General features: G+C 64.6%; 105 protein-coding genes (1 of these 105 running past the window's edge). 54 read left to right on the plus strand and 51 right to left on the minus strand.

Going from position 1 to position 112,649, the window contains the following annotated elements; all coding sequences use genetic code 11:
- Window positions 1–222: 222 nt before the first annotated feature.
- Together BMI88_RS00010 and BMI88_RS00015 are read right to left on the minus strand one after the other, a co-directional pair.
- Window positions 223–1,242 (minus strand): alpha/beta fold hydrolase, encoded by a 1,020-nt coding sequence (locus BMI88_RS00010; RefSeq protein ID WP_078544955.1) that lies wholly within the window; start codon window positions 1,240–1,242, stop codon window positions 223–225.
- A gap of 67 nt (window positions 1,243–1,309) precedes the next feature.
- Window positions 1,310–2,641 (minus strand): cytosine permease, encoded by a 1,332-nt coding sequence (locus BMI88_RS00015; RefSeq protein WP_078544958.1) that lies wholly within the window; start codon window positions 2,639–2,641, stop codon window positions 1,310–1,312.
- Between the two features lie 561 nt (window positions 2,642–3,202).
- Between BMI88_RS00015 and BMI88_RS00020 the strand changes: the two genes are divergently transcribed.
- From BMI88_RS00020 to BMI88_RS00065, 10 genes are all read left to right on the plus strand, one after another.
- A complete protein-coding gene (locus tag BMI88_RS00020; RefSeq protein ID WP_078522107.1) occupies window positions 3,203–4,366 on the plus strand; it encodes a transporter substrate-binding domain-containing protein in 1,164 nt (387 codons plus the stop codon).
- Complete coding sequence (locus tag BMI88_RS00025) at window positions 4,366–4,974, plus strand: ANTAR domain-containing protein (protein WP_078522106.1); 609 nt, start codon at window positions 4,366–4,368, stop codon at window positions 4,972–4,974. Before BMI88_RS00020 ends, BMI88_RS00025 begins: the two co-directional genes overlap by 1 nt.
- A gap of 352 nt (window positions 4,975–5,326) precedes the next feature.
- Entirely contained in the window at window positions 5,327–6,577 is a 1,251-nt protein-coding gene (locus tag BMI88_RS00030; protein WP_078522105.1) for a transporter substrate-binding protein, read from the plus strand.
- 57 nt (window positions 6,578–6,634) lie between these two features.
- Window positions 6,635–7,528, plus strand: coding sequence for an urea ABC transporter permease subunit UrtB (gene urtB / locus BMI88_RS00035; protein WP_078522104.1), 894 nt, complete (start codon window positions 6,635–6,637; stop codon window positions 7,526–7,528).
- 3 nt (window positions 7,529–7,531) lie between these two features.
- A complete protein-coding gene (gene urtC / locus BMI88_RS00040; RefSeq protein WP_078522103.1) occupies window positions 7,532–8,704 on the plus strand; it encodes an urea ABC transporter permease subunit UrtC in 1,173 nt (390 codons plus the stop codon).
- An 11-nt stretch (window positions 8,705–8,715) separates the two neighbouring features.
- The gene (gene urtD, locus BMI88_RS00045) at window positions 8,716–9,462 is read left to right on the plus strand and encodes an urea ABC transporter ATP-binding protein UrtD (protein ID WP_078522102.1); all 747 of its coding nucleotides are present in this window, start codon (window positions 8,716–8,718) and stop codon (window positions 9,460–9,462) included.
- The gene (gene urtE, locus BMI88_RS00050; protein WP_078544960.1) at window positions 9,462–10,154 is read left to right on the plus strand and encodes an urea ABC transporter ATP-binding subunit UrtE; all 693 of its coding nucleotides are present in this window, start codon (window positions 9,462–9,464) and stop codon (window positions 10,152–10,154) included. Before urtD ends, urtE begins: the two co-directional genes overlap by 1 nt.
- A gap of 71 nt (window positions 10,155–10,225) precedes the next feature.
- Complete coding sequence (locus BMI88_RS00055) at window positions 10,226–11,269, plus strand: aliphatic amidase (RefSeq protein ID WP_078544963.1); 1,044 nt, start codon at window positions 10,226–10,228, stop codon at window positions 11,267–11,269.
- Window positions 11,270–11,327: 58 nt separating this feature from the next.
- Window positions 11,328–12,125, plus strand: coding sequence for a CbbQ/NirQ/NorQ/GpvN family protein (locus BMI88_RS00060; protein ID WP_078522099.1), 798 nt, complete (start codon window positions 11,328–11,330; stop codon window positions 12,123–12,125).
- Entirely contained in the window at window positions 12,112–14,361 is a 2,250-nt protein-coding gene (locus BMI88_RS00065; RefSeq protein WP_078547187.1) for a VWA domain-containing protein, read from the plus strand. Before BMI88_RS00060 ends, BMI88_RS00065 begins: the two co-directional genes overlap by 14 nt.
- Before the next feature lie 78 nt (window positions 14,362–14,439).
- Here BMI88_RS00065 and BMI88_RS00070 read toward each other — a convergent pair whose 3' ends face one another.
- Together BMI88_RS00070 and BMI88_RS00075 are read right to left on the minus strand one after the other, a co-directional pair.
- The gene (locus BMI88_RS00070; protein ID WP_078544966.1) at window positions 14,440–16,362 is read right to left on the minus strand and encodes a DEAD/DEAH box helicase; all 1,923 of its coding nucleotides are present in this window, start codon (window positions 16,360–16,362) and stop codon (window positions 14,440–14,442) included.
- A gap of 142 nt (window positions 16,363–16,504) precedes the next feature.
- Window positions 16,505–17,533 (minus strand): cation transporter, encoded by a 1,029-nt coding sequence (locus tag BMI88_RS00075; RefSeq protein WP_078544968.1) that lies wholly within the window; start codon window positions 17,531–17,533, stop codon window positions 16,505–16,507.
- Between the two features lie 157 nt (window positions 17,534–17,690).
- On the opposite strand from BMI88_RS00075, the gene xylB reads away from it, so the two are divergent.
- A complete protein-coding gene (xylB, locus tag BMI88_RS00080) occupies window positions 17,691–19,127 on the plus strand; it encodes a xylulokinase (protein WP_078544970.1) in 1,437 nt (478 codons plus the stop codon).
- A gap of 45 nt (window positions 19,128–19,172) precedes the next feature.
- Here xylB and BMI88_RS00085 read toward each other — a convergent pair whose 3' ends face one another.
- Window positions 19,173–20,096: an aldose epimerase family protein gene (locus BMI88_RS00085; RefSeq protein ID WP_078544972.1), complete on the minus strand. Its 924-nt coding sequence runs from the start codon at window positions 20,094–20,096 to the stop codon at window positions 19,173–19,175.
- Window positions 20,097–20,410: 314 nt separating this feature from the next.
- On the opposite strand from BMI88_RS00085, the gene glpD reads away from it, so the two are divergent.
- Both glpD and glpK read left to right on the plus strand, forming a co-directional pair.
- Window positions 20,411–21,970, plus strand: coding sequence for a glycerol-3-phosphate dehydrogenase (gene glpD, locus BMI88_RS00090; protein WP_078544974.1), 1,560 nt, complete (start codon window positions 20,411–20,413; stop codon window positions 21,968–21,970).
- A 21-nt stretch (window positions 21,971–21,991) separates the two neighbouring features.
- Window positions 21,992–23,482, plus strand: a complete 1,491-nt coding sequence (gene glpK, locus BMI88_RS00095; protein ID WP_078544976.1) for a glycerol kinase GlpK — start codon at window positions 21,992–21,994, stop codon at window positions 23,480–23,482.
- On the opposite strand, the gene BMI88_RS00100 is transcribed toward glpK, so the two are convergent.
- Window positions 23,476–23,904 carry a hypothetical protein gene (locus BMI88_RS00100; RefSeq protein WP_078544978.1) on the minus strand — a complete coding sequence of 143 codons (429 nt, stop codon included), beginning with the start codon at window positions 23,902–23,904 and terminating at the stop codon, window positions 23,476–23,478. The genes glpK and BMI88_RS00100 overlap by 7 nt on opposite strands.
- Before the next feature lie 196 nt (window positions 23,905–24,100).
- On the opposite strand from BMI88_RS00100, the gene puuE reads away from it, so the two are divergent.
- The 4 genes from puuE (at window position 24,101) to BMI88_RS00120 (ending at window position 28,123) form a co-directional block, all read left to right on the plus strand.
- Window positions 24,101–25,516: an allantoinase PuuE gene (puuE, locus tag BMI88_RS00105; protein WP_078544981.1), complete on the plus strand. Its 1,416-nt coding sequence runs from the start codon at window positions 24,101–24,103 to the stop codon at window positions 25,514–25,516.
- Window positions 25,516–26,349, plus strand: coding sequence for a bifunctional allantoicase/(S)-ureidoglycine aminohydrolase (locus BMI88_RS00110; RefSeq protein ID WP_078540358.1), 834 nt, complete (start codon window positions 25,516–25,518; stop codon window positions 26,347–26,349). Before puuE ends, BMI88_RS00110 begins: the two co-directional genes overlap by 1 nt.
- Window positions 26,350–26,429: 80 nt before the next feature.
- A complete protein-coding gene (locus BMI88_RS00115; protein ID WP_078544983.1) occupies window positions 26,430–26,918 on the plus strand; it encodes an ureidoglycolate lyase in 489 nt (162 codons plus the stop codon).
- A 77-nt stretch (window positions 26,919–26,995) separates the two neighbouring features.
- Window positions 26,996–28,123, plus strand: coding sequence for a zinc-dependent alcohol dehydrogenase family protein (locus BMI88_RS00120; protein WP_078544985.1), 1,128 nt, complete (start codon window positions 26,996–26,998; stop codon window positions 28,121–28,123).
- On the opposite strand, the gene BMI88_RS00125 is transcribed toward BMI88_RS00120, so the two are convergent.
- The gene (locus BMI88_RS00125; protein WP_078544986.1) at window positions 28,120–29,010 is read right to left on the minus strand and encodes a LysR substrate-binding domain-containing protein; all 891 of its coding nucleotides are present in this window, start codon (window positions 29,008–29,010) and stop codon (window positions 28,120–28,122) included. The genes BMI88_RS00120 and BMI88_RS00125 overlap by 4 nt on opposite strands.
- A 134-nt stretch (window positions 29,011–29,144) precedes the next feature.
- Here BMI88_RS00125 and BMI88_RS00130 point away from each other — a divergent pair, with 134 nt between their 5' ends.
- On the plus strand, window positions 29,145–30,365 hold the full coding sequence (locus tag BMI88_RS00130) for an acyl-CoA dehydrogenase (RefSeq protein WP_078544988.1): 1,221 nt from the start codon (window positions 29,145–29,147) through the stop codon (window positions 30,363–30,365).
- Window positions 30,365–31,480: a CaiB/BaiF CoA-transferase family protein gene (locus BMI88_RS00135; protein WP_078544990.1), complete on the plus strand. Its 1,116-nt coding sequence runs from the start codon at window positions 30,365–30,367 to the stop codon at window positions 31,478–31,480. The genes BMI88_RS00130 and BMI88_RS00135 overlap by 1 nt, the downstream gene beginning before the upstream one ends.
- Before the next feature lie 94 nt (window positions 31,481–31,574).
- On the opposite strand, the gene BMI88_RS19660 is transcribed toward BMI88_RS00135, so the two are convergent.
- The 9 genes from BMI88_RS19660 to BMI88_RS00175 all read right to left on the minus strand — a co-directional run bounded on the left by BMI88_RS19660 (window position 31,575) and on the right by BMI88_RS00175 (window position 43,545).
- Complete coding sequence (locus BMI88_RS19660; protein ID WP_168173910.1) at window positions 31,575–32,180, minus strand: DUF1007 family protein; 606 nt, start codon at window positions 32,178–32,180, stop codon at window positions 31,575–31,577.
- Window positions 32,177–32,977 (minus strand): hypothetical protein, encoded by an 801-nt coding sequence (locus BMI88_RS19665; RefSeq protein WP_168173911.1) that lies wholly within the window; start codon window positions 32,975–32,977, stop codon window positions 32,177–32,179. The genes BMI88_RS19660 and BMI88_RS19665 overlap by 4 nt, the downstream gene beginning before the upstream one ends.
- On the minus strand, window positions 32,967–33,614 hold the full coding sequence (locus BMI88_RS00145; protein WP_078544992.1) for a HupE/UreJ family protein: 648 nt from the start codon (window positions 33,612–33,614) through the stop codon (window positions 32,967–32,969). The genes BMI88_RS19665 and BMI88_RS00145 overlap by 11 nt, the downstream gene beginning before the upstream one ends.
- Before the next feature lie 118 nt (window positions 33,615–33,732).
- Entirely contained in the window at window positions 33,733–35,640 is a 1,908-nt protein-coding gene (locus BMI88_RS00150; protein ID WP_078544994.1) for a ferrous iron transporter B, read from the minus strand.
- Window positions 35,637–35,924, minus strand: a complete 288-nt coding sequence (locus BMI88_RS00155; RefSeq protein WP_078544996.1) for a FeoA family protein — start codon at window positions 35,922–35,924, stop codon at window positions 35,637–35,639. Before BMI88_RS00155 ends, BMI88_RS00150 begins: the two co-directional genes overlap by 4 nt.
- A 244-nt stretch (window positions 35,925–36,168) precedes the next feature.
- Window positions 36,169–37,521, minus strand: coding sequence for an HlyD family type I secretion periplasmic adaptor subunit (locus BMI88_RS00160; RefSeq protein ID WP_078544998.1), 1,353 nt, complete (start codon window positions 37,519–37,521; stop codon window positions 36,169–36,171).
- On the minus strand, window positions 37,518–39,599 hold the full coding sequence (locus BMI88_RS00165; protein ID WP_146673438.1) for a type I secretion system permease/ATPase: 2,082 nt from the start codon (window positions 39,597–39,599) through the stop codon (window positions 37,518–37,520). The genes BMI88_RS00160 and BMI88_RS00165 overlap by 4 nt, the downstream gene beginning before the upstream one ends.
- 36 nt (window positions 39,600–39,635) lie before the next feature.
- The gene (locus BMI88_RS00170; RefSeq protein WP_078545000.1) at window positions 39,636–41,930 is read right to left on the minus strand and encodes a hypothetical protein; all 2,295 of its coding nucleotides are present in this window, start codon (window positions 41,928–41,930) and stop codon (window positions 39,636–39,638) included.
- A gap of 175 nt (window positions 41,931–42,105) precedes the next feature.
- Window positions 42,106–43,545: a hypothetical protein gene (locus BMI88_RS00175; RefSeq protein ID WP_078545002.1), complete on the minus strand. Its 1,440-nt coding sequence runs from the start codon at window positions 43,543–43,545 to the stop codon at window positions 42,106–42,108.
- Between the two features lie 680 nt (window positions 43,546–44,225).
- On the opposite strand from BMI88_RS00175, the gene BMI88_RS19840 reads away from it, so the two are divergent.
- Both BMI88_RS19840 and BMI88_RS00185 read left to right on the plus strand, forming a co-directional pair.
- Window positions 44,226–44,939 (plus strand): response regulator transcription factor, encoded by a 714-nt coding sequence (locus BMI88_RS19840; RefSeq protein ID WP_246831785.1) that lies wholly within the window; start codon window positions 44,226–44,228, stop codon window positions 44,937–44,939.
- Window positions 44,932–45,456, plus strand: coding sequence for a hypothetical protein (locus tag BMI88_RS00185; RefSeq protein WP_246831786.1), 525 nt, complete (start codon window positions 44,932–44,934; stop codon window positions 45,454–45,456). Before BMI88_RS19840 ends, BMI88_RS00185 begins: the two co-directional genes overlap by 8 nt.
- Window positions 45,457–45,495: 39 nt before the next feature.
- Here the strand turns inward: BMI88_RS00185 and BMI88_RS00190 are convergent, their stop codons facing one another.
- From BMI88_RS00190 to BMI88_RS00200, 3 genes are all read right to left on the minus strand, one after another.
- A complete protein-coding gene (locus tag BMI88_RS00190; protein WP_146673439.1) occupies window positions 45,496–45,882 on the minus strand; it encodes a response regulator in 387 nt (128 codons plus the stop codon).
- An 8-nt stretch (window positions 45,883–45,890) separates the two neighbouring features.
- Entirely contained in the window at window positions 45,891–47,771 is a 1,881-nt protein-coding gene (locus BMI88_RS00195; RefSeq protein WP_078545008.1) for a GAF domain-containing protein, read from the minus strand.
- A gap of 324 nt (window positions 47,772–48,095) precedes the next feature.
- Entirely contained in the window at window positions 48,096–49,160 is a 1,065-nt protein-coding gene (locus tag BMI88_RS00200; protein ID WP_078545010.1) for a YeeE/YedE family protein, read from the minus strand.
- Window positions 49,161–49,283: 123 nt separating this feature from the next.
- Here BMI88_RS00200 and BMI88_RS00205 point away from each other — a divergent pair, with 123 nt between their 5' ends.
- From BMI88_RS00205 to BMI88_RS00220, 4 genes are all read left to right on the plus strand, one after another.
- Window positions 49,284–50,516, plus strand: coding sequence for an MFS transporter (locus BMI88_RS00205; RefSeq protein WP_078547194.1), 1,233 nt, complete (start codon window positions 49,284–49,286; stop codon window positions 50,514–50,516).
- Window positions 50,517–50,584: 68 nt separating this feature from the next.
- Window positions 50,585–51,229: a peptide-methionine (S)-S-oxide reductase MsrA gene (gene msrA / locus BMI88_RS00210; RefSeq protein WP_078545013.1), complete on the plus strand. Its 645-nt coding sequence runs from the start codon at window positions 50,585–50,587 to the stop codon at window positions 51,227–51,229.
- Window positions 51,230–51,308: 79 nt separating this feature from the next.
- Entirely contained in the window at window positions 51,309–52,178 is an 870-nt protein-coding gene (locus BMI88_RS00215) for a 50S ribosomal protein L11 methyltransferase (RefSeq protein WP_078545015.1), read from the plus strand.
- A gap of 92 nt (window positions 52,179–52,270) precedes the next feature.
- Window positions 52,271–52,618 (plus strand): hypothetical protein, encoded by a 348-nt coding sequence (locus tag BMI88_RS00220; protein ID WP_078540338.1) that lies wholly within the window; start codon window positions 52,271–52,273, stop codon window positions 52,616–52,618.
- Window positions 52,619–52,696: 78 nt separating this feature from the next.
- Here the strand turns inward: BMI88_RS00220 and BMI88_RS00225 are convergent, their stop codons facing one another.
- Complete coding sequence (locus tag BMI88_RS00225) at window positions 52,697–52,882, minus strand: DUF1127 domain-containing protein (RefSeq protein WP_078522067.1); 186 nt, start codon at window positions 52,880–52,882, stop codon at window positions 52,697–52,699.
- 215 nt (window positions 52,883–53,097) lie between these two features.
- Here BMI88_RS00225 and ruvC point away from each other — a divergent pair, with 215 nt between their 5' ends.
- From ruvC to BMI88_RS00245, 4 genes are all read left to right on the plus strand, one after another.
- Window positions 53,098–53,631, plus strand: a complete 534-nt coding sequence (gene ruvC, locus BMI88_RS00230; protein WP_078522066.1) for a crossover junction endodeoxyribonuclease RuvC — start codon at window positions 53,098–53,100, stop codon at window positions 53,629–53,631.
- On the plus strand, window positions 53,628–54,296 hold the full coding sequence (gene ruvA, locus BMI88_RS00235; RefSeq protein ID WP_078522065.1) for a Holliday junction branch migration protein RuvA: 669 nt from the start codon (window positions 53,628–53,630) through the stop codon (window positions 54,294–54,296). Before ruvC ends, ruvA begins: the two co-directional genes overlap by 4 nt.
- An 85-nt stretch (window positions 54,297–54,381) precedes the next feature.
- Window positions 54,382–55,416, plus strand: a complete 1,035-nt coding sequence (gene ruvB, locus BMI88_RS00240) for a Holliday junction branch migration DNA helicase RuvB (RefSeq protein ID WP_078522132.1) — start codon at window positions 54,382–54,384, stop codon at window positions 55,414–55,416.
- The gene (locus BMI88_RS00245; RefSeq protein WP_078545017.1) at window positions 55,409–55,816 is read left to right on the plus strand and encodes a group III truncated hemoglobin; all 408 of its coding nucleotides are present in this window, start codon (window positions 55,409–55,411) and stop codon (window positions 55,814–55,816) included. The genes ruvB and BMI88_RS00245 overlap by 8 nt, the downstream gene beginning before the upstream one ends.
- Before the next feature lie 159 nt (window positions 55,817–55,975).
- Here BMI88_RS00245 and BMI88_RS00250 read toward each other — a convergent pair whose 3' ends face one another.
- The 6 genes from BMI88_RS00250 to BMI88_RS00275 all read right to left on the minus strand — a co-directional run bounded on the left by BMI88_RS00250 (window position 55,976) and on the right by BMI88_RS00275 (window position 63,434).
- Complete coding sequence (locus BMI88_RS00250; protein ID WP_246831787.1) at window positions 55,976–56,974, minus strand: TIGR01620 family protein; 999 nt, start codon at window positions 56,972–56,974, stop codon at window positions 55,976–55,978.
- Entirely contained in the window at window positions 56,971–58,374 is a 1,404-nt protein-coding gene (locus BMI88_RS00255) for a YcjX family protein (protein WP_078545019.1), read from the minus strand. The genes BMI88_RS00250 and BMI88_RS00255 overlap by 4 nt, the downstream gene beginning before the upstream one ends.
- A gap of 113 nt (window positions 58,375–58,487) precedes the next feature.
- Window positions 58,488–59,966, minus strand: coding sequence for an NAD-dependent succinate-semialdehyde dehydrogenase (locus tag BMI88_RS00260; protein ID WP_078545021.1), 1,479 nt, complete (start codon window positions 59,964–59,966; stop codon window positions 58,488–58,490).
- A 33-nt stretch (window positions 59,967–59,999) separates the two neighbouring features.
- Window positions 60,000–61,010, minus strand: coding sequence for a P1 family peptidase (locus BMI88_RS00265; protein WP_078545023.1), 1,011 nt, complete (start codon window positions 61,008–61,010; stop codon window positions 60,000–60,002).
- A 63-nt stretch (window positions 61,011–61,073) separates the two neighbouring features.
- A complete protein-coding gene (locus BMI88_RS00270; RefSeq protein ID WP_078545025.1) occupies window positions 61,074–61,814 on the minus strand; it encodes an SDR family oxidoreductase in 741 nt (246 codons plus the stop codon).
- Window positions 61,815–61,988: 174 nt separating this feature from the next.
- On the minus strand, window positions 61,989–63,434 hold the full coding sequence (locus BMI88_RS00275) for an aldehyde dehydrogenase family protein (protein WP_078545027.1): 1,446 nt from the start codon (window positions 63,432–63,434) through the stop codon (window positions 61,989–61,991).
- A 199-nt stretch (window positions 63,435–63,633) separates the two neighbouring features.
- On the opposite strand from BMI88_RS00275, the gene BMI88_RS00280 reads away from it, so the two are divergent.
- The 3 genes from BMI88_RS00280 to panC all read left to right on the plus strand — a co-directional run bounded on the left by BMI88_RS00280 (window position 63,634) and on the right by panC (window position 66,422).
- Window positions 63,634–64,566 carry a L,D-transpeptidase gene (locus BMI88_RS00280; protein WP_348638888.1) on the plus strand — a complete coding sequence of 311 codons (933 nt, stop codon included), beginning with the start codon at window positions 63,634–63,636 and terminating at the stop codon, window positions 64,564–64,566.
- Between the two features lie 195 nt (window positions 64,567–64,761).
- Window positions 64,762–65,586: a 3-methyl-2-oxobutanoate hydroxymethyltransferase gene (gene panB, locus BMI88_RS00285; protein WP_078545029.1), complete on the plus strand. Its 825-nt coding sequence runs from the start codon at window positions 64,762–64,764 to the stop codon at window positions 65,584–65,586.
- Window positions 65,583–66,422: a pantoate--beta-alanine ligase gene (gene panC, locus BMI88_RS00290; protein ID WP_078545031.1), complete on the plus strand. Its 840-nt coding sequence runs from the start codon at window positions 65,583–65,585 to the stop codon at window positions 66,420–66,422. Before panB ends, panC begins: the two co-directional genes overlap by 4 nt.
- Before the next feature lie 137 nt (window positions 66,423–66,559).
- Here the strand turns inward: panC and BMI88_RS00295 are convergent, their stop codons facing one another.
- The gene (locus tag BMI88_RS00295) at window positions 66,560–67,840 is read right to left on the minus strand and encodes an acetylornithine deacetylase/succinyl-diaminopimelate desuccinylase family protein (protein WP_078545033.1); all 1,281 of its coding nucleotides are present in this window, start codon (window positions 67,838–67,840) and stop codon (window positions 66,560–66,562) included.
- Between the two features lie 116 nt (window positions 67,841–67,956).
- On the opposite strand from BMI88_RS00295, the gene BMI88_RS00300 reads away from it, so the two are divergent.
- The 3 genes from BMI88_RS00300 (at window position 67,957) to BMI88_RS00310 (ending at window position 69,236) form a co-directional block, all read left to right on the plus strand.
- Window positions 67,957–68,265 carry a hypothetical protein gene (locus tag BMI88_RS00300; RefSeq protein WP_078522055.1) on the plus strand — a complete coding sequence of 103 codons (309 nt, stop codon included), beginning with the start codon at window positions 67,957–67,959 and terminating at the stop codon, window positions 68,263–68,265.
- Window positions 68,266–68,326: 61 nt separating this feature from the next.
- Complete coding sequence (locus tag BMI88_RS00305; protein WP_143594708.1) at window positions 68,327–68,605, plus strand: hypothetical protein; 279 nt, start codon at window positions 68,327–68,329, stop codon at window positions 68,603–68,605.
- Between the two features lie 7 nt (window positions 68,606–68,612).
- Complete coding sequence (locus BMI88_RS00310) at window positions 68,613–69,236, plus strand: DUF1523 family protein (RefSeq protein ID WP_078522054.1); 624 nt, start codon at window positions 68,613–68,615, stop codon at window positions 69,234–69,236.
- A gap of 105 nt (window positions 69,237–69,341) precedes the next feature.
- Here BMI88_RS00310 and grxD read toward each other — a convergent pair whose 3' ends face one another.
- From grxD to BMI88_RS00340, 6 genes are all read right to left on the minus strand, one after another.
- Window positions 69,342–69,701, minus strand: coding sequence for a Grx4 family monothiol glutaredoxin (gene grxD, locus BMI88_RS00315; RefSeq protein WP_078522053.1), 360 nt, complete (start codon window positions 69,699–69,701; stop codon window positions 69,342–69,344).
- Between the two features lie 42 nt (window positions 69,702–69,743).
- Window positions 69,744–69,986, minus strand: coding sequence for a BolA family transcriptional regulator (locus BMI88_RS00320; RefSeq protein WP_075775791.1), 243 nt, complete (start codon window positions 69,984–69,986; stop codon window positions 69,744–69,746).
- 78 nt (window positions 69,987–70,064) lie between these two features.
- A complete protein-coding gene (locus tag BMI88_RS00325) occupies window positions 70,065–71,057 on the minus strand; it encodes an FUSC family protein (RefSeq protein WP_168173912.1) in 993 nt (330 codons plus the stop codon).
- A 101-nt stretch (window positions 71,058–71,158) separates the two neighbouring features.
- On the minus strand, window positions 71,159–73,321 hold the full coding sequence (gene purL / locus BMI88_RS00330; RefSeq protein ID WP_078545037.1) for a phosphoribosylformylglycinamidine synthase subunit PurL: 2,163 nt from the start codon (window positions 73,319–73,321) through the stop codon (window positions 71,159–71,161).
- Window positions 73,322–73,462: 141 nt separating this feature from the next.
- Window positions 73,463–74,059, minus strand: coding sequence for a hypothetical protein (locus BMI88_RS00335; RefSeq protein ID WP_078545039.1), 597 nt, complete (start codon window positions 74,057–74,059; stop codon window positions 73,463–73,465).
- A gap of 426 nt (window positions 74,060–74,485) precedes the next feature.
- Entirely contained in the window at window positions 74,486–75,388 is a 903-nt protein-coding gene (locus BMI88_RS00340) for a LysR family transcriptional regulator (RefSeq protein ID WP_078522049.1), read from the minus strand.
- 157 nt (window positions 75,389–75,545) lie between these two features.
- Between BMI88_RS00340 and BMI88_RS00345 the strand changes: the two genes are divergently transcribed.
- The 3 genes from BMI88_RS00345 to murI all read left to right on the plus strand — a co-directional run bounded on the left by BMI88_RS00345 (window position 75,546) and on the right by murI (window position 80,777).
- Window positions 75,546–78,956, plus strand: coding sequence for an indolepyruvate ferredoxin oxidoreductase family protein (locus BMI88_RS00345; RefSeq protein WP_078545041.1), 3,411 nt, complete (start codon window positions 75,546–75,548; stop codon window positions 78,954–78,956).
- A gap of 77 nt (window positions 78,957–79,033) precedes the next feature.
- Window positions 79,034–79,924 carry a lysophospholipid acyltransferase family protein gene (locus BMI88_RS00350; RefSeq protein WP_078545043.1) on the plus strand — a complete coding sequence of 297 codons (891 nt, stop codon included), beginning with the start codon at window positions 79,034–79,036 and terminating at the stop codon, window positions 79,922–79,924.
- A gap of 40 nt (window positions 79,925–79,964) precedes the next feature.
- Complete coding sequence (gene murI, locus BMI88_RS00355; protein WP_078545045.1) at window positions 79,965–80,777, plus strand: glutamate racemase; 813 nt, start codon at window positions 79,965–79,967, stop codon at window positions 80,775–80,777.
- An 18-nt stretch (window positions 80,778–80,795) separates the two neighbouring features.
- Here the strand turns inward: murI and BMI88_RS00360 are convergent, their stop codons facing one another.
- The gene (locus tag BMI88_RS00360) at window positions 80,796–81,611 is read right to left on the minus strand and encodes a DUF805 domain-containing protein (protein ID WP_078545047.1); all 816 of its coding nucleotides are present in this window, start codon (window positions 81,609–81,611) and stop codon (window positions 80,796–80,798) included.
- 103 nt (window positions 81,612–81,714) lie between these two features.
- Here BMI88_RS00360 and argC point away from each other — a divergent pair, with 103 nt between their 5' ends.
- The 4 genes from argC (at window position 81,715) to BMI88_RS00380 (ending at window position 84,432) form a co-directional block, all read left to right on the plus strand.
- Complete coding sequence (gene argC, locus BMI88_RS00365; protein ID WP_078545049.1) at window positions 81,715–82,743, plus strand: N-acetyl-gamma-glutamyl-phosphate reductase; 1,029 nt, start codon at window positions 81,715–81,717, stop codon at window positions 82,741–82,743.
- 63 nt (window positions 82,744–82,806) lie between these two features.
- Window positions 82,807–83,250, plus strand: coding sequence for a cytochrome c maturation protein CcmE (ccmE, locus tag BMI88_RS00370; RefSeq protein ID WP_078545052.1), 444 nt, complete (start codon window positions 82,807–82,809; stop codon window positions 83,248–83,250).
- An 85-nt stretch (window positions 83,251–83,335) separates the two neighbouring features.
- Complete coding sequence (locus BMI88_RS00375) at window positions 83,336–83,947, plus strand: holin-associated N-acetylmuramidase (RefSeq protein ID WP_078545054.1); 612 nt, start codon at window positions 83,336–83,338, stop codon at window positions 83,945–83,947.
- Window positions 83,938–84,432 (plus strand): holin family protein, encoded by a 495-nt coding sequence (locus BMI88_RS00380; protein WP_078545056.1) that lies wholly within the window; start codon window positions 83,938–83,940, stop codon window positions 84,430–84,432. Before BMI88_RS00375 ends, BMI88_RS00380 begins: the two co-directional genes overlap by 10 nt.
- A gap of 141 nt (window positions 84,433–84,573) precedes the next feature.
- On the opposite strand, the gene metG is transcribed toward BMI88_RS00380, so the two are convergent.
- A complete protein-coding gene (gene metG, locus BMI88_RS00385; RefSeq protein ID WP_078545058.1) occupies window positions 84,574–86,283 on the minus strand; it encodes a methionine--tRNA ligase in 1,710 nt (569 codons plus the stop codon).
- 271 nt (window positions 86,284–86,554) lie between these two features.
- Between metG and BMI88_RS00390 the strand changes: the two genes are divergently transcribed.
- The gene (locus tag BMI88_RS00390) at window positions 86,555–87,265 is read left to right on the plus strand and encodes a YoaK family protein (RefSeq protein WP_168173913.1); all 711 of its coding nucleotides are present in this window, start codon (window positions 86,555–86,557) and stop codon (window positions 87,263–87,265) included.
- A gap of 83 nt (window positions 87,266–87,348) precedes the next feature.
- Here BMI88_RS00390 and rpmE read toward each other — a convergent pair whose 3' ends face one another.
- Together rpmE and rplS are read right to left on the minus strand one after the other, a co-directional pair.
- Window positions 87,349–87,570, minus strand: a complete 222-nt coding sequence (gene rpmE / locus BMI88_RS00395; protein WP_078522037.1) for a 50S ribosomal protein L31 — start codon at window positions 87,568–87,570, stop codon at window positions 87,349–87,351.
- Window positions 87,571–87,581: 11 nt separating this feature from the next.
- Window positions 87,582–87,959 (minus strand): 50S ribosomal protein L19, encoded by a 378-nt coding sequence (gene rplS / locus BMI88_RS00400; protein WP_075775806.1) that lies wholly within the window; start codon window positions 87,957–87,959, stop codon window positions 87,582–87,584.
- Between the two features lie 459 nt (window positions 87,960–88,418).
- Between rplS and BMI88_RS00405 the strand changes: the two genes are divergently transcribed.
- Entirely contained in the window at window positions 88,419–88,958 is a 540-nt protein-coding gene (locus BMI88_RS00405) for a lysozyme inhibitor LprI family protein (protein ID WP_168173914.1), read from the plus strand.
- Window positions 88,959–89,107: 149 nt separating this feature from the next.
- On the opposite strand, the gene trmD is transcribed toward BMI88_RS00405, so the two are convergent.
- The 8 genes from trmD to BMI88_RS00445 all read right to left on the minus strand — a co-directional run bounded on the left by trmD (window position 89,108) and on the right by BMI88_RS00445 (window position 94,855).
- Window positions 89,108–89,917: a tRNA (guanosine(37)-N1)-methyltransferase TrmD gene (gene trmD / locus BMI88_RS00410; RefSeq protein ID WP_078545064.1), complete on the minus strand. Its 810-nt coding sequence runs from the start codon at window positions 89,915–89,917 to the stop codon at window positions 89,108–89,110.
- A complete protein-coding gene (locus tag BMI88_RS00415) occupies window positions 89,910–90,725 on the minus strand; it encodes a hypothetical protein (RefSeq protein ID WP_078545066.1) in 816 nt (271 codons plus the stop codon). The genes trmD and BMI88_RS00415 overlap by 8 nt, the downstream gene beginning before the upstream one ends.
- Before the next feature lie 4 nt (window positions 90,726–90,729).
- Window positions 90,730–91,236: a ribosome maturation factor RimM gene (gene rimM, locus BMI88_RS00420; RefSeq protein ID WP_078545068.1), complete on the minus strand. Its 507-nt coding sequence runs from the start codon at window positions 91,234–91,236 to the stop codon at window positions 90,730–90,732.
- Window positions 91,237–91,319: 83 nt separating this feature from the next.
- Window positions 91,320–91,691 carry a 30S ribosomal protein S16 gene (gene rpsP / locus BMI88_RS00425; RefSeq protein ID WP_078545070.1) on the minus strand — a complete coding sequence of 124 codons (372 nt, stop codon included), beginning with the start codon at window positions 91,689–91,691 and terminating at the stop codon, window positions 91,320–91,322.
- A 45-nt stretch (window positions 91,692–91,736) separates the two neighbouring features.
- Window positions 91,737–92,033, minus strand: coding sequence for a chorismate mutase (locus BMI88_RS00430; RefSeq protein WP_078545072.1), 297 nt, complete (start codon window positions 92,031–92,033; stop codon window positions 91,737–91,739).
- Entirely contained in the window at window positions 92,030–92,572 is a 543-nt protein-coding gene (locus tag BMI88_RS00435) for a GNAT family N-acetyltransferase (RefSeq protein WP_078545075.1), read from the minus strand. Before BMI88_RS00435 ends, BMI88_RS00430 begins: the two co-directional genes overlap by 4 nt.
- A 4-nt stretch (window positions 92,573–92,576) precedes the next feature.
- Entirely contained in the window at window positions 92,577–94,076 is a 1,500-nt protein-coding gene (ffh, locus tag BMI88_RS00440) for a signal recognition particle protein (RefSeq protein ID WP_078545077.1), read from the minus strand.
- Between the two features lie 206 nt (window positions 94,077–94,282).
- Window positions 94,283–94,855: an NAD(P)H-dependent oxidoreductase gene (locus tag BMI88_RS00445; RefSeq protein WP_078545080.1), complete on the minus strand. Its 573-nt coding sequence runs from the start codon at window positions 94,853–94,855 to the stop codon at window positions 94,283–94,285.
- Window positions 94,856–94,978: 123 nt separating this feature from the next.
- Between BMI88_RS00445 and BMI88_RS00450 the strand changes: the two genes are divergently transcribed.
- Complete coding sequence (locus BMI88_RS00450) at window positions 94,979–95,875, plus strand: LysR family transcriptional regulator (protein ID WP_078545083.1); 897 nt, start codon at window positions 94,979–94,981, stop codon at window positions 95,873–95,875.
- A 1-nt stretch (window position 95,876) separates the two neighbouring features.
- Here BMI88_RS00450 and BMI88_RS00455 read toward each other — a convergent pair whose 3' ends face one another.
- From BMI88_RS00455 to BMI88_RS00470, 4 genes are read right to left on the minus strand one after another with little or no spacing between them, the layout of a single operon-like run.
- A complete protein-coding gene (locus BMI88_RS00455; RefSeq protein WP_168173915.1) occupies window positions 95,877–97,073 on the minus strand; it encodes an OpgC domain-containing protein in 1,197 nt (398 codons plus the stop codon).
- On the minus strand, window positions 97,066–98,880 hold the full coding sequence (mdoH, locus tag BMI88_RS00460; protein ID WP_078545086.1) for a glucans biosynthesis glucosyltransferase MdoH: 1,815 nt from the start codon (window positions 98,878–98,880) through the stop codon (window positions 97,066–97,068). The genes BMI88_RS00455 and mdoH overlap by 8 nt, the downstream gene beginning before the upstream one ends.
- A gap of 1 nt (window position 98,881) precedes the next feature.
- Window positions 98,882–99,094: a hypothetical protein gene (locus BMI88_RS00465; RefSeq protein WP_078522025.1), complete on the minus strand. Its 213-nt coding sequence runs from the start codon at window positions 99,092–99,094 to the stop codon at window positions 98,882–98,884.
- Window positions 99,091–100,797, minus strand: a complete 1,707-nt coding sequence (locus tag BMI88_RS00470; protein WP_348638889.1) for a glucan biosynthesis protein — start codon at window positions 100,795–100,797, stop codon at window positions 99,091–99,093. Before BMI88_RS00470 ends, BMI88_RS00465 begins: the two co-directional genes overlap by 4 nt.
- Before the next feature lie 362 nt (window positions 100,798–101,159).
- On the opposite strand from BMI88_RS00470, the gene BMI88_RS00475 reads away from it, so the two are divergent.
- From BMI88_RS00475 to BMI88_RS00505, 7 genes are all read left to right on the plus strand, one after another.
- Window positions 101,160–104,156, plus strand: a complete 2,997-nt coding sequence (locus BMI88_RS00475; protein ID WP_078545092.1) for a monovalent cation/H+ antiporter subunit A — start codon at window positions 101,160–101,162, stop codon at window positions 104,154–104,156.
- On the plus strand, window positions 104,156–104,494 hold the full coding sequence (locus BMI88_RS00480; protein ID WP_078522021.1) for a Na+/H+ antiporter subunit C: 339 nt from the start codon (window positions 104,156–104,158) through the stop codon (window positions 104,492–104,494). The genes BMI88_RS00475 and BMI88_RS00480 overlap by 1 nt, the downstream gene beginning before the upstream one ends.
- Window positions 104,494–106,209, plus strand: a complete 1,716-nt coding sequence (locus BMI88_RS00485; RefSeq protein WP_078547199.1) for a monovalent cation/H+ antiporter subunit D — start codon at window positions 104,494–104,496, stop codon at window positions 106,207–106,209. Before BMI88_RS00480 ends, BMI88_RS00485 begins: the two co-directional genes overlap by 1 nt.
- Window positions 106,210–106,222: 13 nt before the next feature.
- Window positions 106,223–106,714, plus strand: coding sequence for a Na+/H+ antiporter subunit E (locus BMI88_RS00490; RefSeq protein WP_078522020.1), 492 nt, complete (start codon window positions 106,223–106,225; stop codon window positions 106,712–106,714).
- A complete protein-coding gene (locus BMI88_RS00495) occupies window positions 106,711–106,980 on the plus strand; it encodes a K+/H+ antiporter subunit F (protein WP_078522019.1) in 270 nt (89 codons plus the stop codon). Before BMI88_RS00490 ends, BMI88_RS00495 begins: the two co-directional genes overlap by 4 nt.
- Before the next feature lie 7 nt (window positions 106,981–106,987).
- Entirely contained in the window at window positions 106,988–107,404 is a 417-nt protein-coding gene (locus tag BMI88_RS00500; RefSeq protein WP_078545094.1) for a Na+/H+ antiporter subunit G, read from the plus strand.
- Between the two features lie 101 nt (window positions 107,405–107,505).
- Window positions 107,506–108,249 (plus strand): sterol desaturase family protein, encoded by a 744-nt coding sequence (locus tag BMI88_RS00505; RefSeq protein ID WP_078545097.1) that lies wholly within the window; start codon window positions 107,506–107,508, stop codon window positions 108,247–108,249.
- 212 nt (window positions 108,250–108,461) lie between these two features.
- Here BMI88_RS00505 and BMI88_RS00510 read toward each other — a convergent pair whose 3' ends face one another.
- Entirely contained in the window at window positions 108,462–109,511 is a 1,050-nt protein-coding gene (locus BMI88_RS00510; RefSeq protein WP_078545100.1) for an FAD-dependent oxidoreductase, read from the minus strand.
- A gap of 49 nt (window positions 109,512–109,560) precedes the next feature.
- On the opposite strand from BMI88_RS00510, the gene mnmD reads away from it, so the two are divergent.
- Both mnmD and BMI88_RS00520 read left to right on the plus strand, forming a co-directional pair.
- Window positions 109,561–110,235: a tRNA (5-methylaminomethyl-2-thiouridine)(34)-methyltransferase MnmD gene (mnmD, locus tag BMI88_RS00515; protein WP_078545103.1), complete on the plus strand. Its 675-nt coding sequence runs from the start codon at window positions 109,561–109,563 to the stop codon at window positions 110,233–110,235.
- Window positions 110,228–111,100 (plus strand): DMT family transporter, encoded by an 873-nt coding sequence (locus tag BMI88_RS00520; RefSeq protein WP_078545106.1) that lies wholly within the window; start codon window positions 110,228–110,230, stop codon window positions 111,098–111,100. The genes mnmD and BMI88_RS00520 overlap by 8 nt, the downstream gene beginning before the upstream one ends.
- 64 nt (window positions 111,101–111,164) lie before the next feature.
- Here BMI88_RS00520 and BMI88_RS00525 read toward each other — a convergent pair whose 3' ends face one another.
- A protein-coding gene (locus BMI88_RS00525) for a lytic transglycosylase domain-containing protein (RefSeq protein ID WP_078545110.1) crosses the window boundary here: on the minus strand, window positions 111,165–112,649 show its 3' portion. Its footprint extends 462 nt past the window's final position; 1,485 of the gene's 1,947 nt are visible here — the last part of the coding sequence; the start codon falls outside the window, past its right edge — the gene reads right to left on this strand; its stop codon occupies window positions 111,165–111,167.

The raw sequence follows: 112,649 nt of genomic DNA on the forward strand, positions 1-112,649 counted from the left end.
CGGGATGGAGCAGCCCGGTAGCTCGTCAGGCTCATAACCTGAAGGTCGTAGGTTCAAATCCTACTCCCGCAACCAAAATCTTCTAAATCATATCAAACCCGTAGCCTCGCTACCCGCGAGGCTTCTTGCGTTGCGATAAACACAGTGGAAGCAACAGAGCGCACCAATGAAAAAGGCGGCCATGAGCCGCCCTTTCCTATATCCGCAAAGCTTCGGCTCGGTTCACGAGGCCAGAAGCTCTTTCAGCTTGTCGTCGATGAACTTGACGTCGTCGGGGTTCGTCCCGGGGCCGCCAGCGAAATGGCCCCAGATCGACGGAACCGGGACGAACTCGGCGTTGGGCATGTTGGCGACTTCGATCTCGCTGTCTTCCGGCGGGAAGTAGAGGTCGGTCTGGCCGGGCATGACATAGGCTTTCGCCTTGATCGCGCCGAGTGCCGCTTTGTAGTCGCCGTTATACAGCTCGTTCGCGCTGATATCGCCATTCTGCCAAGTCCAGGCCATCGTCAGCAGGTTGTTGGCGTCTTTCGGCAGGAAGAACCCTTCCCAGAACCCGATCAGGAAATCCTCGAGCGAGGCGTAGCCGAGAGTCTTTAGATCCAGCTCTTCCCGGTAGAAGCTCTGTGAGAAGCCCCAGCCTGCGTAGACGCGGCCAACTGCGCGGAGGCCTTTTTCGGGCTTAGAGGTGTAGCGCCCGTTTTCCCACGCGGCGTCGGCCCGCAGCGCCGCCTTCACCCCTTCGAGGAAGACATAGTTGTGGCGCGAACACTTCGCCGACCCGCAGAACGGGGCGATCAGGTCCATCATCTCGGGATACATCGCCCCCCAGTGGAAGGTCTGCAGCGCGCCCATCGACCAACCGGTCACCATGCGGATCTTCTCGATGCCGAACTTCTCGGTCACCAGACGATGCTGCGCCTTGACGTTGTCATAGGCGGTCACGTTCGGGAAACGGTCCGCGTTATAGGGCTCCGGCGTGTTCGAGGGCGAGGTGGAGAGCCCGTTGCCGAACATGTTCGGGATGATGATGAAGTATTTCTCGGGGTCGAGCGCCATACCGGGCCCGATCAGCCATTCGTTGTCGTAATGCTGCCCGGAATACCACGTCGGGTAGACGATCACGTTGTCTTTGGCCGCGTTCAGCTTGCCGAAGGTCTTGTAGGCGAGACGGGCGTTGGGCACGGCGAGGCCGCATTGGAACTCGAAGGTGCCAAGCTCGAAGATTTCATAATCAAGGGTCATGGTTTTTCCTCATGTCAAAATGGAGCGACGCCCTATCTCAGGCGACGCTCCGGAAGATCGTTACGGATCAGGCAGTCGCGGTTTTCCCGCTCAGCGTGGAGATCAGGTAGTAAGCGACGCCGCCGACAAGTCCGGCCGAGATGGCGGTCGACAGATGGGGCAGATACCACTCGACGACGAAGGCCACCGCGGAGCCACAGGCCCAGGCGATGAAGGCCGTGCCGCGCCAATCGCGGTCGATCTCGGAGTTCTTGCGCACGAGGAACTGATCCACGAGGATGATCGCGCCGATCGGCGGCACGAGGATGCCCAGCAGCGACAGCCACTGGATGAAGAAGGCCCAGACATTGGTGGCCGCGATGACGATGCCGATGGCGCCGAGGATCACCGCGAAAAGACGCATGTGGCTGCGCAGGATTCGCGACCAGCCGGTCGCTGCGTTATAGAGGCAGTGGGCACAGACCGAGCCGAGGTTCACGTAGAGGAACAGGAAGGCGAGGACGCTCAGCCAAGTCATCTGCATGTTGTTCATGTAGCCGAACATGTTGTCGGTGCCGAAGGGGTTGGCATCCGGAACGGCCAGGGCTGCGGTCATGATGCCGCCGACCAGCATCGCGGCGAGGTTGGCGAAGGGGAAGGCGCTGAAGGTCGCGACCCAGGAGCTTTTCGTGTCCTTGGCCCAGCGGTTGAAGTCGGCGCTCACGGTGCCGGCGTCGATGAAGAGCGCGATGACCACGGTCAGGCCGACGCCCATCGACATCGTCGCGACGCCATTATTGCCCGGGTAGGACATGATCGCGTCCCAGCTGGTCGTCGAAGCCGCGTCGCCGACGACGAAGAGGCCCAGAATGACGAAAAGCGGCACCGAGATCATGCCGATCAGGTGCAGGCCTTTCACGCCGACGAAGGTGACGCCGATATAAAGCGCACCGGCGATGAGCGTCATGACGACGTAGTTCAGGTCATAGGTGGAGCTGACGAGCGCGCCGGTGATGCCGGTTTGCACCGCGTACCAACCAAGTAGAAGCGTCGAGAGCAGGCCGGAGGCGAAGACATAGCCCTTGCGACCGAAGACGATGCTGGCGAGCAGGGCGAAGTTCATCCCTTTCGTCGCGCCGAGCTGACCGAGCAGACCGACATAGACCAGCATGATCAGGTTGCCGATGATCATCGCCGTCAGCGCGGAGCTGAACCCCATGCCGAGCACGAGGATCGAGCCGGTCATCGCGCCGGTGATGATCATCGGGAAACCCATCCAGACCATCGTGACGGAGAACATGCTCCGCCGGGCTTTTGCCGGGACCGGTTCATGTTCGTATTCATCGCCGAGCGCGTGATCGATCTCTTCTTCGATATGTTCGAGCGCCTCTGGCTCGAGATGCTTTTCCGTCGTGGTCATGATGTACCTCGTTGTTGGACTGTTTCTGATGTTCTTGTTTTTGCAGGCATGCGAAGGCCGGACGCTTGCCGTGGGCAAACGCTGACGAAAGTCTCGCCGGGGCGGAGTGGATAAAGGGTCGATCAGTTCGGCAGCTTGATCCTGCCGTCGTTTGTGACCGGTTATACTGATCTCAGAGTTATTGGGCGCGTGCGCCGATCGGGTTAGGGCTCTGTGGTCTCTCCATTTGGGGCGGCAAATCGCCGGGCCGAAAACGCAAAAGCCCCTCACGAATCCATTCACATGGTTCGTAAGGGGCTTTCATTGCCAGATGCGGCGCTCTTCGTTGAACGCTACGTCAACACGATGGCGTGATTCGTTTCAATATGCAAATGTTTTGATGTAACGATGTAAGGCGCTGAAAATAATGCAGAAAAATGAATGAATCATGATTTCAGATGCGTTTTGCAATGCGTCGAACTTGCCGTGACGTCAGTCATTTGCTATTCGATTCTTATGTGACCGTTCCCCCCGGACTCCGCATTCGCGGGAGTTCTCGTTGAAAGATATGGAACCGTATTAATGGCTTTTGACAACGAGCCGGTCGCAGTTGGCCTCCTTTTTTCCCAAACCGGTGTAACGTCGGTGATCGAGCGCACGCAGCGTCAGGCTGCACTGCTGGCGATCGAAGAAATCAACAATGCAGGCGGTATCGATGGTCGTGAACTTCTGATCGAAGACAGCGACCCGGCTTCCGATCCGTTGCGCTTCAAGAGCGAGGCGGAGCGCCTCATCGATGTCGGCGCAAAGACCATCTTCGGCTGCTACATGTCCTCCGCACGCAAGGCCGTCTTGCCTGTGGTCGAGCAACGCCGCGCGCTGCTGTTCTACCCCACGCTTTACGAAGGGTTCGAGTTCTCGAGCAGCTGCGTCTATTCGGGCGCAGCCCCGAACCAGAACTCGCGCTGGTTGGCGGACTATCTCACCCAGACCTATGGCGACCGGTTTGTCTTCGTCGGGTCGAACTACGTTTTCCCCTATGAATCCAATCGGATCATGCGGGATCTGCTGATGCATCGCGGGGCGAAGGTCGTCGACGAAATCTACATCCCCCTGCGCCATAACGAGGAATATATCGAGCGGGCGATCTCGCGCATCAAGGCCGCGGGGCCTGCGGTCGTGTTCTCGACGGTGGTGGGTGAAGGATCGGTCCGCTTCTACCAGGCCTACGACCGCGCGGGCTTCGATCGCAGCAAACAGCCCATCGCCAGCCTGACCTCGGGCGAGCCCGAACTGCTGGCGGTCGGCAAGGATGCCTCGATCGGCAACGTGACGGCCGCGCCCTATTTCAGCGTGCTCGATACCGAGGCGAACCGACGCTTTGTCACGGCCTATGCGCGCCGGTTCGGACCGGATCAGCCGATTTCGGCGGGGACGGAAGCCGCCTATTTCCAAGTCTATCTCTTCGCGGAAGCCGTGCGCAGGTCCGGGGCGACCGATCGCGATAGCGTCTTGCGCACCTTGCCGAATTTCAGCTTCGAAGCGCCGCAGGGCCCCGTGCAGGTCGAAGGGGACACCCATCACACGAGCCTCTGGCCCCGGGTTGCCGTCGTCGGCGAAAGCGGGGCTTTCGAGATCGTGCGCGAAGCGCAGGCACCGGTGCGACCCGACCCTTATCTCGTTGAATATGATGAAGACTTGCAGATGACGTCTCCGCAATTCGGAGCCGGAGGGGGCGGAAGCTGATGCCCCGGCTGCGTCTCAAGGATTTGCGCGACCTCTCGGTCATCGTCGTCCACCCGCCGGACGCAGATGGCAAGGCGCTCATGGATCAGCTCAAACGCATCGGCTGCCGCGCGGAACTGATGTGGCCCCCCGCCAAGGCGCTGCCGAGCGGGACGGATGTCGTCTTCGCAGGCGTCTTCTTCGAGAGCCAGAGTGCCCTGAGCAGCATGCTGCGGAAGTCCGAGAAACCCGGCCCGACGGTGATCGGCATCGTGAATTACGAGAACCCGGCGATGATCGAACTGGTGCTCGACATCAACGCATTCGCGGTGATTTCGAAGCCGGTCCGGACTTTCGGTATGCTGACAAATCTTGTCGTCGCACGCTCCAATTGGATGCAGGCGGCGGATTTCCACGACAAGATCGGCAAGCTCGAAAAGAAGATTTCCGGTCAGAAGAAGATCTCGAAGGCGAAGTCTATCCTTATGGAAATGCACAAGATTTCCGAGAGGGAAGCCTATGGCACCATTCGTGCGCAGGCGATGGGTAAGCGGATTTCCGTAGAGGAAATGGCGGTCGCGATCATCAACGCAAACGAATTGTTGTCATCAAGACCGGATGATGTATAGTCGAATCAGATCGATGGCCAATGATGTCCATCGGTTCGGCACAGAAAGCCCGCTGAAGACACTGTAGTGTCTTCGCGGGCTTTTTGGGTTTTCAGGATGGTGCAAAGGCCGCGCCATCGCTGGGGGCGTACCAGAGCGCACGCAACCCCGCCCTCGTGGCGGCGCTGAATGGCAACGATGCCAATCGCTCCGAACACCCGGAGCCCCCTTCGCCAAAAATGATCCGGACCCCCGCGGTCCGGTCACGGCACCTCACACAATCGGTCACATACCAAACGCTCGTGCACGGGAGTCCTCCCTGCGCATTTACGGCCTGAAAAATCAAAACAAAACCTCAACACGGGAGACAGAAATGAAAACGAACCGGAGAAACTTCCTAAAACACACGACCGCTTTCGGCGCCGCAGCCGCCCTCGGCCCGTCGATGATCGGGAGCCCCGCGCGCGCCTCGGGTGAAATCGAAGTGGGCGTCCTGTTCTCGCTGACCGGCGGCCTTTCGATCATCGAGAAATCGCTCGCCGATGCCACGATGATGGCGATCGACGAGATCAACGCCGCAGGCGGCGTGAACGGGATGATGATCAAGCCGATCCTCGAAGACGGCGCATCCGACCCGAAGACCTATAACGAGAAGGCCTCGAAGCTAGTGATCCGCGATCGCCTGCAGACCGTGTTCGGCTCTTACACCTCGGCGAGCCGCAAGGCCGTTCTGCCGGTCTTCGAAAAGCGCAACAGCCTCTACTTCTACCCGACCTATTACGAAGGCTTCGAGTGCTCGAAGAACGTGGTCTACACGGGCGCGGTGCCGAACCAGCAGCTGTCGAACTTCATCCCGTGGATCACCAACACGCTCGGCAAGAAGAAGTTCTTCATCGTCGGCTCGAACTACATCTACCCGCGCGAGATGGCGAAAGTGTCGAAGATCCTCATCGAGCAGAATGGCGGCGAGTGGGTCGCGGACGAATATCTCGAGCTCGGCCATTCCGAATGGGGCGCGATGGTCTCCAAGATCAAGGAAAGCGGCTGCGACGTGGTTCTGTCGAATGTCGTGGGCGACTCGGTCGTGGCCTTCTACCGCGAGTTCAAGAACCAGGGCCTGACCCACGACAAACTGCCGATCTGCGCGACCGTCACCTCGGAAATCGAGATCGCCGCGATGGGTCCGGAATTCGCCGAAGGCAGCTACACCTCCTTCCCGTATTTCCAGGCCATCGACACCGATCGCAACCGCGACTTCATCGAGCGCTACCGTAAATATGTCAACGATCCCAAGGCAGTGACGCACCACGCGCTCGAGAGCAGCTACTTCCAAGTCTATCTGTGGAAACAGGCGGTCGAGAAGGCTGGTGACATCTCGGCGGATGCGGTGCGCGAAGGCATCAAGGGTCAGGTCTTCGAGGCCCCGAACGGCACCGTCACCGTCGATCCGGAAAACCTGCACACCTATCTCACGCCGCGCATCGCGCAGTGGGGCGCCGATGGTCAGGGCACGATCGTCAACGCATATGACGCGCCGACCAAGCCGCTTCCCTATGTCGCTTACGGCGAGACGGCAGAGAACCTGTTCTGCACCGGCGCCGGTCTCGACACCACCAAGCTGTGACGCAAACCGGGCACCGGGCTGATGTCCGGTGCCCATCCGAGCGAGGCGGAATTCCCTATGTCTGACATCATCTTCATCGGCCTGTCCCTGTCTTCGATCCTGCTGCTGATCGCGCTTGGCCTGTCGATCACCTACGGCGCGATGGGCGTCATCAACATGGCGCATGGCGAGCTCGTCATGATCGGGGCCTATACGGCGGTGCTCGCCGGGCTCCATCTCGGGCTCAACCTGTTCTTCGCGCTGCCTCTGGCCTTCGTGACCTCCGGGCTCGTGGGGCTCGTGATCGAGCGATTGGTGATCCGAAGGCTCTACGGACGGATCATCGACACGCTGCTCGCGACTTGGGGCGTGGCGATCTTGCTGCAACAGCTGATCCGCCTCGAATTCGGCCTGAGCTTCTTCGGCATCCATATCGACGGTCTCGGACCGGGGTTGCAGAACATGACGGTTCCGGCCTTCCTCACCCAGCCGATCGACGTGGCGGGCATGACGATCCAGCCCTATCGCACATTTATCATCGTCGTGACGCTGATGCTCGCGGGGCTGACCTGGTGGCTGATGTATCGCACCCCGATGGGCGTGCAGGTGCGCGCGATCATGCGCAATCCCCAGATCGCGGCCGCCTGCGGCATCGACGTGCGCCGCGTCTCGGCGCTGACCTTCGCCTATGGCTCGGGCCTTGCCGGGATCGCCGGTGTGCTGCTCGCAGGCTTTAAGACGGTCATGCCCGAGATGGGCGCGTCCGTCGTGGTCGATGGCTTCCTCGTCGTCGTGGTCGGAGGGGTCGGCAGCCTTCTCGGAACGATCCTCGCTGCGGGCATTCTCGGACAGATCAACGGCATCGTCGCCTTGGCGTCCAACGACATCATCGCCCGCGCCGTCGTCTTCGCGGTGGTCATCGCCCTGATCCTGTGGCGCCCGCGCGGCCTGTTCTCCTTCAAGTCGAGGTAAGCGATGTCCAGCGAAACGTCCTCCACACTTCCCAGCTCCACGAGCCGTCTTCAGCGACATGCCGACTGGGCCGTCTACGCCGTCTTCATCGTGATGGTTCTCGGCGCGCCCCTGGTGATCGACGATGTGTTCTGGCTCAACCGCATCGCCAAATATCTCGTCTTCGGCATGCTCGGCATCGCGATCGCGCTGTCCTGGGGCTATGCCGGGATCCTCAATCTGGGGCAGGGGCTCTTCTTCGGCCTCGGCGCCTATATGACGGCGATGTCGCTCAAGCTAATGAGCGCCACCAGCCTGCAGCAGGGCTCGGACAAACCGGTGCCGGACTTCATGCTCTGGAATGCAGAGCCCGGGGCCGTCACCGATCTGTGCTGCATCAACAAGGGCTCGTTCCTCTGGATCCCGTTCCAGTCGCAATGGTTCGGCATGGCGATGTCGATCGTGATCCCGCTGATCGTCGCCTTCGTGCTGTCCTCGTCGATCTTCCGGCTGCGCGTCTCGGGCGTCTATGTCGCGATCATCACGCTGGCGCTCGTGCTTCTGGTGCGGCTGCTGCTCATCGACGCGCAGCCGATCACCAACGGGTTCAACGGGCTGACCGATCTGGGCTGGCTGACCATCGGCGGGTTCGAATTCGACCCCTATATGGTCGAGACCTATTACGTGGTCGCCGTCTCGCTCACGGTGGTTTTGCTGTTGGGTCGCTGGCTTGTCTCGACACGGGCCGGGCTGATCCTGCAGTCGACGCGCGATGATCCGACCCGGGCGCGCTATCTCGGCTACGACGTCGCGGCCTATCAGATCTTCTTCTTCACGATCTCGGCCGGGATCGCGGGCTTCGCGGGGCTTCTCTATGTGGTCGCCGCCGAATTCGCCTCGCCGAGCTTCATGGATATCGGCTTCTCGATCTCGATGGTCGTCTGGGCCGCGGTGGGCGGGCGCAACTCGCTGCTCGGCGCCTGTATCGGGGCGATCCTGATCAACACGGTCGAGGCCACGGTCAGCGAGACCGAAATCTTCAAGGAAGCGTGGAAGCTGATCATCGGCGGGATCTTCGTCCTCGTCGTTCTCTACCTGCCGAACGGGCTTGCAGGCATCGCGCGCGATCTTCTGGGGCGGTTCGAACGCCGCCGGAAGGGCACGCCCGCAGAGACGGCCCCGAAAGCCGCGGAATAGGAGGGACGGACATGAATGAAGCACTCACGATCGACGGGTTGACGGTGGATTTCGGCGGGTTCAAAGCCGTGGACGGGTTCACCACCGTGGTTCAGAAAGGCGAGTTGCGGGTCATCCTCGGCCCCAACGGCGCCGGGAAGACCACGCTGATGGATCTCGTCAGCGGCAAGACCGCCTCCACCCAAGGCAGCGTCCATCTCTTTGGCGAGAACATCACCAACCGCCCCGAGCACATCATCGCGCGGCACGGGATCGGGCGAAAATTCCAGATCCCGAGCGTCTTCCGCGATCTGACCGTTCGGCAGAACCTCGAAGTCGCGGCCTCGGGAGAACCCGGCGTATTCCGCAACCTTCGCCTGCACATGGTGGCGGAGGACCGGGCGCGGGTCGAGGACGTGATCGCGATGACGCGGCTCGAGCCGGTGCTCGATACGGTCGCGGGCGAGTTGTCCCACGGCCAGATGCAATGGCTGGAACTGGGGATGCTGATCACGCAACAGGCGAAGGTCATCCTTCTCGATGAACCCACCGCGGGCATGACCCATGCGGAGACCTTCCGCACCGCCGAAATCATCAACGAAATGAAGGGCAGCCACACGATCCTCGTGGTTGAGCATGACATGGCTTTCGTGCGCAAGATCGCCGAGCGGATCACGGTCATGCACATGGGCAAGCTGCTCGCGGAGGGCCCGATGGAAAAGATCGAGACCGATCCAAAGGTGCGCGAAGCCTATCTCGGTTCGGGAGGGATTCACTGATGCTTTCTCTGAGCAACCTCGACAGCTTCTACGGCCGCAGCCAAGCGTTGCACGACGTCTCGATGAGCGCGCCGAGCGGCACGATCCTCGCCGTTCTGGGCCGCAACGGCGTGGGCAAGACCACGCTTCTGCGCTCCATCCTCGGGCTGACTGATCGCCAGAGCGGTGATGTCGTGCTCGACGGGCAGAACATCTCCTCTGATGCGACCTACCGGCGCGCGCGGGCGGGGATCGCCTATGTGCCGCAGGGCCGGATGATCATCCCCGATTTCACCATCCGCGAGAACATCCTGATGGGCGGCTTCGCGGCGCAGGGCCCGCGCGCCATTCCCGAAATCGTCCCGAAGATCTTCCCCTATCTGATGGAAAATCTCGACCGGCCCGGGGGGGTGCTCTCGGGCGGTCAGCAACAGCAGCTTGCCATCGCCCGCGCGCTGGCGAGCGGCCCCAAGGTCCTCCTGATGGACGAGCCGACCGAGGGCATCCAGCCCAATATCGTCGAGCAAATCGAGGACATCATCATCCGCCTCAATGCCGAACTCGGACTGACGATCCTCCTTGTCGAGCAGAACGTGAAATTCGCGCGCCGTGCCGCGCAGAACTTCACGATGCTCGAGAACGGTCGCGTCGTGGCCGATGGCGCGATCGCGGATCTCACCGAGGAAACGGTCACCAAACACATGGCGATCTGACCCCATAAACCCGCCTTCCCGGATCAACCGGAAAGGCATTCGACAACTCCACCAACAGCAGAGGTAACAACATGTATCATGGAGATATTTCGAGCAGCGCCGATACCGTGGGCGTCGCCGTCGTCAACTACAAGATGCCGCGTCTTCACACCAAGGCCGAGGTTCTCGAGAACTGCCACAAGATCGCCGACATGGTGAAAGGCATGAAGAAGGGCCTGCCGGGCATGGACCTGGTGATCTTCCCCGAATACTCGACCCACGGCATCATGTATGACGAGACCGAGATGTACGAGACCGCCTCGTTGGTGCCGGGCGAAGAGACCGAGATCTTCGCCGCCGCCTGCCGTGAAGCCAATGTCTGGGGCGTGTTCTCGCTGACCGGCGAGCGCCACGAAGAGCACCCGAAGAAGGCGCCCTACAACACGCTCATCCTGATGAACAACAAGGGTGAGATCGTCCAGAAATACCGCAAGATCATGCCCTGGGTTCCGATCGAGGGCTGGTATCCGGGCAATTGCACCTATGTCTCGGAAGGCCCTAAGGGCATGAAAATGAGCCTCATCATCTGTGATGACGGCAACTACCCGGAGATCTGGCGCGACTGCGCGATGAAGGGTGCCGAACTGATCATCCGCTGCCAGGGCTACATGTATCCGGCCAAGGACCAGCAGGTGATCATGGCCAAGGCGATGGCCTGGGCGAACAACTCCTATGTCGCCGTCGCCAATGCGGCAGGCTTCGACGGCGTCTATTCCTATTTCGGCCACTCGGCCATCGTCGGCTTCGACGGCCGCACGCTGGGCGAATGCGGCGAAGAGGAATACGGCATCCAATACGGCCAGCTCTCGGTCTCGGCGATCCGCGATGCGCGCAAGAACATGCAGAGCCAGAACCACCTCTTCAAGCTCGTGCACCGTGGCTATACCGGCATGATCAACTCGGGTGACGACACCAACGGTCTCGCCGAGTGCCCCTACGACTTCTACACCAAATGGGCGGAAGATCCGGAAGGCACGCGCGAGATGGTCGAGGCGATGACCCGCTCGACCGTCGGTACCGAGGAATGCCCGATCGACGGTATTCCCAACGAAAAGTCCGACCCCACTCACCGGTGAGGCAGGCGAGCAGTGCCGGCGGAGACATCCGCCGGCCGATCAAACGCGAGGATCTTCTATGACGATCGACCAGTACCGGCTCGAGGAAGAGCCGACTTACCACCCGAGCGGCGACGAGGTGGCCTTCTACGAATCCGCCTATGCGGCGCGGCTTCCGGTGATGCTCAAGGGGCCGACCGGCTGCGGCAAGACCCGCTTCGTCGAGCATATGGCCTGGCGTCTGGGCAAGCCGCTCATCACGGTGTCCTGCCACGAGGACATGACCGCCTCGGATCTTGTCGGGCGGTTTCTGCTCGGCCCCGAGGGCACGCATTGGCAGGACGGGCCGCTCACGATGGCGGTGCGTCACGGCGCGATCTGCTATCTCGACGAGGTGGTCGAGGCGCGTCAGGACACGACGGTCGTGATCCATTCGCTGACCGATGATCGCCGGATATTGCCGCTCGAGAAGAAGGGCGAACTGGTCCATGCGCATCCCGATTTCCAGCTCGTGATCTCTTACAACCCCGGCTACCAGAGCGTTCTCAAAGACCTCAAGGAATCCACGAAGCAACGCTTCAGCGCGGTCGATTTCACCTACCCGATGGCCTCGGTCGAGGCTTCCATCGTGGCCTCCGAGGCGGATATCGCCGCCGATATCGCCGACAAGCTGGTGAAGATCGCCGAGAAGTCGCGGCATCTGCGCGGGCAGGGGCTCGAGGAAGGGGCGTCCACGCGGATGCTCATCCATGCCGGTCGCCTCATAAAGACGGGCATGACGCTGACCGACGCCTGCAAGCACGCGATCATCGTTCCCATCACGGATGACCCGGATATGCGCGGTGCGCTCGATGCGGTCGTCGATGCCTGTGCCTGACAGCATGAATGTCGAAGCCACCCCTGACCTGCCGGGCGCGATCCGCAGCGCCTTCTCGGCGCCCGCGATAGCCGACTGGCTGCGGGCGCGCGAACGGCTGCGGGGCGCGGGATACGGGCGGACGGTCCCCCGCGCCTATGAGCGTAGTTCGCTGGCTCTTGCGCCGAAACTCGGGGCGGGGCCGACGATCGCCTTGGCAAAACTCGTGTCCCATGTCGCGATCCGGGTCTCGCCCCGCGCGGCGGAGCGCGTCTGCACTGCGGCGGACACGGTCGCGCAGAGATACGAGCCGCAGGAATTCACCGCGTGGCTCGCGCTGATGACGCGGATTACCACGCAAGCGCCGGAGTCCGTGTATCCCTTTCTCGATAATATGGAACGGCTCGTCGGGCGGCTCTCCGAACAGGCGCTCGAGGACTGGGTCGCGACCGGATTGCGTCTGGCGGGGCGCGATGCCGACAAGCGAAGCGCCTATTTCTCCTTGCAGACCGCCGAGGCGCAGCGCGCGCTCGAACACGAAAGCGGCGAGCAGAGCTTCTACGATCACGAGCGCCGGTTGCGGGCCTATCTCACGGCGATTTCCGGCGCGACCCCGCCGCTGCGTGTCGCGCCCACGGGCATGGGAGAGAAAGCCGCGCGGCGGGTGTCCTTCGCGGGCAATGTCATTCTCGTGCCGCCCAGCTTGCCCGGCTATCGCGGCGAGACGGAGTCCCTGTTTCGCGCCGCGCTCGCCCATATCGGGGCGCATATCAACTTCACCAAAACCCGCTTTGATATCGGGCAGCTCAAACCGCTGCAGATGGCGGTCGTGTCCTTGATCGAGGATGCGCGGGTGGAGGAACTGGCGGCGCAGGAGATGCCCGGGCTGCGCAGACTCTGGCAAGGGTTTCACGTCGCCCAACCCGGAGGGCTGCCGACCGCTCCCAGCCTGTTCGCGCGGCTGGCGCGGGCGCTGATCGATCCTGAGTTCGACGACCCCGACGGATGGGTTCAAAAAGGCCGCCGGATGTTCATGGAGGCGCGCGAGCGCTGGGCCGATCCGGCGATCAGCCGCGAGATCGGCAATCTGCTGGGCAACGATCTCGGGCAGCTTCGCGTGCAGTTCAATGCGAAGGATTACGTGGTTCAGCCCGCCTATCGCGACGACAATCTCGGGCTCTGGGCTCTCGACGAACCACCCCCGGAAGAGGCGCAGACCCTGGAGGTTCAGGTCGACACCGTGCAACTGCGTCGCTCCGAGCCGACCCCGGGCGCGGGCAAGCAATCGCAACAGCAGGAGCAGACCGAAAGCGACAGGGTCGAGAAAGTCGCCCCCGTCACCGAGGCGGCCGAAGAGGGACGGGCGGTCGCCTCCTATCCCGAATACGACTACGAGATCGGCCGGGAACGCGCGAACTGGACGGTGGTCAAGGAATACCCCGCGACGCCGGGAAATCGCCGCTTCTGGCAGGAGTTGCAGGACGCGCAGGGGCCGCTTCTGTCGCGCATCACCGGCCTCGTGCGCTCGGCGCAGATCGGGCGCGCGCGCCGGGAGAAGCGGCAGGCGGAGGGAGAAGTTCTCGATCTCGACGCCTGTATCGAGGCGGCGACGGCTCTGCGTGCTGGCGAGTTTCCCGATCATCGCCTCTACGAGCGGCAGGCCCCGCCGACGCGCGATCTCGCGGTCAGCCTGCTCCTTGATATCTCGCAATCGACGGCCGATCTCGTCCCCGGAACACAGCACCGCATTCTGGACATGGAGCGCGATGCGACGGCGGTTCTCGCCCATGCGATGAACGAAATCGGCGATCCTTTCGCGATCAACGCCTTCTGCTCGGCCGGGCGCGAAGACGTGCGCGTCGTTGCGGTGAAACGGTTCTCCGATGCGTTGGATGAAGAGACGGGTTCGGCGCTGTCGGGCCTGAAGCCGGGCTATTCGACGCGGCTCGGGGCCGCCCTGCGCCATGCCGGGAAGGACCTCGCGCAGGTGCCGCGGCATCGTCGCCTGCTGCTCTTGATCACCGACGGGGAGCCCTCGGATATCGACTCGCCCGATCCGGACTATCTTGTCCGCGACGCGCGGCGCGCCGTTCGCAGCCTGAGCGCGCTGGGGATCGATGTCTTCTGCGTGGGGCTCGGGCCGCGAAACAAGGAGCAAGAGGCCGCGATTTTCGGGCGCAACGGGTTCATCCAGATCGACGAGCTGAGCACGCTGCCGGACAAGCTTTTGTCGCTCTATCTCCGGCTGACGCGGTAACGGGGCGCTGACCCCGGCGCTTCTGAGAGCATATGAAAAAGGCCCGCATCGCTGCGGGCCTTTTGCAAAATCATACCATCACTTGCGCGGCTTCTTCGGGCCGCCGGGCTTGGGCTTCCCGCCTTTGCCCGGATGCGGCCCTTTGCCGGGGCCTGCATATTTCGCGCGGGGCTTCCTGGCCTTCGGGGCGGCACCGCCTTCGGGCTTGGGCTTGCGCTTCTTCGGCGGGATGTCCGCGAGGGCTGCGAACACGGCCTCGTCGTCGGGGCTCCAGCCGCTGGTCTTCGCACTCTCCTCCGGGGTGTCGTCGCGTGGAGCCTTGGGCGGGCCCTTGCGATGGGGCGCCTTGTTTGGGCGCTCGCCACGGTCGCCGCGTTCCGGTTTGCCGTGCGGCTTGTCGGCGCGGCGCTTTTTCGGCGGCGGTCCGAAATCAGGTTCACCGTTCAGGGCGCGGGCCTTGATCTCATCGGAGAGCTCGCCATCGGGACCAAGCGAGGCCGCGAATTTCGCGACGCTCTTCTCGGCGATCTCGACGAAGGTCTCGTCATCGCGCACGCGGATCGCACCGATCGACGATTTGTCGAGATCGGCATGGCGGCGCAGCAAGGGCAGCAGCCAGCGCGGCTCGGCCCGGTCATTGCGACCGACCGACAGCGTGAACCAGCGGCTCGGACCGAATTCCTGACGCTCCGATTGCCCCTTGGTGTCCGGCGGCAGAAGGTCTTCGGGCGGGGCATTGCGCGATTGCTGCAGCCGCAGGAAGGCGGCGGCGACAGCCTCGGCCCCGTGCCGGTCGAGCAGCTTGCGCGCAAACGCCGCCTGATCCTCGCTGACCGGCTCGCGCCAATCGGGATCGGTCAGCAAGCGCTCTTCATCGCGCGCGATGATCGACTCGGCCGAGGGCGGCACAGTCCATTCGGCGTTGATCTTCGCGAATTTCAGCAGGCGTTCGGCACGTTTGACCATGCGCGGCGGCACGATCAGCGCGGACATGCCCTTGCGCCCGGCGCGACCCGTCCGGCCCGAACGGTGCAGCAGGCTCTCGGTGTTCTGCGGCAGATCGGCATGGATCACGAGGCTCAGGTTCGGCAGGTCGATGCCGCGCGCGGCCACATCGGTCGCCACGCAAACGCGCGCGCGCCCGTCGCGCATCGCCTGCAGCGCGTGGCTGCGTTCGGCTTGGCTCAGTTCACCCGACAGCGTCACGACCGAGAGGCCGCGATTGCCGAGACGCGCGCTGAGATGGTTCACCGCCGCGCGGGTGTTGGCGAAAACGATGGCGCTTTCGTCATGGTGGAAGCGCAGCAGGTTGAAGATCGCATGATCGCTGTCCGAGGCCGCAACCTTCAGCGCCTTGTAGGCGATGTCGGAGTGCTGCTGCGCGGTGTTGATCGTCGAAATGCGCTGCGCGTCGTTCTGGAACTGCTCGGCCAGCTTCGCGATCATCGGCGAGACGGTGGCGGAGAACAGCAGCGTGCGCCGCTCTTCCGTGGCGGAGCCGAGGATGAATTCGAGGTCTTCCCGGAAGCCCAGATCGAGCATCTCGTCGGCCTCGTCGAGCACGACCGCGCGGATGTCGCTCAGATCGAGCGCGCCGCGGCGGATATGGTCGCTCAGACGACCGGGCGTGCCGACCACGATATGGGTGCCGCGTTCGAGGGCGCGGCGTTCCTGACGCGGGTCCATGCCGCCGACGCAGGAGCTGACGATGGCGCCGGTCTTGGCGTAGAGCCAGCGCAATTCCTGCATGACCTGAAAGGCGAGTTCCCGCGTGGGGGCCACAACGAGTGCAAGCGGCGTGCCAGCCGGGCCGAAGCTTTCGGCCTCGCCCAGCAGGGTCGGGGCGATCGCGAGACCGAAGCCGACCGTTTTACCCGAGCCGGTCTGGGCAGAGACCAGCAGGTCCTTGCCCTCCAGCGCGGGATCGGTCACCGCGTCCTGCACGGGAGTGAGAGTGTCGTAGCCGCGCTCGGCGAGCGCTGCGGAAAGGGAGGGGATCATCGGAAAGTCGTCCAAGCAATGACGTAAGGGACGGGCCGCTCTGCTCTGGCAGCCCGTGCGGAAGGCGCCTGCATAACGGTCCCTGCGGCAAATGTATATTGCCTATTTGGGGAATCCGCTCTCTATGGGCAATAATTCTTGGTCAGGCGAGGACTTGCAGCACCACCGCCGAGGCGTAGATCGCGACCAGCAGCAGGCTCTCGATCCCGATCCGGGCCGGCCCGTCCTTCTGCCGCAGGATGAGCCCGCCGAGCAGCACGCCCGTCATCATCAGTCCCGTCGCCAGCCAGTAGAGGTCCGACATCGAGACCGCGTGATACAGCGAGCCGTCACGATATGCCCCATCGGAGAAGACGAGGAACAGCGTGTCGAAAGTGTTGCCGCCGATGATCCCGCCGATGGCCAGTTGCAGCGCGCCGCGACGGACAGCTGTCAGCGTCGTCACCAGTTCGGGCAGCGAGGTCACGATCGCCGTCAGCAGCGCGCCCACCAGCGAGGAGCTGAGACTGAAGCGGGTGACGAATTCCTGCCCGGCTTGCGAAATGACCCAACCGCTGAGGCCCATGATGACGACGAGGCCCATGAAGACGATGATCGGCCCGCGCGGCGAGCGGTTCGCTTCCTCCTCGTCTTCGGGTTCGTCATGGCGCGTCTCGCGAGTCTCGACCGGTCTCCACATCGGCGTCTCCGACACCTGGGTCGCGAGTTTCGTGCCGCCGAGATAGGCGAGGAACAGCACCACCGAGGCCGGGCTGATCCCCCAGATCGCGAAGTCGGGCGCGGCGGTCGCGGCGAGCGGGATCGACAGCAGCACGATCAGCATCACCGCCTGAAAAAGGTTCGCGGGCTCTGCCGCGGAATGTTCGAGATTGGCGCGTCGGTGCAGCATGTCGGCGAGCGCCAGAAAGAAGGTCTGCGCGGCGATCCCGCCCACGGCATTGGAAAAGGCGAAACTCGCATCGCCCTGTGCGGCCACCGAGACCGAGACGACGATCCCCGACAGCGAGGTCGCGGCCCCCAGCACGATCCCGCCCGCCAGCGCTTCGCCCATCCGCGTGCGATCCGCGATCACATCGGCCAGTCCGGTCGCCTTGATGGAGGAGATGACGACGATCAGCCCGGCGAGGGTGAAGACGCCGAGCAGAAGCGGGGTCGAAAGTGAGGCGATCATGAAGGCTCCGGGGACATTGTTCGAAAAGCAACCGCGCAGCGCGCTCACGGTTCCGTTAAGAGGGCGGTGGCTGGGCGCCTCTGCAAAGGGCTGGGGGAGTCGACATGCCCGACAGAGACGTTAGTGTCGGCGCCAATCAGCGCGCGGGAGGACAAGCATGTTTATCGGATTGGATCTGGGCACATCGGGGCTGAAGGGGCTCTTGATCGACGAGGCGCAGCGCGTGGTGGCCGAGGCGACGCATCCGCTCACCGTGTCGCGCCCGCAGGAGGGCTGGTCGGAACAGGATCCAGCCGAATGGATCGCGGCGATGGAGGCGGTGCTCGGCTCGCTCGCGCAGCACGATCTGTCGGCGGTGCGCGGGATCGGGCTTTCGGGGCATATGCATGGCGCGACGCTGCTCGATGCGCAGGACGCGGTGCTGCGGCCCTGCATCCTGTGGAACGACACCCGCGCCCATCGCGAGGCTGCAACGCTCGATGCGGATCCGCAATTCCGAGAGATCAGCGGTAATATCGTCTTCCCCGGCTTCACTGCGCCGAAACTGGTCTGGCTCGCCAAGCACGAGCCGGAGCGTTTCGCGAAAGTGGCGAAGGTGCTGTTGCCGAAGGACTACCTGCGGCTCTGGCTGACTGGAGAGCATGCTTCGGAGATGTCCGACGCCGCCGGGACGAGCTGGCTCGATACCGGCGCGCGCGACTGGTCGGATGCGCTTCTGTCGGCGACCGGGATGCGGCGCGAACAGATGCCGCGCCTCGTCGAGGGCTCGGACGTGTCGGGCACGCTGCGCCCGCAGATCGCGGCGCGCTTCGGTCTGCCGGAGGGCGTCGTCGTTGCGGGCGGCGGGGGCGACAACGCGGCTTCGGGCGTGGGCGTCGGCGTCGTGGCAGCCGGGCAAGCCTTCGTCTCGCTCGGCACCTCCGGCGTGCTGTTCGCCGCCGATGACGGCTATCGCCCCGATGCGGCGAGCGCGGTGCACAGTTTCTGTCACGCCCTGCCGCAGACATGGCACCAGATGGGCGTGGTGCTGGCCGCGACCGACGCGCTGAACTGGTACGCGCGGCTTCTGGAGAGCGACGCCAAGGAATTGACCGAAGGCCTCGGCCCGCTGCAGGCGCCGGGCAAGGCGCGGTTCCTGCCCTATCTCGGCGGCGAGCGTACGCCGCTCAACGATGCGGCGATCCGCGGCGCGTTCATCGGGCTTGAGCACGCAACCGATCGCGCCGCGACCACGCGGGCCGTGCTGGAAGGGGTGAGCTTCGCGCTGCGCGATTGCCGCGATGCGCTGGCTGGCACCGGCACCCGGATCGAGACGCTGCTCGGCGTCGGCGGCGGTACGCGCTCGCGCTATTGGTGCGAGGCGATCGCGACCGCGCTCGACACGCCCGTGGCCCTGCCGGTGGCGGGCGATTATGGCGGCGCGTTCGGGGCGGCGAGGCTTGGGATGATGGCCGCGACCGGCGGCGGGCTGGATATCGCGAGCCCGCCCGAGATCGCCGCGACGATCGAGCCGGTCTCCGCGTTGCGCGAGGCGTTCGACGAAGGGTACAAGCGCTACCGTCAGGCCGGCGCTGCGCTGCGGGGTTTGACCTGATCTACCTCGGGCCGCGCGGTGGCGATCGGCGCGGCGTCGCGGAGATTAGCTCGAGAATTGCAGACGGATCCGGTTCACATATTCCACGCCCGGTCGCAGGATCGTCGAGGGGAACTCGGGGCGATTGGGCGCATCGGGCCAGGCCTGCGGTTCCAGGCAGATCGCGTTGAAGCTGTCGCCGGACGGAGCGGTGTAGACCTGCAATCCGGGCTGGTTGCTCAGCATGGTCATGCTGCGTCCGGAGGCCGGATCGCTCAATACCGCCACCTCGCGCATCCCGCCGGAGCCGGTGCAGAAATTGTGGTCGAAGCCCGCGCCATCGGGCCCCAGCGCCGGGGCCGGTTCGCGGAAATCGAAGCGCGTGCCAGCCACGTCGCGCGGCCCGCCTACGGGGAGTTTCTCGCCATCAACCTCGAGAACCTGTTTGGCATTGAGCTTCAGTCGGTGATCGGCGATCGAGCCGCCGCCCGCGAGATTGAAATACCCATGCGAGGTCAGAGACACCGGGCAAGCGCGATCACAGCACGCGCGGTAAGTGATGCTCAAAGTTTCTGGGTCCGATACCGCGAAGCTCACCTCCGCGACGAGATTTCCGGGGAAGCCTTGATCGCCATCCGGGCTTTCGAGCCGCAGTGTCGCCGCGTTGATCCAATGCGCGACAACGGTCCAGTCGCATTGGTCGAACCCCTTGCCACCGCCATGGAGGCAGTTCCCGCCTTCATTCGCATCTAGCTGGAACTGCTCGCCATCGAGCGTGAATTGCGCTCCGGCGATGCGGTTGGCATAGCGCCCGATCGTCGCTCCGTGGAAATCGCGTGTCTTCTGTTTCGGGTCGGGGCCGATGAGAAGCTCGACCGGACCGTCGTCGCTGGGCAGCACAACGCTTGTCAGTCGCGCGCCCTTTGGATCGATGCGCACCAGCATCCCTGATGCAAGCCCGATCTCCAGTTCTGATTCGTGATCGAACATGCTGTGTCCTGTCCGTTTCTCGACGAGGCCAACCTAGCGTAACCCTCTCTTCACGTTATGACTTTAATCTCGATCAATACCTGAGGCCAGTTAGCTACATCGCCACTTTCAGCGCTTTGGGCGCGGGCCGCACATCCCGAGCCACATCATACCCAACGCAATTGTTCCTTAAAAGTTTCGTGATGAGCACGCGGAATCTTGTGTGCAGAGGTATTCATGCTCGATTTTGCGCGAAAATTCATTATATCTGGCAATAACGAAAGTTAACGCGCCTTTTGGTGCACAAGCGACAGGCGCTAGCGGGAGTACGCAAAATGCCACAAGCAGTAGATCTCTTCGTGATCGGCGGCGGGGTGAACGGCTGCGGGATCGCGCGCGACGCGGCCGGACGGGGCCTGCGGGTGCGTCTGGCCGAGATGGGCGATCTTGCGCAGGCGACCTCTTCGGCCTCCACCAAGCTGTTCCACGGCGGGCTGCGCTACCTCGAATATCTCGAGATCAAACTGGTCCGCGAGGCGCTGTCCGAGCGCGAGGTGCTAATCCGCGCGATGCCGCATATCTCATGGCCGATGCGCTTCGTGCTGCCCTATAGCGCCGATATGCGTTTCGAGAGCGATACACCGGTCTCGAAAATGCTCTCTACCGTCATGCCGTGGATGAAGGGCAAGCGCCCGTCCTGGATGATCCGCTCGGGGCTGTTCCTCTATGACCATCTGGGCGGGCAGGGGCTGCTGCCGGGCACCAAGCGGCTCGACCTGCGCAACGCCCCGGAAGGCGCGCCGCTGAAGGACAGCTTCACCCATGCGTTCGAATATTCCGATGGCTGGGTGCAGGATGCCCGGCTCGTCGTGCTCAATGCTCGCGACGCCGAGGCGCATGGCGCCGACATTCGCGTGCAGACCAAGGTGGTCGAGGCGCATCGCGATGGCGGCCACTGGGTGATCGTGACCGAAGGCCCGAACGGGCGCGAAGAGCATATGGCCCGCGCCGTGGTCAATGCTGGCGGCCCGTGGGTCGAGCAGATCCTGAAAGGCACGATGGGCAGCGCCAGCCGCGAGCATATCCGCCTCGTGCGCGGCAGCCATATCGTGACGCGCAAGCTCTACAATCACGACAAATGCTACTTCTTCCAGGGTGCGGACGGGCGGATCATCTTCGCGATCCCCTATGAGCAGGACTTCACCCTGATCGGCACCACCGAGGCCGCCCATGAGGACTCGCCGCTCGCCGCCGAATGCACCGAGGCTGAGCGCGATTACCTGTGCGATTTTGCGTCCGAATATTTCAAGGAAGAGGTCACGCCCGACGACGTCGTCTGGACCTATTCCGGGGTGCGCCCGCTCTATGAAGACGGCGCGAGTTCGGCCACGGCGGCGACGCGCGAATATGTTCTTTCGCTCGATGCGCCGGCGGGCCAACCCGCGGCGCTGCACGTCTTTGGCGGAAAGATCACCACCTATCGCCGTTTGGCCGAGGATGCGCTCGCCAAGCTGCGCCCGCACCTCCCGGGCATGGGCGGGTCGTGGACGAAAGGCGCGCGCCTGCCGGGTGGCGATTTCGCCCCCGAAGAGGTCGGCGCCAAGATTGCCAAGCTCTCGCAGGATTATCCCTTCGTGGATCGCAAATGGGCCGAGCGGATGATCCGCCATTACGGCACCGAGTCCTGGGACATCTTCGGCGATGCCAAGGCGCTGGGCGATCTGGGGCGCGATTTCGGCGGTACGCTGACCGAGGCCGAGCTGCGCTGGCTCGTCGAGAAGGAGTGGGCACGCAAGGTCGAGGACGTGATCTGGCGGCGCACCAAGCTGGGCTTGCGGCTCGATGCCGATCAGGTCAACTCTGTCGCCGCGTGGCTGGAGGAGCACGCAGCCTGAGGCGCGAAACGGGAGGACTTCATGACCTATATTCTGGCAATCGACCAAGGCACCACGTCTTCGCGCGCGATCGTCTTTGACGATGCGCTGCGCCCCGTGGCGAGTGCGCAGCAGGAATTCACGCAGCACTTCCCGCATTCCGGCTGGGTCGAGCATGATGCCGAGGAGATCTGGGATAGCGTGCTGGCGACCGTGCGCGGGGCCATCGAGAAAGCCGGGATTGCGGCCTCCGACATCTCCGGGATCGGCATCACCAACCAGCGCGAGACGACGCTGGTCTGGGATCGCGAGAGCGGAAAGCCGATCCATAATGCCATCGTCTGGCAGGACCGCCGCACCGCCGAATTTTGCCGCGAGCTGCGCGAGGACGGGTTCGAGGACACGGTGACCGCGCGCACCGGGCTGATCGTGGACCCGTATTTCTCGGCCACGAAACTGCGTTGGCTTCTGGAGAATGTCGACGGCGCGCGCGAGGCCGCCGAGGCGGGCAAGCTCGCCTTCGGCACGATCGACAGCTGGCTGATCTGGAAACTGACGGGCGGCAAATCGCATGTCACCGATGCGACCAATGCCGCGCGCACGATGCTTTACGATATCGCCAAGGGCCGCTGGTCGACGACCATCGCCGCCAAGCTCGGCGTGCCGATGGAGATGCTGCCCGAGGTAAAGGATTGCGCCGCCGAGTTCGGCGTCACGCACCCCGATCTCTTCGGCGCGGAAATCCCGATCCTTGGTGTCGCGGGCGACCAGCAGGCGGCGACCGTGGGGCAGGCCTGCTTCAAGCCCGGTATGCTGAAATCGACCTACGGGACCGGCTGCTTTGCGCTGCTCAATACCGGCGATCAAATGGTGCGCTCGGAGAACCGCCTGCTGACGACCATCGCCTATCAGCTCGACGGCAAGGTCACCTACGCGCTCGAAGGCTCGATCTTCGTCGCGGGGGCTGTGGTGCAATGGCTGCGTGACGGGCTGAAGATCATCGAAGCCGCCGATCAGACGCAGGCGCTCGCCGAGCAGTCCGACCCCGAGCAGGACGTGATCATCGTGCCCGCCTTCACCGGCCTCGGCGCGCCTTACTGGAACCCCGATTGCCGCGGCGCGGTCTTCGGCCTGACCCGCAGCTCCGGCCCGGCCGAGTTCGCCCGCGCGGCGCTGGAATCGGTCGGTTTCCAGACCCGCGACCTCTTGGAGGCGATGCAGGCGGATTGGTCCGATGACGCCCGCCCGACCCTGCGCGTCGATGGCGGCATGACGGCCTCGGACTGGGCGATGCAGTTCCTGTCGGACATCCTCGGCGCGCCTGTCGACCGGCCCGAAGTGTTGGAAACAACGGCGCTCGGCGCGGCATGGCTCGCGGGCTACAAGGCGGGGATTTATCCCGAGCCCGAGGAGTTCGCAAAGGGCTGGGCGCTCGATCGCAACTTCGCCCCCGAGATGGACGAGGCCAAGCGCGAAGCCCGCTACGCCGAGTGGAAAAAAGCGGTCGCTGCGGCGATCTCGATCACTCAGTAGCAGCCCGAGTGATCTTCGCCCCAGCCGGCGATATAGATCACAGACGGGGTGCGCCCGTAGCCGCAGACGAAGACATAGACGCCGAAGGGCTGCCCCGCGCGGACCATTTGCGTAAAACTTCCCCGCGTATCGCCGCCCGCCTCGACCATCGCGGGAATACGCGCCCGCGTGGCGCGATCCGCGAAGACAGGATCGGATTCGTCGCGCGCATCCCTTAGCCCGAAGCGATGATAATTCGCCCGATCCTGCTGCAAGGCCGCACCGAGAGATCTCAGGGCCACGCCCTTCGAATTCCGCATATCCTGTGGGCCGATGTAGGCGGAGTAGGCCGCAATCTGGGTCCAGTCCTGTGCGGCTGACAGGCCGGGCAATCCAATGAGCGGCAGGGGGATGATGGCGATAAGACGAAGTAATTGGCGCATGGGAGGGCCTCCGGGCAGAGCGGAAAGGGCAGGGTACGCAATGTCTTGATGCCCGAAATCATGCCGAGGGCCCTCAAATCGCGCAACGATTCTGTGCCCCGCCTGCCAAGCCCTCTCCGACACCGAGAGAGGGCTTTCCCTTTCGCGCGTTTTGCTCTTTCTTGTCCCGATCCGCCCCGATGACAGGAGCCACCTAATGACCCGCTACCCCCGCGACCTGCGCGGCTATGGCCGCACGACCCCCGATCCGCATTGGCCGGGCGAGGCGCGCGTGGCGATCTCGATGGTGCTCAATTTCGAAGAGGGCGGCGAGAACAATGTCCTGCATGGTGACGCGGCCTCCGAGGCGTTCCTGTCCGATATCGCAGGCGCCGCGCAATGGCCCGGCCAGCGGCATTGGAACATGGAGTCGATCTACGAATATGGCGCGCGCGCAGGCTTCTGGCGGCTGCACCGGCTGTTCACCGGGCTGAACGTGCCGCTGACGATCTACGGCGTCGCAACCGCGCTGGCCCGCGCCCCCGAGCAGGTCGCCGCGATGAAGGAGGCCGGCTGGGAGATCGCCTCGCACGGCCTCAAATGGGTCGAGCACAAGGATATGGCGGAAGACGAAGAGCGCCGCCAGATCGCCGAAGCCATCCGCCTGCACACCGAGGTCGTCGGAGAGCGTCCGCGCGGCTGGTATACCGGGCGCTGCTCGGCCAACACGGTGCGGCTGACGGCCGAAGAGGGCGGTTTCGACTGGATTTCCGACACCTATGACGACGATCTGCCCTATTGGCTCGAGGTCGGCGCGCGCGACCAGCTCGTGATCCCCTACACGTTGGAAGCCAATGACATGCGCTTCGCCACCGCGCCGGGCTATATCGAGGGCGAGCAGTTTTTCCAGTATCTCAAGGACAGCTTCGACACGCTCTATGCCGAAGGGCTGGACGGCGCGCCGAAGATGTTCTCGGTCGGCCTGCATAACCGCCTGATCGGGCGGCCCGGCAAAGTCGCGGGGTTGAAGCGTTTCCTCGATTACGCGCTCTCGCATGAGGGCGTCTTGTTCGCGACCCGGGGAGAGATCGCCGCGCATTGGGCTGCGACCCATCCCCACTCCCGCCGTGAACGCCCGAGCCAGATGAGCCGGGAGCGTTTCGTCGAAGCCTTCGGCGGCATCTACGAACATTCGCCCTGGATCGCGCAGCGTGCCTTCGATCTGGAACTCGGTCCGGCGCATGATTGCCTCGAGGGCGTGGCCTCGGCGCTGGCCCGCATCTTCCGCTCAGCGTCGGAAGCCGAACGCCTCGGCGTGCTGACCGCGCACCCCGATCTCGCGGGCAAACTCGCCCAGGCCAAGCGCCTCACCGCGGAAAGCACCTCCGAACAGGCGAGCGCCGGGCTAGATGCGCTGACCGATGAAGAACGCGCCACATTCGAAGGGCTCAACACCGCCTATACCGAAAAATTCGGTTTCCCCTTCATCATTGCGGTAAAAGACAATACCAAGGCGTCAATCCTCCACGCCTTCCGCCGCCGGCTTGACCAAGACCGCGAGACGGAATTCCGTGAGGCCTGCAAGCAGGTCGAGCGGATCGCGTGGCATCGCCTGAACGCCATGGACCTTTGATGGAATACACCTATTACGCCCCGACGGGCGGTTTGCCCGATCAGAACCAGCGCGCCCGCGAGCGCGCGCAATTCAACACTTCCTACGCGGTGATCCCGCGCGGGGTGCTGTCCGACATCACCATCTCGCTGCTGCCCGGCTGGCAGAATACCCGCGCCTGGGTGCTCGCCCGTCCGCTCTCCGGCTTTGCCGAGACCTTCGCCGAGCTGGTCGTCGAAGTCGCGCCGGGCGGCGGCTCTGACAATCCCGAACCCGACCCCGAGGGCCAAAGCGTGATCTTCGTGCTCGCCGGTCACATCCGCCTCGTGATCGAGGGCGTCGGCCATGAGCTGGACGCGGGCGGCTACGCCTATCTCGCGCCGGGCGCGCAATGGTCGGTCGCCAATGATCAGGATACGCCCGGCACCTTCGTCTGGGTCCGCAAACGCTACGAGCGCGTGCCCGGCATCGATGCGCCCGAAAGCTTCGTCACCGCCGATCAGGACAAGCCGCCGCTCGAGATGCCCAACACCTCGGGCTACTGGTCGACCTCGCGCTTCGTCGATCCGAACGACCTGCGCCACGACATGCACGTCAATATCGTGACCTTCATGCCGGGCGGCACCATCCCCTTCGCGGAAACCCACGTGATGGAGCACGGCATCTTCGTACTGCAGGGCCGGGGCGTCTACCTCCTCAATCAGGATTGGATCGAGGTGGAAGAGGGCGATTTCATGTGGCTGCGCGCCTTCTGCCCGCAAGCCTGCTACGCCGCGGGCCGCCGCCCGTTCCGCTACCTGCTCTACAAGGACGTGAACCGCCACCCGAAGCTCGGCTCGCCCATCTCGGGCTGATCCCCCTTCGGCTTGGTTGAAATATCCCGGGGGTGAGGGGGCAGCGCCCCCTCTCTTCCGCCAGCCCCCGGAGGCCCGCGATGCAGATCAAAGCCGAACCGCTGACACCCGAGGCTTTTGCCCCGTTCGGCGATGTGCTCGACGCCGCAGGCGACCCCGACAAGATCATCAATGCGGGGCTCTGCGGGCGCTATCACGACCGCGCGCAGCTCGATTTCGGGGCGGAGACGGGTGGCCGCGCGGGGATTTCGATCTTCAAGGCAGAGCCGCGCGCGCTGCCCTATCTCTGCGATCTGCTGGAGCGGCACCCCGAAAGCTCGCAGGCCTTCATTCCGATGAGCGCGGACCCGTTTCTCGTGATCGTCGCCCCCGATGCGGACGGTAAACCCGGCACGCCGCGCGCGTTCCTCACCAATGGCGCGCAGGGGATCAATCTCCATCGCGGCACCTGGCACGGGGTACTGACGCCGCTCGCAGCGCCCGGTCTTTTTGCCGTGGTGGATCGCATCGGCGAGAGCGCGAACCTCGAAGAGCATCCGCTGGACACCCCCTTCACCGTCACCGCCTGACCCTTCGTCAAAGGGGGCATGGACACTTCCGCCGAACTTTCCCAAGCTGCGCCAAATCGTTTTGGGGAGGAGCAAGAATGAAAACGCGGATCGCACTTCTGCGCGAAATGGGCAAAGCGCGCCCTTATTCCGACAGCAAGCCGCTGGAGATCGTCGAGGCCGAGTTGGACGATCCCGGCCCGGGGGAGCTGCTCATCAAGATGTCGGCTGCGGGCCTGTGCCACTCTGACCTGTCCGTCATCAACGGCGACCGTCCGCGCGACATGCCCGTGGCGCTGGGCCACGAGGCGGCAGGCGTGGTCGAGGCGGTCGGCCCGTATGTCACCCGCTTCGCGCCGGGCGATCACGTCGTTCTCGTCTTCGCGCCGTCCTGCGGCCATTGCGTGCCCTGCGCCGAAGGGCGGCCTGCGCTTTGCGAGCCTGCTGCCGTCGCGGCGGGCAAGGGCAGCCTGATCACCGGATCGAAACGCATCTCGGTCGCGGGCGAGGATGTGAACCACCATATCGGCGTCTCGGCCTTCTCGGATTACGCAGTCGTCTCCGAGGCGTCCTGCGTGAAGATCGACAAGTCGATCCCGCTCGACCAAGCCGCGCTGCTGGGCTGCGCGGTGCTGACCGGCGTCGGCGCGGTGCTGAACTCGGGCGGGCTGAAGACCGGGCAAAGCTGCGCGATCATCGGGCTCGGCGGCGTCGGTCTCGCGGGGCTTCTGGGCGCGGTTGCGGCGGGCGCGCGCACAATCGTCGCCGTCGATCTCGCCGCGGATAAACGCGACCTCGCGCTGAAACTGGGTGCGACCCATGCCATCGACCCGACCGAGGAAGGGGCGGTGCAAAAGCTGCGCGAGCTCACCGGCGGCGGCGTCGACCTGGCTGTCGAGCTGGCAGGCGCGGCCCCGGCGCTGCAATTCGCCTACTCCATCACCCGGCGCGGCGGCACCACCGTCACGGCGGGCCTTCCGAACCCGCAGGCGGAATTCAAGATTCCGGCCGTGTCGCTGACCGCGAATGAGCACGCGCTGAAGGGCTCTTACATGGGCTCCTGCGTGCCGGTCCGCGACATCCCGCGCTTCGCGCAGATGATGGTGCAGGGGCAGCTGCCGATCCCCGATCTGATGACCCATCGCCTCAAGCTCGAGGACATCAACGAAGGTTTCGAGCGGCTCGCGGCGGGCGAGGCGATCCGGCAGGTCATCGTCTTCGACTAAGCGCCGATCTCGGCCCGCAACCAATCGCGGAAGGCGCTGACATGCGGCGCCTCCCGCGCGCGCTCGGGCAGGATCAGCGCGTAATTCTCGCCGGTGGCAAACCGGCGCGGCGTCGCCTGCACCAGCCGCCCCGAGGCCAGCGCCCCTTCGGCGATGATCGCGGGCACCAGCCCCAGCCCCATCCCCGCGCTTGCCGCATCGAGGATCATGTCGAAATGATCGAACCGCGCGCCGCGCAGGATGTGCCGCGCATCGCGCCCGCTCTCGCGAAACCAGTCGAGCCAGAGCGTCGGGCGCGTCGATTGCTGCAACAACGGCAAGGCCAGTAGCGCGTCATCTTCCAGCGCCGCACGCCCCGCCATCAGGTTCGGCGCGGCCACGACGATCAACTCCTCCGCCACCAGATTTTCGACCTCCGCCCCTGCCGGTTCATGCCTTGAGCGCATGATCGCCAGATCGAAGGGCTCATGCTCGAACTCCACAGGCAGGAGCCGCGCGCTCAGATCGAGGCTCACCTCCGGCTGCGCAGCCTCGAACCCCGCCAGCCGTGGGATCAACCACGAGCGCGCAAAGCTCGGCAGCACCGCCATGCGCAGCACCGCCCGCGCGCCGCCGAAAGCCATCGCTCCCATCGCGGCGCGGTCGATCTGGCCCAGAATTTCTTCGGCTTGCGTCAAGAAAACCTGACCCGCCGGCGACAGAGACAGCCGCTTGCGCACCCGGTCGAACAGCGCCACGCCCAGCCGCTCTTCCAACGTCCCGAGCGAACGCGACACCGCGGATTGCGTCAGGTTCAGCTCCGCCGCCGCCCGTGTCGTTGTGCCGAAGCGCGCGCAGGCGGCGAAGGCCTGCAGCTCGTTGATCGTCGGGGTATAGCTCTTGCGCATGGTCGCGAGGGTGCTCCACTGTGGTTCGCTGGATCATGCGAAAAACTCATCATCTTCGCAAATTTAATCGTTTGCGCCGCGCGCCCCGATCCCTAGAGTCCGACGCAACGAAAGACAGCCTCCGAGGACCCGCCATGACCGACCGCCCCACGCTCAAAGCCAAGGATGCCCCCGATCTGGGCAAGTTCACCTGGGACGACGCGCTGCGTCTCGAAACCCAGCTGAGCGAAGACGAACGGATGCTGCGCGATGCGGCCCGCGCCTATGCGCAGGACAAGCTGCAGCCGCGCGTGATCGAGGCCTTCGAGAGTGAGACCACCGACCCTTCGATCTTCCGCGAGATGGGCGAGATGGGTCTGCTTGGCGCCACGATCCCCGAGGAATATGGCGGGATCGGCGCGGGCTATGTGTCCTACGGGCTGATCGCGCGCGAGATCGAGCGGGTCGATAGCGGCTACCGCTCGATGATGTCGGTGCAATCCAGCCTCGTGATGTATCCGATCTACGCCTATGGCTCGGAGGAGCAGCGCCAGAAATACCTGCCGAAACTGGCCTCGGGCGAGTGGATCGGCTGTTTCGGCCTGACCGAACCCGATGCGGGCTCGGACCCGGCGGGCATGAAGACCCGCGCCGAGAAGACCGAGGGCGGCTATCGCCTGACCGGCGCGAAAATGTGGATCACCAATTCGCCGATCGCGGATGTCTTCGTCGTCTGGGCGAAGTCCGAGGCGCATGGCGGAAAGATTCGCGGCTTCGTGCTGGAGAAGGGCATGAAGGGGCTGAGCGCGCCAAAGGTCGGGCAGAAGCTGTCGCTCCGCGCCTCGATCACCGGCGAGATCGTCATGGACGGCGTCGAGGTCGGCGAAGATGCGCTGCTGCCGCATGTCGAAGGTCTGAAAGGCCCGTTCGGCTGCCTCAACCGTGCGCGCTACGGCATCGCCTGGGGCGTGATGGGCTCGGCCGAGTTCTGCTGGCACGCCGCGCGCCAATACGGGCTCGACCGCAAGCAGTTCAAAAAGCCGCTGGCGCAGACGCAGCTGTTCCAGAAGAAGCTCGCCGATATGCAGACCGAGATCACGCTGGGCCTGCAGGCGGCGCTGCAAGTCGGTCGTCTGATGGACGAAGCCGATGCCGCGCCCGAGATGATCTCGCTTATCAAGCGCAACAATTGCGGCAAGGCGCTGGATATCGCGCGGATGTCCCGCGACATGCATGGCGGCAACGGGATTTCGGGCGAGTTTCAGGTGATCCGCCACATGGTCAACCTCGAGACGGTGAACACCTACGAGGGCACCCATGACGTCCACGCGCTGATCCTGGGGCGTGCGCAAACGGGCCTGCAGGCTTTCTTCTGATGGCCCCGCTGGAAGGTGTGAAAGTCGTCGAGCTGGCGCGCATTCTGGCCGGTCCCTGGGCCGGTCAGGTGCTCGCTGACCTCGGCGCCGAGGTCATCAAGGTCGAGGCGCCCGAGGGCGACGATACCCGCCGCTGGGGTCCGCCCTTCATCGCGCGCGAAGGCGACGGGCCGGAGGGGCGCTCGGCGGCCTATTTCCACGCCACCAATCGCGGGAAGATTTCGGTCGTGGCCGATTTTCGCACCGAGGAAGGCCAGAAGATCGTGCGCGATCTGGTCAAGGACGCCGATGTGGTGATCGAGAACTTCAAGCTCGGCGGGCTCAAGAAATACGGGCTCGATTACGAGAGCCTCTCGGCGATCAACCCGCGTCTCGTCTATTGCTCGATCACCGGCTTCGGGCAGGACGGACCCTATGCCAGCCGCGCGGGTTATGACTTCCTGATCCAGGGCATGGCGGGCTGGATGGACCTGACCGGCGACCCGCAAGGCCAGCCGCAGAAGGTGGGCGTCGCCTTCGCCGACATCTTCACCGGGCTTTACGCGGTGATCGGCATTCAGGCGGCGTTGGCCGCGCGAGCGCGCACCGGGCGCGGGCAACTGGTCGATATGGCGCTTCTGGATTGCGCGGTGGGCGTGCTCGCCAATCAGGGGATGAACTTCCTCGCGACCGGCAATGCGCCGCAGCGTCTGGGCAATGCGCATCCCAACATCGCGCCCTACGAGGTCGTCAGCGCCAAGGATGGCGACCTGATCCTCGCGGTCGGAAATGACGGGCAGTTCCAGCGGCTTTGCGAAGTGCTGGGCCTCGATCTTGCGACCAACCCGGACTTCGCCACCAATGAGGCCCGCGTGGCCAATCGCGCGGCAATGCGTGAGACGCTTCTGCCTACGCTCGCGCAATGGCCGCGTGCCGAGCTGCTCGCCGCGCTCGAAAAGGCGACGGTCCCCGCGGGGCCGATCAACTCCGTCGATCAGGTCTTCGCCGACCCTCAGGTTGAGGCCCGTGGCATGCGCGTCGAAGCCGAGGGCATCCCAGGTATCCGCACGCCGATCCGCTTTTCGGACACGCCGCTTGCCGATCCGAAACCTGCCCCGAAGCTAAAGGCTGACTAGCCTCTTCCTCGTGGTGGAAATATCCCGGGGGGCGCGTCAGCGCGGGGGCAGCGCCCCCTTCCGACTTACGTTTTGCACGCGGCGGGTGCGGGCGTCATCCGTTACAAGCTAGCGTCAGCGCGATCGGGATATTGTCCGGTCCGCCATGCACATCCGGTTGATTGACCGACACGTTCGGCACGCAGGTCGCGCCGTCGGCCAAGCCCCGGATTACCACCGGGTTGGATTTCACCGGCACCAGTCCGGTCAGGTTCTCGGGGTCATACATCTCGATGCGCAGATCGTTCGGGTTCTCGGCCTGGGGCAGGGCGAGCGCGAAGGCCATCGTGACGGCCCCATCCTTCACCGTCGCCTGAAAACCGTAGATTTGCGGGTCGGGCAGTTGCTCGGCCCCTTTCCAGAAGCGGGTGTAGAAGAACGAGCCTTCCGAATTCTGCTTCGCCGCGTCTTGCAGCGGCGCAAGCTCGTCTCCGGTGAAAGCCCCGTCGCCATTCTTGTCGAAGGTCTGGATCAGCCAGTCGGAAACGGTCGGATCGAAAGTCCAGCTTTCGCCGATATGGGTGACCTTGCCGCTCTCCATGCCGACGAGCAGGCGGATCAGGATTTCGTCTTCCGGGTGCGCTGCGGACAATCCCGGCGCGAGCCCGATCAGGGCGGCGAGGGCGAAAGCGGCATGGCGGAGTGCGGCGCGGCGGATCATGGCTGAAAATCCGGTTTCTTGCTGCCGGGCGGGGCGGCGGGCGGTGGCGCGCCGAAGCTGGGGAAAGCATCGGCCTCGGGCACGGCGGCATCTGCGGCGGGCGCGTTCTCGGAGGCCGCGGTCGAGGGATCGGCATTCTTCGGCTTCAGCTTGCCGCCCATCAGCGCGACCCCGCCATAGAGTAGCCCGATTGCGACCAGCCAGCTGCCGACGATCCGGCCCGCGATCTCGAACCAGCGCGCATGCCAGCTGCGCAGTACCAGATAGACCGCACCGATCAGCCAGACGCCCAGCCCAACCCCAGCCAGGAAGACCCACGGTTTGCCGCCATAGCTCGGATCGGACAGCTTCACCGAGAGCGCATACATCCCCCCCAGAACAAAGCCCGCAGGCACGATCAGCGCGGGCCGCGACCACCGCCCCAGCGCGAGCGTCGCGCCAATGGCGATGGCCGAGATCGGCATGGTCAGGAAGTGATGCGTGATCGCGCCGGGGAGTTGTTGCAACGCGGCCATAAGCTCGATGCGGAAGGTGAAGCCGAGCGCGATCCCGATGGCCCAAAGGAGCGCCGCAATCAGCGCCGCGCGCCGCCCGACCAAGGCCAGCGCGATCCCGAAGCCAAACAGAGGGAACAGCCGCTCGATCGCGACCGCGTCGCGTATCAGCCATGCGCCGGTCTCGCCGCGGTCCGCAGGCGGGATCACCGCCAGCACGATCAGGGCGGTCAGCCCGGCCAGCACCCAGAGGTGACGCAGCCAGCCGAGACCGGAACGGTTATGCGATACGTCAATGGCCAAAGAGGCTTAGCCCACCTTGCAGGAACCCAAGCTGAGATTGCAGGTAACCCAGCGCCAGCGCAAGGAAGCCGAGCCCGACCACCGCGATGATCGCACCCAGCCCGCGCGAGAGTTGCCCGCCCCGGATCGGCTCGAGGATGAGGCCCACGCCGACGCCGATCACGTGGATCATCCCGGTCGCCAGCACGAAGCCGATCGCGAAATCGGCCGGGTCGGCGGCCAGCGGCAGTTCCGCCCCATGCGCATAGCCGTGATAGAGCGCGAAGACCGAGATGATCGCCAGCGCGACCCATTCGTAGGGTTTCCACCCGGCGGCGATGGCGAGGCCGAGCACCACGATCGACAGCGCGATCCCGATCTCGATCCCGGGCAGTGGCAGGCCGAGAATGCCGATCACGCCGCCCACGACCATGATCAGCGGAAAGGTCACCGGCAATTGCCAGACCTGCCGCCCGCCCATCTGCGCGCCCCAGAGGCCCACGGCGAACATCGCGAGGAAATGGTCATAGCCCGAGAGCGGATGCTCGAACCCCGCGGTGAACCCGCCCGACCCGGTCGCGGTGATATGGGCGGCGGCCACCTGCGGCAGCATCAGGGCGACGAGGCCCGCGAGGGCGGCAAGGCGGCGATGGATCATGCGATGGTTCTCTGTCCCGTGATTGTTGGGCGGCATCTTCCGGATCGGGACGCGAAACTCAAGGCGGCAAATGGCTCACCGTGTCTCACCATCGATTGAAGGGGCCGGGCGCGCGCGCTCAGCCCGCGCCGAGCAGCGCGGAAATCTGATAGGTCGCGAAGGCCGCGAGATAGGCCAGCGCGAACATGTAGACCACGGCGACCCACATCCATTTCGCCGAGCCAGCCTCGCGCCGGATCACCGCCAGCGTGGAGATGCATTGCGGCGCGAAGATATACCATGCGAGCAGCGCCAGCGCGGTGCCGAGGCTCCATTGATCGGAGAGCGTGTGGATCAGCCCGTTCTCGCCGCCTACCGCGTAGACCGTCGCGAGCCCGGCTACGGCGACTTCGCGCGCGGCCATGCCCGGCACCAGCGCCACCGCGATATGCCAGTCGAAGCCCAGCGGATGCAGGATCGGGGCGACGAAATGGCCGATGATCGCGGCGAAGGAGTAGTTGATTGCGGGCTCCGTCGCGCCTTCTGGGGCCATCGGGAAGGTCGACAGGAACCAGATCACGACCATCGCCCAGAAGATCACCGTGCCCGCGCGGCGCAGGAAGACCCGCGCACGCTGGTAAAGCCCTAGCGCGATATTGCGCAGGATCGGCGTTTTGTAGTCGGGCAGGTCGAGCATCAGCGGGGCCGACCGCTCTTCGCGTGCGAAAAGGTAGCGCGCGACGAAAGCCACCGCGAGGACCGAGAAGACGCCCGCCGCATAAAGGCCGAACATCACCAGTCCTTGCAGGCTCAGCCCGCCGAGGACTTTCGTGTTTGGGATGAAGGCCGCGATGATCAGCGTATAGACGGGAATGCGCGCCGAGCAGGTCATCAGGGGCGCCACGAGGATCGTCGTCAGCCGGTCGCGTTTGTTGTCGATCACCCGCGCCGCCATGATGCCGGGGATCGCGCAGGCGAAGCTCGATAGAAGCGGGATGAAGGCGCGCCCGTTCAGCCCGGCGCGGCCCATGATCCGGTCCATCAGGAAGGCCGCTCGCGCCATGAAGCCGAAATCTTCCAGCAGCAGGATGAAGAGGAAGGTGAACAGGATCTGCGGCAGGAAAATGATGACCGAGCCGATGCCCGCGATCAGCCCGTCCGAGATGAAGCTTTGCACCAGACCTTCGGGCATCACCTGTGCGACGAGCGCCCCCAGCGAGCTGAAGGCCCAGTCGATGGCATCCATGAACGGCGCGGCCCAGGAGAAGACTGCCTGAAACATCACGAATAGGATCGCGAGCAGGATGATCGGCCCGGCGATCGGGTGCAGCACGACGCGGTCGATCTTGGCGGAGACCGTGTCCGGCTCTGGCGGCTGGATCACATGGGTCTTCACCAGCCGTTCCGCCTCGCGCATCGACACCCGCATGTCATGGGTGCTCGGTACGGCCCAGCTTGACGGTTGCGGTGCGTCGAGACCGGCTTCCAGCATCGGGTCCACTGCGGACCACAGCTCGTCCAGTCCGCCACGGCGCACGGCGGTGGCCGGGATCACCGGGATGCCCAGCTCCTCGCTCAGCGCCACATGGTCGATCTGCAAGCCGCGATGGCGCGCGATATCGATCATGTTGAGGATCATCACGATCGGCAGGCCGATCTTCTTCAGTTCCGAGACCAGACGCAGCGCGCCGCGCAGATTGGTCGCATCGCCCACCGCGAGGATCATATCGGGGACACGCTCGCCCGGGCGCTGGCCCAGCAGCACGTCGCGGGTCACTTCCTCATCGGGGGAGCGGGCGCGCAAGGAATGCGTGCCCGGCAGGTCGATCAGTGCGAATTTGCGGCCCGCAGGCGTGGTGGCCACGCCGACTTTGCGTTCCACGGTCACGCCGGAATAATTGCCGACCTTCTGGGTCGCGCCGGTCATAGCGTTGAACAGCGCCGTCTTGCCGCAATTCGGCGCACCGACGAGCGCGGCCTCGATCGGCTGGGCGTCGGGGTCGGTCTGGGCTGCTTTGGGCTGGTTTATGGCAGGTGCCGACGTCATTCCGCGAGGATGGCCATCGCCTCGGCACGCCGCAGAGCGACGGTGGTGTCGTTCACGCGCACCGCAATCGGATCGCGCCCGAACGGACCTTCGTGAAGGATGTGGACCGAAGCGCCCTCGATGAAGCCAAGCTCCAGCAGGCGCAGTTCCAACTCGTCCGCGTCATAGCCGCCATTCCCGGCGAGCGGGCAGACCGATACCAGAGTGCCCCGGAACCCACGACGGCACTGGCCAAGCGGCAGCGCGCATTTGCAGGTTTCGTTCTCGATAGGGCTGGCCTTCATGAGGGCACCTCCGTGATGGGTCGCGAGTTGGTCTTCGCTTCCTACAGATTGGAGATAGTCTGGAAATTGATCTCTGACAAATGAAGTCTGGTATTTTCCCGCCTTCGTGATCGATTATTTTAGTCAGGAATTTAGAAGCGCTCTAAATTGTGCGGTAAGTATCTGGAATCGTTGGGGCGTATGAGAAAGGCGCCGCCCCCTCCGGAGCGACGCCTTCAGGCCGGTTTTCCGCCGGATCGACCCCTCAATGCTCGCGGAAAGCGCGGTTCATCGAATCCACCACCGGTTTCGCGATGTATTGGGCGAAGGTTCGCGACGCGGTCTGGATCATCACTTCGACCGGCATCCCGGGCATCGGCGCGAAGCCCGGCACGCGGCGCAACTCCGAGGCGGGCAGGCGGATGCGGGCGATATAGACCTCGCGCGGATGCTCGCCCGAGCGTTCCACGATCGCGTCGGCGGAGATGTAATAGACCTCTCCGATCAGGATGGGCGTCGTACGCTGGTTGAGCGCCGACAGCCGCACCGAGGCCTCCTGTCCGACCTTGATCGCGTCGATATCGGTGCGTGCGATCATCGTCTCGATGATCAGCGGGGCTTCCGAGGGCAGAATCTCGGCGATCACCTTGCCCGCCTCGATCACGCCGCCCGCGCCGGAATAGTTCAGCCGCACCACGGTGCCCGAGACGGGGCTGTCGATCACGACGCGCTTCAGGATGGAGGTGGCCTTGCGCTCTTGTTCGCGCACGGAATCCAGCTCCGCCTGCACGGTCTCCAACTCGTCGAGCGCGGCCTGCTTGTGGGTTTCGATCGTCTGCGTGGTCTGCGCCTGATATTTCGCGCGCATCTCCTCGCTCTCGCCGATCTCCGCCTTGAGGCGTCCGATCTGCCCCTCCGCATCGGCCAGAGCGCGCAGCAGGGCGTTCAGTTCGGTCCGCCGGATCAGGCCACTCTCGTAGAGTTTCGCCTTGCTCTCGTGGTCCTGCGCCAACAGGTCGCGCTGGGCCTCGGTGGCGATCAACTGCGCGCGATAGCCTTCGGCGCGGCTTTCCATGGCGGCGATGTTGCGGGCCAGAAGGTCCAGCTCGCTCTGTACTTTTGCCCGTGTCACCTCGAAGGCGAGGCGCTGCGAGTCCATCATCGCGGCGATCTCCGCATCGCGCCGGGCCTCCTGAAGCCAATCCGGGAAGACCAATTCGCGCCAGCCGTCATATTCGGCCTGAATCCGGGCCTCCATCGAGGTCAGTCGCGCGCGGCGCAGAAACAGCGCGCGTTCATTGGCCAGAGCCGAGGTTTCGTCGAGGCGCAGGAGCGGTTGTCCTGCGGTGACGAAATCGCCCTCGGAGACGTTGATCTCCTTGATGATCCCGCCTTCGAGGTGCTGGATCATCTTGTTGCGGCCCGTGGCCACGAACGAGCCCGGCGCCATGACGGCGGCGGCGAGCGGTGCGCTGAACGCCCAGACGCCGAAGCCCCCGAAGGCCATCGCGAAGATCGTCAGGCCGATGATGACGAGCGCCTTTATGTTGCGCGGAACCTCGGTCGACCAGTCGCGGGTCTCGGCAGATTGGATCGGGTTGGTCAGAAGGAGTGTCATGCCGGCGCTCCTTGCATGGGTGCGTTGGCGGCGGTGGTGGCGGGTTGGGCCGCTGCGCGCTGTTGCTGGACCTGTTGAGTCTTGGCCTGCTTGCGCCGCTCCAGTTCCGCCAGCATCTGATCGCGCCAGCCGAACATCGCTATATTGCCGTCATTGAGCAGCATGATCTTGTCGACCGCGCTGAGCAGCGAGGGTTTCTGCGTGACCACGACCACCGTGATCCCGTTCGCCTTCGCATGGCCGAGCGCGCGCACGAGGGCCGCATCGCCTTGGGTGTCGAGGTTCGAATTCGGCTCGTCCAGCACCACGAATTTCGGATCGCCGAAGAAGGCGCGGGCCAGACCGATCCGCTGTTTCTGCCCGCCCGAGAGCGGCGAGCCGTCGGAGGCCACGACCGTCTCATAGCCCTGCGGCAGCGAGGCGATCATCTCATGCACATCGGCGAGCGCGGCGGCGCGGTGGATCGCGGCGTCGCTCGCATCCTCGCGCATCCGGGCGATGTTCTGCTTGATCGTGCCCGGGAAGAGCTGCACGTCCTGCGGCAGATAGCCGATGCATTCCCCGAATTGCCGCGGGTCCCAGTTGCGGATGTCCATCAGATCCAGCCGCACAGCCCCCGAGGTCGGCAGAACCGATCCCACCAGCATCTTGCCGAGCGTCGTCTTGCCCGCGCCCGAATTGCCGATGATCGCCAGTTGATCGCCCGGCGCGAGCGAGAAGGTCAGCGCGTTCAGCACGACATGTTTGGTGCCCTGCGGGACATAAAGGAGACGCTCGATATCGAGCCGCCCCTCGACCTTGGGCAGGCGCAGTTTGTCGTTGCGGGTCTTGGCCGAGGCCAGAAGCTGGCCGACCCGATCGTAGGCGCCGCGTGCCAGCAGGAACGAGTTCCAGCCCTCGATCGCCCCTTCGATCGGCGCGAGCGCACGGCCCGCGACGATAGACGCGGCGATCACCATGCCGCCGGTGATCTGCCCGTCGAGCGCGAGATAGGCGCCCCAGCCGAGCATCCCGATCTGGGTGAACAGGCGGAACATCCGCGAGGCGGAGGCGGTGAAGACGTTGCGGTCCTGCGCCTCGGTCTGTGCGCGCAGCGAGGCGGCGGTATCGCGGCCCCAGATCGACACGGCCTCGGGGATCATCGCCATCGCGTTGATGATCTGGCTGTTGCGCGACATCGACTCGAGGTGAAGGTTCGCCTTGGTCTGCGCGATATTGGCGCGGCGGAAGCCCTCCGAGGTGATCTTCTGGTTGATCCAGGCGAAGACCATCAGGATCAGCGCGGTGATGACCACGATCGTGCCGAGATGCGGGTGGATCAGGAAGACTGCGAGCACGAAGATCGGTGTGAAGGGCACGTCCAGAAAGGACAGAAGCGTGCCGGACACGAGGAAGCTCCGCAGCGCGTTGAGATCGCCCAGAACCTGATATTCGCGCCCGTTGGAATGCAGCGAGGCTTGCGCCGCTGCCGACAGAACCGGCGCGCCCAGACGGGCAGCCACGTCCACCGCCGAGCGCATCAGCACCAGCCGGCGCACCGCGTCGAGCAGCGTCTGAACCACGATCGCCCCGACGATCACGATGGTCAGCATCACGAGAGTATCGGTCGAGCGCGAGGTGAAGACCCGGTCGGAAATCTGGAACAGATAGATCGGCACCGCGAGGATCAGAATATTCGTGGCGCAGGTCATCAGAGCAACGAAGGCAATGTTCGCGCGCAGGCGCTTCTTCATGTCATGCAGCGTGCGGGTGAAATCCACCGGACCGAGGCGCTTGTGAAAGGTTGGAGTGGAGGGTGGCGCCGGTGGGGAGCCGGAGGCATTTTGCGCGGGGACACGACCCGCCTCCTTTTGGGTGTCAGCACCACCCTCCGTCCGGGCGGCAACTGTTTCGACAGTCCCCTCCGCGCCGGTCTCTTCGGCTTGCGTCTCCGCTTCGGGACTGTCGCCCGCAGTGGCTTCCGCCTGCCGTTTGTCTGTCGGATCGACCTCTGGCCGGTCCTCGTTCTGAGCCATCGCGTCATGACCATCTTGGCGGTGCGCCTGCCCCCCGGCGGCGTCGTCAGTCCTGTCTTTCATCGAAGTTCCCCTAGTATGTGTAGTTCCGCGCCCCCGTCAGGCCAGAACCGTGTGCAATGCATCTAGCGACCCGCTTCCCCCGTGGGAGCCCGGATGCACCTGGAATTCCTCATCGTCGTAATTCGGCGTGTTCTCGATCATCCCGTCCGCGAGGAAGGCGACCGCCTCCGAGGCGAGCGCCCCTTCGCTGGAACTCGTCGGACCCAGAGGATCACCGCTGCCGTCATCCATCATGCCCGCCTGCCAGATCACCGCGTCGGAATAGACGCCATCGGCGGCCATGATCGTGCTGTCGACACCCGCGACGGTCAGCGACGCGACATTGCCAAGCGTGTTGCCGCCAGCCTCGACGCCGAACTCGCCCGGCCCGTCGATCGAAATCAGGTCGGCGTCATCGAGTATGTTGATCTGGGTGAAGTTGTCCCGGATGACGAGGTCGCCCTCGATATAGAGCACCCGCAGCGCCATCTGGCCGCCGAGAAGCTCATCGCCCAGAAGCCCTTCGACCGCGTCGAAGGCCGCGCCCGGAGGCATCGAACCGTCTTCGCCCGCGTTCGGACCGAGGCCGCCGTAAATCTTGGCAAGCTGGTCGAGGACGCTCTGATATTGCGCGTCCATCTCCATGTACTGGTCGATGCCCACCTTGGTCAGATGCGCCTCGTTCCACAGAAGGTTATCCTCGCTCGACACATGGCCCGCGCCGCCATGCCCGACGCCGCCTGATCCGCTCATCACCAGATCGTCGTCGAGCAGCACGTTGATCTGCTCGAGCTGCGCGATCTCGTACATGTTGCCGCCGATCATGATCAGATCGAACTGCGAACCGATTTCCAGCAGCAGCTGAAGATTGACGGTCGAGTTGTCGCCCATCACGATCTCGGCGGAATAGGAGCCGAATTCGAAGCTCACCAGATCCCCGTCGGAGACCGCGTTCACCTGCGTCGTATGGTTATCGATGATCAGGTCGCCGCGAATTGCCGTCATTGCGATCAGGCTGCTGCCAGCCGGTATGACGAGATTGAGGAAGTTCGCGGGATTGGCCTCTTGGGTGTAGACTGCGACGTTGTGAGCCTGCGAGGCGAGCGGGTCATAGCCCCCCGCGTTTCCGAGGCCGTTGCCGCCAGCGCTGTTTCCGGTGCCGTGATGGCCCAGTCCGAGCTTCATATCCACGTCGCGCAGCACGTTGACCTGCGAGATCACCGAGAGCGAAGTCATAGAGCCGCCCACTGCGATGACCGGCGCATCGAGCCAGTCATGCACCGCCTGCGACTGGTTCAGCAGAAGGTTGTTGCCGGTGCTCAGGCTCTGCACGATTTCCAGCGCCAAGCCAGCCGGATCAACGGGCATGTCGGGGCTTTGGACCAGCCCGGCCGCACCGTCTTCGCCGCCGATCCCGTCGATCTCGACCTCGACCACACCTTCGCCAAACGGTGCGTCCTCGTCCTCAGACGGATCGCGCGCTTCCAGCCGCAGCGTCAGCGTCTCGGGCATCTCGTCCATGAGCTGCCCGTCGAACACCACTTGGCCGGAGAAGGCGGGCGGAAGGGGGGAGGAGGCCTCCGCTTCACCGCCCTCGAGGCTTTCGTTTTCCAGCTCGGTCATGGTTTCAGGATCGGAAGCGCCCGCTCCTGCTTCGTCTTCCACATCGGTGTCGGTGGGCGCGGCGAAGATCGTCTCGCTGCGGAACATCGCAGCCGTTGCGCCGCCGGGCACGGCCTCGGGATCGAGCGCGTCGATCTGGGCCATCAGCGTCTCTGTCTGCGCTTCGATGGTCGTGCCCACAGGCGCGGTGCTCACCGTCAGCGCATCGGCATAATCGGCCAGCGCCATCAGCTTCGACGCGGAGGCTTCAGGGCCGTATTCGTCCATCAGCTCCGCCGGCATCATGAAGGGCTTGTCGTAGAGCACGTCATGATCGTTCAGCGTGTTGATCTGCGAGGTGATGTGGAGCACCGACGAGGGCGGGGCCATTCCGAGGAACACCTGAAACGGCACCGGAACTGGCGGAAAATCATAGGGCGGGATCGCGAACTGGCCGGGCGGTAACCCGGGCGGTGCGAGGTCGCGCAACTGGTAATCGTCGACGAAGGGCAGCCAGGGCGCGCCGGGCGGCGGCGCCAGTGGCAGTCTCAGCTGCAGCGCCGGATCGAAATCTCCGAGCAGGTAATTCGAGTCGACGTTGACAGTAACGGAGAGCAGAACCCCCGGTGCAGGCGTGGAGGCCTGCAGCGCGCGGAAGGCGTCGTATTCCTGTCGGGCGACATAGGTCTCGGTCGTCTGATTGAAGGCACCGATGAAATGGGCGATGATTTCGGTCTGCCGGTCAAGCATCTTACTTCCCCCCTTCATGACGCTGGAGACCCGCGCTTGGATGCGGGTCGTCAGACTGTCGGTTCATCGCATCGGGCGGGCGAATGTCGCCGAGGTCAGGTCCGGGCGTGATGCGATGTGAAACGCCGGGAACGAGATGCGGCGCGCCTCCGGGAGAGGCGCGCCGCTTGAGCTATTAGGCCGTGGTGTCGTCGTCGCCGATATAGGTCGAGGACAGCGAGCCACCGACCACGGTGGTATCGACGGCGTTGCCGAGGATGTTCGCACCCATCACGATCGACTGGTTGAACGCGGTGGTGTCGATTGCACCGCTCGCATCGGCGTAGGACTGGCCGGTGACGATACCATCATCGCCATTGCCCGAACCCCAGTTGCCGAGGCTGCCGCCATTGCCGCCGCCGCCTGCGGTGACGTCGCCACCGCCGTTACCGCCGCCAGCATAGCCGCCCGTCGCCCAGGAACCGCCGCCCGAGGCGTGCGAACCGGTCGAGGACCAGCCGTAGCCGTCGCCGCCAGCACCGCCGTTGCCGCCTTCACCGGCGCCGAGGCCCATACCATGGCCGACGCCCATCGAGCCTGCGGTCGCGCCGCCGAACTCCATCGCACCGGCATCGCCGCCCGTCGCCAGTTCCGGCGAAATGATCGGAAGGATGTCCAGGCTACCCGTGTCGCCGCCGCCAGCGATCGCACCGGCGCCGCCGTCTTGCGCTGCGGCACCCGAGGCGCCCACACCCAGCCCGACGCCGAGACCGAAGCCTGCGCCGCCGTCACCGCCGTCATCGCCTTCACCCTCGGTGTCCGAGGCCGCGATCGACACGCCGCCGCCCGACAGGGCGATACCGCCACCGGCAAGTGCAGCGCCACCGGTCGAGCCGACATCTTCGGCACCGTTGCCGCCTTCGGAGGCTGCATCGATCCCGTCATCCGCCTCTGCCGAATTGTCCTTGATCGTAGCGTCGACCTGGAAAGTCGAGTGGTTGGAAACGCTCGGATTGCTCAGCGTATCGTTGTCGTTCAGGCTGTTCGACTGAGCGTTGATGAGCATGTTGTCGTTACCCGCGCCGTTGAGCACGTCAGTAAAGTTCATGTCATCGCCGGGATCATAGGCGTAGTTCATGTTGCCATCGGCCATCAGAACATCGCCGATGCTCGACGAGCCGCTCAGATCGAAATCGGCAAAGTCGTCATCGGACGGCTCGTAGCCGTCGAGGTTCAGACCGACCTGAACATCGACCGCAGTCAGGTTGGCGTTGAGGTTCGCATTGGCGTTGAGGTTGCCATTGCCGTTCATGTTCGTGTTGTCGCTGGAGCTATGAGCGCCAGCCCCCGAATGCGAACCGCTATGCGAGCCGGAATCGCTGTTCGAGCCGGAGCCCGCATGCGCACCGGCACCTGCTCCCGACATCGCGCCCGAACCCGCAAGGCTGCCAGCGCCCGATCCCGCCAGCGAACCGGAGTCGCTGCTGTTCTCGGTGGTCGAGTGCTGGTACTGGCCCTGGCCCTGGCCCTGACCCTGCATTTCGGCCTGCGCCTGGCCCTGAGCTTCGGTCTGGCCCTGATTTTGACCCTGTACCTGGATGCTCGGGTCGAACCAGTTGTTCTTAAAGCTTCCCATTTTCTTACTCCCAGTTGATCGGTCCGGGATCCGTCACTCTGTCTAAAACGGATATGGTCGGACCTTCGTGATTAAGGGCTTTCGCCCCGGTGAATGTCCGCTTCCCCAACCGCTCGGCACCCCGATCCCGATCCCCGAATCGAGCGATTCGCAGGTGGGTCACCCTTTCCGGGCGGAGTGTGGAAACAGACGAGTCACAGCCCCCAGCTGCGACACCAACATCCTGCGCCCCGTGATCCTGAGGACCTAGCTAGCAAATGGGTCTAGCCGGTCGGGGCATCTTATTAACCGCCTGAAACGCATCCATTTTCTAAAATTCCGCGCGCAGAGGGCTGCGGAATCCCGGAGGATTGCTGTGATTTTCACAAAGCCGTTGCAAATGCAGAAATTGGGACAAGGTCTAGTGGCGAAGCTAATGCGCGCTACCACTGGCGCGCGCCAGTAAGTGCCGCAGCGCAGAAATCCCACCACTCGCCCGCCGATTCGAGTAAGATTACGTTACGTAAGAGAATCCTTACCATCGGGTAAACACTTCGGGTAACGCTGATCTCACTGGTCCGTGATATGGTTGATGCGGGCGGTATGACGTGGGGTTAACCGTCCGCATATTGAGTTCAGGGTAGGAGGAGGGGGCCGCCATGAATGCGTTGTATAAGAGTGAACCCGCGGGGAAACGTGTAATGCCGTCTTGCCGCAAACAGGATGCTGCGATCTGTTTTCTGGGCGCGTCGCAGATTTTTTCCGATACCGTATTGAGAACCGTCGATGCCGAGGTGGCACCGGCGACATGTCTGCGTCTGGATGATTTCGAAACGTTGCTCGAGGCTTTGCGGTCTGACGGTTGGATCGAGGATCACGGCGCTCTGTGTTCGTTGATCGTGGATGAGGATCACGCCGATGCTCTTATCGCGCTGGCCGAACGACGTGAGCCGCTTCTGTCGCGTGTGAAGCTGATCGTCGCGATTGAAGACGAGGCTTATGCGCAAGATCTGATGACGCGCCATAGCGCTGCGATCCTGTCCCATCACATCAGCTTGCTGCCGATGAACGTCAATCTGACGACGTGGCTGCTGATCCTGCGGATGATCGTCTCGGGGGGGCATTACATTCCGCCCGTGCTTCTGGGCTGTCGTCCGGCGGAGGCGCCGACGTCGGCGCTCAACGGAGTGGCTCAGGCGGGGGCTGCGCAGGCGATCGACGTGTCGGGTCTGACGCCGCGCGAAGCCGAGGTGCTCGAGATGCTCGCCTCGGGGCAGCCCAACAAGATCATCGCGGGACAGCTGAACCTGTCCGAACATACGGTGAAGCTGCATATTCACCGCATCATCGGCAAGCTCGGCGTGACCAACCGCACCGAGGCGGCGATCTGGTATCACCGAAATCGAAGTGCCTAAGGACCCGCCCACGCCAACGGAGATGCGCCCGCCGAATTTCGATCAGTTCCTGATGCAGATCGGGCGCATCAACTACGCGTGGACCAACACCGAGAGCCTGCTGATTCATCTGATCGCGGGCCTCGCCGGGACCGACAAGGGCGTCGCGACGATCATCCATCTGACGCTGAACACGACGCGGGCGCGGCTCGATCTGGTGGATCGGTTGGCCAAGCGTGACGACTGCCCCTGTGCGCCGAAGGCCTGCGAACGGGTGCTGGCGGTGTCCGCGCGGATGAAGAAGGTCTCGGGGCTGCGCAATCATTTCAACCACTGCCTCTACGCCTTCGACGAGGGCGGCGGGCCAGTGCGCGCAATTCAGATGCGGATTGCGGATCGCAAGACCAGTCTGAGGATTGGAGAGGAAAGCGTTCTGGACAGCGCGACGCTTGCCGAATTGGAAGCCGCGCTTGCCGAAATGCAGGCGATCAATGCCGAGATCTGGGCGATCGCCAAGGACTATGGAATGCCGCTGTAAAGCGGGCAGGGGGCGGCTGAAGATACGCCGCGCCGAAGCTCAGTTGCGCATCTGGCGTCCCAGCGCCTCAGCCAGTTCCCAGGGATTCGTCGGCTTCGAGAAAACGGGGATTTCCGGCATGATCGATTGCAGGGCGAGCGGCAGCGGCTCGGCCGTGTTCACCACCAAGGGCACTTCGCGTTTCCACAGCTCAACGATCAGGGCTTCCGCCGATCCGTCGAGCAGGTTCATGTCGAGGATCGCGCCATCGACATTCATCGAGCCGTCGGACAACGCGGCACGCGCGCGCGCCAAGGTTGCGAAGGGCCCGGCAACCTGACCGCCCGCCTCCTCGACCGAGAAGGCGATGTCATAGGCGATGAATAATTCATCTTCGACCACGAGGACATTGCTGCCCTCGAGACAAGAAATACTGCTCTGTAACATGGGCTACACTACCCTTTTATCAGGTCCATTGGCACGGTCATGCGAGCTTGGAACCCGTCGGGAACCCATTCGGTTCCATAGGTTCCCCGCAATTGGCCCTGAATGGTCAGGTCGATGAGCTTGGATCCGAAGCCGCTGTTGCTTGGCTGCACCAGTTCTTCGGGATGGCCGCTTTCTCGCCAGTCGAGTTCGAGCTGGTCCGATGTGTCGCGCCAGGTCAGTTCCAGAAGCCCCGCATCATGCGAAAGTGCCCCATATTTCACGGCGTTAGTCGCCAATTCGTGGATCACCAGCGCGAGGTTGGTCGACCCCGCGTGGTTCAGTGCGACAGGAGGACCGCTGAGGATCAGGCGCGGATCGTCGATGCCGGTATAGGGCGAGAGCACCCCAAGCAACAATTCGCGCAGTTCGACCATGCCGCGGAAATCGCGCTCGGGCGTGGCGGTCGGATTGATCAGCTCATGGGCGCGGGCAAGCGCGCCGATCCGCTCGCGCAGACCCCGCGCCATTTCGTCCGGCGTCTTCGCATGGCGCGCGGTCATGCCGACCAGTCCCGACATCATCGCGAAGGCGTTCTTGACCCGGTGGTTGAGCTCGCGCGTCAGCGTGTCGCGCGCTTTCGCGATCTGCCGCTCCTCGGTCACGTCGCGGAGATAGGCGAGGATCGCGCCGTGCTCGGGGTAAAGGCGTGCCTCCAGAATGCGGCCGTCTCGCCCGTCCTGATCGGTGACCGTCGGGACACCTGTGCGGCGGGCCTCTTCCAGAGCTTTTTCGAAATTGCTTCCGATCAGATGGGGCGCGGTCTCCCAAAGCGACCGCCCGACCGCCTGTGCTTCCGCCTCGGCTCCGACCGCATCGCGGATGCGGGCGCGCATGACCGAATTGGCGAACCGGATTTTGTCTTCGCTATCGAGTTCCACAATCGCGTCGAAGGTGATTTCGTGAAAATGCGCGAGCCGCCGGTCGACGTCGGCCGCATGTTCGCGCGCCGCGTTCAGATCGGAAATGTCGAGCGCGGTGGCCACGGCCACTGGCGGTTCGCTTTCGACCCGCTGCGCCGAGACCAGCAGATTGCGCTCCGGCCCGTCATGGCGCACGCAGCGCAATTCCATATGGCTGATCGTCTCTTCGTTGCGCGCCGCGCGCACGATCGGAAACTCGCTCAGGCTGAGCTTGCGCCCTTCTGGTGTGTAAGCGTCGAAGGCGAGCTGCTTGGTCACGTCGCCGTCCGTCACGCCGAACATCTCGATCGCGGTGGCATTCAGATCGATAAGCCGACCGGTGCCCAGCTCGGCCACACCGACGCCGATCGGCATCTGATCGAGAACGGCGCGGAACCGGTTTTCCTCACGATGGGCGACGTTGATCTGGCGCCGAAGACGGATTTCCGCCTCGACCCCGGCGGCGATGTCGGACAGCGCCTCGTATTCTTCCTCGGTCCACTGCCGCGCTTCCCGGTCGATCAGGCAGAACGCACCCAGCGGCTGCCCGTCGATCGTGCGCAGCGGCACCCCGAGATAGGCGGTCACACCCAGATCGCGCACCGCACCATTGTCGCGCAGCACCGTGTCCTCGCGCGCATCGGGCACGTTCAGCGGCGCATCGGATTCCACGACATAGCGGCAGAAGGAATGGCTGAGCGGCGTCTCCGAGGGGGCAGGGGCGTCCAGCCCGGTTTGCGCCACGAAGACCTGCCGGTTCTCATCGACCATGGAAACCAACGAGACAGGCACTCCGGTCACCCGCGTGGCGAGCCGTGTCGCGCGCTCGAAGATTTCCGCAGGCGCACTCTCCAAAAGACCGGTTTCGCGCAACGCCCGAAGGCGCGCCGGATCGGCGAGTCTGGACCGTTCTTCACCGGTCAGCGGAGGGGGCATAGAGGTATTCATGCGCAGGCTCTCATAATTCCACCTATGCCCCGAAGAAACCCATTTCGCCCAGTGTCATATGACACGGTTGCGATCACGATTTCCGCCAAACACGATTTTCTTCAGCGTTTTTCGTGATGCGGTTGCGGTGTCGACGAATCGCAGAGCCAAGAGGTCGCGATCACCCGCATTCCGAAGGCGTCTTATGCTGAATTCGTAACGCGTTCTAATGGGTGACGTTAGGTAAGGATTCGCGCAGGTTTCAGCGAACCGGCAGGAACTGGCCTAGGCGCGCCCTGACCTTGCCGGGACGCGCCATATGAAAGCACGCGACGGAGAGCGTACTTAGCAAGCGGTGGCGGGTGTCATCGTGCGCTGGTCGAGCAGGAAGTCGGTCACCATCGCGCCGATCCACATGCAGAACAGCGCCAGCCATGCGGTGCCTGCCAGAACGGAGGTGCCCGTCACACCGTTGCCGATGGCGCAGCCGCCTGCGAGCATCGCACCGAAGCCCATGAAGATCGCCCCGATCATCGAGCGCCGCATCACCGGCATCGAGTCGAAGCCCTGCCATGCGAACTGGCGCGAGAAGAGCGAGCTCAGGAAAGCGCCCAGAACCACGCCGGGCACCAGGCCCACGTCGAATTCCAGCACCGAGTTGCGGTCGAGGAAGAACATCAGCGTATTGGCCGAGGGGCCCGAGAAGGTAACCGAGTTCACCGGCACCGGATCGAAAGCGACCTGGCTCAGCATGAAGGTCAGCACCCAGCCCACCGCGACGGCGAAGCCGACACCGGAGGCGAAGATCCACGTCTTCACGCCGATCTCATTGCGCTTGGCCAGATACATGCCCGCGATGGCGAAGACGATGCCGACAGCCAGCCCGGTCCAGTCGGGAAGGTGCAGCGCGTCGAGAATGTTCACGTTCTGCGCGCCGGTGATCCAGAGGCTCGCCAGCCGGTCACGCAGCGGCGCGAGGATGCCCTTGAGGCTCATCGTGGCGGTCACCGCGAAGATCAGCCCCGAGACGACCGAGCGCAGGTTGCCCGTCGCTGCCAGCACGAGAAGCCGTCCCGAACAGCCGCGCGACAGCACCATGCCGACACCGAAGATCAGCCCGCCGATGATCGCGCCCGACCACGAGCCCGGCACCGACATCATCCGGCTGTCGGCCTGCCGGAACAGGTCCAGAAGCTGCGCGCCCTGCACCCAGACCAGCGCGGTCGAGAAGGTCAGGAACCATACCGCGACCTTGCCGCCCAGCTTGCCGCGCGCGAATTCCACCGTGGCGGCCCGCAGGCAGAAGTTGGATTTCTGCGCGGCGACGCCGAAGATAAGCCCGGTGATCACCCCGAAAAGCGCCGCCGTAGGGCCTTCGCCGATCCGCTCGATGAGTGCGATGATGTCCATGATACGATCTCCCGTTCGCGCACGGGTTCTGCCAGAAACCGCAGAAACGCACATTGATCTGAGTCAGGTTGCACCTTTTGCAGACTTGCCGCAGGCGCTGCCGTCGCGTCTAAGGAAGGCATGATGAAGTTCCGATCCGTCCCTCTCGACGAGGCCCACGAGCTGCCGCGCTGGCGCAGACCCGAGGCGCTGCTCTACGTCATGGCCACCGCCATGCCGATCTCCTTCGCCACCTGGTCGGCGCTCCTGAACAACTTCGTCATCGACGTGGTGAATTTCGACGGCGTCGATATCGGCTGGCTGCAGAGCTTCCGCGAAGTGCCGGGCTTCCTCGCGATCGGCGTGATCGTCGTGCTTTGGGTGATGCGCGAGCAGACACTGGCGATTCTGTCGCTGCTTCTTCTCGGTGGGGCGACGGCGGTGACCGCGCTGTTCCCGAGCTTTGCCGGGCTGATCATCGTGACGCTACTGTCCTCGATCGGGTTTCACTATTTCCAGACGGTGAACCAGTCGCTGCAATTGCAGTGGATCGACAAGGCCAAGGCGCCGCAGACGCTGGGCCGGATCGTGGCCATCGGCTCGGGTGCCTCGCTCGCGGCCTATGCGGTGCTCGTGCTGACCTGGAAGACGTTCAACCTCAGCTACGAATTCGTCTACGCCACCGCCGGGATCGCGACGATGGTGATGATGGCGGCCGCCGCGCTGATCTATCCGCAGTTCCACACCCGCGAGCCGCAATCGAAGAAGTTCGTGCTGCGTCGCCGCTATTGGCTCTATTACGCGATCACCTTCATGGCGGGCGCGCGGCGGCAGATCTTCGTGGTCTTCGCCGCCTTCATGATGGTCGAACGCTTCGGGCTGCGCGTGGACGAGATCACCGCGCTCTTCCTGATCAATTTCGCGGTCAACATGGCCGCTGCGCCTGCAATGGGCCGCTTTGTGCATCGCTTCGGCGAACGCCGGGCGCTGATCTTCGAATATGTCGGGCTGACGCTGCTGTTCCTCGCCTATGGCGGCATCTACTGGTTCGACTGGGGTATTTGGCTGGCCTGCGCGCTTTACGTGGTCGATCACTTGCTGTTCGCTCTGGCCTTCGCGCAGAAGACCTATTTCCAGAAGATCTGCGACCCCGAGGATATCGCGCCCACCGCCGCCGTCGCCTTCACGATCAACCATATCGCGGCTGTCTTCCTGCCGGTGACGCTGGGCTACCTCTGGATGGTCTCGCCCGGCGCGGTCTTCGGGCTGGCGGCCTCGATGGCGGTGATCTCGCTGGGGCTCGCGCTGCTGGTGCCGCGTCACCCTTCGAAAGGCTACGAGACGGTGCTGCAAGGCCTCGGTCCGGTTCCGGCGTGATGCCTGCTTGAACTGGAAATTCCGCCGCTCCGCGCCTATCTGAGAGGGGCGCGAAAGGGAGATTTACCATGCTGTTCGGAAAACCCGCCACCATTCCCACCAAAGCCGACGCCCTGCCGGGGCGTGACGAAGCGATGCCTTTGGCAGAGCCGCATTTCCTCTGGGGCCGTGACCTGCGCTCGCCCGTGCCCGAGGGCATGGAAGAGGCGATGTTCGGCATGGGCTGCTTCTGGGGCGTCGAGCGCATGTTCTGGAACACCGACGGCGTCTGGCTGACCATGGTCGGCTATGCGGGCGGCCCCACGCCCAACCCGACCTATCGCGAAGTCTGCACCGGCATGACCGGCCATAACGAGGTCGTCCGCGTCATCTACGACCCCGCCAAGGTCAGCTACGAAGACCTGCTGCGCGTCTTCTGGGAGGGCCACGACCCGACCCAAGGGATGCGTCAGGGCAATGACCGCGGCACGCAGTATCGTTCGGGCATCTACACCTACACGGATGCGCAGAAAGAGGCCGCCGAAGCCTCGCGCGACGCCTATGCCGAGCGCCTGCAGGCGGCGGGCTATGGCACGATCACCACCGAGATCATCGGCGCGCCGCCCTTCTACTATGCCGAGGATTATCACCAGCAATATCTGGAGAAGAACCCCGGCGGCTATTGCGGCATCGGCGGCACCGGTGTGACCTGCCCGATCGGGCTGAACGCGTGATCTGATGCGTGTGCGGGCCGCTTGACGGCTCGCGCCCGCGGCCCTAAGCCCGGGCGCAACCATCCCGAGGAGCGCGCCCATGACCACCTTCACCGCCTTTACCACGCTGGCCGATCGCGAGGCCGCCGAGGCGCTGTCCGAACGTCTCGAAGAGCTCGATCCCGGCCCCTATGGCACCGGCGTGTTCGAGATCGAGGACGGGTCGGGCCGCTACGAGGTTTCGGGCTATTTCCTCGAGGCCCCCGACGATGTGGCGCTGGACCTGCTGGCGATCTCGCACGGGGCGCAGCCCTTCGTTGTCTCGGAAATCCCGGAAACCGATTGGGTCGCCCATGTGCGGCGCGAGCTGGCCCCGGTGCGCGCGGGCCGCTTCTTCCTCTATGGCAGCCATGACGAGGACAAGATTCCGGCGGATACAATCGCGCTGCGGATCGATGCGGCGATGGCCTTCGGGACGGGCCATCACGGGACCACCTCCGGCTGCCTGACCGCGCTCGACGAGCTGGCGAAGGAGGGTCACACCTTCCACAACGTCGCCGATATCGGCTGCGGCACCGCCGTTCTGGCGATGGCGGCGGCGAAGCTCTGGCCCGAGCCGGTTCTGGCCTCCGATATCGACCCGGTCGCGGTGGAAACGGCTGCGGCGAATGTCGCGGTGAACGATCTTGAGGGCCGCGTGATCTGCATCGAGGCCGCGGGCTTCGGCGATCCGCGCCTGAAAGAGGCCGCCCCCTTCGATCTGATTTTCGCCAATATCCTCAAAGGCCCGCTCGTCGCGCTTGCCCCCGAAATGGGCCGCAACTGCGCCGAATCGGGCTTCGTGATCCTCAGCGGGATCCTCAACGAACAAGCCGATGAAGTGGTCGCCGCCTATCAGGCGCAGGGCTTTGTTTCCCATTCGCGTAAGGAATTCGGCGAATGGACGACATTGGCCATGCAGCGCGCCTAATCCGCCACAAATCCGCTCCGATTGCCGTAAGGATTGCTTTACCCTGACCTGAGAAATTGCCTTTGGGGGCATCGCAGTTAACGGGGTTTGCCATGCGCGATCCGCAAATCGAGTCTTTTGAAAAGCGCCTGCATCGGATCGACCAGATCCATCAAGCAGGCGGTGCATTCGAGGCGTCCGGTGCATTGGGGCGCAGCTATTTTGATTCCATGCGCCCGAAGTCGCGCCGCAGTATTCCGCTGCGCGGTGTGGCGCTGATCTTTGCCGGTATTTTGCTGGTGAAGGGCGCGATGCTCGCGCAGGTGGGCCAGGAGAGCTACGAGGCGCGTGTCGCAAGCCTCGCGGGTGGCTCGCAATTCGAACGGGTGGGGGCCTGGATCATGCATGCCGACCCGATCACCCGCAAGATCGCCGGGCTGCTCGCGCCGTATATCGGCTGAGCACCGAAGCCATTACGCCATAAAGAAAGGGCTGCGCCGTTGCCGGGGCAGCCCTTTTCGCATGACCTGTCGGTCGCGTTAGCGCAGGCGCGCCACGTCGAGCCGGGTCAGGCCGATATCGTCCAGCGCGCGGTCGCTGAGCTTCATCAGAGCTTTGCGGGTGACGCGTGCGTCGTTCCAGTCGTGCAGGGCTGCGATCAGCGAGGTAAAGACGCTCGGTCGGGCGCTGCGGCTCATGCGGGTGTTGATATCCATCGAAGCCATGGGGAGGATCCTTCGTTCACAAACTGCTCAAGTTTCGGGCATTACATCTTCTGAAGCGCAGATAAGACTGGCAGGGTGCGAAAACAATCTCAGTTTTGGCAGCCCCGCCATGCAGGAATCGCATGTGATATGAGGCCGGTTTTTGCATCCCCTCTGGCCGATGTTCCCTTTTCGTGCTAGTTCTTGCGAAACAACACAAGAACGAGGCAGGGCAAATGCGGGTGATCGGGATCGATCCGGGGTTACGCAATCTCGGATGGGGCGTGATCGAGATGGACGGATCGCGACTCAGGCACGTCGCGAACGGGATTCTCCATTCCGAAGGTAAGGATTTGGCAAAGCGCCTGCTGGTGCTGCACGAAGGGCTGAGCGCGGTCATCGCGACCCACATGCCTGAAGCGGCCGCGGTGGAGCAGACCTTCGTCAACAAGGACGCGGTGGCGACGCTGAAACTTGGGCAGGCGCGCGGCATTGCGCTTTTGGCCCCGGCGCAGGCCGGGCTCGAGGTCGGCGAATACGCCCCCAACGCGATCAAGAAAACCGTCGTCGGCGTCGGCCATGCCGACAAGACGCAGGTGCAGCACATGGTGCGTCATCAACTGCCCGGCGTGCAGTTCGAAGGTGCGGATGCCGCCGATGCGCTCGCCATTGCGATCTGCCACGCTTTCCATCTGCAATCGGCGGCCCGGATGAACGCGGCGCAACTCTCCCGCGATGCCTTGGGCACAACCCAACGGAGGCGCGCATGATCGGTCGCATTGCAGGCGTCATCATTCACCGCGCGCTCGACCACGTCATGATCGACGTGCGCGGCGTGGGCTATGTCGTCCATGTCAGCCAGCGCACCGCGCAATCGCTACCGCCCGTGGGCGAGGCCTGCGCGCTCTATACCGATCTGCTGGTGCGCGAGGACCTGCTGCAACTTTTCGGCTTCCCGACGCTGTTGGAGAAGGAATGGCATCGGCTGCTGACTTCGGTGCAGGGGATCGGCGCGAAAGCCTCGCTCGCGATCCTCGGGACGCTCGGCGCGGAGGGGCTGGGCCGCGCGATCGCGCTGGGCGACTGGTCGGCGGTGAAATCCGCCCCCGGCGTCGGCCCGAAACTTGCCCAACGCGTAGTGCTAGAGCTGAAGGAGAAAGCGCCGACCGTCATGGCGATGGGCGCGGAGTTCACCGTCGATGCCACGCCCGAGGTGATCGAGGACGCGCCCGCCAAGAAGCCCGCGAAGAAAGCGGCCCCGGCCGCGACGCCGAAGGTGAACTTCACCGCCGAGGCGATCTCCGCGCTCACCAATCTCGGTTATGCGCCGTCCGACGCGGCCGGTGCCGTCGCGCAGGCCAATGACGACCCGGAGGTCACCGACACGGCCAAGCTGATCCGCGCGGCGCTAAGGCTCCTGGCCCCAAAGGATTGACCTCTTCCTCTTGGGATAAATATCCCGGGGTGCGGGGCAGAGCCCCGCTTGCTCCCCTCCGCCAAAGGCGCGACAGTAAATGACGATGAGCGAACCTGATCCCACTCTGCGGCCCGACCGCCTGCCCGAAGACGCCGACCGCGCCCTGCGACCACAGGCGCTGGAGGAATTCACGGGCCAGGCCGAAGCCCGCGCCAATCTGCGCGTCTTCATCGAAAGCGCCAAGATGCGCAGCCAGGCGATGGATCACACGCTGTTTCATGGCCCGCCCGGTCTGGGCAAGACGACGCTCGCGCAGATCATGGCGCGCGAGTTGGGCGTGAATTTCAAGATGACCTCGGGGCCGGTTCTGGCCAAGGCGGGCGATCTCGCCGCGATCCTGACCAATCTTGAAGCGCGCGACGTGCTCTTCATCGACGAGATCCACCGGATGAACCCGGCGGTGGAGGAAGTGCTCTACCCCGCGATGGAGGATTTCGAGCTCGATCTGGTGATCGGCGAGGGGCCTGCCGCGCGCACTGTGCGGATCGAGTTGCAGCCCTTCACGCTGGTCGGCGCGACCACGCGGCTCGGCCTGCTGACGACGCCGCTGCGCGACCGTTTCGGCATCCCGACGCGGCTGCAATTCTACACCGAGGACGAGCTGGACCTGATCGTGACACGCGGGTCGCGGCTTTTGGGTATCCCGTCCGACCCCGCGGGCACCCGCGAGATCGCCAAGCGCGCCCGGGGCACCCCGCGCATCGCAGGCCGTCTGCTGCGCCGGGTCGTCGATTTCGCGCTGGTCGAGGGTGACGGGCGGCTGACGCGCGAGATCGCGGACCGCGCGCTGACGCGGCTCGGTGTCGATAATCTCGGGCTCGACGGGGCGGACCGGCGCTACATGATGCTGATGGCGGATCATTACGGCGGCGGCCCGGTGGGCGTGGAGACGCTCTCGGCCGCGCTGTCAGAGAGCCGCGACGCGATCGAAGAAGTCATCGAGCCCTACCTGCTGCAACAGGGCCTGATCAGCCGCACTCCGCGCGGGCGGATGCTGGGCGCGCGGGCGTGGCGGCATCTGGGGCTGGAGGCACCGAAACCCGCCACCCCGCAGACGGACCTCTTTGGCGATGGCTGACCCTTTGGCGCGTTTCGAGATCACCGAGGCGGAGATCGACCGCGTCGTGGCGCGCTTCTACGAGCGCGTGCGCGGTCACGCGATGCTCGGTCCGGTCTTTGCGGTGCATGTCACCGACTGGCCCACACATGAAGACAAGGTCGCGCGTTTCTGGAAAAACGCGATCCTGCGCAAGCCGGGCTATGACGGCTCGCCCATGCAGGTCCACCGCGCGGCGGGCAATGTGCGCCCGGGGATGTTTTCGACCTGGCTTGCGGAGTTCGACAAGGTGCTGAGCGCGGAGCTCTCGCCCGAACAGGCGGCGGGCTGGTCGGCGCTTGCACATCGGATCGGGATGAGCCTGCGGCAAGGCGTGGTCGAACGCGAGACCTTTGCGGGCGGTATTCCGAAGCTGAAATGACCCGCGCGCGTAGGCGCGCACAACTAGAGGTGGTGGGGGCTCTGCCCCCGCCATGACGGCCCTTCGCTTGCGCTTCGGGCGTTCGGCGGGGCGTCCTTTCACTGGAAGGCCGCTAGACCCGCCTCACCCCCCGGGATATCTATGCCAAGAGGAAGAGGATCAGTCCTCTTTTTTCCCGAAGACCCCGGTAAGCGATCGCCCGATCAGATTGGTCACGCGGGGCTTTTGCAGCTTGCGGAAGGGCATCGGACGGCAGACCTCCAGCGCGGCGATGCCCACACGGGCGGTCAGCGCGCCGTTGATCACGCCTTCGCCGAAGCGGCGTGAGAGTTTCGACACGAGATGGCCGCCGGTGACTGTCTCGATCAGATCGTCGCCCGCCGCCACCGCACCGGTCGCGACGAGATGGGTCATCACCGTGCGCGCCAGCCGGATCGAACCGAGCGTGCCCGAGCGCCCGCCATAGATTTCCGCGATGCGCCGGATCATCCGCAGGTTCGCGGTGAGCGCGGTGAAGACGTCGGCCAGCGCCAATGGCACGATAGCGGTGACGGTGGCCACAGTGCGCGACGCCGCTTCGATCTCGAGCCGGGCGGCGGCGTCGAGCGGGCCCATCAGCTCGGCTTCGGCCAGCCCCATCAGCGTGTCGGTGTCGAGCACCTCGCCCGTTTGCTCGGCCAGCCGCTTGCGCGCCCAGTCCATCTCGGGCCGCGCGGCATAGAGGCCCGAGACATGGGCCGTGACCTTGCGCGCGCGGCTCAGATCATCTTCGCTCAGCGCCTCCGAGACTTCCTTATGGACCTTGTCGAGCCGCGCCAGCCTCGAGAAGGCGGCGATCTCGCGCCCGGTGATCAGCAGCGCGCCAAGCGCGAAGGCCGCGACCAGCGCGGTGCCGATCCAGCCGAGGATGGGATGAGTGGCGAACAGCCCGTCGATGAAACGCCAGAGCGCGACGGAGATCAGGAAGCCCACCAGCGCCACGCTCGCGCGCCAGAAGAAGCGCACGATGGGCGAGGTGCGCCGCGCCCCCAGCCGTGTCGCGATCTGCATGGCGCGGCCTTCCAGCCGCTCCTCGGTCGCATGCGGCATATCCTCGATCGGCGCGGCCTCGGCGGGCGAGGGCGCGTCCTCGATCTCGATCATCACCGGTTTTTTCATAGCTTGTCCCCGATCAGGAAATCGGCCGCGCGGTCGAGCCGGATATGCGGCGGGCCTTCGCCGGGTCGCAAGATCACCGGGGCCGGGGCGAAGTTCATGATCGAATAATCCTCGTCAAGCCATGCGGAGGCCCCTTGCGCCGCGGGCGAGAGAAGCTGCGCCGGGTCGGCGGGCAATTCGCCGGGATAGAGCGCGACCGACTTGCCACTCTCCAGACGCCCGCGCACCGCCTGCAACTCCGCCCCGTCATGCGAGAGGGTTTCTTCCGTGGTGCTGCGCAGCGCCGCGATCGACAGCGCGAGAGTCTTCGCGCCTGCGAAATCGGCGCGGTCCTTGGCCTCGCGCAGCAGTGCGCCGGTGATCGCGGTCAGGCGGGCGTGCTGGGTGTGGTGCAGATGGTCGGCTTTGGTGGCGGCGAAGAGGATCTTCTCGACCCGCTTGCCGCCGATCAGCGAGGTCAGCCAGCTTGCGCGGCCCGGGCGGAAGGCGGCCAGAATATCCGCCATCGCCTGACGTAGATCGTCGAGCGCGGCGGGCCCGGAATGGATCGCGCCCAGCACGTCGACCAGCACCACCTGCCGGTCGATCTTAGCGAAATGATCGCGGAAGAAGGGACGCACCACCTCGCGTTTATAGGCGTCGTAGCGGCGCTCCATCTCGCGTCGCAGCGAGCCGCGCGGGGCCTCACCCTCGGGCAAGGGCGCGAAGGTCAGGGCGGGCGATCCGGCCATTTCTCCGGGCAGCAGGAAGCGCCCCGGTGTGCAATCGGAGAATCCCGCATCGCGCGCCTCGGTGAGGTATCGGGTGAAGCCTGCCGCCAGCGCCTTGGCCTGCGGTTCGGTGAACTCCGCCGTGCCATCAGTCGCCTCGGACTGCGCCAGATACTCTGCGCCTTGCGGACGGCTCGGCAGACGTGCCAGCGCCTCCGCAGACCACTCGGCATAGCTTTTGTCCATCAGCCCGAGGTCGAGCAGCCACTCGCCGGGGTAATCCACGATATCGAGATGCACGACGCGCGGCCCGCGCACCGCGCCCAGCATCCCGCGCGGCTGGATGCGGAAGGACAGCCGCAGCTCCGAGACGGCGCGCGTGCCCTCGGGCCAATGCGGCGAAGGGCCAGTCAGCGCGGCAAGGTGGCTCTCGTAATCGAAACGCGGCACGGTGTCGTCGGGCTGCGGCTGCAGATAGGCGGCGGTGATATCCGACGCCGATCCCAGCGCCGGCATCCGCCCGCGATCCAGCAGGTTCGCGACCAGCGAGGTGATGAACACGGTCTTGCCCGCGCGCGACAGACCCGTCACGCCGAGACGGATCACCGGTTCGAACAGCGCCTCCGAGACCGAATGGCCCATGCCCTCGATCCCGCGTGTGATCCCGTCCGCAATGTCGGAAATGCCCAAAGCCCGGCCCCTCATTCTCGTTCACGGACAAGATAAGCAGCGGAGAGTGTTAATGAAAGAGAGGGCGGACACGCGGCCCGCCCTCTGCATTGTTCTTCCGCCTCGGATCGGTCTCAGACCGCCAGGCAGATATATTTCATCTCGAGATAATCCTCGATCCCGTGATGCGACCCCTCGCGGCCCAGGCCGGACTGCTTCACGCCGCCGAACGGGGCGAGCTCGGTCGAGATCAGGCCAGTGTTGACGCCGACGATCCCGTATTCCAGACCTTCCTGAACGCGAGTGATGCGCCCCACGTCGCGGGCGTAGAAATAGCTCGCAAGGCCGAAAATCGTGTCATTGGCCTTGGCGATCGCCTCCTGCTCGGTCTCGAACTTGAAGAGCGGGGCTACGGGACCGAAGGTTTCTTCATGCGAGACCTTGGCCTCCTGCGTGACCCCGGTCAGCACGGTCGGCTGAAAGAAGGTGCCGCCCATTTCGTGACGTTCGCCGCCGGTGACGATCGAGCCGCCATGATCGAGCACGTCCTGAATATGCTCCTGCACCTTCTTGACCGCGTCCTCGTTGATCAGCGGACCGGCCTCGACGCCTTCCTTGAGGCCGTCGCCCACCTTGAGGGCGTTGACGGCCTTGGCCAGCTTCTCGGCGAAGGCGTCATAGACCCCGGACTGGACATAGATGCGGTTGGCGCAGACGCAGGTCTGACCGTTATTGCGGAATTTCGACGCCATTGCGCCTTCGACCGCCGCGTCGAGATCGGCGTCGTCGAACACGATGAAGGGCGCGTTGCCGCCCAGTTCCATCGAGCATTTCATCACCTGATCCGCCGCCTGACGCAGCAGGATGCGGCCTACCTCGGTCGAGCCGGTGAAGGTCAGCTTGCGCACGCTGTGGTTCTCGCAGAACTCCTTGCCGATATCGGAGGCTTTCGCGGAGGTGATGACCGAGAGGATGCCCTTGGGCAGGCCCGCGCGTTCGCCAAGCACCGCCATCGCGAGCGCCGAGAGCGGCGTCTCGGAGGCCGGGCGGCAGACGAAACCGCAGCCCACAGCGAGCGCCGGGCCCGCCTTGCGCGCGATCATCGCGTTGGGGAAGTTCCAGGGCGTGATCGAGGCCGCGACCCCAATCGGCTGCTTGATCACGGTGATCCGCTTGTCGCGTTGATGGCCCGGGATGGTCTCGCCATAGACCCGCTTGGCCTCTTCGCCAAACCACTCGATGAAGCCTGCGCCATAGGCGATCTCGCCCTTCGCCTCGGCGAGCGGCTTGCCCATCTCGGCGGTCAGGATCGCGCCGAGATCGTCCTGGTTCTCCATCATCAGGTCGTACCATTTGCGCATGATCTGCGCGCGTTCCTTGCCGGTGCGCGCGGCCCAGTCCTTCATCGCCTCCTCGGCGGCGGCGATGGCGCGGGCGGTCTCGGCACGGCCCAGATCGGGCACGGTGCAGATCACGTCGCCCCGCGCGGGGTTGGTCACGTCGAAGGTGGTGCCGTCATCGGCATCGACCCATTCGCCCGCGACGAGGGCCTTGGTCACCAGAAGCGAGGGATCCTTGAGGATGGATTTGAGGTCGGTCTTGTCGTCGAGCATGATGTCCTCCGAAGGGCTGGATGGGTCGTCCGGTCAATGCGCCGGGCTTTTCGATGTTCCGTAACGGCTGCGCCAGCAGGGCTGCAGATCGCCGGGGTGTTCTTTGGCTTCATAGATGGCGCGGGCGATGGCGCGGGCAAGCACGCAAGACGCCGCATGGCCAAGCTGGAACGGATCGCGGACCGGGTCGGCCAAAGGCTTATCGCCGGTCGCGGTAGCGAAGATCAGATCGCCGTCCATCGGTGTATGGGAGGGCACGATGGCCCGCGCCATGCCGTCATGGGCGGCCGTGGCCATGCGCTGCGCCTGCGCTTGGGTGAGCGCGGCATCGGTCGCGACGATGGCGATGGTCGTGGCCTCGCCCTGGCGTTTCATCGGTTCGGGCTCGGCGCTGGGATCATGGTTTAGCGCGGCACCCAGCCCGCCGAACTCGCCGTCGATCTCCCAAGGTGCGGCCCAGAAATGCGGCCCGTCGCCGACGGTTACCGAACCGAGCGCATTCACCGCCACCAGCGCGCCGACTGTGAAGCCGCTCTCTAACACCGCCGAAGCCGACCCGAGCCCGCCTTTGAAAGTCCCGGTCATCGCCCCGAAGCCCGCCCCGGCGCTGCCGATCTCGAACCGCTCCGTGGCCGCCTCGAGCGCCGCGCGCCCAAGCCCGGGGTAGGGCGTCTCGGTCCAACTCTTGTCGCCACCATTGAGCAGATCGAACAGGATCGCGCCGGGCACGATTGGCACGCGTTGATCGCCCACCGCGAAACCGCGCCCTTGGGCGCGCAGCCCCGCCATCACCCCGTCGCAGGCGCCAAGCCCGAAGGCCGAGCCGCCCGAGAGCACCAGCGCATCGACATCCTGCACTAGCTTGTCCGGCGCCAGAAGATCGGTCTCCCGCGTTCCCGGCGCGCCGCCCATCACCTGCACCGCTGCCGTGAAGGGGCGCTCGCCCAGCAGAACGCTCACACCCGAGCGCAGCCCCGCATCCTCGGCATTGCCCACGCGCAGCCCGGCGATATCGGTGATCAGATTGTTCGGCCCTGCCTTCATCTTCCTCTTGGTCCAAATATCTTGGGGGTTTGGGGGCAACGCCCCCAACTCAATGCTCTACGCTCAGATACAGCGCCCGCCATCGACCTCCATCGCGACGCCGGTGATCATGCTCGCCTCGTCCGAGCACAGGAACAGCGCCGCATTCGCCATGTCCTCGGGCGTCGAGAACCGCCCCAGCGGGATGGTCGAGAGAAACTTCGCGCGGATTTCCGGCGTGTCCTCGCCCATGAAGCTTTTCAGAAGCGGGGTCTCCCCGGCGACCGGGTTGATCGCGTTGACGCGGACCCCGGAGGGCGCAAGCTCCACCGCCATCGCGCGGGTTGCGGTGATCATCCAGCCCTTCGAGGCATTGTACCAGCTCAGGTTCGGCCGCGGGCTGACGCCGGCGGTGGAGGCCACGTTCAGGATCGCGCCCCCGCCGCGGGCCTTCATCCCCGGCACGATGTGGCGTGCAGTCAGGTAGACCGATTTCGCGTTGACGGTGAGGACGCGGTCGAACTCCTCCTCGGTCACCTCCTCCATCGGCTTCGGCAGATGGGTGGTCCCGGCATTGTTCACCAGAATGTCGATCTGCCCGAACGCCTCCCGCGCCGCCTGCGCCAGTGCGGCGACATCCGCATCGCGGCTGACATCCACGGTGCAGGCCACGCCGCCGATCTCGTCGGCGATGGCCTGCGCGGCCTCGGCGTTGAGATCCGCGACCAGAACCCGCGCACCTTCGGCGGCGAAGCGGCGCGCGATCCCCGCCCCGAAGCCCGAGCCCGCGCCGGTGACGATCGCGCTTTTGCCTTCCAGTCTCATCGGCTCTCCTCCTCGGGGCCTACTGTTGTCGCGGGACACATCGGGTGCAAGGGGGCTCTGCCCCCCGGTCTGCCGGCCCTTCGCTTGCGCTTCGGGCGTTCGTCGGGGCGTCCTTCCACTGGAAGGCCGCTGATCCCGCCTCACCCCCGGGATATTTCCGCCAAGCCGAAACCTTCAGCCATGCCAGGCGGCAACGGTTTTCAGGGTGGAGAAGCCGTAGAGCGCCTCGAACCCTTTCTCGCGCCCATGCCCGGATTTACCGATGCCGCCGAAGGGAAGCTCCACGCCTCCGCCCGCGCCGTAATTATTCAGGAAGACCTGTCCTGCGCGGAGGCGACGGGCGAGCCGCATCGTCCGCCCGCCATTTTCTGACCAGACCGAGGCGACGAGCCCGTATTCTGTGCCGTTCGCGATGGCGACGGCCTCTTCTTCGTCCTCGAAGGGGATAACGATCTGCGCCGGGCCGAAGATTTCCTCCTGCGCGAGTCGGTGCGCACCGTGGCCGCCACCGATCAGGGTCGGCGCGACGTAATGGCCGCCTGCGGGGACGTCCTCGGCGATCCGACCTTGGGCCGCGATAGTGAGGTCGGAGGCGAGCGCCAGATAGCCCTCGACGATCCCTTTCTGCCGCCCCGAGATCAGCGGGCCGAGGTCGTGATCGCCAAGCGCGGGCCCCGCCGTCAGGTCGCGATAGCGCGCGGCCATCTTCTCCAGCACCTCGTCATAGCGCGAGCGCTGCACGAGGATGCGCGACGAGGCCGAGCAGGTCTGCCCGGCGTTCTGGATGCCTGCGTTCACGAGGAAGGGCAGCGCGCGGTCGAGATCGGCATCGTCGAAGACGAGCTGCGGGGATTTGCCGCCAAGCTCCAGCGTGACGGGCACGGCATTCGCTGCGGCGGCTGCCTGAATGCGTTGGCCAACCGCGACCGATCCGGTGAAGGAGATATGCTGGATGCCGGGATGGGCCGAGAGCGCGGCTCCGGCTTCTTCGCCCAGACCCGGCACGATATTGAGCGCCCCGGCTGGCATCCCCGCTTCTTGCGCGATCCGCCCGAAGGCCAGCGCGGTGAGCGAGGCTTCTTCGGCAGGTTTCACGACCGCCGCGTTGCCCATCGCCAGCGCTGCTGCGACCGAACGCCCGATGATCTGCATCGGGTAATTCCACGGCACGATATGCGCGGTCACGCCATGCGGCTCGCGCAGCGTGTAGGCGGTGTAGCCGTTGAGATAGGGGATCGTCTCGCCCATCACCTTGTCGGCGGCCCCGCCATAGAATTCGAGATAGCGCGCCAGTGCCGCCACATCGGCGCGTGCCTGCGTCAACGGTTTACCGACATCGAGCGCCTCGATCACGGCTAGATCCTCGGCATGGGCCAGCACGAGCCCGGACATCTTCATCAGGAGCCGCCCGCGCTCTGCCGCACTTAGCTGTCCCCAGTCGCCTGCAAGCGCCGCCTGTGCGGCCTCGACCGCTGCGTCGATCTCCGGCTTGCCGCCCCGGGCGATCTGCGCCATCTCGCGCCCATCCGAGGGGCATTCCACGGAAAGGCGCGCATCGGGCTTGCGCCAGACGCCTCCGATCAACATCTCCTCGGGATCGAACCAAAGCGGCAAACTCATGCGCGGCACCTCCTCTTGTCACGCGATTTCGCAGCACGCTCGGCGCGCGCGCGCGGAAAATCAAGAGGGCAGGAATCTGCCGGACGCGACCAGATCACATTCATGTGAGTGTGAGTGGAGGGAACTTTCCCCTATCTAGCCCCTTGAATGACGGAACCGGGCCGAAGGCCCACCGGAAAAAGAGACAGGAAAATTGCAAGTGACCGCGAGTTATTCGACGCTCAAACGCGCAATCCGCCCGGCCATGCTCTTCGGGCTGGCTGGCATCTTGGCTGCCTGCGCGAGTGCGCCGGAACAGCGCTATGCGCAACCGACCCAGTCGACGAAGGCCGTGCCCGCCGAATATCAGGCGCGCGAAGATGACGGGAAAACCATCCCGGCGATCAGTCCGAAATATCTGGTGGAGCGCAACCGCCGCCAGGTCGTGCCCTATCACGGGCCCGAGGCTGTCGGGACGATCGTCGTCGATCCCTATGCGCGCTTCCTCTACTACATCACCGCGCCGGGCAAGGCAGAGCGCTACGGCGTCGCCGTCGGTCGCGATGGCAAGACCTTCTCGGGGGATGCCACGATCAAGCGCAAGCAGGAATATCCGAGCTGGACGCCGACGCAGAACATGATCCAGGAAGATCCCGACCTCTACGGGCCGCTGAAAGACGGTCTGCCGGGTGGTCTGGACAACCCGCTGGGCGCGCGTGCGCTCTACCTCTACCAGGGTAACCGGGATACCTATTACCGCATCCACGGCACGATGGATCCGTCCTCGATCGGGCGTGCGACCTCGGCTGGCTGTATCCGTCTGTTCAATCAGGACATCATCGACCTGTTCTCGAAAGTGCCGAAGGGCACGCCGGTGAAGGTGCGCAGCCGCGCCGAGAGCCTCGAGATGGAAGGCCCGGTCGTGCAGCTGCATTCGGGCTATGTGGTCTCCGCCTATAATCAGGTGGCGATCAACGAGGACGAGGCCGCGTGGAAAGCGGGCCAGATCCCCGATCAGCAGAAGGTCGAGGAAGAGCAGCATCAGGCGTCGGTCGCGATGGCCCAAGAGGTCGGCGGCTCGGGCGAGACTGCCAGCTCCACCGTCGATTGCGGCTATTCCGGCACCGGCACCTGCGTCGATACGACTAACTGATCGAGCCGATCTTTTCGGAAAAATATTCACGGCGCGGGGGGCAACCTCGCGCCGTTTTTCTTGGGCCGCGACGCCTCCAGAACCGCGCCAAATGACGCGATACGCGCCCCGATGCCGCAGCGTTTGCGCGTTCACGTCTTTCCTTGCGGGCCGGGTGACGCTAGGACTCGCGCGCAAGCAGATCAGGAGGATGCCATGAGCGTCACCGGAACCACGCGGCAGAAAATGCCCGCAGATATTCTCGCGATGAAGGGCGGCGCGCCGATCGTTTGCCTGACCGCCTACACCACGCCGATTGCGAAACTGGTCGACAGCCATTGCGATCTCGTGCTGGTCGGCGACTCGGTGGGCATGGTGCTCCACGGGCTGCCCTCGACGCTGGGCGTGACGATGGAGATGATGATCCTCCACGGCCAAGCGGTCGCACGCGGCCTCTCGAATGCGCTGATGGTGATCGACATGCCGTTCGGGTCGTATGAGGAAAGCCCGGCGCAGGCGTTCCGCAACGCGTCGCGGCTGATGGCCGAGACCGGCGCGGGGGCGGTGAAGCTCGAAGGTGGCGCGCATATGGCCGAGACCATCGCCTTTCTGACCGCGCGCGGTATCCCGGTGCAGGCCCATATCGGGCTGACCCCGCAATCGGTGAACACGTTGGGCGGCTACAAGGTGCAGGGCCGCGGCGACAGCCGGGCGCGTCTCGTAAAGGATGCGAAAGCGGTCGCCGACGCGGGCGCCTTCTCGGTGGTGCTGGAGAAAGTGCCGCAGGGGCTGGCCGACGAGATCACCGCGATGATCGCTATCCCCACCGTCGGCATCGGCGCGGGCGCGGGCTGCGACGGGCAGGTGCTGGTGGTCGACGACATGCTGGGCCTCTTCACCGATTTCAAACCGAAATTCGTCAAGCGCTTCGGCCAGCTCGGTCAGGAAGCCGAAGCCGCGGTCGCCGATTACGCAGCCGAGGTGCGCGACCGCAGCTTCCCGGCAGCCGAGCACAGCTTCGCCGATGAGGTGAAGAAATGACGCAGGTGATTCGCAAGGCCGCCGAACTGCGCGACAAGGTGGCGGCGTGGAAACGCTCGGGGATGCTGGTCGGCGTGGTGCCGACGATGGGCGCGCTGCATGACGGCCACCTCAGCCTCGCCCGCGCCGCGCGCAAGCAATCGGACCGCGTGATCGTGACGGTCTTCGTGAATCCCATGCAGTTCAACAACGCCTCGGACCTCGACAAATACCCGCGCGACGAGGCGCAGGATCTGGCGCTTCTGGAAGCGGAAGGGGTCGATGTGCTCTTTGCGCCGGGCGTGGACGAGGTCTATCCCGACGGCTTCGCCACCACCGTGTCCGTCGCGGGCATCACCGAACCACTCGAGGGCGCGTTCCGGCCCGGCCATTTCGATGGCGTGGCGACGGTCTGCTCGAAGCTCTTCGGCATGACACAGGCGGGGCGCGCGTTCTTCGGCGAGAAGGACTGGCAGCAATTGCAGGTGGTCCAGCAGCTCACCCGCGATCTCAACATGCCGATCCGCATCATCGGCTGCCCGACCATCCGCGAAGAGGACGGGCTGGCGATGTCCTCGCGCAATGTGCGGCTGACGGCTGAGGAACGCGAATTGGCGCCGCGCCTGCATACGGTGATGCAGCAAGCCGCCGCGAAGATCCGCGACGGCGTACCGGTCGAAGGCGCCCTCAACGATGCGAAGACCGAGCTGAAAGACGCGGGCTTCGGGGCGCTCGATTATCTCGAACTGCGCACGGTCGACGGACTGAAACCCGCGACGGATCTGTCGCAACCGGCGCGGATGCTGGCCGCGATCTGGCTGGGCGATGTGCGCCTGATCGACAATATCGCCGTCTGATCTCTCGAGGGGGCGCTGCCCCCGCGGCTCCGCCGCCCCCGGGATATTTCGACAAGAGCGAAGAAGGAGGGAATGCTCCTTCCCCTTGGTCCAAATATCCCGGGGTGAGGCGCGGCACGCGCCGAGGGGCAGCGCCCCTAAGACCCCAGCAGTTCCGCCAGAACCAGTGCCATGACCTTCGCGCTGTCGGTCATATCCTCGATGCCGACCCATTCGTCGGGCTGATGGGCGAGCTCCAGAAGCCCCGGCCCGTAGGCGATGCAATTCTGCAGCCGCCCGATCCGGTCGATATGTTTCTGATCATAGGTGCCGGGAGAGACGACGTAAGCCGCCTCGCGGCCCAGCACGGCCTCGATCGCGGCGGCGGTGGAGCGCACGATCTGCGCGCCCTTGTCGGTCATCGTGGGCTGCACCTCGAACAGGTCGCGGATTTCATAGCGGAAGCTCGGACGCTGGGCTTTCACGCGCTCCATCAGGTCGGTGATTTCGGCCTTCACCTCCGTGAGGTCTTCCTCGATCAGAAAACGCCGGTCGATCACGATGCGGCAGCGATCGGCGACGCAGGGCGTGGGCAGGCCGGTGTAATCGGCCCCTTCTTCCGGCGCGCCGCCATGGATCGAGTTGACGTTCAGCGTCGAGGCCCGCGCGCCTTCGGGGATCACGGGCATCTCGGTCTGCTTGCCCAGAAGGAGGGGATAGAGCGTGTCCTCCATCTCGCTCAGAACGGCACTCATATGGCGGATCGCGCTGTCGCCGAGAAACGGCATCGAGCCATGCGCGATGCGGCCATGGGTCTCAACCTCGGCCCACCAGACTCCGCGATGACCGAGGCAGATCTGGTCCTTGTGCAGCGGCTCGGGGATGATGACATGCTGCATGCGGGCGGGATCGAAGCGGCCCTGCTCGGCCAGATAGGCCACGCCGCCATAGCCGCCCGATTCCTCGTCGGCAGTGGCGGAAATCTCGATGCTGCCCGCGAAATCGGGACAGGCGTCGAGGAAGGCCTCCGCCGCGATGACAGAGGCCGCGAGCCCGCCTTTCATATCGCAGGCTCCTCGCCCGTAAATGCGGTCTCCGTCGATCTCGGCGCCGAACGGGTCGCGGGTCCAGCCATGGCCGATCTCGACCACGTCGTGATGCGAGTTGAAATGCACGCAGTCGCCGGGGCGCGTGCCCTCGATGCGGGCGACGAGGTTCCAGCGCGGATAGGTCTCGCTGTCGCCGGGCGCGCCATGGGCGCGGATCAATTCGGTCGTGAAGCCGCGTTCGGAGAGGTAGGCCGCGAGAAAATCGCAGATTTCGCGGTAGTTTCGCCCCGGCGGGTTCAGCGTCGGGATGCGGATCAGTGCCTGGGTCAGCGCGATCAGTTCGTCGCGGCGCGCGTCGATGGCGGATTTCAGGCGGGTGGCGAGGTCCATACCCAAGGCTAGCGCCGGGCGCCGCCGCGCGCCAAGCGAAAACGCAAGGATTGAAAACACATGGCTTTTGGCGCCCCCGCGCGCTATTGCGGTGCAAATTCCTACGGAGAGACCGGATGAACCTGTTCTTGGCCTTCGCGCTCGTGCTTTGCATTGCAGTCGGAGGGTGGTTGTCGAAATACGACTGGGCGAAGCTTTTGGCGCTGGTGCCCGTCGCGATGATCGTGCCCGCTTTCTATATGACCGGCACCGCCTGCGGTGCGGGCTTCGTGCTGCATTTCTTCTCCGACACGGCGAGCTGCTCGAACGGCTATGTGCCGCGCCAGATGTTCGCCGCGACCTATGTGCTCGCGCTGATCCCGGTCGCGGCTTCGGCCATCGTGATCAAGCTGATCCGGATCGGCATGGCGCGCCGGAAGGGCTGATCTGGTCAACCGCGCCGCCGCGGCCTAGGCTTGCGACAGCGAGGGGCAAGGAGGGCGCGCGATGCTGGCCTTCATTCGACTGGCGATCTTCGGGCTGATCGTGCTGACGATCCTGTTCTGGCTGGTGCGTCTCTATGCCCGGTCGGTCCGGCGCGAGGCGCTGGAAGAGGATTGGAACGAGGCCGCCGCCGAGGGCCGGGCCGAGACCACGCGCGATACCTTCGTCGAGGCCGGGATGCGGGACTATGAGAAAAGCCTGCTGCGCAAGCTGATCTGGCTGGTCTATGTCCTGCCGATCGTCGTGGTGGGGCTCATTATCTATCTGATGAATTACAGGTGAGAATCCGATGCGTTACGTGAAATGGGGCTTCTGGCTGGTCGTTATCGGCTTCGTTGCGGTGTTCCTGCATTACAACCTGCCGCGTCATGACATCGTGCGGATCGTCGGCACCGAGGTGCGCCGCGTCGATTTCGGCGAGAACTCGATATTCTGGGCCGCGCCCGACGTCGGCACCGCGAGTGCGACCAGCCGCGACGTGCGCTTCATCAACACGGTGCGTCCCAACGGCAAGACGCTGGTCTTCCGCAACGAGGATACCGGCTGGGGCTGGCCGCCTTACTTCAAGCTCGACAGTTCGGACCTGCAGGCGCAGGCGGAGTCGCTGATCTCGACCTCGGCCGATCCGATCTGGGTATCGGTCACGCGCTATGGCTGGCGCTCGCGCTGGCTGACGATCTACCCCAATGCGGTCGGTCTGAAGGTCGTGCCGGGGCCGGATACGCGGATCATTCCCTGGGGCAGCATCATCATCCTGACGCTTCTGGTGATCGTCTTGCTGACGATCCGTGCGATGTGGCGACAGTTCCGCCAACGCTCGATCGATCCGCTTTTCGAGGATGCGAGCGAGGCCTGGGACGATGCTGAAGAGGGCGCGAAAGGCTGGTTCGACCGCTTCATCGGGCGCAAGTGAGACGAGGGGGCCGGACCGCCGGGCCGCGCCCAACTCAGACCGACGCTGAAACGCAAAAGCCCCGCCACTGGAGGGCGGGGCTTTCGATTAAGTCGGGATCTGCGCTTACGCGTTGGCGGCGCGGATCTGCTCGGCGGCGTCCTTGTTGAAGCTCACGCCCTTGGTCTCGAACAGCTGATCCAGCTCGCCCGAGAGGGTCATCTCGGTAATGATGTCGCAGCCGCCGACGAATTCGCCTTTGACGTAGAGCTGCGGGATGGTCGGCCAGTCCGAATAGTCTTTTATGCCTTGGCGGATGTCCTGATCCGCGAGCACGTTGACGTCCTTGTAGGTCACGCCCATGAAGTTGAGCACGCCCGCGACGCGGCTCGAAAACCCGCATTGCGGCATGTCCTTGGTGCCCTTCATGAAGAGAACGACGTCATTCTCAGAGATTTGCTGGGCGATTTGGTCTTGCGCGTTCATCGCTAAATCCTTTCTCCGTCCCGCTTGGAGACGTGTGTGAAATCATTCGGGCGCTTTGGTGGTCAAAGCGAGCGCGTGCAGCACTCCGTTCGGCCCGTCCATCGCCCCTTTGAGCGCGGCATAGACCGCGCGCTGTTGCTGGACGCGGTTCTTGCCACGGAAGCTCTCGTCGATGACCTCCGCCGCCCAATGATTCCCGTCCCCGGCGAGATCGGTGATCGTGATCTTGGCATCGGGGAATTCGGCCCGGATCAGGGCTTCGATGTCATGGGCTTCCATTGCCATAAATAGGGCTCCTCGTCCTTTGCCGCAAACTTAAGTGGCGCGGCGGCTGGCTGCAAGGGGATGCGCGGGGGCGCGGGCCTATGCGGTGGCCGCTGGCGGGTGCAATCGCGACAGGAAAAACATGAGCGTCGCGATGGCCACGCTGCCGATGAACATCGCGGCGGCGCCTGCGGTCGTTACGGGCAGGGAATGGCCCGGCGCGCCAACTTCTCCGGCGAGCAGGAAGCACATGTTGATGTCGATCCCCATCAGCGTGGTGCGAGGATGGGCGCGCAGCAGCGCACCGCCCGCGATGAAGGCGAAGGCGAGGATCAGAAGCTCGGTCTGATCGCCGCCTGACAGATGCGTGAGCCCGCGATAGGCGACCGCGGCGAGCACCCCAAGCGCGACACCGGGCACTAGGAAGCGCACGGCAGGGCGCGGATTCGGCATGGAGCCCAGAACCGAGGAGAAGACGATCACCGAAAGCGCGGCGGCTGTTGCGGCGGGATGGGTGAAATGGGCGTCGACCAGCGTGGCCCCGCCAGTGAGCACCGCCACCGCCGCCATGCGCAGCCAAAGCTGCTGGACGAAATGCGGGTTCGGGCGCGGCGGCATCGGCGCGCGACGGGCCGGCGTGAAGAGCCAGTTCACTGCCGTCACCGAGATGACGCCCAGAAGGGTGCAGGCGACCCGGTCGAGCGCGAGCGGGATCGCATCCGCCCCCATCCCTAGCGCGGGCATCACCACCACGCCGATCGTGATCGTCATCAACGTGAAGCCATAGGCCCAATGCGTCCCGATCCGATAGGCGATACCGACGCCGATGGCTGCGGTCAGCGCCACGGTCAGTGCGATTCCCGGCACCGGCAGCCAGCGAAGCGCGGCGATCCCGATACCGGCGCCGACCAAGGTGCCTGCGACCCGCAGCACTGCGCGCAGGGCCATGTCTTCGCGATGGGGTTGGATCACGACCCAGACGGGCATGGCCGCCCAATAGATATTGGTCAGGCCCAGTAACCGGGCGGCAGTCAGGGCAAGCGTCGCGGCGAGAAACAGCCGGGCGGCATAGGCGAGGGTGGAACTGGTCAAAGCGGGAGCCTGAAATCGGTGGATCGCCGAGACATTAGCTTGTGCGCGGGCGGTCAGGAACCGCCCGGCGCGCATGTCCGCCCTGCGTCAGGTCACAGAACTCAGGCGTCGATCGCCGCTTTGAAGGCCGTGCGATAGAGGTTCGACAGCTCCTCCAGCGGGGCGCTGTCCGAACCGAAGCCGACCGTGTCGCCGCCGAAGCGACCCACGGTGTAAAGCGGCACCTCGGCCTTGCGGGCGGCGACCATCAGCGCCTCCGCCTGGTCGAAGGAGCAGGCCACGAGGTAGCGGCCCTGGTCCTCGCCGAAGAGCGTCGCGATGTCGTTAGCCTCGAGCGTAACGCCCAGACCGGCCTCTTCCGCCATCTCGAAAGCTGCGAGCGCGAGGCCCCCATCCGACAGATCGCTCGCGCCTTTGACCAGCGCGCGGTTCTCGCGCAGGAACTCGCCATTGCGTTTCTCGACGTCGAGATCGACCTCGGGCGCGTCGCCCGACTCGAGCCCGAAGGCTTCAAACGCCAGCGCGGATTGATCGAGGTGACCCTTGGTCTCGCCGATCACCATCGCCACGTCGCCCGCCGTCGGCAGGCCCGCGATCAGCTCGTCGAGCGAGCTCAGCAGGCCGACCGCGCCGATGGTCGGCGTGGGCAGGATGCCGGTGCCGTCGGTCTCGTTGTAAAGCGAGACGTTGCCCGACACGATCGGCATGTCGAGCGCGCGCACGGCGGCATCGATGCCTTTGATGGCGCCCACGAACTGGCCCATGATCTCGGGCTTTTCGGGGTTGCCGAAGTTCAGGTTGTCGGTGGAGGCCAGCGGCTTGGCGCCCACGGCACTCAGGTTGCGATAGGCCTCGGCCACCGCCTGCTTGCCGCCCTCGAACGGGTTCGCCTTGACGTAGCGCGGGGTCACATCGGCGGTGAAGGCCAGCGCCTTGTCGGTGCCGTGCACGCGCACGACGCCCGCGCCGAGACCCGGACGGCGCACCGTGTCGCCCATCACCTGCGTGTCGTATTGCTCGTAGACCCAGGACTTATGCGCGTAGTTCGGCGAGCCGATCAGCGCCTTGAGCGCATCGATCGCACCGATCTCGGGCAGTGCCTCGCCAGCGGTCGCGATGGGCGTTTCCACCCACGGACGATCGTATTCGGGGGCTTCCGAGGACAGTTTCGACAGCGGAACGTCGGCTTTCACCTCGTTGCCATGCATGATCAGGAAGCGGTCTTCCGCGATAGTCTCGCCGACGATGGCGAAGTCGAGATCCCATTTCACGAAGATCTCGCGCGCGATGTCTTCCTTCTCGGGGTTGAGGACCATGAGCATCCGCTCCTGGCTCTCCGACAGCATCATCTCATAGGCGGTCATCGCGGCTTCGCGCTGCGGCACCGCATTGAGGTTGAGCTTCACGCCCAGCCCGCCCTTGTCGCCCATCTCGACCGCCGAACAGGTGAGGCCCGCGGCCCCCATGTCCTGAATCGAGATCACCGCGCCGGTCTGCATCAGTTCGAGGCAGGCTTCCATCAGGCATTTCTCGGTGAAGGGGTCGCCGACCTGAACGGTGGGGCGCTTCTCTTCGATCGTGTCGTCGAACTCGGCCGAGGCCATGGTCGCGCCGCCGACGCCGTCGCGGCCCGTCTTGGCACCGAGATAGACGACCGGCATGCCGATGCCGGACGCGGCGGAGTAGAAAATCTTGTCGGCATCCGCGAGGCCCGCCGCGAAGGCGTTCACGAGGCAGTTGCCGTTATAGGAGGGGTGGAAGCGCACTTCGCCGCCCACGTTCGGCACGCCGAAGCAGTTGCCGTAGCTGCCCACGCCCTCGACCACGCCTTTGACGACATGGGAGGTTTTCGGGTGGTCGGGCATACCGAAGCTCAGGCTGTCCATCGCGGCCACCGGGCGTGCGCCCATGGTGAACACGTCGCGCAGGATGCCGCCCACGCCGGTCGCGGCGCCTTGGTGCGGTTCGATATAGGAGGGGTGGTTGTGGCTCTCCATCTTGAAGACCACGGCCTGCCCGTCGCCGATATCGACAACGCCCGCATTCTCGCCCGGACCGCAGATGACCTGATCGCCCTCGGTGTGCAGCGTGCGCAGCCATTTCTTCGACGACTTGTAAGAGCAGTGCTCGTTCCACATCGCCGAGAAGATCCCGAGCTCGGTGAAAGTCGGCTCGCGTCCGATGATCTCGAGGATCCGGTCGTACTCGTCGGGTTTCAGGCCATGGGCTGCGATGAGATCAGGCGTGATCTGCGGCTCGTTCATGAGGATCCTCCGGCATCGGCTTTGCCGCCCCTATTAGGCGAATATGTGCAGGGGGAAAAGAGAGGCCGGACGTTGCGGAAAGAAAAAACGCGAGGCCCGAAGGCCCCGCGTCGTAAAAGCGTGTATCAGGTGACGCCCGGATTACGAGCGCATGTCCACCTGCGTCTCGAGATTGGTCAGCAGTTCCGACACGGTCCAGCCAAGCTTGACCTGACCATTGGCGGCTGCGCCTTTCGGCACGTTGACCTTGAACAGCGACACGGTGGTGTCGAGCTTCGGCGAGGTGCGGATATAGACGGTGTCGTAGCCGTCATTCGCCTCGACCTTCTCGATCATGCCGATGATGTTGCCATCGACGCTCATAGCCTTGTCTTCGGCATTGGCGGCGGTCTTCATGCCCGTGATGCCGGCTTCGTCGGTCAGCTGGCGCTGCGCGGGGATCATTTCCTCGCCCATCGAGGTGCTGTCGAACATCGCGGTGCCGGTCTTCACGTCGGTGATGCCGTACTGGTCGGTCGACTCGAAGGTGTTCGACGAGGTCACCGCGGGCGGGGTACCCGTCGAGGTTTCCTGACCCGGCACCGCGCCAACACGATAGTCGGCGATGCCGTAATACTGGCCGTCACCATTGTTCGTGGAGGGCACTTTCGACAGGTCAAGGGCCGAAGCCGAACCTGCGATGGTCATCGCGCCAAGAAGAGCGGTCGAAGCGGCAAAGATGTTTTTCGCGGTAGTCATAACAGTATCCTTTCAACTGGTTACTCAAGTGCTGCGCCGTTGCTGGCGTCGGGAAAGGAACGGGCTGAGCTGCCGAAAGTTCACTGAAATTTTTGTGAACGAGATCGTAGAATTTTAAATGAACCTAAGGGGATAGTTGCGCGTAAAGCGGGGTTTGCGCGGTCGCGAGTGCGTGAAATCTCGTGAGGTCGGGGCTGTTGGGAGTGGCTCTCGCGCCCTGCGTGAAAGCGGCATCTGGGCGTTGGGCAAAAAAAAGGCCGAGCAAAGCTCGGCCAAAGTCCAACAGGGAGGTAGAAGGTGCTGCGCCTTTCGGCACGGCCAACCCTTCTGAGCCTCATTTATGGGCAGTTTGTTAACGCATCAAGGGAAAACATGCTGCGGGCGCATCATGGCCGGTATGCGTTGCGGTAAAGTCGCGGTGCAACCCTAGGTTGAATCGCCCGCCTGGAAGCGCCGATAGTTGGTGATTTCTTCCTGAATGAAGTCGCGGAAAGCGGTCACACGGCGCGAAGAGCGCAGCTCTTCGGGGTAGGCGAGGAAGATCGGGATCTCGACCGATTCCAGATCGGGAAGCACCCGTTGCAGGTCGTTGAAGTCTGCAGTCAGGTAGTCAGGCAGGATGCCGATGCCGATATGGTTCAGCACCGCCTGCAGCACGCCGAAGTAGTTGTTCACCGTCAGCGTCGAGCTTTGGTCGAAGGCCAGAACCTGCCGCGCGAGCTGCGCGCCCGCCTGCACCTGCGGGGTGCGCGGGGTCTGGCAGATCAGGCGATGCTTGCGCAGATCCTCGATCTTTTCGGGCGAGCCCCATTTCGCGAGATACTCGGAGGTCGCGTAAAGCCGCATCCGAATGTTCAGCAGGCGCTTGCGGATCAGGTCGGCCTGCGCGGGCTCTTTCATGCGCACGGCGACGTCGGCCTCGCGCATCGGCAGGTCGAGAACCCGCTCCTCCAGCATGAGGTCGATCTTCAGATCGGGATACTTCTCGTAGAGCTTCGTCAGGCGCGGCGCGAGCCACAGAGTGCCGAAGCCGGTCGTGGTGGTCACGCGCAGCTCGCCGAACACTTCTTCTTCGCTGTCACGAATACGTGCGGAGGCGCTGTCGAGCTTTTTCGCCATCGACGAGGTGGCTTCGAACAGCAATTCGCCCTGCTCGGTGAGAATCAGTCCGCGGGCGTGACGGTGGAAAAGAGTCGTTCCGAGGGCCTCTTCGAGCGCCCGGATCTGTCTGCTCACGGCAGATTGAGACAGGTGCAGTGCGTCGCCGGCATGAGTCAAAGACCCTGCATCGGCCACTGCGTGGAAGATTCTGAGCTTGTCCCAATCCATCAAGGTCACTTTCGCTTTATCATCTGCTGTTCCGCGCAAGTTTCTTTACATTAATCTCGAGGATTTACGAAACCGCTAAGTAACAATTTTCCGCTTTCTAGGTCAGATATTATGACCTACCATGTCTCCATGCCCAGTTAGCAAGGGGAGGTGCTTAATGGGAAGGCAAGAAATATCCCTAGCGGATCGGTTCGACCTTACGAAATCTCCGGTTTTGCTGAACGGGACGCAGGCTCTGGTGCGTCTCGTTCTGGCTCAGGCCGCGCGCGACAAGGCGGCGGGACTGCATACGGCCGGCTATGTGACAGGCTATCGCGGTTCGCCGCTCGGCGCTGTCGATTTGCAGATGGCGCGCGCCAAGACCGTGCTGGAAGAGAGCGATGTTCGCTTCGAGCCGGGCCTGAACGAAGACCTCGCGGCCACCGCGCTGTGGGGTTCGCAGCAGGCGGAATTGCGCGGCGAAGGCAAGTATGACGGCGTTTTCGGCCTCTGGTACGGCAAAGGCCCGGGCGTCGATCGCTCTGGCGATGTGATGCGCCACGCCAATATGGCGGGCACGTCGAAACATGGCGGCGTCCTGATGGCGATGGGCGACGACCACACCGGCGAATCCTCGACCGTGCTGCACCAGTCCGACTGGGCGATGGTCGATGCCTACATGCCGGTTCTGTCGCCCGCAGGCGTTCAGGAAATCCTTGATTTCGGGCTTTACGGCTATGCTTTAAGCCGCTTCGCCGGTGTCTGGGTCGGCCTGAAAACGATGAAGGATACGGTCGAAGCGACGGCAGTCGTCGACGGCGACCCCTTCCGTCAACAATTCGTGATCCCTGACTTCAAGATACCCGAAGGCGGGCTGAACATCCGTCTCGGCGATACGCCGGTGGCTCAAGAAGCGCGGATGATCGACTTCAAACGCTACGCAGCCGAGGCATTCGCCCGTGCGAACCGCATCGACAATCGCGTCTGGGGCAAGCCCGGGGCGAAGATCGGTCTGGTCGCTGCGGGCAAGAACTGGCTCGACCTGACACATGCGCTCTCGCTTCTGGGCATCGACGAGGCCGAGGCCGAACGGCTCGGCATCACGACCTACAAGATCGGCCAGACCTTCCCGCTCGACATGACCTCGTTCCATGAATGGGCTGAGGGGCTGGAGCTGATCATCGTCGTCGAGGAAAAGCGCAAGCTGATCGAGGTGCAGGTCAAGGAGGCGATCTTCGACGACCGTCGTGGCCGTCGCGTCTATGGCTGGCACAAGGGCGACACCTGGGAGAATGGCCGTCAGGTGGAGCTGTTCCCGACGCGCTACGCGCTCGACCCGGTGATGATCGCGCGCAAGCTCGGCGACATCTTCATCGAAGAGGGCCGCGGCACGGATGCGATCAAGGCGGGTATCGAGAAGATCGAAGCCGCCCAACGCGCCGACAACGCGCCGGAGATCGCGACGCGCACGCCATGGTATTGCTCGGGCTGTCCGCATAACAGCTCGACCAAGGTCCCCGAGGGCGAGCGCGCCTATGCCGGGATCGGCTGTCACTACATGGTGCAGTGGATGGGCCGGAACACCGAAGGCTTCACCCATATGGGCGGCGAGGGTGTGAACTGGGTCGGCGAGGCCCCGTTCTCCACGCGCGAGCATATGTTCCAGAACCTTGGCGACGGCACCTACAACCACTCCGGCGCACAGGCGATCCGGGCGGCTTTGGCGGCCGGCACCAACATCACCTACAAGATTCTGTTCAACGATGCGGTCGCGATGACCGGTGGGCAGGAGAACGAGGGCGGGCTAACCTCGCAGCAGATCGCCTCCGAGATCGTGGCGATGGGCGTGAAGCCGGTCGTGGTGGTCTATGACGAGAAGGAAGAGCTGGACCTGTCCACCTTCCCCGCCGGCGTCGAGAAGGTCGAACGGGCCGAGCTGATGGCCGTGCAGAAACGTCTGGCGAAGACGAAAGGCGTCTCGGCGCTGATCTATGTCCAGACCTGCGCCGCCGAGAAGCGCCGCCGCCGCAAGCGCGGCAAGTTCCCCGATCCGGACAAGCGCGTCTTCATCAACACGGATGTCTGCGAAGGCTGCGGCGATTGCGGAGTGCAGTCGAACTGCGTCTCCATCGTGCCGGAAGAGACCGAGCTGGGCACCAAGCGCGCGATCGACCAGTCGTCGTGCAACAAGGACTTCCGTTGCCTCGACGGGTTCTGCCCGAGCTTTGTGACGCTGCACGGGGCGAAGGTGAAGAAGGCCGAGGCGCAGGCGCTCGACCTGCCGGAGCTGCCGCAGCCCACGCTGCCCGCGATCGACGGCACCCATAACGTGGTGATCACCGGCGTCGGCGGCACAGGTGTCGTGACCATCGGCGCGGTGCTCGCCATGGCCGCGCATATCGACGGTAAGGGCGCGGGCATGATGGAGATGGCCGGTCTCGCCCAGAAGGGCGGGGCGGTGCATATCCACCTGCGCATCGCGAACAAGCCCGAGGATATCTCGGCGATCCGCGTCGCCGTGGGCGAGGCCGATTGCGTGATCGGCGGCGATCTGGTGGTCTCCGCAGGCGCCAAGACGCTGGGGTTGATGACCACGGGCCGCACCGGTGCGGTCATCAACAGCCACGAGATCGTCACCGGCGAGTTCACCCGCAACCGCGACTTCCGCCTGCCGGGCGAACAGCTTCGGCTGAGCCTCGAGGCGCGGCTGAAGGATCGCGTGGCCTTTGCCGATACCTCGGAACTGGCGCGGCAGATGCTGGGCGACTCGATCTATTCGAACATGGTCGTGCTGGGGGCTGCGTGGCAGCAAGGCTACGTGCCGCTGACCCTCGAGGCGATCTTCGAAGCGATCGACCTGAACGGTGCCAAGCCCGCCGAGAACAAGCGCGCCTTCGATCTGGGGCGCTGGGCGATGGCGTTCCCGGCCGAGGCTGCGAAAGCGATGGCTGCTGAAGTGATGAAGGTCCCGGTCGATCCGGTCGAGTTCCGGGCTTCGCACCTCGTCGATTACCAGAATGCGCGTCTCGCGAAGCGTTTCCGCAAGCTCGTGGACGAGGCGCCGTCGGAGCTGCGTGAAGCGGTCGCGAAGGGCTATCACAAGCTCCTGGCCTATAAGGACGAATACGAGGTCGCGCGGCTGCATCTGTCCACGGCAGAGAAGGCGCGGGCCGAGTTCGAGGGCGATTTCGAGATGCACTTCCATCTCGCCCCGCCGATCCTGTCCAAGGAAGGCTCGGACGGTCGCCCGAAGAAGCGTGAATTCGGCCCCGGCATGGAGCGCAACTTCCGTCTTCTGGCGAAGCTCAAGGGGCTGCGCGGCACGCCGTTCGATCCCTTCGGTTATGCCGCCGAGCGCAAGATGGAGCGGGCGCTGATCAAGCAATACGAGGCCGACATGGCCGAAGTGCTGCCCAAGGTCACGCCGGAAACGATGGAGATCGCGCGCGAACTGGCCGAACTGCCGCTGACCATCCGGGGCTTCGGCCCGGTCAAGGCGCAGGCCGAGCAAATGGCGGCGAAGCGGCGCGAGGAGCTTCTCGCCGCTTTCCGCGCAGGCGGCACGCCGCAGAAAATGGCCGCCGAGTGAGGGCTGTCATCTGAGTGTCGTACCTTCGTGACATGGCGCTGGCAGAGTGAAGCCAGCCCATGTTGCGGAGGTTCGAGATGACCGCCACCCCGATGGCCCCGCGCCATGCCACACAAGAAATCTCATATGCTTGGTCCGCGCGCTCGAAAGGCGCGCGGGTTCTGATCCGCGCGATGGAGAACGCGACCGGGCGGATCGGTCTGATCAAACGTGCCAGAGGCTACGAGCACGACATCGCGCAAGGCGCGGATTTCTGGCAGGTGATGGCCGAGCGCTACGGGCTGCAGATCGACGTGACCCGCGGGGCGCTGGCCAATATCCCGCAGACCGGGCCGCTGGTGCTGATCGCCAACCACCCTTACGGCATCCTCGACGGGCTGATCATGGGCCTGCTGCTGTCGCGCATCCGCGGCGACTTTCGCATCCTCGCGCATAACGTCTTCAAGCGCGCCGAAGAGATCGACCGGATCATCCTGCCGGTGGATTTCTCCGAAACCAAAGACGCCATGAAAGCGAACCTTCGCACCCGCGCCGAGGCCCTGCGCTACCTCGGCGACGGCGGTGCGATCGGGGTGTTTCCGGGCGGCACGGTCTCGACCGCGGCCAAGCCCTTCGGTGCGCCGATGGATCCGGGCTGGCGCAATTTCACGGCCAAGATGATCGCGAAATCCGAGGCGACCGTGGTGCCGGTCTTCTTCGAGGGCCATAACAGCCGCCTGTTCCAGCTGGCGAGCCATCTGCATTACAGCCTGCGCATGGGGCTGATGATCCGCGAGTTCAAACGCCACGCCAATCGCCCGGTGCGGCTCTGCGTCGGTGAGCCGATCCCGCAGGCCGATCTCGCACCGCTGCGTCAGAGCCCGAAACAGATGATGGATTTCCTGCGCCGTGCGACGTATGACTTGTCGCCGACTCCCTTGAAGTCTTACGGCTATGGCTTCGAGTTCGAGGCGAAATATAGAAACTGACCGGCGCCTGTTGCGGCCCGGACGGGCGAGGGGCGCGAGCATGGCAGTAGGCGTTTTCGATTCAGGTCTGGGCGGGCTGACAGTCTATGATGCCTGCGCCAAGCGGCTGCCGGACATGGCCTTTTGTTATTATGGCGATAACGCCCATGCGCCTTACGGGGTGCGCGATGCCGATGACATCTTCAACCTGACCTGCGCGGGCGTCGAACGGCTCTGGGAGGAAGGCTGTGATCTGGTGATCCTCGCCTGTAACACGGCCTCTGCCGCCGCGCTCAAGCGGATGCAGGAGACCTGGATCCCCGAGGGCAAACGCGTGCTGGGCGTCTTCGTGCCGATGATCGAGGCGCTGACCGAGCGCAAATGGGGCGACAACTCCCCGCCGCGCGAAGTGGCGGTGAAGCATGTGGCGCTGTTTGCGACGCCCGCGACGGTGGCGAGCCGCGCGTTCCAGCGCGAACTGGCCTTCCGCGCGATTGGCGTCGATGTCGAGGCGCAGCCCTGCGGCGGCGTGGTCGATGCGATCGAGACCGGCGACGAGATCCTCGCCGAAGCGCTGGTGAAATCCCATGTCGAGGCGCTCAAGCGGCGGATGCCGAAGCCCGAGGCCGCGATCCTTGGCTGCACCCATTACCCGCTGATGCAGAAGACCTTCCAGGAAGCGCTGGGCCCGAGCGTGGACGTCTACAGCCAAGCCAATCTGGTGGCCGAAAGCCTCGCGGATTACCTCGAGCGTCGCCCCGAATTCAGAGGCGCGGGCACGGAATCGAAGTTCCTGACCACCGGCGATCCGGCCTCGGTCTCGAGCCACGCGACGCAATTCCTGCGCTACGCGATCCGGTTCGAGGCGGCCTGAGCCGCCGCGCCTCAGGGGTCAGCCGAAACGGTTTTCGCCGTATGTGCCCCTGAGCAGCATGAAGACGAAGAGCATGATGCCCCAAACCAGCATCAAAATGGCCCAAAGCATCGTCAGCATTCCCATCGACGCGAGAATGGCGTCCGGGTCTCGGATGCCCGAGGAGATGGCGAGGAAGGCGATCACGAAGCCGCCCAAGAAGCTCATCAGGATGTAAAGCCCGAACCACCAGCCAGAGCGGTTCGTGTCATGTAGCCGGCGCACCGTTACCGAGACCGAGGGCAGGAAGGTCGCGATGGAGATCACCGCACTGATTGCGGCCCCGTCCTGACCCATCGAGGCCTCCGCAAAGCCGCCCGCGAACCCCGCCAGCGTGACGAACAGCACGAACCACCAATATTCCGACCGGCTCGCCCGGCCTTTGAAGGTCACGTATTTCCGGAAGCAGACCTTGATCGCCTCGAAGAAGCCGCGCGAAGGCGCCCCGGCATACATCCCGTCCGAGCCAATCCCGCGCTTCGCGCGCTCGCGTTCGATCGAGGCATCGGCATAGGCGCGGGGATCGGCGGAGGAGAGCTTGCCCTCCTGCTGATGGCGCTGTGCAATGCGGGCCGCGTAATTCGTCGCGCCGCTATGCGGGTCGGCGCCCGTGGCCGCAGTGTCCGGGGCTCGCCGGAAGAAGTGATCGCCCGCAGGCTCCCATCCTTCCATTCCGTCTTGCCAAACCATCGTTTCGGGCTTGATACGACCTGCCCGCACCATATCCGTCATATGTTCTGCGGGGAACGGACCGACGGGATCTTTCCCATCGGCGTAATACCACTGCTCTGCCACGGCCTGCCTCGTTCACTGTCGGTCGTCACTCCGGTTCACACGGAGTTTATTTGAGTGTGAGCTTAGGGTAAGGGAGAGCCGAGCGACAAGCGCGGAGGTTGATATGACGAAGAAAATCGCGATTCTGGGCGCATCGGGCTACACCGGCGCCGAACTCGTCCGGCTGATCGCCACCCATCCGAATATGGACATCGTGGCCCTCTCGGGCGAGCGAAAGGCCGGTATGGCGATGGGCGAGGTGTTCCCGCATTTGCGCCATCTGGGCCTGCCCGATCTGGTGAAAATCGAAGAGATCGACTTCTCGAATGTCGATCTGGCCTTCTGCGCGCTGCCGCATGCGACCTCGCAGGCGGTGATCAAGGAACTGCCGCGCGATCTGAAGATCGTGGACCTCTCGGCCGATTTCCGGCTGCGCGATCCGGCCGAATACGAGAAGTGGTATGGCAAGCCCCATGCCGCGGTCGAGCTGCAGAAAGAGGCGGTCTACGGCCTAACCGAGTTCTACCGCGACGCGATTCGCGAAGCGCGGCTGGTCGCGGGCACGGGCTGTAACGCCGCCGCGGGCCAATTCGCGATCCGCCCGCTGATCGAAGCCGGGGTGATCGACCTCGACGATATCATCCTCGACCTGAAGAACGGGGTGTCGGGCGCGGGCCGCTCGCTGAAGGAAAACCTGCTCCATGCGGAGCTGTCGGGCGGTGTGGCGCCCTATTCGCAAGGTGGAAAGCATCGTCACCTCGGCGAATTCGATCAGGAATTCAGTGCGTTGGCGGGCCGCCCCGTGATGGTGCAGTTCACCCCGCATCTGGCGCCCTTCAACCGGGGCATCCTCGCCTCGGCCTACGTGAAGGGCGATCCCGAGGCCGTCTACAAAGCGCTGGCAGACCGCTACGCGGACGAAATCTTCATGGAGATGCTACCTTTCGGCGCAGTTCCGTCCACCAGGTCTGTAACTGGCTCCAATTATGCCCATATTGGTGTATCAGGAGACAGGATCCCCGGGCGCGCGCTCGTGGTCGTGGCTATCGACAACCTCTGCAAGGGGTCGTCGGGACAAGCGATCCAGAACGCGAACCTCATGCTCGGGCTGGAGGAAAGCGAAGGGCTGATGCTCGCCCCCGTCTTCCCTTGATCCGCGTCAATGGCACTGCCGGCGCGGTAAGGTAGACGAAGCGGCATCTGAGGAGGCGAAGAGATGAAGAGTCTGAAGAAGAAACGTCGTATCCAGGTGCTGAGCGTTGCGGCGCTGGCCTTGGTGATCGCGACCGTCACGATCGGCTATTCGATGCGCGGCGGCATCAACTTCTTCCGTGCGCCTTCGCAGCTTGCCACCGAACCGCCGCAGCCCGGCGAGGTGTTCCGCCTCGGCGGGCTGGTCGAGAAAGGCTCTCTCAAGCGCGGTCAGGGCGAGGTCATCGAATTCAATGTCACCGATGGCGGCGCGACCGTCCCGGTGAAATTCGCGGGCGTCCTGCCGGACCTCTTCAAAGAGGGTCAGGGCATGATCGGCACGGGCAAGATGGAAGGCGATACTTTCGTGGCCTCCGAGATTCTCGCCAAGCACGACGAGAATTATATGCCCAAGGAAGTCGTCGACGCGCTGAAGGAACAGGGCGTCTACGAGGGCCCGTCGTCGTAATCGCGACCCCGGCGAACGCTCTCTTTTAGCCCTCTTAATCGCACGGCCCGAGCCTGCCTGACGTTGTCATCAACGGAGGCAGGCCATGAAATCGGTCACCCAGATCGCGGCGGAGATCGTCGCGCGCGAAGGCGGTTATGTCGATGATCCGGACGATCCGGGCGGTGCGACCAAGCACGGCGTCACGCTCGGAACCCTGCGCCGGTTGGGGCGCGATCTGACAGGAGATGGCCGGGTGGACGAGATGGATATCCGCGCGCTCGACCCGGGCCAAGCCGCCGAGATTTTCATCGAGCATTACTATAAGAGCCCGCGCATCGACCGGTTGCCGCCCTCGGTGCAGGCCTCGGTCTTCGACATGTATGTGAATGCGGGCGGCAATGCGGTCGTCATCCTGCAGCGCCTGCTGGGCGACATGGGCCAGCGCGTCGTCGTGGACGGGATCATCGGCCCGCAGACCATCGCCGCCGCAGAACTCGCCGATGCGGCCGCGCCCGGATATTTCGCCGATGCCTACGGGATCGCGCGGCGCAACTATTACTACCGGATCGCCGATGCGCGGCCCGCAAGCCGCAAATACGCGACGACGCGGGCGGGCGGGAAGGGCGGCTGGATCCGCCGCGCCGAGGAGTTCATCTCGCCGCGCTTTTACCTCACCGAGGGCGAGCATCGCAAGCGGGTGGTGAAATGGGCATGATCGAGAAACTGCTCGGCGGTGCGGGCACGGTGAAGGCGGCGGGCGAGGCGGCCAGCTCGGTGGCGGAGGTTTTCGTGCCCAATGCCACGAAGAAGCTCGAGGCCGCGCAGTCCGCCTATATTGCGGCCCTTCAGGAGCACGGGGCCGAGTTCGAATATATCCGACCCGGTCGCTTCGATCGGATCGTGAACGGCCTCAATCGCCTGCCGCGCCCGGTGCTCGCCTTCGGGATCGTGGGGCTTTTTGTCTATGCGATGCTCGACCCGGTCGGCTTCGCGCAACGGATGGTGGGCCTGGGCTACGTGCCCGAGCCGCTCTGGTGGCTTCTGGGTGCGGTGGTCAGCTTCTATTTCGGCGCGCGCGAGGCGTATTACTTCCGGATGAAGAAGGTGCCGGGGGTGCCTCCCGCAGCGCTCGCCCCCACTTCGTCAGAGGAAAACGCCGCGCTCTCGGCCTGGCGGGCGGGCGAGAAACCGGCCGGGTAGGGGGCGCTGCCCCCGCTCCCTGCGGGAGCTCCCCCGGGATATTTGAGGCAGTTGGAAGAGGGCAGGTCTTTGATTCCAATTGCCGGAAGTATCCCGGGGTGAATTCGCGGAAGCGAAGAGGGGCAGAGCCCCTGATGCGTCTCAGTCGCGGGTGCCTGCGAACCGCTCCTGCCATTCCTCGCGCTCGTCATCCGTAATCTTGCGGAAGAGCACCTCGGGGGTGGTAAAGGCATGGCCCGCGGGCAGCGCCTCGAGCGCCGTTTTCACATCGCCCGGCCAGCCGCGATCCTCGTCGCCCATCGCCTCGAGCATGATCTTCGCCGCATCGGGAATGAAGGGCGCCGAGAGCACCGCGTAGATCGGGATCAGGTTCAGCGCGAGCCGCGCGATGGCCGCCGCCTGATCAGAGTCGGTCTTGAACACCGACCAAGGCGCCGACGCCTGCAGGTATTCGTTGCCCGCGACCCAGATTCCGCGCAGCTCCATCGCCGCCTTGCGGATATCCTTCTCTTCCATATGCGTCTCGTAGGCGCGGATGCGGGTGGTCAGATCCTCGATCAGGGCCGCTTCCTGCTCGCCCCAGCTTCCGCCTTCCGGGATCGCCTCGCCGAATTTCGAGCGGGTGAACTTGGTGATCCGGCTGACGAAGTTGCCCAGCACATCGGCGAGGTCCTTGTTCGCCGAGACCTGGAAATTCTCCCAGGTGAATTCGGCATCCGCGCTTTCCGGAGCGTGGGACAGAAGCCACCAGCGCCAGTAATCGGCGGGCAGAAGCTCCAGCGCCTGATCCATGAAGACGCCGCGGCCGCGCGAGGTCGAGAACTGGCCGCCATCGTAGTTCAGGTAGTTGAACGACTTGATGTAATCCACGAGCTTCCACGGCTCGCCCGAGCCGAGGATCGTCGCAGGGAACGAGAGCGTGTGGAAGGGGACGTTATCCTTGCCCATGAACTGGGTGTAGGTGACGTCGTCGGCGCCCTTGTCGGTGCGCCACCAGCGCTTCCAGTCGCCGCCCGTCTTCTCGGTCCATTCCTCGGTCGCGGCGATATATTCGATCGGCGCGTCGAACCAGACGTAGAAGACCTTGCCTTCCATGCCCGACCACGGCGCACCTTCGAATTGCGCGGGCACGCCCCAGCTGAGGTCGCGGGTGATGCCGCGGTCCTGCAGCCCGTCGCCGTCATGGAGCCATTTCTTCGCGATCGAGGTGGTCAGCACCGGCCAGTCGGACTTGCTGTCGATCCACGCATCCAGCCGATCCTTCATCGCCGACTGGCGCAGGAACAGGTGCTTGGTCTCGCGCATCTCCAGATCGGTCGAACCCGAGATCGTCGAATGCGGGTTGATCAGGTCGACCGGGTCGAGCTGCTTGGTGCAGTTGTCGCATTGATCGCCGCGCGCGCTCTCGAAGCCGCAATTGGGGCAGGTGCCCTCGATATAGCGGTCGGGCAGGAAGCGCCCGTCGGCCTTGGAATACATCTGGGTTTCCGAGACTTCGCGGATCAGCCCGGCCTCGGCCAACTTCACCGCGAAATGCTGCGTCAGGCGATGGTTCTGCGGGCTGGACGAGCGCCCGAAGTGATCGAAGCTGAGCCGGAAGCCTTCCGCGATCTTGGCCTGCACCTCGTGCATCTCCGCGCAGTACTCGGCGACCGGCTTGCCCGCTTTCGCAGCGGCGAGTTCGGCGGGGGTGCCGTGCTCGTCGGTGGCGCAGATGAACATCACCTCGTTGCCCCGCGCGCGCTGGTAGCGGGCGAAGAGATCAGCCGGCAGCTGCGAGCCCACGAGATTGCCGAGGTGCTTGATGCCGTTGATATAGGGAATGGCCGAGGTAATGAGATGGCGCGCCATGTAGGACCCTCTTGCTGTGGAGCGTTTGAGCGCGGGTTTACTAGGGAATCATGGGAAGGGCTAGGGGGGAGCGCCGAGACGCGTTTCGTGCGGCTTCGGGTCCAGTCGAGCGGGTGGATCTTGCCGATTGCGTCCTCGGTGTTGCGCCATGTCTCGACGCCGGCGCGCTGACAAAAGGCGAGGGAAAATGTGGGCTGTGCCTCCAAGACTTGCTTTTGCGCAGGTGGCGTCGATAGTCGGGGCGAGACGGAGCGAGTGTAGGGGGCAAGCGGTGCTGATACATGCCGGAGACGATCGGAGCGTTTCGATCGACCTCGCGCTGGCGATCTGGCTGGCGCTGGTCGCGGGCGCGGTGAATGCGGCCGGGTTCCGGGCGCTCGGGTATTTCTCGGCCAACATGACCGGGAATGTCTCGACCGCGACCGATCTGCTCGCGCTAGGGCGGTTCGGCACGGCGATCTGGTTCCTGCTTCTGTTGCTGGCCTTCGTCTTCGGGGCCTTCGCCTCCGGGGTGCTGATTGACGTGGGGCAGCGCCGGCGGCTGCACGGGATATTCGCGCTGTCGATCCTGCTGGAAGCCGCGCTGCTGATCGTGCTGACGATCCTCGATATGGTCTGGGCCGCGGCGATGAGCGAGCATCTGATGATGATCGGCCTCAGCTTCCTGATGGGGCTGCAGAACGCGGCGAGCACGAAAATCTCGGACGGGCGGGTGCGCACGAGCCATGTGTCCGGCATCGCGACCGATCTTGGGCTGGAGCTTGCGGCGCTTTTGCCGGGCGCGCGCGATGCGGAGACCAGACAGGTACTGCGATCGCGGCTCCTGCTGCATGTCGCGACGCTGTGTTCGTTCTTCGCGGGCGGCATCGCAGGCGTGCTGGGATATGAGCGCATCGGCCCGATGGTCTTCGCGCTGGCGGCGGCGCTGCTGATCGTCATCGCCGTGCCGGAACTGCGCAAGGTCTATCGCGGGGGGCGGTGAACCTTACCGCTATGAGCGCAGGGACGCGCATGAAAAGGGCGCCCGTGAGGCGCCCTTTTCCGTAACAGTCATGCAGCTCAGGCTCAGAAGCCGAGGCCGGCATATTTGTTCTTGAACTTCGACACGCGACCACCGGTGTCCATGAGGCGCGACGAACCACCGTTCCACGCCGGGTGCGAGGTCGGGTCGATGTCGAGGGTGAGGGTGTCGCCCTCGGAGCCCCAGGTCGAGCGGGTCTGATACTCGGTCCCGTCGGTCATCTTGACGGTGATCGTGTGGTAGTCGGGATGGGTTTCGGCTTTCATCGTCCCGCTCCTTATTTCGCAGCTTTGGGCTTGTAGTGGGTGTCTTCGGCGATACGAGCCGACTTACCGCGACGTGCGCGCAGGTAGTACAGCTTGGCGCGACGCACGCGGCCACGGCGGACCACTTCGATCGAGTCGATGTTGGTCGAATACAGCGGGAACACACGCTCCACGCCTTCGCCGAAGGAGATCTTGCGCACGGTGAACGAAGCCGCCAGCGTGTCGCCGCCCTTGCGCGAGATGCAGACGCCTTCATAGGCCTGCACGCGCGAACGGGTGCCTTCGGTCACTTTGTAGCCGACGCGAATGGTGTCACCGGCTTTGAAATCCGGGATGGTCTTGTTGAGCTCGGCGATTTGTTCCGCCTCGAGCTGTGCGATCAGGTTCATCGCAACGTCCTTTCACATGCTCACGGTTTGTCCCGTGAAGGTTTCGCCGCCTCAGAGCTCCGCGTCTTCATCGGGTCCGGTCGCCTTTTCAGGGTCGCGCCCGCGGGAGATTTCAGGTCGTCTTTCGCTTTTTGCGCCCTTCGCCGGTGCCGTGACGCGGACCGAAGAAGGCTCCGCTTGGCTACAGCAAAAGGGTCCGAGGGCCGATTCCGGTCCGGACCCGCGCGTATTACGGGGAAATGACCAATGTGGCAAGGGGGAAGTGGGGGGCGTGGCGGCGATGTGTTGGCTAGCATGTTTTAAACCATATTTTGCGCCATCGGCATCCCCATGACAGCGTTCAACAAATCAAACGCTTGACCTCTCCGCCTCGTCCGGCAAATTGCCTATAGGCAGAAGGCCAATTTGTGCATGCCGAGTCACATTCAATTTCAATCAAGTTATTTTAAGGAAATACCAATGCTGAGACAGGGGGCGATTTTTTTGGGTCTAGCGATTGCCGGAAGCGATGCGCAAGCAAATGACTGGGATGCAGCCGCAGCTGAGTACAATAAGTCATATCTGCAAGTTGAAGATTGTTTCGCACGCGAGCCGATCGATCGAGAAGCTTGTGTCGTTGCAGGCATTCACAAGTGTGTACGAGATTTGGAGGGAGTGCTCGAAACCAAAGGTCTCCCCATTCCCGGAGGAGCTGCGGTATCTCCTCACGAGTATTGCAACTACATCGGCTTGGACCGCGCGGACGAGCACTTGAATGTTGTGTATCAACGCATACTGAAGCAAGGCCCGGAGCGCCCTCATGACAAAGAAGCGGTCGCTAATCTGCGCGCCGCTCAGAGGCTTTGGCTTCAGTTCGCGAATGCAATGTGCTCCGGAGAGAATATCGTTGGCTGGCACGCTGGGGGCTCGGGCTGGGGGGCGATAACGGCTGAATGCACTACGCGCCTTTCGATCCAGCAAGCTGCGAACTTAGAAGACTACTTCACCATCGAAAACTGAGGCTGGTGGAGACTGGATCGGTTGAAGGTAGGTCTTCAATAAAGAGATTTACGTCTTGGGTTTGTAGCGAAGAGTCGGCAGTCGCCGGGTGTGCCCTATACATTGGCGGGATGTCTTTCTTGCCATCGGCAAAAGGTATCTAGCCCCCCTCACTCCCCACGCTTCTCCCACAAATCCGGTCGCCGTTCCTGCGTGAGCTTTTCGCTCATTTCGCGGCGCCACTCTTCGATCTTCTTGTGGTTGCCCGAGGTCAGCACTTCGGGGATCGAGCGGCCTTCCCATTCGGCGGGGCGGGTGTATTGGGGGTGCTCCAGCAGCCCGCTGGAGTGGCTTTCCTCGACCGCGCTCTCGGCATTACCCAGAACGCCCGGCAGCAGCCGCACGGTGGCGTCAATCAGCACTTGGGCGGCCACCTCGCCACCCGTCAGGACGAAATCGCCGATCGAGACTTCCTCGACGCCGAAATGTTCCAGCACGCGCTCGTCCACGCCCTCGAACCGCCCGCAGAGAAGCGTCATGCCGTCAGCCTCGGCAAAGCGGCGCGCCATCTCCTGCGTCAGCGGCTTGCCGCGCGGCGAGAGATAAACGACCGGCCAACGCGCACGGTCATCCGGCGTGCCGTGGGCGGCCTGCTTGAGCGCCTCACCCACCACATCGGCGCGCAGCACCATGCCCGCGCCGCCGCCGGCGGGCGTGTCGTCGACATTGCGGTGCTTGCCGATGCCGAAGGGGCGCAGGTCGATCGTCTCCAGCGCCCAGAGGCCCAAATCGCGGGCGCGACCCAGAAGGCTCAGGCCCAGCGTGCCGGGGAAGGCTTCGGGGAAGAGCGTGACGATCTTCGCGGTCCACGCGCCTTTGAGCCGCGGCGGCTCGTCCATAAGCGAACTGGGCTTGCGCGTCGGCGAGATCGTCAAGCGGCCATGCGACTTGGTCGCGAGCTTGGGTTTGTCGTCACTCATCGGATTTCGCCTCTGCCTCTTCGCGCCATGCGGCTCGCAATATGGCGCGCTTTTTCTCTTTTGTGGCCTCGCGCGGCAACCCTTCCGCGTTGATTGCGGCAAGTTGGTCGGCCAGCGCCGCCCGGTCCACCCTCTGCGGGCGTGCATTGGCCGTAATCCCGAGGCCCAGCGACGCGCGCACCTCGAGGGGGACATCCATCAGATCGAGGAGCGGCGTAAGCGGGCCGTGGGGATTGGCACGGGCTTCGTCGAGCATCACCCATGTCACCGGGGCGGGGTCCACAGTGCTCACGATCTCGCGCAGAACGGGGGCGAGGTCGAAGCCCGACAGCCGGGTGCGGAAGGTGTCGAGCGAGTCCGTCAACATGCCGCTGCGCACATGCTGCCAATGCAGGCTCTCGATCCACGCGGTCTTTTCGCGCGTGGTCAGGAAGAGCTGCAACTCGAGCGCGTCTTCGTATTTCGCGCGGAATACCTCGGCCAGCGCGCCCATCAGGGCGGGCGTCGCGGAATAGTCCAGCACGCCATCGCGGCCCGGCATATGTCCTGCGAGCCCTTCGATCGAGATCACGGCTTGCGTGGTGTCTTCGGGAAGGGCATCGGCCCAACTGGCCAGCGCGGCTTGATAGAGCCCCAGCTCGAACGGGTCGCGGGTCAGTGAAAAGGCGCGGGCTGCGGCGGCTGCGTCGGGAATATCTTCGCGGAGCGCAATCGCCCAGTCGGGCAAATGGGCGCTGACTTCGCGCAGCCCGGTCTGGATCGTGGAGGTGCCGGTCTTGTGAAAGCCCGGATGGACGATCACGCGCATCCGATCACAGATCCTCGGGCGGGTCGGCGACGATACGCTGCGCGGCGAGGTCCACGGTCGGCACGATGGCTTTGGTGAAGGGCAGTAGCAGAGCCTGTTTGCGCCCGGGCGCGAAGATTTCGAGGATGTCGCCCGCGCCGTGATTGTGGACCGCGCGCACGGTGCCGATCTTGGTGCCGCCGGTATCGACCACCGTCAGCCCGATCAGGTCGGCATGATAGAATTCGTCGTCAGGAAGCGAGGGCAGCTTGTCGCGGTCGGCCCAGAGGGTCACGCCACGCAGCGCATCGGCCTCTTCCTTCGTGGCCACGCCCGACAGCCTCACGCCAAGCCCGTTCTTCAGGCCCCGTGTCAGTGTCACGTCGAACTGGCGCGCGCCGTCTTCGGTATAAAGCGGGGCGTAGCCCACGATATCCTCGGGTTCGGCGCAGAAACTCTTGAGGCGCACTTCGCCCTGCACGCCGAAAGCTCCGGCAATGGCACCCACGCAGACGCGTTCGGGTTGGGTCATGATGCGGTCCTCTGTGCTAGATCGGATGGGGCAGGGGCCGGGCACCTATCGCGCCCGGCCCACCAGCCATCCATAGCTGCCGATTATTCTTCGGCGGGTGCTTCTTCAGCGTTCGCCTCAGCGGCCTTGGCGGCACGCTGCTCGGCGCGCTCCTGGGCTTTCTTGCCCGGAACGGCTTTCTTCATGTTGGCGCGGGTCGGCTTGCTGCGCTCGCCGGCGGCTTCGAGGAAGCGCGCGATGCGGTCGGTCGGCTGCGCGCCCTGGTCGAGCCAGTACTTCACGCGCTCGATGTTCATTTTCACGCGGTCTTCGCTGTCTTTCGGGAGCAGCGGGTTGTAGGTGCCCAGCTTCTCGAGGAAGCGGCCGTCACGCGGCATGCGCGAGTCGGTAGCGACGATCGAATAGAACGGACGCTTCTTGGAACCCCCACGAGCGAGGCGGATTTTCATAGCCATGTCAGTTGTCTCCTTTGGATGGCTGGTGATGGGCCGGATGGCCCGTCATTTCTGGAATTTCTCGTGATGCCGGATCACTTCCGAAATCACGAAATTGAGGAACTTCTTCGCGAATTCCGGATCGAGCCCGGAATCGCTCGCCAGCTTTTCGAGCCGGGCGATCTGCTTGGCCTCCCGATCGGGATCGGAGGGCGGAAGGTCGTGCTCTGCCTTCAGCTTGCCGACGGCCTGCGTCTGGGCAAAGCGTTCGGCCAGCGTGTAGATCATCACCGCATCGAGCCGGTCGATGCTGTCGCGATGCTCTTTCAGCAACTCAGCGGCACGGGTGGTTGAATCGCTCATGCGGCGGCCTCCTTCGGTGCGGGGTGACGCCAGACGACGATCGGCGGCTCCCCGGGATAGGCGGCCTGCGGGTCGGGGCGCGCGCCCAGACGCTCGGCCAACGCGGTCGAACGGGTGTTGTTCGGATCGATATAGCTGACCGCGGTCGACCAGTTCAGGGCGCCAAACGCATGCGCGATCACCGCGCGCGCGGCCTCGGCCACGTAGCCCTTGCCTTCGGCGTCCTGCGACCAGACCGACCAGGCGATCTCGGCCTCGGGCCAGCTCTCGGGCATCCAGGGGCCAAGCGCCCCGAAACCCTGATCCGAGCCGCGCTCGGTCATCACGAACATGCCCCAGCCGCGCAGAACCCAATGGCCGGTGATCGCAGCAAAACTGCGCCATGCGGCTTCCGGAGTCGGCTCCTTCACCGGGCGGAACCAGTGGCTGCGCTCGGACATGTAGAAATCGCGCCATGCTTCCCAGTCCGCAGCCTTCGGGGCGCGGAGCACGAGACGCTCGGTCTCGAGAACAGGGGTGGGGGAGAGCGCGACGGTCATCGGATCACTTCTTCTTGCCGAAACCCGACAGGCCCGGCGGCAGCGCGCCGCCCAGACCGGGCATGCCGCCCTTGGGCATCTTGCCGCCCATCGCCTTCGCCGCGGCTTCGACCTCGGCGGGATCCATGTTGGCCAGATCCGGCGCACCGCCGCCCTTGCCGCCCATCATCTTCATCGCCTGTTTCATCATGCCGCCCTTGCCCATCTTCGAGAGCTTCTTCATCGAGTCGGACATCTGGCGGTGCATCTTCAGCAGCTTGTTGAGGTCGGACACCTCTAGGCCTGCGCCCGCCGCGATGCGCTTCTTGCGGCTCGCCTGAAGGATCTGCGGGTTGGCGCGCTCTTTCTTGGTCATCGAGTTGATGAGCGCGATCTGGTGGGTGATCGTCTTGTCGTTCAGGCCCGCATCTTCGGCCTGCTTGGCGTATTTCGACATGCCCGGCATCATCCCCATGACGCCCTGCATCCCGCCCATCTTGATCATCTGCTCAAGCTGGTTCTTCATGTCGTTCATGTTGAACAGGCCCTTCTGGAAGCGCTTGGCCATGCGCTCCGCCTGTTCCTGTTCCAGCGTTTCCTGCGCGCGCTCCACGAGGGCGACGATATCGCCCATGCCGAGGATGCGGCCCGCGATGCGCTCGGCCTCGAAGGTCTCGAGCGCGTCCATCTTCTCGCCCAGGCCCACGAAGCGGATCGGCTTGCCGGTGACCGCGCGCATCGAGAGCGCCGCACCGCCGCGACCGTCGCCGTCCATCCGGGTCAGAACGACGCCCGAGACGCCGACCTTCTCGTCGAACTCGGTCGCGACGTTCACCGCGTCCTGACCGGTCAGGCCATCGACAACGAGGAGGGTCTCACGCGGGTTCGCGACATCGCGCACCGCCTGAACCTCGTCCATCAGCACTTCGTCGATATGCAGACGGCCCGCGGTGTCGAGCATGTAGACGTCATAGCCGCCGAGTGTCGCCTGCTGCTTCGCGCGCTTGGCGATCTGCACGGCGCTTTCGCCCTTCACGATCGGCAGCGTGTCGACGCCGATCTGCGTGCCGAGGATCTGCAGCTGCTCCATTGCGGCGGGGCGGTTGGTGTCGAGCGAGGCCATCAGCACGCGCTTGCCTTCGCGGTCCTTGAGACGCTTGGCGAGCTTGGCGGTGGTGGTGGTCTTACCCGAGCCCTGCAGGCCGACCATCAGGATCGGCGCGGGCGGGTTGTCGATCTTCAGCGCATCGGCGGCCTCTTCGCCCGCGAGCATCTTGATCAGCTCGTCATGGACGATCTTGACGACCTGCTGGCCCGGTGTGACCGATTTGGTGACGGCCGCGCCGGTGGCCTTGCCCTCGACCGATTTGATGAACTGGCGGGCGACCGGCAGCGAAACGTCGGCTTCGAGAAGCGCGACGCGCACTTCGCGCATGGCCGTTTTCACGTCATCGGCGGAAAGCGCACCTTGTTTGGTCAGCCGGTCGAAGACGCCACCTAGGCGCTCTGATAGACTTTCGAACATGGGCCACCCTCCTGTGATTGGGGCCGGGACAAACGACAAGCGCACCAGTGGGCGCAACGCGCTGACTGGTGGCGATCCCGACCTCATGCCGGGACCGGAGGGATTCGTCCTCCGGGGAAATCTCGCGTGAACTATGACAAAGGCCCCGCGGAGTCAACCACGGGGCCAGTCTGGGGAGGTAGGGAACGTCTTTGCAGACTGGGGGATCAGGCTGCGAGTTCGATGATCTGGGTCTCGGCCTTGGCGATCGCCGCATCTTCATCGAGGTTCACGCCCTCGGCTGCGACCACGGTCACGTCAGTGATGCCGATGAAGCCCAGAACCTGCTTGATGTAGGGCGTCGCGAAATCGAAGGCGGAGCCCTGCGGCACGCCGCCCGAGGAGTAGGCGATGACAACGCGCTTCGGACCAGCGAGGCCTTCGGGGCCAGCTTCGGTGTAGCGGAAGGTCTCGCCGACGCGGCAGACCATGTCGATCCAGTGCTTGAGGGGGCCGGTGACGCCGAAGTTGTAGACGCCGCAACCGATGACGAGCGTGTCGGCGGCCTTGAGTTCGGCGATCAGCTCGTCGGACAGGGCGAGCAGCTCTTTCTGCTCATCGCTGCGCTGGTCGGCAGGGGTATAGGCCGCGCCGATCCATGCGCCGTCGATGGAAGGAATGGCGGTCGCGTCGCGGGCGGTGACGTCGCCGCCGATCCGCTCGACGATCTTGTCGGTGAGGCGTTTGGAGATCGACGCGTCGCCCTTGATGGAGCTGTCGATACGCAGGGTCTTGGTCATGGGGAGGACTCCGTAAAACGTGTTCGATGTGGGGTCGTGAATTTCGGTCTGCGCCTTACTTGTCTCTTGCAATCCAGAACGCAACGGGCATGATCGAGCAGATTATGTTCACGGATGCACAGCATGAGCTTTGACAGTTGGGATGAAATCCGCACCGCTTTCCACGTGGCGCGCATCGGCACCGTCTCTGGGGCGGCAGAGGTTTTGGGCGTTCACCACGCAACGGTGATCCGCCATGTCGACGCTCTGGAAGACAAGCTGGGCACCAAGCTGTTCCAGCGCCATCCGCGTGGCTACACGCCGACCGAAGCAGGGCAGCAATTGCTCTCCGTGGGGCAGGCGACCGAGGACCAGTTCAGCCAGCTCGCCGCCCGGATCGCGGGGGCAGGGGACGAAGTGACGGGCGAGCTGATCGTGACGTCGCTGACCGCGGTTTCGGTGCTGGTGCTGCCCGCGATGGAAAAGCTGCTGGGCGAATATCCCGGGCTGCGTCTGCGTTACCTGACCGATCAGCGCGTGTTCCGGCTGGAATATGGCGAGGCGCATGTCGCGATCCGCGCCGGCAACCGCCCGACCGAGCCCGATAACGTCGTGCAGTCGCTGGGCCGGATGCAAAACGCGCTCTATGCGAGCCACGCCTATGTCGAGCGCTTCGGGATCCCGCGCTCGAAGGAAGAGCTCGCCAAGCATCGCTTCGTCTCGAACGACAACCGCGACAGCCGCGCGCCGTTCTATCGCTGGCTGCGCGACAATGTGCCCGATGAGCAGGTCGTGTTCCGCGCGAACGAGCATGAAAGCCAAGTCGATGCGATCAAGGCGGGTCTGGGCTTGGGCTTCCTGACCGTGCCGATGGGCCGTGCCGATCCGACGCTCGAAGAGGTGGTGAAGCCTTACGATACCTGGGACACCAACCTGTGGCTGGTGACCCATGTCGATCTGCACCGGACGCCGAAGGTTCAGGCCGCCGTGAAAGCGATCAAGGAACAAGCGGCCCGTTCGGACGGCCTGATCCTGAGCTGAGCTATTCGGCTGCGTGCAGCCGCACGGGGGCCGGTGCGGGCTCCGTCTCTTCGCGCGCCTTCCGACGTCGCGCCACGGCCTTCGCGCCGAAATTGTCGCGCCCGTAGGCGAAGGCGAATTGCAGCGCGAGCCCGCCGAAGATCAGCAGCGTATCCTGCCAGAACCCGCCCGGATGTACCTGCTTCACCGTCTGGCCCGCGATCGCCAGCACCGTGCCGAGCGCGAAGATCGGCAGCGAGTGACGTCCCAGCATTCGGATCGGCTCCAGCACGCGCGCCTCGGCGATGCGCGGGATGATCCCCGGCAGCGACAGGATGTAGGCGAGCGCCAGCAGGTGCGACAGGCGCGGCAGCGACACGAAGGTCTTGTCGAAGCCCGCGATGAAGAAGGGCACGTTCCATTGGCGCAACTGCCAGACCGCGTGGCCGAAATTCTTCAGCATCCAGCCGTTGTGGATCCAGACAAAGGTCAGCGCCAGCCAGCCCGCTGCGAGCGCGATGATCCAGCCTTTCACCGGCACCAGCCGCTTGCCCTGGCGCAGCGACAGCCCGGTCAGGATGCCGAGGCTGAACACCAGTTGCCACGCCAGCGGGTTGAAGAACCAGCCGCCCTCCATCGGGTAGTTCGGCAGGTTCAGCCGGAACAGCCCCGTCGCCACCCAAAGCCCGACCGAGGTCGCTAGCAGCGCCAATTTGCTGCGCTGTCCGATCCGGATCAGCGCGGGCGCCATCAACAAGAGTGCCATATACATCGGCAGGATGTTCACATAGCCCAGCTGGTGACCCAGCGTCGCGATCCCGATCAGGAAGCCGAAGGGATCGGTGCCATAGATCTTCATCGCGTTCTTGGACAGCATCGCCTCGTTGCCCCAGAACTGCACGGCGGCGGAGACGATCGCGATCGCCCAGACGGCGGTCAGGATATGCACGAGATAGAGAAGCCACGCCCGGCCCCAGAGCCGCGAGGTGCCTTCCCAGCTCAGCCCCTTCGCCAGCGCCGGACCGTAGGCCAGCGCGGCGGCGAGGCCGGACATGAAGACGAAGCCCTCCGCCGCATCCGAGAAGCCCAGATTGCGGGAGGTGAAGTTCTCGTAGAGATTGCCCGGGATGTGATCGATATAGATCATCACCAGCGCGAGGCCGCGGAACAGATCGATCCGCAGGTCGCGCCCGGGTTTCATCAGCGCGATATTACGCATGTGCGGGGCTCCGGTGAGGGGCGTCCGCGAAGCCGGCGCGGTCGCCCTCGGGGGTCGGGAAAGCGTTTTCCCAGCGGGTGAAGATCGCATCGTGCAGACGCAGGATGCGGGGCGTGTCGATTTCGCTCGGCACCAGCATCAGCTGCGAGCGCGACGGCTGCGACGACCACGAGATCAGCCACGGCGCGGCGACCATCGGCAGGCCCACCGGCAGCAGCCAGAACAGCAGACCCGGCGCGAGCCACCATGTGACGGCAAGGCCTGTCGCGCCGATCGCCACGATCCACCACGCCGCGGTGAACCCGTCGGCCACGCTCAGCCGTCCGTCGCCGCGGTTATTGGTGGGCCAGCCGCCATCCGCGCCGAACAGCACCTGAAAGACCGAGCGCGTCGCGAAGGCCAGCAGCACCGGGGCGGTGAGCGAGGAGAACAGCAATTCGCCCAGCGTCGAGGCGAAGGCGAGATTGCCGCCGCCGAAGCCGCGCGCTGTACCGTTCATCGCCGCACGCGCCGCGATCAGCAGTTTCGGCACCAGCAGAAGCCCGAAGATGCCGATGGCGAGGCCGATCGCTTTCGAGGCTTCCGACGGCGGGAAATAGGGGAAGGGCCAGTAAGGCTCGGGGAAGTAATCCGGCGGCGGCACGAACAGGGGCGCCGCAACCGAGGCGACGAGAAAGCCCAGCCAGAACAGGGGCGCGATATAGGCCATGATGCCCTGCGCAAAGACGAACCGCGACCAGCCGCGCAGCCCCGGTGCGCCGATGATGCGCGCATGTTGCAGGTTGCCCTGACACCAGCGTCGGTCGCGCTTGGCATGATCGACGATATTCTCGGGGCCTTCCTCGAAGGAGCCTTCCAGATCGTCGTCGAGCCGCACCAGCCAGCCGTTGCGCGCCAGAAGTGCTGCCTCGACATAGTCATGGCTCATCACATGCCCGCCGAAGGGCGGTTGGCCCGTCAACGCGGGCAGGCCGCAGCTTTCGGCAAAGGCGCGCGTGCGCACGATGGCGTTGTGGCCCCAGAACGGGCCGGTCCTGCCCTGCAGCATCGCAAGGCCGCGCGCGAAGACGGGCGAGAAGAAGCTGGCCGAGAATTGCATCGCACGGGCGAAGCGCGAGCTTCCCCGCACCACTTTCGGCAGGGTCTGCAACAGGCCGAGACGCGGCTCGGCCTCGATCCGGCGGATCATCTGCAGGATCGTCTCGCCTTCCATCAGGCTGTCGGCATCGAGGATCAGCGCGTAATCATAGGCCGCGCCGGAGCGGGTGATGAAATCCTCGATATTGCCGGCCTTCTTGCCCACGTTGTTGGTGCGGCGGCGATAAAAGAACCGGCCAAGCGCGTCACGCTCTTCCACGAGATGGGCGAAGACCTGCACCTCGCGCTGGGCGATGTCGTCCTTGCGGGTGTCCGAGAGGATCGCGAAATGCACCTCCGCATCGTCGCCGGTCGCGGCGAGCGAGGCATCCATCGCGGCCACGCGCGAGAAGGTGGAGACCGGGTCTTCGTTATAGACCGGCACCAGCACGACGGTGCGGCCCTGGATGCGCGCGTGCGGGTCCACGCGCGGCGGCGGCTCGGCGCGCGAGGTCAGCCCGATCAGCGCCTGCACCGCGCCCCAGGCGAGCCAGAGCGTCGAGATCAGGATCAGGAGCGCGCGCACCACGTCGAGCGTCTGCAAGCCGTCGGCCTGGCCGAACTGAATGAACAGAACGAAGGCGCCGATACCCGCAAGCGCGGCGAGCCCGAGCGCCAGAGCGCGCAGGCCGATCAGCAATGCGCCGCGAGGACGCGCGAGCGCGGACATGTCAGGTGCCTTCCCCGACCGGGCGGCGGGTCAGCATCCGGGCGAGCCGGGTGCTCAGCCGAAGATCGGGTTCGATCTGTTGGGCAGGCATGGCCATCGGGGCCACCGGCAGCGCGGCGGGCCCGGCAACGAGGTCTTCGGGCGATAGCCGGCGCTGGGCGCGCGGCTGGTCGGTCAGCGCCGGCACTGCCGGCAGCGTCAAAATAGAATTCATGATTTGGTCCACTGGTAAAGCCAGGTCTCGGAGAGGTTCCGTCCAAAACCGGCAAGAGTGGCAGAGAGTTCCACGGGCGCGTCGTCATCGGCGGAAATATCCAGCACGAGACGCCAGACATTGTCCTGTTCGACCTTCGAAAGGGTCTGCGTTTCGATCTTGCCCTTGTTCGCGTGAGTGACGGGTTTGATTTCATCGACGGCGGAGGCCGGCAGGCGCGAAATCTCTCCGCCCTTGAAATCAATGACGAATTTCCGGGTGCCCTTGGTGTTCTCGACGCCCGAGACACCGCCGGTCCCGGCCCATGTCTGGTCCACATAGGCGCGCTGATCGCTCGGATCGGGGGGCAGATCGCCCCATTCCAGCCGATAGGCGAATTCCAGCGCATCGCCTGCTTTTGCCGGAGCTTCGGGCACCCAGAAGGCGACGATATTGTCGTTCACCTCGAGTTTCGAGGGGATCTCGACCAGCCGAACCATGCCCTTGCCCCAGTCGCCCTGCGGTGTCACGCGGACCGAGGGGCGGCGCTCGTAGCGGGCCGAGGCGTCCTGATAGTGATCGAATTCGCGCTCGCGCTGATAGAGGCCGAAGCTCTGCGGCGCGCTCTCGGCGAAATAGGAGGAGGCGAGCTTGTTGGGGTTCTGCAGCGGGCGCCACAACTTGTCGCCATCGGCCTGCTCGATCGCCAGCCCGTCGCTGTCATGCACGCGCGGGCGGTAGTCGTCGAAATTATGCCGGTTGCGCGGTCCGTAGAGGAACATTGAGGTCAGCGGCGCGACGCCGAGCTGCTGGATATCCTCGCGGATGAAGAGCCGCGCGGTCACGTCGACCGAGGTCGCCTCGCCCGGGGTGATGACGAATTTGTAGGCCCCCGTCAGCGAGGCGGAGTGCATCTCGGCGAAGACGGTGATCGAGGTCGCGCCCGAGGTCGGCGTCTCGACCCAGAACTGGGTGAAACGCGGAAATTCTTCGGCGACTGAGACGCCGGTGTTCACGGCAAGCCCGCGGGCCGACAGGCCATAGGCCGAACCCCGGCCGAGCGCGCGGAAGTAGGACGCGCCCTGGAACGCGATCAGCTCGTCCATGACATCGGGGCGGTTGAGCGGCGTGTTCAGCCGGAAGCCCGCGATGCCCGGAAGATCGGCATGTTCGGGGACGATCTTGCGGGCTTTGCTCTGGTAGATGAAATCGTCGGTCGAGAAGTTCATCGGGCTCGCTTGCCCGTTTTCGACGCTTGAGAGATGCACCGGCTCTTTGAAAAGCCAGCCCAGATGGAAGGCCTGCAACTCGAAGCGCGTGTCTTCGATATTCTCGAAGCGCGACTTGTCCGGGTCGAAGCGGATCATCCGGTAGCTGTCGTAATCCAGCTTGCTCAGGAAATCGGCCGAGCTGGTCTCGGGCGGGACGGCGTCTCCCTTCGCGGCCTTCTGCATCCGTGCCGCGAGATCGTCGAAAGAAAACGGCGATTGCTGCGGTGCGGCGGGGGGCGGGGTGGGAGCGGTAGCGGGTTCGGCCGGGGCGGCGCTGTCTTGCGCGAGCGCATGACCGGGCCAGCCTCCCGCGGCGGCGAACGCGCCAAAAGCGGAACCGGCGGCGAGGAGCTGTCGGCGGGAGAATTGGGGCACTTGCACAGTGCGGGGATTAGGCATCTGTTTCCCTGCGATTACAGTCGCTTCGCACGGAGAAAAACCACCGTGCTGCATTTTGCATAGCCACATGCCCAGAAAAACTGCAAGAGGGTATGCGAGGCCCATCGGACGGACAGGGTCGAGCCATGCGATTCTCGCATAACATCGCCCATCCATGCATCGAAAAGCGCGATTTCCCGCCGATTCAGCGACATTTGTGCCGCAGAATGCCGCATGTGCAAAATGGCGGGAGAGGGGCCGATCGCTGTCGCTTTGAGGCGGCCTCCGCACAATGCCTTGCGATTCTACTCAGGAAACGCCGTCGCGAAGCTTGACAGACATGCCCCCTGTGCGCAGGTAAAGTAATGCTTGCGCGGGGGGAGAGTGCGGTCGCATCCATCGCCCCAAGGCCCGCCAAAGAACGGACCGGAGAGAAGATGTCGCCTGCCTTGATCGCCGCTTTGCCCTTCTTGGGCGCAGCCATGCCGTCGATCCTTATCCGCACCGGACGCAACAATGCCGCCGCGGTTTCGGCCCTGTTCACGGGGCTGGCGCTGCTTGGGTTGTTGCTGAACCTGCCGACCGTGATGGCGGGTGGTGTCGTCGAGACCAAGATCGACTGGCTGCCCTGGCTGGGCCTGAACGTGAATTTCTGGATCGACGGTCTGGGGATGCTGTTCGCGACGCTGATCCTCGGGATCGGGTTGCTGATCATCCTCTATGCGCGGTTTTACCTGTCGAACAAGGACCCGGTCGGTCAGTTCTACACCTACTTGCTGCTGTTCCAAGGCGCGATGGTGGGCATCGTGCTGTCCGACAACATCCTGCTATTGCTGATCTTCTGGGAGCTGACCTCGCTTAGCTCCTTCCTGCTCATCGGCTATTGGAAACACCTGCCGGCAGGGCGTCAGGGCGCGCGCATGGCGCTGACCGTGACCGGTCTGGGCGGCCTGTCGATGATCGCGGGGATGCTGATCCTCGGCAATATCGCGGGCAGCTACGACATCTCGGAAATCCTGCAGCACAAGGACGCCATTCAGGCGAGCCCCTATTACATCCCGGCGCTGCTGCTGATCCTCGGCGGCGCGTTCACCAAATCCGCCCAGTTCCCGTTCCATTTCTGGCTGCCGCACGCGATGGCGGCGCCGACGCCCGTCTCGGCCTATCTGCACTCCGCCACGATGGTGAAGGCGGGGCTGTTCCTGATGGCGCGGATGTGGCCGGTGCTCTCGGGCACGCCGGAATGGTTCTATATCGTGGCGAGCGTTGGTTTGATCACAATGCTGATCGCCGCGAAGATCGCGATCTTCAAACACGACATGAAGGCTCTTCTGGCCTTCTCGACGGTCTCGCATCTGGGGCTCATAACCTTCATGCTGGGACTAGGGACCGAAGCCGGGGCGCTGGCCGCCGTGTTCCACATCATCAACCACGCGACCTTCAAAGCGGCGCTCTTCATGTCGGCGGGCATCGTCGATCACGAGGCGGGCACGCGCGATCTGACCCGCGTCTCGGGGCTGCGCAAGCTGATGCCGATCACCTTCGTGATCGCGACCATCGCGGCGTTGTCGATGGCGGGCATTCCCTTCTTCAACGGGTTCCTCTCGAAAGAGATGATGCTGGAAGCCGCGGCCCATACGAAATGGCTCGACAATAGCTGGCTGATCCCGGTGCTTGCCACGATCGCGGCGCTGTTCTCGGCCACCTATGCCTTCCGCTTCATCAGTCACGGCTTCTTCGGCCCGCCGCCGGAGAATCTGCCGAAGACCCCGCATGATCCGCCCTTCGGCATGTGGATCAGCCCGGCCTTCCTCGCCTTCCTCGTGATCGCGATCGGTCTGTTCCCGATGGCGGTGGCGGGCGGCTATGTCCAGATGGCGACCAATGCGGTCGTCGGTGGCGGCTATCACATGCACGAGCTGAAGATCTGGCACGGCGTCACGCCGGCGCTGATCATGTCGGCCATTGCCGTCACTGGCGGTATCGCTCTGCTCGCGGCGCATCGCCCGTTCCAGCGCCTCTGGGACGCCACTCCGCGCCCCGAGGCCAAGGTGATGTTCGACTGGGTGGTCGCGAAGGTGCAGAGCCTTGCGGCCTGGATCACGCAGGGGCTGCATACCGGCGCGATGGCGCGTTACCTGATGTTGTTCACGATAACTGCGGTCGGCGTGGGGCTCTATGCCTTCATGAGCGGCACGCTGGGGCCGCAGACCCGTGCGCTGACGCCGGTGAACGGCGCGGCGGCGACCTCGTGGCTGCTGCTGCTGACGGCCACGATGTGTATCGTCGCCTTCCATCACAACCGCATCCTCGCGCTGGTGTTGATCGGGATCGTCGGCCTGACCGTCTCGATCTCCTTTATCTTCCTCTCGGCGCCCGACCTCGCGCTGACGCAGATCTCGGTCGAGATCGTGACGACGGTGCTGATGCTCCTGGCGTTGAACTTCCTGCCCAAGATCACCTCGATCGAATCCAGCCGGATGAAGATCGGCTTTGACGTCGGGCTTTCGGTCGCGGCGGGCGTCGCGGTCTCGGGGCTGATCTACGCGCTGCTGACCCGCGATTTCGCCTTCCCGACGATGTCCGGCTACATGCTCGACAACAGCTACAACCTTGCGGGCGGGGACAACGTGGTGAACGTGATCCTCGTGGACTTCCGTGGCTACGATACGTTCGGCGAGATCACGGTGCTGGGCATCGCCGCGCTGGTGATCTTCGCGCTGACCGAGGCGCTGCTGCAGGGCGCGTCCTCGCGCAAGCTGATCGCGTGGCGCCCCGACGTGCCGCGTGGCGGCGACAAGCACCCGCTGATGCTGCTGATCGTGACGCGGGTGATGATGCCGATCGCGCTGGTCGTGGGGCTCTATATCTTCTTGCGCGGCCACAATGCGCCCGGCGGCGGCTTCATCGCCGGTCTCGTGGTCGCGATCGCGCTGGTGACGCAATACATGGCCTCGGGCTTTGCGTGGACGCAGGCGCGCCAGAAGGTCTATTACCACGTGCTGATCGCGTCGGGCGTGCTGGTCGCAGGGATCACCGGGGCCGGGGCCTTCTTCAACGACATGCCCTTCCTGACCTCCGATTTCGGCTATGTGAAACTGCCCGGTCTCGACAAGTTCGAGCTGGCGACCGCTGCGGGCTTCGACCTCGGCGTGTTCCTCGGCGTCGTGGGCTCGGTGATGCTGGCGCTTGGCGGGCTGAGCCGCCTCGCGCGCCGTGCCGCGATGGGCGAGGAAGGCGGCGAGGAGGGCGCGCATATCGCGGCCGAGAAGCCGGAGGCCCGCGTGCTCGCGCCGCTCTCGGCCGGGCCCTATCCGCCCGAAGCCAAAGTGCCGCGCCGCTGGTGGAAGACCGCCCGCGCCGCGCGCGAAGCCACCCAGAACGAGCGTGACACCGTGCACGAGAACAAGAAGACCAACGGGGGCGATCACTGATGGAAGTGCTCGTTGCATCGGCCATCGGCGTGCTGACCGCCGCCGGCATCTACATGATCCTGCGTCTGCGCACCTTCCCCGTGGTGGTGGGCATGTCGCTGCTGTCCTACGCGGTGAACGTGTTCCTGTTCGCCACCGGTCGTCTGGTGATCAACCAGCCGCCGATCCTGCGCGACGGCGTCACCTCCTATACCGACCCGATCCCGCAGGCGCTGGTCCTGACCGCGATCGTGATCTCCTTCGGGATGACCGCCGTGGTCGTGATGCTCGCGCTTGGCGCCTTCATCGAGGCGGGCAATGACCGCATCGACCTCGAGGAAGAGGAGGACGGCCAATGATGGAGCATTGGATCATCGCGCCCGTCCTGATCCCGGCGATGCTCGCGCCGCTGATCGTGCTGTGGATGCGCTACGATCTGGTCACGCAGCGCGTGGCCTCGATCCTCGGCATGTCGGCGCTGCTGGTGCTGGCCATCGTGCTGATAGTGTCGGCCTCGATGGGCCCGCCCGAGGTCTATCGCCTCGGCAACTGGGAGCCGCCCTATGGCATCGTGCTGGTCCTCGACCGGCTGTCGGCGCTGATGCTGCTGCTGACCTCGATCCTCGGCCTCGTGATCGTGCTCTATGCGATCGGCTCTGGCTGGGACAAGCGCGGCTGGCATTTCCACTCGCTGATGCAGTTCCAGATGATGGGGATCAACGGCGCCTTCCTGACGGGCGACGCGTTCAACCTGTTCGTCTTCTTCGAGGTTCTGCTGATCGCCTCCTACGGTCTGATGATCCATGGCGGCGGGCGCGCGCGGCTGAAATCGGGCGTACAATACGTGGTCTACAACCTCGCGGGCTCGACGCTGTTCCTCTTCGCGCTGGGGACGATCTACGCGACGGCCGGCACGCTCAACATGGCGGATCTCGCGGTGAAGGTGGCCGAGATGCCGACCGAGCAGACGGCGCTGATCAAGGTCGGCGCGGCGCTTCTGATGTTGGTTTTCGCGGTCAAGGCCGCGCTGGTGCCGCTGCAATTCTGGCTGCCCGCGACCTACACGAATGCGCCCGGCCCGGTAGCGGCGCTGTTTGCGATCATGACCAAGGTCGGGACCTATGCGATCGTCCGCGTCTATACCCTGATCTTCCCGATCACTGGTACGATCGGCACGCTTGCCCATGACGTCCTTCTGCCCTCCGCCTTCCTGACGCTGGCGATCGGGATGATCGGTATTCTCGGCGCTCGCGACATGGGCCGCACGGTGGCCTATGCGGTGATCGGCTCGGTCGGGACGATGATGCTGGCATTTGCGCAATTCACCCAAGGCGCCACTTCGGCGGGCCTTTACTACATGATCCACTCGACGCTGACCGCCGGCGCGATGTTCCTGATCGCCGATCTCGTGCGCGAGCGGCGCGGGCGCTGGGGGCTCGGCTTTACCGATGCGCCACTGATGAAGAACCACGGGCTGATGGCGGGCATGTTCTTCATGGGCGCAATCGCGATGGCCGGGATGCCGCCGCTCTCGGGCTTCCTCGGCAAGCTGATGATCCTGGATGCGACGCGCGGCCAATGGGCGCTTTGGGCGACGGTTCTCGTGACCTCGCTGATCGCCATCGTGGGCTATGCCCGCGCAGGTAGTCAGGTGTTCTGGCGCTCCTACGCGGTCGAGGCCGAGGAGGACGATCTGCCGCCCGCGCCGAAGGATGCGAGTTCTCCGGGCCTCGCCTTTACCGCGACCGGTATCCTGCTGGCCGGGTCGGTGGCGCTGACCGCGCTGGCCGGACCTGCGAGCACCTGGCTGCAGGGCACCTCCGCGCAGCTGTTCACGCCGTCGCAATATATCGACGCGGTTCTCGCCGGCGCGGAAGAGCGCGCACAGGAGGCGGCACGCATCGGCGCCCATGAGCATGGCCATATGGAAGTGAGCGAGGAAATGCAGGCCGAGGACGCGCATGGCGGCGAGGCCAATGCCGCCGACCCGCATGCCGACACTCAGCCCGCCGATCAGGCCGACACCCACACCGGAACCGAGACGGGGCAGGACGCCCCCGCCGCGGCGCATTGAGGGGAGCAAAGAGATGATCCGCAAGATCCTTCCCCACCCCTACCTGACCGTCACGCTGGTGATGGTCTGGCTGATGCTAGCCAATAGCTACACGCTCAATTCGCTGGTCTTCGCGATCCTCGTGGGTCTCGTGATCCCGTGGATCACCGCGCCCTACTGGCCCGCGCGCCCGCGTTTCGCGAAGCCGCTGAAGATCATCGAGTACATCTTCATCGTGATCTGGGATATCATCGTCGCGAATATCACCGTGGCGAAGATCGTGCTCTTCATGCCCAATTCCAAGCTGCACCCCGCCTGGGTCACGGTGCCGCTCGATATCGTCACGCCCGAGGCGGTGACGGTGCTGGCGGGCACGATCACGATGACGCCCGGAACGCTGACGGCGGAGCTGGCCGCCGACGGGCACTCGCTGCTGGTCCACGCGCTGCATGCGCCCGATGCCGATGAGGTGCGCGACGAGATCAAGTCCCGCTACGAGGCCCGCCTGAAGGAGATTTTCGAATGATCACCTATGCCCTGATCTTCGCCATCGCCTGCTATTCGCTGGCGCTGCTGTTCAACCTCTACCGGGTCGTCAAGGCGCCGGGCGTGACCGACCGGGTCCTCGCGCTCGACACGATGGCGATCAACGCGATCGCGATGATCGTGCTGTTCGGCATCTGGGAGGGCACGGCGCTCTTCTTCGAGGCGTCGATCCTTTACGCAATGACGGGCTTCGTGGCGACGGTCTCCTTCGCCAAATTCATCCTGCGCGGCGACATTATCGAGTGAGGGCGTGATGGAACTGTTCTGGGATATCCTGATTTCCGCGCTGCTCGTGATCGGCGGCATCTTCGGCCTCGTCGGCAGCTTCGGGCTGGTCAAGCTGCCCGACCCGATGACGCGCCTGCACGCGCCGACCAAGGCCGCGACGCTGGGCGTGGGCGCGATCCTGATCGCCTCGATGGTCTGGTTTGCGGTGAAGCAGGGCCACCTGACCCTGCACGAGCTGATGGTCACCATCTTCATCTTCCTGACGGCCCCGATCACCGCGCATTTCATCTCGAAGGCCAATATCTTCCGCGACTGGCCAGCCGAGAAGCTGCCGAAGCCCGCAGGCGAGGGCGACTGGGCGGTGCACACCGCCGATGCCGATACCTCGAAGGGCGAACTGGCGGTCGAGCGGGAAAAGAACATCCCGCACGAGAACGACTGACGACGAGAGCGACGGACTGGCCCTGACGTTGCGAAACGCTTTGACGCGCGCGTAACCCGTGGCAGGCTGATCCCCGGAGGAGATTTCGGGAGACTTTCGCGATGCGGATGCGGCTGATGCTGTCCCATCTGTCGATCTGGGTGATGATCGCAGTCGTCGCCGCGGCGGCCTATTGGATCGCGCAGGGGCCTTGGTGGCTCTGGGCGGTCGCGCTGTTGGGGATCCCGGCGCAGATGCTCAACGAATACGGGCTCCACCGCTACATCTTCCACATGGCGCCGCCGAAGCGGCAATGGGCCTTCAACTGGCTCTACCGGGTGCATTACGGCCACCACGAATTCCCCACCTGCTGGCCGCTTCTGTTTGCGCCGCTCTCGGTGATCGTGCCGGTGCTCGTGGGCAATACCGCGCTCCTTTGGGCGGTGCTGTCGCTGATCGGCGTGCCTTATGCGTTCGATATCGCCGTGGCCGTCGTGCCGCTTGGGGGCGCTGCGACCTTCCTCGCCTATGAATGGTTCCACACGACCGCCCATGTCACCGTGAAGAAGACCGCAATCGAGCGCCATGTCTCGACGCTGCACAACCAGCACCATTTCCGCGACTTCTCGAAATGGTTTCATGTCACAGCAGGGGGCGAGGTGATCGACCGGCTGATGGGCACCGCGATTTCGCGCGATCAACTCAAGACCCAAAGCCGCGTCGAGTTCATCCGGACCCTCGGCCTGCGCCCCGACGATCCGCGCCTTATCGCGGCACGGAAGAAATTCGCGCCTCGCTTCGGGATCACCGAGGCAGAGGTCTCGCGGGCGGGTCATGTCGGAGGGGGCGCTGCCCCCGCGCGCTGACGCACGCCCCCCGGGATATTTCCGCCAAGAGGAAGTTAAACCTTCCATAACCAGAATCGCCTGACCCTGATCTCGCGGAACAGGCGGGGACGCCGATGACCGCCCAAGGGGAAGCGCCCGGCCTGCCGCCCGCAGCCGGGTTCGAGCCGGGCGTTTTTCTTCCTCTTGGGACAAATATCCCGGGGGAGGCCGCAGGTCGGGGGCGGAGCCCCTTAGAGGTTATCGGTCACGCGGAAGCCTTCGGGGATCGTGTCGCGCCCCTCCAGCACCAGATCGACCATCACCTCGGCCACTTTCGGCGCCATGCCGAAGCCGATCTTGAACCCGCCATTGGCGATGAAATGCCCCGGACGGTCGGGCCAGTCACCCAGCATCGGCGCGCGCGATTTGGCGCGTGGGCGCACCCCGGCCCAGCGGTCGATCACCGGAGCCTCGGCGAGGGGCGGGCACAGTTTGCGCGCCTTCTCGATCAGCGCGTCGAGCTGTGCATCGGTCGTGTCTGGGGCGTCGAATTCGCGCTCGGAGGTCGACCCGATCGCGACCGTGCCATCGGAATGGGGAATGATGTGGAGGCTCTCCGCGAAAAGCTGCGGCACGTCGCCGGCCGCATATCGGAAGAGTGCCGATTGGCCCTTCACCCCGGTGCCGATGGTCTTGCCGACCACCGCGTTCAGCGCGGCCAGACCTTCGGCGCCGGTCGCGTGGATGACCGGACCAACCTCGTCGGCCTCGCCGAACACGATCTCCGCGCCCATCGCTTCGAGCGCTGCGACCAGCGCAGCCCCGGCGGCGCGCGGATTGGCGCGCGCCGTGAGCGTGTCGTGGATCACGAGCCCGGTGGGCGAGGGGCGCGCGAAGGCGCCGAATTCCGCAGCCTCGGCCACGCGCCATGTGGCGAAGCCCTGCCACAGCTCGGCCGCCCCAGCCGCTCGGTCCTTGGCGCGCGCGATCTGCGCCTCATCCGCCAACGGCTGCAGCCGCCCGAGACGCGCATAGCCCGGATCGCCGCCACCGATGCGCTGCACGTCCGCCCAGAAGGCTTCCGCCATGCGCAGGCTCTCGAACTGGAATTGTTTCTTGGGGTTCCAGTTCTCCGGCACATGCGGGGCGAGCGCGCCGACATGGCCGCCCGAGCTGCCCGCGCCGATGCGGCTGCGTTCGATGAGCCGGACCTTCGCGCCGCGCCTTGCTGCCTGATATGCGATCGCGAGGCCGAAGATGCCGCCGCCGCGCACGGTTATGTCGTGTCTGCCGCTTGTCATTTCGCGCCTCCTGCTTCAAGGCTGGGCCGGAGACTGTGGACTATCCCCGATGAACGCCCCTGACCAGAGCAAAGCCGATCTCGATTGGCGCGATGACCTTGTGCCGGTCTCGCGGCGGTTCGACGATCCCTATTTCAGCCTTGCGGGCGGTCTGGACGAGACGCGACACGTGTTCTTGGCGGGCAATGAGCTGCCCGCGCGGCTGCGTCCCGGCTTTCACGTAGCCGAGCTGGGCTACGGCACGGGGTTGAACCTGCTGGCGCTGCGGCTGAGCTGTCCAGAGGATTGCCCGATCCGCTTCACCTCCTTCGAGGCCTACCCGATGGAGGCCGACGAGATCGCGCGGGCGCTGGACGCATTTCCGGAGGTCGCGCCCGTGGCCGGTCCTTATCTGGAAGCCTGGGCTGCAGGGCAGCGCCAGTTTCAACTCGGTCCGATCGCGGTGGAGATCATCGAAGGTGACGCGCGCACGGCGCTTCCCGCTTGGGACAGCGTGGCCGATGCGTGGTTCCTTGACGGGTTTTCGCCCGCGAAAAACCCCGAGCTTTGGGGCGACGATCTGATGGCCGAGGTCGGCGCCCATACGGTGCCGGGCGGCTCCTTCGCGACCTATACGGCGGCTGGCTTCGTGCGCCGCGCCCTCGAGGCCGCGGGCTTCGAGGTCAGCCGCAGCCCGGGTTTCGGGCGCAAACGCCACATGTCGCGCGGGGTGAAACATGGTTGAACAATCGACCCGCCGCGGCATCGCGCTGATGGTCGCCGTGACCTTCATCTTCGCGCTTCAGGATGGCATCTCGCGCCATCTGGCCGAGACCTATAACGTCTACATGGCGCTTATGGTGCGCTTCTGGTTCTTCGCGGCCTTCGTGCTGGTAATCGCAGCGCGCAGCCCCGGTGGGATCAAGCGGGCGACGCGCTCGGGCCTGCCTTGGGCGCAGGTGATCCGCTCGCTCATCTTGATCACCGAGGTGGTCGTGATGGTGCAGGCCTTCGTCTATCTCGGGCTCGTCCATTCCCATGCGGTCTTCGCCTGCTACCCGCTGCTGGTCGCGGCGCTCTCCGGGCCGGTGCTGGGCGAGAAGGTCGGCTGGCGGCGCGTGGCGGCGATCGGTGTGGGCTTCATCGGGGTGCTCATCATCCTCAAGCCCGGCTTCGGTGTGTTCTCTCCCTATGCGCTGATCCCGCTGGCGGCGGCGACGCTGTTCGCGCTCTACTCGCTGATGACGCGCTATGTGGGCCGCGTCGATCCGACCTCGGTGTCCTTCTTCTACACTGGCGTGATCGGGGCACTGGTGATCACGGCAGTTGGCATCTGGCACTGGGAGAACATGATCGCGTCGGACTGGGCGTGGATGGTCGTGCTGTGCTTCACCGCCGCGACCGGGCATTTCCTGCTTATCAAGGCCTATGAGGTGGCCGAGGCCTCTGCGATCCAGCCCTTCGCCTATCTGCAGCTGGTCTTCGCCTCGACGCTGGGCGTCGTCGTTTTCGGCGAGACACTGGAGTGGAACGTGGTGATCGGCGCGGGGGTCGTGGTCAGCGCGGGGCTCTTTACCCTGTGGCGCGCACGGGTGGCCCAAGAGGCGTGACCGCCTCTTTCGGCTTGGTTCAAATATCCCGGGGTGAGGCCGTCAGGCCGAGGGGCAGCGCCCCTCAATCGGTCACGTCACCGCGCAGGATGTCGGTGAATTTCACCTCGCCCTTGCCCAGCCGCGCGCGGTAGGGCGGGATCGCCTCGGAAACGCGCATGACGTAGTTGCGGGTCTCGGTGAAGGGGATCATCTCGACCCAGTCGATCACGTCGACCGTGCCGATCCGCGGGTCGCCGCGATCTTCCATCCAGTTGCGCGGACGTCCGGGCCCTGCGTTGTAGCCCGAGGCGACCAGCACCGAAGACGGTCCGAATTCGTCACGCAGCTCGGCCAGATAGGCGCCGCCCAGTTTGAGGTTATAGGTCGCATCCGTCGTCAGCCGCGCCTTCTCGTAGGGCAGGCCGGTTTTATCCGCCATCATCTTCGCGGTGCCGGGCATAAGCTGCATCAGGCCCTGCGCGCCGACCGGAGATCCCACGCCGATCGCGAACTGGCTTTCGCGCCGTGCGACCGCGAGGACGACTTCTTCCGGCACGCCCAGATCATGGCTCGTCAGCCCCGGGATCGGCCAGAGCGCCTGCGCGATGATCTCGCCCTTCAGCGCGGCGCGTTTGCCGATGATCAGCGCGAGATAGGTGTCGTCCTCCTCAAGCGCGTACTTCGTGAGCGCGCCGAAATTTCCCGGCCCGAGGCTTTCCTCGAGATGTAGCACGAAGCGCGCGCCCAGCTCGTTTTCGCCGGCCTCGTAAAGCAGCTGCGCGGCCTTGAAGACGGAAGAATGACGCAGCTTATAGCGCCGCCAGTCGGGCAGGTCGGGGCCCTTGGCGAAATTCGCGGGCAAGGACAGGTTCAGCCGCTCCGCCGACAGGAGCCCGTAATAGGCGTCCTGATTTTCCGCGCCTTTGCGCCATGCGGCCTTGGCTTCGTCGCTGCGGCCCAGAACCTCCAGCGCGCGGCCTTGCCAATACCATGCCCGCGACGACGAGATCGGCCCGTCCACCGCCTTTTCGAGGTTGTGGAAATGGCTGTAGGCCGTATCGGCGCGGCCCAGTTTCAGGGCGGCATAGCCCGCCACCCATTCGAGATCGGCGTAATCGGCACCGCCCGGTTCCAGATGGTGCGAGGCGGCCAGATTATAGGCGCGTTGCGTGTTGCCCGCGCGCAGGTCCCAGCGCGACTGATAGCCGCGGAGTGTCGCCCAAAGGTCGGGATCTTCCAGATCGGTCGCGGATTTCGACCGCTCGAGGATCAGCTCTGCCGCCCCGTCTTCCAGCCCCGCGCGCCAGCGCCACATCGCGCGGTCGCGAGCAAGCCCTGCGGAGCGTTCGACCATATAGCCGGGCACGGCGGCGACGAGATCGTCCACGCCATTCTCGCGCGCCTGCAGGGCGATCCGCGCCTCGGCGACGGCCTTGGTGCCCGGCGTGACCAAACCGATCATCCGGCGCGCATCCGACAGATGTCCGCGATCGAGCATGTTCTGCATCCGCCCGCCATGATCGGCAGAGATAAGCGAAGGGTAGTCGGCCAAGAACTTCGCCTGCTC

This window comes from Thioclava sp. F36-6 (genome assembly GCF_002020305.1).
Lineage (GTDB): Bacteria > Pseudomonadota > Alphaproteobacteria > Rhodobacterales > Rhodobacteraceae > Thioclava > Thioclava sediminum.

Excerpts from the sequence above, each read along its gene's own strand:
- BMI88_RS00010 (WP_078544955.1), bottom strand. The coding sequence starts at position 1,242 with ATGACCCTTGATTATGAAATCTTCGAGCTTGGCACCTTCGAGTTCCAA.
- BMI88_RS00015 (WP_078544958.1), bottom strand. The coding sequence starts at position 2,641 with ATGACCACGACGGAAAAGCATCTCGAGCCAGAGGCGCTCGAACATATC.
- BMI88_RS00020 (WP_078522107.1), top strand. The coding sequence starts at position 3,203 with ATGGCTTTTGACAACGAGCCGGTCGCAGTTGGCCTCCTTTTTTCCCAA.
- BMI88_RS00025 (WP_078522106.1), top strand. The coding sequence starts at position 4,366 with ATGCCCCGGCTGCGTCTCAAGGATTTGCGCGACCTCTCGGTCATCGTC.
- BMI88_RS00030 (WP_078522105.1), top strand. The coding sequence starts at position 5,327 with ATGAAAACGAACCGGAGAAACTTCCTAAAACACACGACCGCTTTCGGC.
- urtB (WP_078522104.1), top strand. The coding sequence starts at position 6,635 with ATGTCTGACATCATCTTCATCGGCCTGTCCCTGTCTTCGATCCTGCTG.
- urtC (WP_078522103.1), top strand. The coding sequence starts at position 7,532 with ATGTCCAGCGAAACGTCCTCCACACTTCCCAGCTCCACGAGCCGTCTT.
- urtD (WP_078522102.1), top strand. The coding sequence starts at position 8,716 with ATGAATGAAGCACTCACGATCGACGGGTTGACGGTGGATTTCGGCGGG.
- urtE (WP_078544960.1), top strand. The coding sequence starts at position 9,462 with ATGCTTTCTCTGAGCAACCTCGACAGCTTCTACGGCCGCAGCCAAGCG.
- BMI88_RS00055 (WP_078544963.1), top strand. The coding sequence starts at position 10,226 with ATGTATCATGGAGATATTTCGAGCAGCGCCGATACCGTGGGCGTCGCC.
- BMI88_RS00060 (WP_078522099.1), top strand. The coding sequence starts at position 11,328 with ATGACGATCGACCAGTACCGGCTCGAGGAAGAGCCGACTTACCACCCG.
- BMI88_RS00065 (WP_078547187.1), top strand. The coding sequence starts at position 12,112 with ATGCCTGTGCCTGACAGCATGAATGTCGAAGCCACCCCTGACCTGCCG.
- BMI88_RS00070 (WP_078544966.1), bottom strand. The coding sequence starts at position 16,362 with ATGATCCCCTCCCTTTCCGCAGCGCTCGCCGAGCGCGGCTACGACACT.
- BMI88_RS00075 (WP_078544968.1), bottom strand. The coding sequence starts at position 17,533 with ATGATCGCCTCACTTTCGACCCCGCTTCTGCTCGGCGTCTTCACCCTC.
- xylB (WP_078544970.1), top strand. The coding sequence starts at position 17,691 with ATGTTTATCGGATTGGATCTGGGCACATCGGGGCTGAAGGGGCTCTTG.
- BMI88_RS00085 (WP_078544972.1), bottom strand. The coding sequence starts at position 20,096 with ATGTTCGATCACGAATCAGAACTGGAGATCGGGCTTGCATCAGGGATG.
- glpD (WP_078544974.1), top strand. The coding sequence starts at position 20,411 with ATGCCACAAGCAGTAGATCTCTTCGTGATCGGCGGCGGGGTGAACGGC.
- glpK (WP_078544976.1), top strand. The coding sequence starts at position 21,992 with ATGACCTATATTCTGGCAATCGACCAAGGCACCACGTCTTCGCGCGCG.
- BMI88_RS00100 (WP_078544978.1), bottom strand. The coding sequence starts at position 23,904 with ATGCGCCAATTACTTCGTCTTATCGCCATCATCCCCCTGCCGCTCATT.
- puuE (WP_078544981.1), top strand. The coding sequence starts at position 24,101 with ATGACCCGCTACCCCCGCGACCTGCGCGGCTATGGCCGCACGACCCCC.
- BMI88_RS00110 (WP_078540358.1), top strand. The coding sequence starts at position 25,516 with ATGGAATACACCTATTACGCCCCGACGGGCGGTTTGCCCGATCAGAAC.
- BMI88_RS00115 (WP_078544983.1), top strand. The coding sequence starts at position 26,430 with ATGCAGATCAAAGCCGAACCGCTGACACCCGAGGCTTTTGCCCCGTTC.
- BMI88_RS00120 (WP_078544985.1), top strand. The coding sequence starts at position 26,996 with ATGAAAACGCGGATCGCACTTCTGCGCGAAATGGGCAAAGCGCGCCCT.
- BMI88_RS00125 (WP_078544986.1), bottom strand. The coding sequence starts at position 29,010 with ATGCGCAAGAGCTATACCCCGACGATCAACGAGCTGCAGGCCTTCGCC.
- BMI88_RS00130 (WP_078544988.1), top strand. The coding sequence starts at position 29,145 with ATGACCGACCGCCCCACGCTCAAAGCCAAGGATGCCCCCGATCTGGGC.
- BMI88_RS00135 (WP_078544990.1), top strand. The coding sequence starts at position 30,365 with ATGGCCCCGCTGGAAGGTGTGAAAGTCGTCGAGCTGGCGCGCATTCTG.
- BMI88_RS19660 (WP_168173910.1), bottom strand. The coding sequence starts at position 32,180 with ATGATCCGCCGCGCCGCACTCCGCCATGCCGCTTTCGCCCTCGCCGCC.
- BMI88_RS00145 (WP_078544992.1), bottom strand. The coding sequence starts at position 33,614 with ATGATCCATCGCCGCCTTGCCGCCCTCGCGGGCCTCGTCGCCCTGATG.
- BMI88_RS00150 (WP_078544994.1), bottom strand. The coding sequence starts at position 35,640 with ATGACGTCGGCACCTGCCATAAACCAGCCCAAAGCAGCCCAGACCGAC.
- BMI88_RS00155 (WP_078544996.1), bottom strand. The coding sequence starts at position 35,924 with ATGAAGGCCAGCCCTATCGAGAACGAAACCTGCAAATGCGCGCTGCCG.
- BMI88_RS00160 (WP_078544998.1), bottom strand. The coding sequence starts at position 37,521 with ATGACACTCCTTCTGACCAACCCGATCCAATCTGCCGAGACCCGCGAC.
- BMI88_RS00165 (WP_146673438.1), bottom strand. The coding sequence starts at position 39,599 with ATGAAAGACAGGACTGACGACGCCGCCGGGGGGCAGGCGCACCGCCAA.
- BMI88_RS00170 (WP_078545000.1), bottom strand. The coding sequence starts at position 41,930 with ATGCTTGACCGGCAGACCGAAATCATCGCCCATTTCATCGGTGCCTTC.
- BMI88_RS00175 (WP_078545002.1), bottom strand. The coding sequence starts at position 43,545 with ATGGGAAGCTTTAAGAACAACTGGTTCGACCCGAGCATCCAGGTACAG.
- BMI88_RS19840 (WP_246831785.1), top strand. The coding sequence starts at position 44,226 with ATGCCGTCTTGCCGCAAACAGGATGCTGCGATCTGTTTTCTGGGCGCG.
- BMI88_RS00190 (WP_146673439.1), bottom strand. The coding sequence starts at position 45,882 with ATGTTACAGAGCAGTATTTCTTGTCTCGAGGGCAGCAATGTCCTCGTG.
- BMI88_RS00195 (WP_078545008.1), bottom strand. The coding sequence starts at position 47,771 with ATGAATACCTCTATGCCCCCTCCGCTGACCGGTGAAGAACGGTCCAGA.
- BMI88_RS00200 (WP_078545010.1), bottom strand. The coding sequence starts at position 49,160 with ATGGACATCATCGCACTCATCGAGCGGATCGGCGAAGGCCCTACGGCG.
- BMI88_RS00205 (WP_078547194.1), top strand. The coding sequence starts at position 49,284 with ATGAAGTTCCGATCCGTCCCTCTCGACGAGGCCCACGAGCTGCCGCGC.
- msrA (WP_078545013.1), top strand. The coding sequence starts at position 50,585 with ATGCTGTTCGGAAAACCCGCCACCATTCCCACCAAAGCCGACGCCCTG.
- BMI88_RS00215 (WP_078545015.1), top strand. The coding sequence starts at position 51,309 with ATGACCACCTTCACCGCCTTTACCACGCTGGCCGATCGCGAGGCCGCC.
- BMI88_RS00220 (WP_078540338.1), top strand. The coding sequence starts at position 52,271 with ATGCGCGATCCGCAAATCGAGTCTTTTGAAAAGCGCCTGCATCGGATC.
- BMI88_RS00225 (WP_078522067.1), bottom strand. The coding sequence starts at position 52,882 with ATGGCTTCGATGGATATCAACACCCGCATGAGCCGCAGCGCCCGACCG.
- ruvC (WP_078522066.1), top strand. The coding sequence starts at position 53,098 with ATGCGGGTGATCGGGATCGATCCGGGGTTACGCAATCTCGGATGGGGC.
- ruvA (WP_078522065.1), top strand. The coding sequence starts at position 53,628 with ATGATCGGTCGCATTGCAGGCGTCATCATTCACCGCGCGCTCGACCAC.
- ruvB (WP_078522132.1), top strand. The coding sequence starts at position 54,382 with ATGAGCGAACCTGATCCCACTCTGCGGCCCGACCGCCTGCCCGAAGAC.
- BMI88_RS00245 (WP_078545017.1), top strand. The coding sequence starts at position 55,409 with ATGGCTGACCCTTTGGCGCGTTTCGAGATCACCGAGGCGGAGATCGAC.
- BMI88_RS00250 (WP_246831787.1), bottom strand. The coding sequence starts at position 56,974 with ATGAAAAAACCGGTGATGATCGAGATCGAGGACGCGCCCTCGCCCGCC.
- BMI88_RS00260 (WP_078545021.1), bottom strand. The coding sequence starts at position 59,966 with ATGCTCGACGACAAGACCGACCTCAAATCCATCCTCAAGGATCCCTCG.
- BMI88_RS00265 (WP_078545023.1), bottom strand. The coding sequence starts at position 61,010 with ATGAAGGCAGGGCCGAACAATCTGATCACCGATATCGCCGGGCTGCGC.
- BMI88_RS00270 (WP_078545025.1), bottom strand. The coding sequence starts at position 61,814 with ATGAGACTGGAAGGCAAAAGCGCGATCGTCACCGGCGCGGGCTCGGGC.
- BMI88_RS00275 (WP_078545027.1), bottom strand. The coding sequence starts at position 63,434 with ATGAGTTTGCCGCTTTGGTTCGATCCCGAGGAGATGTTGATCGGAGGC.
- panB (WP_078545029.1), top strand. The coding sequence starts at position 64,762 with ATGAGCGTCACCGGAACCACGCGGCAGAAAATGCCCGCAGATATTCTC.
- panC (WP_078545031.1), top strand. The coding sequence starts at position 65,583 with ATGACGCAGGTGATTCGCAAGGCCGCCGAACTGCGCGACAAGGTGGCG.
- BMI88_RS00295 (WP_078545033.1), bottom strand. The coding sequence starts at position 67,840 with ATGGACCTCGCCACCCGCCTGAAATCCGCCATCGACGCGCGCCGCGAC.
- BMI88_RS00300 (WP_078522055.1), top strand. The coding sequence starts at position 67,957 with ATGAACCTGTTCTTGGCCTTCGCGCTCGTGCTTTGCATTGCAGTCGGA.
- BMI88_RS00305 (WP_143594708.1), top strand. The coding sequence starts at position 68,327 with ATGCTGGCCTTCATTCGACTGGCGATCTTCGGGCTGATCGTGCTGACG.
- BMI88_RS00310 (WP_078522054.1), top strand. The coding sequence starts at position 68,613 with ATGCGTTACGTGAAATGGGGCTTCTGGCTGGTCGTTATCGGCTTCGTT.
- grxD (WP_078522053.1), bottom strand. The coding sequence starts at position 69,701 with ATGAACGCGCAAGACCAAATCGCCCAGCAAATCTCTGAGAATGACGTC.
- BMI88_RS00320 (WP_075775791.1), bottom strand. The coding sequence starts at position 69,986 with ATGGCAATGGAAGCCCATGACATCGAAGCCCTGATCCGGGCCGAATTC.
- purL (WP_078545037.1), bottom strand. The coding sequence starts at position 73,321 with ATGAACGAGCCGCAGATCACGCCTGATCTCATCGCAGCCCATGGCCTG.
- BMI88_RS00335 (WP_078545039.1), bottom strand. The coding sequence starts at position 74,059 with ATGACTACCGCGAAAAACATCTTTGCCGCTTCGACCGCTCTTCTTGGC.
- BMI88_RS00340 (WP_078522049.1), bottom strand. The coding sequence starts at position 75,388 with ATGGATTGGGACAAGCTCAGAATCTTCCACGCAGTGGCCGATGCAGGG.
- BMI88_RS00345 (WP_078545041.1), top strand. The coding sequence starts at position 75,546 with ATGGGAAGGCAAGAAATATCCCTAGCGGATCGGTTCGACCTTACGAAA.
- BMI88_RS00350 (WP_078545043.1), top strand. The coding sequence starts at position 79,034 with ATGACCGCCACCCCGATGGCCCCGCGCCATGCCACACAAGAAATCTCA.
- murI (WP_078545045.1), top strand. The coding sequence starts at position 79,965 with ATGGCAGTAGGCGTTTTCGATTCAGGTCTGGGCGGGCTGACAGTCTAT.
- argC (WP_078545049.1), top strand. The coding sequence starts at position 81,715 with ATGACGAAGAAAATCGCGATTCTGGGCGCATCGGGCTACACCGGCGCC.
- ccmE (WP_078545052.1), top strand. The coding sequence starts at position 82,807 with ATGAAGAGTCTGAAGAAGAAACGTCGTATCCAGGTGCTGAGCGTTGCG.
- BMI88_RS00375 (WP_078545054.1), top strand. The coding sequence starts at position 83,336 with ATGAAATCGGTCACCCAGATCGCGGCGGAGATCGTCGCGCGCGAAGGC.
- BMI88_RS00380 (WP_078545056.1), top strand. The coding sequence starts at position 83,938 with ATGGGCATGATCGAGAAACTGCTCGGCGGTGCGGGCACGGTGAAGGCG.
- metG (WP_078545058.1), bottom strand. The coding sequence starts at position 86,283 with ATGGCGCGCCATCTCATTACCTCGGCCATTCCCTATATCAACGGCATC.
- rpmE (WP_078522037.1), bottom strand. The coding sequence starts at position 87,570 with ATGAAAGCCGAAACCCATCCCGACTACCACACGATCACCGTCAAGATG.
- rplS (WP_075775806.1), bottom strand. The coding sequence starts at position 87,959 with ATGAACCTGATCGCACAGCTCGAGGCGGAACAAATCGCCGAGCTCAAC.
- BMI88_RS00405 (WP_168173914.1), top strand. The coding sequence starts at position 88,419 with ATGCTGAGACAGGGGGCGATTTTTTTGGGTCTAGCGATTGCCGGAAGC.
- trmD (WP_078545064.1), bottom strand. The coding sequence starts at position 89,917 with ATGAGTGACGACAAACCCAAGCTCGCGACCAAGTCGCATGGCCGCTTG.
- BMI88_RS00415 (WP_078545066.1), bottom strand. The coding sequence starts at position 90,725 with ATGCGCGTGATCGTCCATCCGGGCTTTCACAAGACCGGCACCTCCACG.
- rimM (WP_078545068.1), bottom strand. The coding sequence starts at position 91,236 with ATGACCCAACCCGAACGCGTCTGCGTGGGTGCCATTGCCGGAGCTTTC.
- rpsP (WP_078545070.1), bottom strand. The coding sequence starts at position 91,691 with ATGGCTATGAAAATCCGCCTCGCTCGTGGGGGTTCCAAGAAGCGTCCG.
- BMI88_RS00430 (WP_078545072.1), bottom strand. The coding sequence starts at position 92,033 with ATGAGCGATTCAACCACCCGTGCCGCTGAGTTGCTGAAAGAGCATCGC.
- BMI88_RS00435 (WP_078545075.1), bottom strand. The coding sequence starts at position 92,572 with ATGACCGTCGCGCTCTCCCCCACCCCTGTTCTCGAGACCGAGCGTCTC.
- ffh (WP_078545077.1), bottom strand. The coding sequence starts at position 94,076 with ATGTTCGAAAGTCTATCAGAGCGCCTAGGTGGCGTCTTCGACCGGCTG.
- BMI88_RS00445 (WP_078545080.1), bottom strand. The coding sequence starts at position 94,855 with ATGACCAAGACCCTGCGTATCGACAGCTCCATCAAGGGCGACGCGTCG.
- BMI88_RS00450 (WP_078545083.1), top strand. The coding sequence starts at position 94,979 with ATGAGCTTTGACAGTTGGGATGAAATCCGCACCGCTTTCCACGTGGCG.
- BMI88_RS00455 (WP_168173915.1), bottom strand. The coding sequence starts at position 97,073 with ATGCGTAATATCGCGCTGATGAAACCCGGGCGCGACCTGCGGATCGAT.
- mdoH (WP_078545086.1), bottom strand. The coding sequence starts at position 98,880 with ATGTCCGCGCTCGCGCGTCCTCGCGGCGCATTGCTGATCGGCCTGCGC.
- BMI88_RS00465 (WP_078522025.1), bottom strand. The coding sequence starts at position 99,094 with ATGAATTCTATTTTGACGCTGCCGGCAGTGCCGGCGCTGACCGACCAG.
- BMI88_RS00470 (WP_348638889.1), bottom strand. The coding sequence starts at position 100,797 with ATGCAGCACGGTGGTTTTTCTCCGTGCGAAGCGACTGTAATCGCAGGG.
- BMI88_RS00475 (WP_078545092.1), top strand. The coding sequence starts at position 101,160 with ATGTCGCCTGCCTTGATCGCCGCTTTGCCCTTCTTGGGCGCAGCCATG.
- BMI88_RS00480 (WP_078522021.1), top strand. The coding sequence starts at position 104,156 with ATGGAAGTGCTCGTTGCATCGGCCATCGGCGTGCTGACCGCCGCCGGC.
- BMI88_RS00485 (WP_078547199.1), top strand. The coding sequence starts at position 104,494 with ATGGAGCATTGGATCATCGCGCCCGTCCTGATCCCGGCGATGCTCGCG.
- BMI88_RS00490 (WP_078522020.1), top strand. The coding sequence starts at position 106,223 with ATGATCCGCAAGATCCTTCCCCACCCCTACCTGACCGTCACGCTGGTG.
- BMI88_RS00495 (WP_078522019.1), top strand. The coding sequence starts at position 106,711 with ATGATCACCTATGCCCTGATCTTCGCCATCGCCTGCTATTCGCTGGCG.
- BMI88_RS00500 (WP_078545094.1), top strand. The coding sequence starts at position 106,988 with ATGGAACTGTTCTGGGATATCCTGATTTCCGCGCTGCTCGTGATCGGC.
- BMI88_RS00505 (WP_078545097.1), top strand. The coding sequence starts at position 107,506 with ATGCGGATGCGGCTGATGCTGTCCCATCTGTCGATCTGGGTGATGATC.
- BMI88_RS00510 (WP_078545100.1), bottom strand. The coding sequence starts at position 109,511 with ATGACAAGCGGCAGACACGACATAACCGTGCGCGGCGGCGGCATCTTC.
- mnmD (WP_078545103.1), top strand. The coding sequence starts at position 109,561 with ATGAACGCCCCTGACCAGAGCAAAGCCGATCTCGATTGGCGCGATGAC.
- BMI88_RS00520 (WP_078545106.1), top strand. The coding sequence starts at position 110,228 with ATGGTTGAACAATCGACCCGCCGCGGCATCGCGCTGATGGTCGCCGTG.